The organism is Amycolatopsis decaplanina DSM 44594 (assembly GCF_000342005.1).
GTDB lineage: Bacteria > Actinomycetota > Actinomycetes > Mycobacteriales > Pseudonocardiaceae > Amycolatopsis > Amycolatopsis decaplanina.
Map to the genome: position 1 here is coordinate 1 of NZ_AOHO01000020.1, position 115343 is coordinate 115343.

Sequence of the window (115343 nt, forward strand, 5' to 3'; positions counted from 1 at the left end):
ACCCGGAGGCCCTCCCTCACACCAAGATCATCCGATCACGTGTCGCCCGTACCCAACCTCCATGGTCAGTACAACTAGGGCGTGTTTCATAAGCCAAGTTCGCGGTCTTCGCGCCCAGGTGGTCCCTGACGACACGGGCGGATGCGGCCGAGTACGACCCGGTACGAGGCCGATCCGCCCGCACCGTCAGGGACCACCTGGATCACGAAGCCCATCGAACAGACTTATGAAACACGCCCTAGCGCGACCGGCCTTCACGCCACGAAGCGACGGTCTCCTCCACGTCCAGCGGCCGTGCCCGCAGCACCGGACCGCCCGCCGGACGCCGGTGCTCGGCGCGGATCCGTTCGTTCAGGTCCTCGACGATCTCCCGTACCCGAGCCTCCCGGCGCACGCGGGCCAGCGTGTCCGGCAGGTCGTCGAGTTCCTTCGCGATCGCTAGTGACGGCGGCAGCAGCGCCGAAACGTCGTGTCCCTCGGCGCGGACCTTGTTCACCACCCAGGCGAGCGCCGTGTCCTTGCCGTCGGTCTTCGGCAGCGGTTTCCCCGAGCCGGGGAGGTCGTCGAACTCGCCCTTCGCCTCCGCGGCCCTGACCTGCCTGTCCACCCAGGACTCGAACGACACGCCCGTCGGTTTGCGCTCGGTCATGCTTCCAAGATACGGAAGAAGTCCAGCAGCGCGGCCGACGTGCGCTCCGGGGCCTCCAGATGCGGGAAGTGCCCGATGCCGGGCCAGCGGTCGAGACGTGCGTCCGGCGCCCAGCGCCGCGACGCCGCCGCGGTGTCGGGCAGGACGCACCGGTCCTCCTCGCCGTGCAGTTGCAATACACGGGGAGCGAAGCGGCCTCGCAGCGCTTCGCTGAACCGGCGTCCTTCGCCGCGGAACTGCGCACGGAACGCCCATCGGTAGTACTCGAGCGCGCTGTGCGGCACTCCCGGCACGAGCATCGCCTGGCGGAACGCCCGCACGGTGTCGGCGAAGTCCGGAGTGTTCGTCCACTGTGGACCGGACCAGCTGCGGAACAACTCCTCGACGGCGATCGCGTCATCCTTGACCAGCCATTTTTCCGGCGCCATCGGCACCTGGAAGCGGAACAGATGTCCAGAAGCGCGCAGCTGTCCCGGCCGCCGGACGGCCCGGCGCAACGCCAGCGGATGCGCGCCGCCCAGCACGCTGACCGACGAGACCAGCCGCGGGTGCAGCGCGCCGACCGTCCACGCGAGCATGCCGCCCCAGGCATGTCCGACGAGATGGGCCTTGCGGGCGCCGAGCGACTTGATCAGCCCGCCGACGTCGCCCGCGAGGGTCCAGGCGTCGTAGCCGCGTGGGGGTTTGTCGGAGTCGCCGTAGCCGCGCAGATCGACCGCGACCGCGCGGAAACCGGCGTCGGCGAGCGCGGTCAGCTGGTGGTGCCAGGTCCACCAGAACTCGGCGAACCCGTGCAGCAGTAGGACCATCGGCCCTTCGCCGAGTTCGGCGACATGCAGCCGGATGCCGTTCGCGGAGACGTCACGATGGGTCCACGGACCGTCGATCCGGACGATCGACGGGTCCGGTGTCGCCTGCACCGACTCGAAGACCGTCAGTCGCGGTCCGCGGGCGTGTCGTCTTCGGCGCTGTGCCGCGGTTTGAACGCGGCGGCGGTGTCCTTGAAGCTGTTGATCGTGCGCTCCGGCGCCTTGATCTTCTTCACCTTGCGGTAGCCGAGGAAGCCCGCGACCGCCGTCGAGACGAGCATCAGCCCGAACACGATCAGGAACGCCGCCCAGCGCTGCAGGAACTCCGACAGCAGCTCGCCGAGGAAGAAAAAGAAGAAGAACGAGCTGTACAGCCCGATGACCAGCGCGACCAGGAAGAAGATGGCGCCTTTGAGGCCCTTCTTCGCTTCCGCGACGACCTCGGATTTGGCCAGCTCGACCTCGGCGCGGATCAGCGTCGAGACGTGCTGTGTGGCATCGCCGACGAGTTTCCCGAGGGACTGCTCGCTCGCTACCACGTCGTCATCGCTCGACAGGGGGAGGTAGGGCACGGCCCCCACGCCGTCGGGGCCGGTACGTTCGTGCTTGGGGCTGCTCACACCGGTCATCGTGCCACGTGCCCCGATCCCGGGCGCGGCGGACCGGCAAGTGTCGCTTACTCAATCCTCCCGCGCGTGCACGCGGTTGCGGTGGAACAGGAGGGCGGCACCCGCCAGAGAGGCGACGGCGGAAGCGATCAGCACCGCGGCCTTCGCCAGTTCGACGGCTTCCCCGTCGAGCGCGAGATCGGCGATCAGCAGGCTCACGGTGAACCCGACACCGCCGAGCATCGACAGCGCGCCGATGTCCCGCCAGCCCATGTCCCGGGGTTTCTCCGCGAGTTTGAACTTCACCGCGAGCAGGGCGGCGCCGAAGATCCCGACCAGTTTCCCGCCGACCAGCCCGATCAGCACGGCCAGCGGCAGCGCCGTGGTGAACACCGCGCCGAGCGACTCGCCGTCCACCTTGATCCCGGCCGCGAACAGCGCGAACAACGGCACCGCGACCGCGGCCGACCACGGCTGCAACCGGTGTTCGAGACGGATCGCGGGCGCGTGCTCCTCTCCCTCGTCGGCGCGGACGCGGGTGAGCAGGCCGAGCGCGACGCCGGCGATGGTGGCGTGGATGCCGGCCGAGTGCACCGCCACCCAGGTGATCAAGGCCAGCGGCACGTAGATCCAAGCGCTGCGGACGCGACGGTGCTGCAGGTAGGCGTACAGCGCGAGAGCGACGACGGCGACGCCCGCGGCGACGAGGTCGAACTTCGCGGTGAACAGGATCGCGATGACGAGGATCGCGCCGAGGTCGTCGACCACCGCGAGCGAGAGCAGGAAGACCCTGGCGCTGCTCGGCAGGTTCGACGCGGTCAGGGCGAGGACGCCCAGAGCGAACGCGATGTCCGTGGCGACGGGGATGGCCCAGGCGCGTTCGATGCCCGGCGTTCCCCAGCCGACGGAAAGCGCGACCAGTGCCGGGACGATCATGCCGCCGATCGCGGCGGCCACCGGCAGGATCGCCTGCTTGAACCGGGAGAGTTCACCGACCACGAGTTCGCGTTTGAGTTCGAGTCCCGCGACGAAGAAGAACAACGCGAGCAGGCCGTCCTTCGCCCAGTCGCCGATCGTCAGATTCAGGTGGAGGAATTCGGGGCCGAGCCGGAAATCGCGGATCGCGCGGTAAATGTCGTCAAAGGGCGAATTCGCCCACAGGAGTGCGATCGCGGTGGCACCGAGCAGGATCAACCCGCCGGTGGTTTCCGTACGGAGATAGCGGGCGAAATCCGCGACGACGGCTTTCGCGGGGCGATTGGGGCCGGACAAGGCATCCTCCGGTTTTCGGCGACGACGAATACTGTTGCCGACCAGGCTTCCCGGCGCACCTTGACTCGATTTTAATGCCTGGAGCTGCGGAAATCTCGCGTTCATGACGGCTGCCACAAGATCATCCGGACGTCGGTGTCCCGTCCACATGGTGGGCTTCTAGCATGTCAACTGAAAACCGACAACGATGTCTTCGATAAGGACGGCATGGTGAGTACCTCTACCGAGGTCCAGCAAGACACGAGGTTCTTCGGGCACCCACGAGGGCTGGCGAACCTCTTCGGCGTCGAGATGTGGGAGCGTTTCTCGTACTACGGGATGCTCGGCATCCTCCCCATCTACCTCTACTACGAAGTCAGTCAGGGTGGCCTCGCGCTGCCGAAGGCCTCCGCGCTCGGCATCGTCGGCGCGTACGGCGGCATGGTCTACCTGTCGGCCGTGATCGGGGCCTGGGTCGCGGACCGCGTGCTCGGCTCCGAACGGACGCTGTTCTACAGCGCGATCCTGATCATGATCGGCCACATCAGCCTCGCCGTGCTTCCGGGACTGGCGGGCATCGGCGTCGGTCTCGTGTGCGTGGCCGTCGGCAGTGGCGGGCTGAAGTCCAACGCCACGGCCATCGTCGGGACGCTGTACGCGGAAGGCGACGAGCGCCGCGACGGCGGTTTCACCATCTTCTACATGGGCGTGAACATCGGTGGCTTCGTCGGGCCGCTGCTGACCGGGCTCGCGCAGAGCGAGATCGGCTTCCACGTCGGCTTCGGGCTCGCCGCGTTCGGTATGGCGCTCGGCCTGACCCAGTACACGATCGGCCGCAAGAACCTCGGCGAGAAGGCGAGCGAGATCCCCAACCCGCTGCCCGCTTCGCGGCGCCCGATGGTCTTCGGCGGCACCGCGGTGGGCGTCGCGGCGATCGTGCTGCTCGTGGTCTTCGGCGTGATCAACCCGGGGAACCTGGTCGACGTCGTCGTCTGGGCCGTCGCGGTCATCTCGGTGATCTACTTCGTCGTGATCATCGGCAGCAAGAAGATCACCCCCGACGAACGCAGCCGGGTGTACTCGTTCATCCCCATGTTCATCGCGAGCGCGGCGTTCTTCTCGCTGTACCAGCAGCAGTTCACCGTCGTCGCGGCCTACACCGACGAACGCCTGAACCGGACGATCTTCGGCTGGGAGATGCCGGTGGCGTGGGTCAACTCGATCAACCCGGTGTTCATCATCCTGTTCGCGCCGGTGATCGCCGCGATCTGGACGAAACTCGGCTCGCGGCAGCCGTCGTCGCCGATCAAGTTCGTGCTCGGCACGGTCACCATGGGCGTGGCGTTCCTGCTGTTCCTCCCGATGGTCGGCAGCGGCAAGAACGCCAGCCCGCTGCTCGCGCTGGCCGGCATCCTGTTCGTGTTCACCATGGCGGAACTGATGCTTTCGCCTGTCGGCCTCTCGCTGTCGACCAAACTCGCGCCGGAGGCGTTCCGGACGCAGATGGTGGCGCTGAACTTCCTGTCCATCTCGCTCGGTACGGCGATGTCCGGGAAGCTCGCCGAGTACTACACGGTGGACGACGAAGCGCCGTACTTCAGCATCGTCGGCGGTGCGGCCATCGTGGTCGGTGTGGCGCTCCTGGTGGCGGCGCCGATGATCCGCAAGCTGATGAAGGGCGTCCACTAGACGCTCTTCTTCCCGCGCCGACGGGTGACCCCCGGAGGTGCTGAAAGGGCCCTTCACCGCTCCATCCATGCCCCGCCGCCGCCCTCAACGGAGGCGCTGCGCGCCCGGCCTGGATTCCAGCGGTGAAGGGCCCTTTCGCTGCGTCAGACGCGGGGAAAGTCCCCTTCGGCCCTACGCGACGCTCGTCCCGAACAGCACGCCGACGTAGTAGGTCACCAGCATGGTCAGTGCGCCGACACCGACGTTCCGCGCGATCGCGCGGCCGACGCGGGCATCACCGAGTTTCGCGCTGATGAACCCGGTCAGCGCCAGCCCGACCACGACCGCCGACGCGCACGCCCAGACCCGCGCCGAGGTCGACGTCCACACGATCGACAGCAGCGGCAGCAGCGCGCCGACGGTGAACGCCACCAGTGAGGCCCACGCCGCCTGCCACGGACTGGTCAGATTGTCCGGATCGATACCAAGTTCGGCCTCGGCGTGCGCCTGCAGCGCGTCCTTTTCGGTCAGTTCGCGGGCGACCTGTGCGGCGAGTTCCGGGGAAAGGCCCTTCTCCTCGTAGATTTCCGCGAGTTCCCGTTCTTCGGCTTCCGGCATCTCCTTCAGTTCGCGCTTTTCCAGGCGCAACTGTGCGCGTTCGGTGTCGCGCTGCGTGCTCACGGAGACGTATTCGCCGCCCGCCATCGAAAGCGCGCCTGCGACGAGGCCCGCGATTCCCGCGGTGGCGATCGCGGTGGAGTCGGTGGTCGCACCCGCGACGCCGACCACGATGCCCGCCACCGACACGATCCCGTCGTTCGCGCCGAGTACCCCGGCGCGCAGCCAGTTCAGTTTGCCGCCCAGATCCGCGTGCGGTTCGTGGGGATGTCCGGTCGATACCGTCTCGGTCACCGTTTCAGTGAAACACAAACCTAAGTCCTCGTGAGTGGTAAAGACGGTTCTAACCGCCTTTACCACTCACGAGGCGAACTGCTTCAGCCGATCGGTTCGGGCAGCCGCCGCACGGTGTAGGCGAGTTCGATCGTCTCGCCGGTCGCCGGGTCGCCCAGTTCCACGCGCCAGGAATCGGCGAACTGGTCGACGCCGTGCACCATCGGGATCGTCCCCGAGATCAGCACGGTGCCCGGAGCGTGCAGGCCGCGCTCGCGCAGTACGTCCAGCCAGTACGACGGCGGCAGCAGCTCCGCGAGTTTTCCTTGCTGGATCAGGGTTTCGCCGGCCCAGGCGGACAGCGTGAGGTCGTCGAGCCGATCCTGGACGTCGACGAGACGCCAGGCCTTGGCGGCGAGGACGTCGGGACCGGCGTTCTTGCTCCACGCGACGCCGTGCGCTTCGAGCGCGCGGTCGGTGTGGTCGCAGGCGGCGGTCAGGAGGACGTCCTCCGGCGCGGGGCCGGTGATGACGATGGCCCATTCGGCCTCGCCGGAGGTCCGCTCGTGCTGCACCGGGACCTCGTCGGTCTGGCTCGCCAGGTACGGCGCGACCGGATAGAGCGCCGGGATCACCGAAGGCGCGGGGACGCCGAGTTCGGCCAGTTCGGCCACGTGGGCGGCGACGTCCTCCTGGCTGCGACCGGCGTATCCGGCGTTCAGCAGCGTGCGGACCTCGGTCCGCCGCTCCTGGCCGTCGGGAAGGGTGAAACGCAGCTCAGGCATCGGTCCTCCGAGATTGGGGGTTGCGCATACAGCTTGTATACAAGGAGTATATCCGCAATTCAACCCCTCCCGGCGGGGTTGCGGACCAGCTACGGACGGGATGTGGACATGACCTCACCAGCCGGTGACCGGCGCTCGCTGCACAAGGCCTTCGCGGCCAGCCTCTCGGGAACAGCGCTCGAGTGGTACGACTTCGCGGCCTACTCGGTGGCGGCCGCGACGATCTTCGGGCACCTCTTCTTTCCCTCGGAAGACCAGCTCGCGAGCACGATGGCGGCGTTCTCCACGTACGCCGTCGGCTACCTGGCGCGGCCGCTCGGCGGGTTCCTGTTCGGCCGCCTCGGCGACGTGCTCGGCCGCAAGCGCATCCTGGTCATGACGCTCGTGCTCACCGGGGTGGCGACGTTCCTCATCGGTGTCCTGCCCACGTACGAGACCATCGGCGGCTTCGCGGCGGTGCTGCTCGTGGCGCTGCGATTCGCGCAGGGTGTCGGCATCGGCGGCGAATGGGGTGGCGCCGTCCTGTTGTCGAGTGAGTTCGGCGATCCGGGCAAACGCGGTTTCTGGGCGTCGGCCGCGCAGATCGGCCCGCCCGCGGGCAACCTGCTCGCCAACGGTGTCCTCGCCGTCCTGGCCGCGCTGCTCACCGAGGACCAGTTCAACAGCTGGGGCTGGCGGATCGCGTTCCTGCTTTCGGGCGCGCTGGTCGGTTTCGGTCTGTGGATCCGGCTCAAGCTGGAAGAGACACCGGTCTTCAAGCAGATCCAGGAGCGCGGCGAACGTCCGTCGGCGCCGATCTCCGAGGTCTTCCGCACCGAACGCCGCGCGCTGGCCGCGGCCGTGCTGATCCGCGTCTGCCCGGACGTGCTGTACGCGCTGTTCACCGTCTTCGTCCTCACCTACGTCACCACGCACACCGACCTCTCGCGCGGCGCCGGGCTGGCCGCGGTGATGATCGGTTCGGCGTTCCAGCTGGTGCTGATGCCGGCGTTCGGCGCGCTTTCGGACCGCGTCTCGCGGCGCAAGATGTACCTGGTCGCGACCATCGCCGCCGGGATCTGGCCGTTCGTGTTCTTCCCGATGGTCAGCGGCGGTTCGTTCGTCATGCTGGTGACCGGCATCGTGCTCGCGCTCGTCATCCACGCCGCGCTCTACGGGCCGCAGGCCGCGCTCGTCACCGAGCAGTTCTCGCCGCGCCTGCGCTACACCGGCAGCTCGCTGGCGTACACCCTCGCCGGTGTCATCGGCGGGGCGCCCGCGCCGTTGCTGCTGACGGCGTTGCTCGCCGGCTACGGCACCTGGGTCGCGATCGGCGTCTACCTGCTCGCGACCGCGGTGGTGACCATCATCGGTGTCGTGCTCGCCCGCGACCCGGACCGCGAGGAGGCGGCGGCCATGGAGCCCGTGCGATGACCTGGACGGCGATGTCCACAGTGGAGGGTCTGCCGCTGATCGGCGGGCAGGGCCGGTTCAGGACGCTCGCCACGGCGGAAGGCGGACTGGCGTACGAGATCTTCTATCCGGCGGGCGTCGCTTCTCCCGTGCACGGCCACGATCACGACAGCATCGTGTACCTGATTTCGGGTTCGCTGCGCGGCACACTCGACGGCCGGGAAGTGTCGCTGGAGGCGGGCGGCACGATCGTCCATCCCCGCGGTGTCCCGCACAGTGTCGAGGCCATTGTGGACAGTCAGTGGGTCGAGTTCAAGACGCCGCTGCCCGCGCGGCCGCCGATCGGCGGGTGAAAAGAAACCGGGGCGGACACTGAAGGTTCCAGCGTCCGCCCCGGTCGGGAGGAAAGTCTCAGGCGTCCAGCTCGGCCAGCGCCAGCTTCGCCTTCTCCAGCTCCGCTTCGAGCTGGGCCACCTTCGCGGCCTGCAGCTCGCGGGCGGCGTTGATGACCTCGTCGATCGGGCCCGACAGGTCCGCGTGCAGTTCCTTGGCGGCGCGGGACACGGCGGCGGCCGGGATCTCCAGGCCCTTCGCGACCCACTTGGTGCCGTTCTTGAGCTCGGCCTGCCACTCGCCGTCGGCGGTGCCGGTGACCGTGAGGGTCAGCTCGACGGTGCGGGTCTTCTTCGCAGTCGTGGCGACCTTCGGACGGCCACGCTTGGGCTTGGGGGACTCCTCCGCTGCCTCTTCGGCAGGGGTCTCCGGGGTTTCCGGAGTCTCGGTCTTGGCCTCGGCCGGGGCTTCGGCCGTCTCCGCCTGCGGCGTCGAGTCGACGGGCGCTTCGGTAGCCGCTTCTTCGGACACGGCGTCAGTGCGTGTCAAGGCATCCACGGTCATCGTCGGTGTCGTCTCCTTGCCCGGGTATGGGGTGGTACCCGGCACATCATAGAACAGGCGTTCGAGTGAGGCGAACCGGGGTGTGGTAGGCGTGCCGGACGACATGAAGGAGTCTTTCATCGCAAAATCTGCGATGAAAGACTCCTTCATGTCAGGCGGGAGGGGTTACTCCTCGGACTTGCCGGACTTCAGGCCCGAAGAGATCAGGTCCATCACCGACGAGTCGGCCAGCGTGGTCACGTCACCGACCTGGCGGTTCTCGGCGACGTCGCGGAGCAGGCGGCGCATGATCTTGCCGGATCGCGTCTTCGGCAGTTCCTGCACGACCAGGATCTGCCGCGGCTTCGCGATCGGCCCGATCTCCTTGGCGACGTGGTTGCGCAGTTCCTGCACGGCCTCTTCGCCGCCGTCCACGGCGTTGCCGCGCAGGATGACGAACGCGACGATGCCCTGCCCGGTGGTCGGGTCGGTCGCGCCGACGACGGCGGCTTCGGCGACCGTCGGATGCGAGACCAGCGCGGACTCGACCTCGGTGGTCGAGATGCGGTGCCCGGACACGTTCATCACGTCGTCGACCCGGCCCAGCAGCCAGACGTCGCCGTCGGCGTCGTACTTCGCGCCGTCGCCGGCGAAGTAGAAGCCCTGGTCGGCGAAGCGGGACCAGTAGGTCTCACGGAAACGCTGCTCGTCGCCCCAGATGCCGCGCAGCATGCCCGGCCACGGCTTGTCGAGCACCAGGTACCCGCCGCCGCCCTTGCCGACCTCGACGCCCTGGTCGTCGACGACCTTCGCCGAGATGCCCGGCAGCGCCTTCTGCGCCGAGCCCGGCTTCGTGGAGGTGACACCCGGCAGCGGCGAGATCATGATCGCGCCGGTCTCGGTCTGCCACCACGTGTCGACGATCGGCGCCGAGTTCGCGCCGACGTTCTCGCGGTACCAGATCCACGCCTCGGGGTTGATCGGCTCGCCGACGCTGCCAAGCACGCGCAGCGAGGAGAGGTCGTACTTCGCCGGGATCTCGTTGCCCCACTTCATGAACGTGCGGATCAACGTGGGCGCGGTGTAGTAGATGGAGACCTTGTGCTGCTGGACGATCTCCCAGTGCCGGCCTTCGTGCGGGGTGTTCGGCGTGCCTTCGTAGACGACCTGCGTCGTCCGGTTCGCCAGCGGCCCGTACACGATGTACGTGTGCCCGGTGATCCAGCCGATGTCGGCGGTGCACCAGTAGACGTCTTCACCCGCCTTGTGATCGAAGACGTTGTGGTGCGTGTACGCGGCCTGGGTCAGGTATCCGCCGGAGGTGTGCAGGATGCCCTTCGGCTTCCCGGTGGTGCCGGAGGTGTAGAGGATGAAGAGCGGGTGCTCGGAGTCGAACGCCTGCGGTGTGTGGTCCGCGGACTGGCCGTCGACCAGTTCGTGCCACCAGATGTCACGGCCTTCGGTGATCGGCACCTCTTCGCCGGTACGGCGGACGACGATGACCTTCTCGACCGATTCGGCGCCTTCGAGCGCTTCGTCGACATTGGCCTTCATCGGGGCGGCCTTGCCGCGGCGGTACTGGCCGTCGGTGGTGATGACGATCCGTGCGGCCTGGTCGTCCACACGGGAACGCAGCGCTGTCGGGGAAAAACCACCGAAGACGACACTGTGCAGGACGCCGACGCGGGCGCACGCGAGCATCGCGACGATCGCTTCGGGCACCATCGGCATCTGGATGGCGACACGGTCGCCCGCGACGAGACCGAGGGACTCGAGGGCGTTCGCCGCCCGGGAGACCTCGTCCTTCAACTGCGCGTAGGTGATGTCACGGCTGTCGCCGGGCTCGCCGACCCAGTGGATGGCGACCTGATCGCCGTGCCCGTCGGCGACGTGGCGGTCGACGCAGTTGTACGCGACGTTCAGCTTCCCGCCCACGAACCACTTCGCGACCGGCGCATTGGTCCAGTCCAGTACCTGCGACCACTTCGTTTCCCAGTGCAGGCGCTCGGCCTGCTTGGCCCAGAACGCTTCCCGGTCTGCGTCGGCTTCGGCGTAGAAGTCGGCGGTGGCATTCGCTTGCGCGCTGAAAGCCTCACTCGGGGGGAAGGTCCTGCTCTCCGTGAGCAAATTGTCCAGCGCCGGCGACTGCTCGGTCATGGTGCGATGCCTCCTGTGATTCGCGTGTCTTCACGCCCGTTGGCACGCTATCGACGTTACGACGCGAAGTAAAAGGTTGCATCGTGGTTGCGCGCGGCATTCACACACTTGAGGACAAAGCGGTACGGACCGCCGGCCATTCTGGTCCGGTGAGGGAGTAGACGACGGTGTCGCGGATGGTTCCGTCGGGCCGCACGCGATGTGCGCGCAGTACCCCTTCCCGTTGCGCGCCGAGACGTTCGATCGCCTTCTGCGACTTGAGGTTGCGGATGTCGGTCTCCCACGCGACGCGGTTCGCGCCGAGGTCGTCGAAAGCGTGGCGCAGCAACAGGAGTTTCGACTCGCGGTTGAGCCCGGTCCGCTGCCATTCGGAACCGATCCAGGTGTAGCCGACGGAAATGATCTTGTGGCGCGCGTTCATCGCGTAGAACGACGTCGTGCCCGCGACCTCGCCGGTGCGTGCGTCGATCTGCGCCCAGGCGCGGCGATCGGTGTCGGCGAGGATGTCGTCGACCATGGCTTCGGCCGCGGCGAGATCCCGCGGTTGCCGGAGGCTGAGCCAGGTCCAGATCGCCGGGTCGGAGCCGGCTTCGAACAGGCCCTTCGCATGGTCGCGGGTGAGCGGTTCGAGGCGGACGCGTTCGCCGGTCAGGGTGGCGTGGGTGTTCCAGTCGTTCACGACCTCGACGCTACGGACGGCAATGGCCTTACCGGATATCCAGTTTCGAAGCATTCGAGAAGGCCACTGCGGCGTTGCCTATGCTCGCGGGAACGATCGACGAAGGCGAGGCGGCATGGCCGAGGAGCGGGAAGAGCTCACCTGGGAGTTGTTCGGGACGGCCAGCAGGGATCTGGCACAGGCCGTCGCCGACGACGGCTTCGAGCCGGACCTGATCCTGTCGATCGCGCGTGGCGGGCTGTTCGTCGCCGGCGCGCTCGGCTACGCGCTGGACGTGAAGAACCTGCACGTGATGAACGTCGAGTTCTACACCGGCGTCGATCAGCGTCTCGACCTGCCGGTCATGCTGCCGCCGGTGCCGAACGTCGTCGACCTGACGAAGAAGAAGGTGCTCGTCGCCGACGACGTCGCGGACACCGGCGCGACCTTGAAGCTGGTCCGCGACTTCTGCGCCGATCACGTCGCCGAGGTGCGCTGCGCGGTCGTCTACGAGAAGCCGCGCTCCGAGGTCAAATGCGAGTACGTCTGGAAGCACACGGACCGGTGGATCAACTTCCCGTGGTCGGTGCAGGCGCCCGTGGTGCGGCGCGCGGGCCAGGTGCTGGACGCGTGACGGATCCGCTGAAGCCGCTGCTGGACCTCGAAGGGGTCGCGGCGGCCGCGAAATCGGCGCAGGACGCGGTGTTCGCCGTCCACCGGCTGCCCGCCAACCTGCGTGGAGGCGCGGCCACGGCCGCCGAAGCGTCCGTGCGGTCGGCGCGGGCGTCGGCGGCGATCGAAGGCGCCGCGCCGGAACTGCCGGAGTCCGGTGAGGTGACCGATCCGGTGCTGGCGGGCGCGCTGCGGGTCGCGGAAGCGCTGGAGGGCCTGCTCCCGACATGGCGGCGTGCGCCGCTGCAGGCGTTGGCGCGCTTGCACGTTCTCGCCGCTTCGGACCTGGTGACGGATCTCGACGCGCTGGGGCGGCCGCGGTCGTCCGGTGACGTCGGGCCTCGGCTGGAGATGCTGGCGCAACTGGTCACCGGCGCGACATCGGTGCCGGGACCGGTGCTGACCGCTGTCGTGCACGGGGAACTGTTGGCGTTGAAGCCTTTCTGCTCCGCGGACGGTGTCGTCGCGAGGGCGGCGGCGCGGCTTTCGGCGGTGGCGACCGGGTTGGACCCGAAGGCGCTGACGGTGCCGGAGGTCGCGTACTTCCGGCGGGTGCCGAAGTACCTCGAAGCCGCTTCGGCCTTCAGCGCTGGAACTCCGGACGGCGTCCGGGCTTGGCTGCTCTTCTCGTGCGAGGCCTTCGAGGCCGGTGCTCGCGAGGCGAAGTCCATCTCGGACGCGGCAGGCTGACGCCCCGCAATTCGGCACCTGGTTGCGATGCTTGCGCGCGCAACCACTCGCAATCAGGTGCCGAATTGCGGGGTATGGCAACCGCACATGGGATCTTGCGCAGGTGTAGCGCGTAACCACATGGCCTAAGCGCCTGGCGCGACCTAACGTCGTCCGACATGAGTGGTGCGTATCACAGCGATCTGGCCGGTAAGTCCGCGCTGGTCACGGGCGCGGCGAGCGGAATCGGCCTGGCCTGCGCCGAAGCGCTCGCCGGGGCCGGGGCCAAGGTCCACCTCGTCGACATCGACGACGCCGTCGAGAAGGCGGCGGCCGACGTCAACGGCATCGCGCACGTCGTCGACCTCACCGACGCACAGGCCGTCGAGACCCTCCCGGCCGAGATCGACATCCTCGTCAACAACGCCGGTTTCCAGCACATCGCGCCGATCCACGAGTTCCCGCCGGAAACGTTCACCCGCGTCCAGGCGCTCATGGTCACCGCGCCGTTCCTGCTCATCCGCCGCGCGCTGCCGAGCATGTACGAACGCGGCTGGGGGCGCGTGGTCAACATGTCCAGCGTCCACGGCCTCCGCGCGAGCCCGTTCAAATCCGCGTACGTCACCGCGAAGCACGCGCTCGAAGGACTCTCCAAGGTCACCGCGCTCGAAGGCGCGGAACACGGTGTGACCAGCAACTGCGTCAACCCCGGCTACGTCCGGACGCCGCTGGTCACCGGCCAGCTCCAGGCGCAGGCCGAAGAACACGGGCTCGAACGCGACGCCGTCATCGAACAGGTCCTGCTGCGCCGTTCGGCGATCAAGCGGCTCATCGAACCCGCCGACGTCGCCGCGTGCGTGCTCTGGCTGTCCGGCGATCACGCCGCCCATGTCACCGGTACCTCGATTCCCCTCGACGGCGGCTGGACCGCCGCGTGAACCCCCAAGAAAGGACGTCTCCGGTGACCACGCAGAACCGTGGCTCGATCGCGAAGGTCGTCAGCGCCAGCCTGATCGGCACGACGATCGAGTGGTACGACTTCTTCCTCTACACCTCCGCCGCGGCGCTGGTGTTCGGCAAATTGTTCTTTCCCTCCAACGATCCGCTCACCGGCACGCTGCTCGCGTTCCTGACCTACGCGGTCGGCTTCCTCGCGCGGCCGATCGGTGGGCTGGTGTTCGGGCACTTCGGGGACCGCGTCGGCCGCAAGAAGCTCTTGGTGCTGAGCCTGCTGCTGATGGGCGGTTCGACCTGCGCGATGGGCATCCTCCCGACATACGCGGGAGTCGGTGTCCTGGCACCGATCCTGCTGACGCTGCTGCGGCTCGTGCAGGGTTTCGCGCTCGGCGGCGAATGGGGCGGCGCGGTGCTGATCGTCTCCGAACACGGCGACGACAAACGCCGCGGGTTCTGGGCGTCCTGGCCGCAATGCGGTGCTCCAGGCGGGAACCTGCTCGCGACAGCGGTCCTGGCGATCCTCGCCGCGACGCAGACCGATGAGGCGTTCCTCGGCTGGGGCTGGCGGATCCCGTTCCTGCTTTCCGGTGTCCTCGTGGTGATCGGGCTGTGGATCCGGCTCGCGGTCAGCGAATCGCCGGTGTTCCTCGCGGCGCGGAAGAACAACACGGCCACGCATGCCCCGGTCGTCGAGGTGTTCCGCGACAGCTGGCGCGCGGTACTGATCACGATCGGTTCGCGAATGGCGGAGAATGTTTCGTACTACGTGATCACCGCGTTCATTCTCGTCTACGTCACCACCGGGCTGAGCCTGCCGAAATCGGCGGGACTCAACGCGGTGCTGATCGGTTCGGCCGTACATTTCGTGACCATTCCCTTGTGGGGCATGCTTTCCGACCGCGTCGGCCGCCGCCCGGTCTACCTGTTCGGCGCGATCGGCATGGCGGTGTGGAGTTTCGTGTTCTTCGCGATGCTCGACACGAAGAATCCCGGTGTCATCATTCTCGCGGCGACCGTCGGACTGGTGCTGCACGGCGCGATGTACGGCCCGCAGGCAGCGTTCTTCTCCGAGCAGTTCCCGACGCGGGTCCGCTACACCGGCCTTTCGGTCGGCGGGCAGCTGTCGTCGATCGCGGCGGGGGCGGTGGCGCCGCTCATCGCGGTCGCGCTGTTCAAGGAGTTCGGCAGCACGGTCCCGGTCTCGCTCTACGTGGTCGCGATGTGCGCGCTGACGGTGATCGCCCTGCTCGCCGCCCGCGAGACCAAGGGCGAGTCGCTGCACTCCGAAGTTCTCACGGAGCGCGGTCACGTGTCAGCATGACCGTTGTGGACGGTGCGGAGACGGCGAGGGCTTTGCGCCGGCTGCTCGAACTGCTCGCCTCCGGGGCGGGCAGCGAGCAGCTGGCGCACGTCCCCGTCGATCCGAAGGCCACCGAGCTGGCGCTGCGGATCCGGGACACCGTCGCCGAGCACCGCCGGCGCGAGGCGGAGCTGGCCGCCTTGTTCGACACGGCCAGCGACCTCGCCCGGCTGGACGATCCGGACGCCGTCCTCCGGTCGATCGTGCGGCGGGCGCGGGCGTTGCTCGGCGTGGACGTCTCGTACCTCAGTCTCAAGAACGAGGCCGAAGGCAACACCTACGTCCGGGTCACCGACGGGTCGGTTTCCGCGCTGTTCCAGGACATCGTGCTGGGCATGGGCGAAGGTCTCGGCGGACTGGTCGCGCAGACCGCGCGGCCGTACGCGACGGCGGACTACTTCGACGACGAGCGGTTCCACCACACTTCGTCGATCGACACCGGGGTGCTCGACGAGGGGCTGACCGCGATCCTCGGGGTGCCGCTGGCGATCGGCAGCAACGTCATCGGGGTGCTGTTCGCCTCGGACCGGACGACGCGGGAGTTCAGCGCGGAAGAGGTCGCGCTGCTGTCGTCGCTGGCCGACCACGCGGCGATCGCGCTGGACAACGCGCATCTGCTCGACGAGACGCGCCGCGCGGTCGCCGAGCTGAACGACGCCAACGCGACGATCAGCGCGCACAACGACGCGATGCGCCGTGCCGAGGACGCGCACGACCGGCTGATGGATCTCGTGCTGCGAGGCGGCGATCTGGCCGAGGTCGCCGCCGCGGTCGCGGACGTGCTCGGCGGCGCCATCGCCGTCTATGACGCCGATGGAGTTGTCCTGGCCAGGACCGGTGGTGAGCTGAGTCTTTCGCGTGCCGCGGTTTCCGCGTCCAGGACGAGCGGGCGTGCGGTGTCCACTGAGGATGGTTGGCTGTGCGCGGTCCAGGCGGGGCAGGAGTTCCTCGGCAGCCTGGTACTCGGCGGCGGGCGGTCGCTCGGCGAGGCCGACCGGCGGCTGTTCGAGCGGGCGGGCGTGGTCACCGCGGTGCTGCTGATGCAACGGCGTTCCGTCGCGCGCGCCGAGGACGAAGTGCGCGGGGAGCTGTTGTCGGACCTGCTCACCGCGCCCGGCCGCAATCCCGCCGCGCTGCTGGCCCGAGGCCGACGCCTGGGGGTCGATTTATCGGCATCGCACGCGGTGCTGATCGCGCATTCCGACGACGTCTCCCGGCGACGGCTGGCCACGGCGGCCGTGCGGCACGCGGACCTCGTCGGTGTCCACGCCGACGAGGTCGTCCTTCTGGTCCGCGGCGCGGATCCCGGGGCGCTGGCGAGGTCCGTCGCCGCCGAACTGTCGTCCACAATGGATTCCCCGGTGACGGTGGGCGCGGCGGGTCCGGCGGCCTCCCCGCGGGAGCTGGCCGTGGCGCACGCCGAAGCCGCACGGTGCGTCGCGTCGCTGCTGGCTCTCGGGCGGGCGGGGGAAGGCGCGAGCATGGCCGATCTCGGGTTCGTCGGGCTGCTCCTCGGCGAGCACGCCGACCTCGGCGCGTACGTGACCGCCACGATCGGCCCGGTGCTCGACTACGACGAACGCCGCGGCACGGATCTGATCGGCACTCTCCGCGCGTATTTCGCCTGCGGCGGCAACTTGACGCGGGCGAAGGACCTGCTCCACGTGCACGTCAACACGGTCGTGCAACGGCTGGACCGCATCGCGTCACTGCTGGGCGAGCAGTGGCAGGCGCCCGAGCGCGCGCTGGAAATCCAGCTCGCGCTCAGGCTGCACCGCCTCACCAGTGACCGAAACGGATGACGTCGTCGAAGTCGCGACGAGCGATCTTGGTCGCCGAAGAACCGGGCGAAGGCCCCGGCTCGTCACCGTGTCCGAGCGCCACCACGCCGATCGGGTCGTGATCCTCCGGTACGCCGAACTCGCTGTGGAGCCGCTCCACGCTTTCCGGCGCGAGCCCGAAGAACACCGCGCCGAGATCCTCGTCGACGGCCGTCTGGAGGATCAGCAGCGTCGCCATCCCGGTGTCGACGTCCCAGTACGGCACACGCCACCACGAGTCGTCGCGATCGGCGACACCCTTGTCCGGCTTGGCATAGCGGTCGAGGTACGCGTTCTTGACCGAGAGCGGCACGATCGCGACGGGTGCCGCGGTCACGGTTTCCGGTGCCCAGCTCGCCCCGAACTCCCAGAATTTCGCGAGTTCTTCGCCGGTGAGGACGAGAAATCCTTGTCCCTGTGAAAAACCGGCCGAAGGGCCTTTCAGCGCGTTGCGCAGGATGCGCCGCAGGCTCTCCTCGGCGACGGGCTCGTCGGTGAACTTCCGGACCATGCGACGGCGTCGTACGACGTCCTGGAATTCCATCCGATCAGCTTAGTGCGCAAGTGGTCGCGAGGTCACCGCTCGCGCGTGGGATCGTCGCCGAAGCGGGCGGGCGGACGCCGTCGAGCCAGCCTTCGAGCGCGGTGAACGCCGTCCGGAAACACGGGCCGATGGGCCGCAGCTTGTCCGGGAACGCGTCGTACAGGCCGTCGACGTGGTTGCCGTCGACGATCCGGTAGTAGCGATGCAGGCCGGCGCGGCCCTGCCCGTCGACCATCTGCCGGTAGACGTCGGAATCGCGGGTGATCGGCAGCAGGGTGTCGAGGGTGCCGTGCAGGGTGATCAGCGGTTTGCCGATCCGGCCGGTCAGCGAGATCCGTTCGACCGCGCGGTGCACCGACGGCGGGCGAGTGGCGTAGTCGTAATCGGTCCCGGCGAAAGCCGGATCGAATTCGGCCTGGTAGATGCGCTGCGTCAGCACCCAGTAGACGTCGTTGTGGTATTGCCAGAGGAATTCCGAACCCGGCGCGAAACCGGCGTCGAGAATCTGCCGGTGGGCTCGCGCGGAGCCCGCGACGTAGGCGGGATAGGCCTTGATCGCGGGCGGCAGGAAGGTGAACAGGTTCGGGCCGTCTTCGTGCCAAAGCGTGCCCTCCCGGTCGATACCGCCGTCGTAGAGCCACGGCCGGTTCTCGAGCTGCCAGCGGACGAGGTAACCGCCGTTCGACATCCCTGCCGCGAGCGTGCGGCTCGGCAGGCTCCCGTAGCGGTGCGCGACGGCGGCCTTCGCGGCGATGGTCAGCTGCGTGACCCGCGAATTCCACTCGGCGATCGCGTCACCCGGGCGACGTCCGTCGGTGTGGAAATCGGCGCCGGTGTTGCCCTTGTCGGTCGCGGCGAACGCGTAACCGGCGGCGAGGACCTGGTCGCCGATCGCGCGATCGTTCGCGTACTGACGTCGCACACCGGGTGACCCCGAGACCACGAGGCCGCCGTTCCATCGATCGGGCAACCGCAGTACGAACTGCGAGTCGTGGTTCCAGCCGTGTGTCGTGTTGGCAGTCGAGGAGTCCGGGAAATAGCCGTCGATCTGGACGCCGGGAACGCCCTTGGGCGCGGGAATGCCTGCCGAGGTCAGCCCGGCCCAGTCGGCCTGGACCGTGTGGCCGGTGGCCAGGGTGCCGGTGGTGGTCAGACCGTCCAAACAGGACAGACGTTGTTTCGCGGCCCCGGGAACCCGTACGTTCGCGCATCCGCTCGCCGCCGCTTCGGCGGGCGAGACCAGGGCCAGCATCATCGCGAGGACCAGAATGAGCCGCATCGGACGACGGTAAGCGGGGGCTTCGTGCGACGGTACCCGGCGCGACCACACAAAACGTGCCGCCGCTGTGGTGGTCTGCCACGTGGAAACCGCGCGGGTGGCGGTTTTAGCCTCGGGTGATGCGAAAACTCCTCATCGGCGCGGTGGTTTCGGCATTGGTCCTCCTCTTTCCGGCTCCGGCACAGGCGGCGACGATCCGTCCGGTGACCGGGTTCGGGAGCAATCCCGGTGCGTTGCGGATGTTCGAATACGTTCCTGACGGATTGCCGTCCGGACGTCCGGCGGTGGTCGTGCTGCACGGCTGCACGCAGGACGCCGCCGGCTACGCGCGCGGCTCCGGCTGGGTCGGGCTCGCGGACAAGCTGCGGTTCAAACTCGTTCTGCCGCAACAGGTTTCGGCGAACAACTTCAGCAAGTGCTTCAACTGGTTCCAGGCGGGCGACATCGAACGTGGCCACGGGGAAGCCGAATCGATCGCGCAGATGGCGCGGTTCTCGGCCGGAAGCCGGACGTACGTGACCGGTCTGTCGGCGGGTGGCGCGATGACCTCGGTGATGTTGACGGCGTATCCGGAACTGTTCGCGGGCGGGGGTGTCGTCGCGGGGCTTCCTTATGGCTGCGCGACTTCGATGATCGACGCGTACTCCTGCATGAATCCAGGCAAGAATCTGACCCCGAAGCAATGGGGCGACAAGGTGCGGGCCGCGGGCACGGGGCCGCGTTCGCCGGTCAGCGTCTGGCACGGGACCGCGGACTACACGGTGGCCCCGATGAACATGCGTGAGCTTTCCGAGCAGTGGAACGACGTCGGCGCGGCCGTCGACACGCACGCCGTCACCGGGATGGGGCACGGTCAGCCGATCGCGCCGGGATCCGGTTGCGGGCAGGCGGGACCGTATCTGCTCGACGTCGGTGTGTGCGCCGCGGCGGAACTCGCGGCGAAGTGGCGGCTAGGCGAGGACGGCGTCCAGTAGGCCGGGGAAGCGCGCGTGGACGTCTTCGGTCCGTAGCTCGACCCAGCGGGTCCGGCCCTCGACGAACGTCGTCGTGAGGCCGGCCTCGCGCAAGACCTTCCAGTGATGGGAAAGCGTCGGCGCGCTGATCTCGACGTCGTACTCGGTGATGGCGCAGCTTCGCGGCGAAGGGTTGCTTCGCAGGGCGCGGATCAGCTCCAGGCGCACAGGATCCGCGAGCGCCTGGAGCACCGGCACGATCTCGATCTCGTCGACCGCCGGCTGCGGCAGCGTGCTGCTCACGTCGCTCCAAACTATTTGACAGTCATCGAATAGTCCGGCCACTATACCTCGTATGACGATTCGACGATCATCAAATGATCGGCTCGCTCTGGGGGCTCTGCTGGTTCTCGCCGTCGGGACGTTCACCGTGGGCACCGACGGGTTCGTCCTGAACGGACTGCTGCCCATCATCGCCGCCGACCTGAACGTCTCCGAGGCCGTCGCGGGCCAGCTGACCACGGTCTTCGCGGTGACCTACGCGATTTCTTCGCCGCTCATCGCGGCTTTTACCGGACGGCTGGACCGGCGGTGGGTGCTCGGTGCGGGGATGGTGCTGTTCACGATCGGCATGGCCGGTCAGGCGCTCGGCGAGTCCTTCGCCGTGGTGGCCGTCGCACGCGTGCTGGCCGCCCTCGGCGCCGCCGCTTTCCAGTCCAACGCCTACGTCCTCGCCGGCGCCCTGGCGTCGGACGAGCGCCGCGGCCGCGCTCTGGCCACCGTCTCCAACGGGATGAGCGTGTCGATCGTGCTCGGCGTGCCGATCGGGGTGGTTGCCGGGAACTGGTTCGGCTGGCGCGCGGTGATGTGGGGGATCGGCGCGGTGGCGGTGGTCGTGACGCTGCTCGTACCGCTGCTGCCCGGCGTCCGGATGCCGACGGTGACCCTGCGGGACAGGCTCGCCGTCGTCGTGCGGCCGCCGATCGCGCGCGTGCTCGGCGTAAGTGTTCTCGGCACCGCTGCGGGCTTCGCGGCCTTCGTGTACCTGCCGGTGCTGGTGGCTCCGGTGGCGGCGGGCGCGATGATCTCGTGGCTGCTCGTCGGTTTCGGGATCGGGCAGATCGCGGGCAACGCCTTCGCGGGCCGGGCCACCGACTCACTCGGCTCCGCGCGCGTCCGATCGATCTCGCTCGTCGGGACGGTCGTGACGCTGGCGCTGCTGGACGTCGCCGTGCTGAGCCTGCCCGGCGCGCTGATCCTCGCGCTGGCTTCGGGGGTGTTCGGCGGAATGTTGATGGTGCCGCAGCAGCATCGGCTGTTCTCGCTGGCGCCTGACGCGCCGACGGTCGCCTTGGGGCTCAACGGTTCCGCGATCTACGGCGGTGGTGCGATCGGTGCCGCGCTGGGTGGCGTCGTCCTGTCGTCGGCGGGTGTCTGGTGGGTCGGTCCCGTTGCCGCGTTCGTCGCTCTGCTGGGCTTCGCGCTTTCGGTGCCTTCGCGCACGCGGGTGCCCGAGCCCGCCTGATCGAAAGTGGGAGCAAGGGACCTTTGCTACCACTTGTCTCGACGTTGGGAGAAGCGATAGCAAAGGTCCCTTGCTCCCTTTCCGCAGGTCAGGGGCTCCCCGGTGGGAGGCGGGCAGACCAACGCTCCTCGATACGCGCGAACCGCCACACGAGGAGCGCGAAGAGCCACGTAAGCACGAAGAGCGCTACGACCGCGTAGCCCACGTAGTCCAGGCTCAGCGCTCCGATCGCCGCGAGCGGTCCGGTCGTGATGCCGAACCGTTCGGTGATGATCGAGATGACCTCGATCGTCCCGATGAGCAAGGCGACCGCGACGGAAAGCGCGGTCACGGTGAGGTTGTAGTAGATCTTCCGCACCGGCTTCGCGAAGGCCCAGCCGTACGCGTAGTTCATGAAGCAGCCGTCGGCGGTGTCGAACAGTGTCATCCCCGCGGCGAACAGGATCGGCAGCACCAAAATCGCGTACCAAGGCAGCGAGAACGCGGCCGCGCCGCCGGCGAGCACCAGCAGGCTGATCTCGGTCGCGGTGTCGAAACCGAGACCGAACAGCACACCGATCGGGTAGATGTGCCAAGGCTTGCGCACCGCTTTGGTGGCGCCGCGGAGCAAACGGTTCATGAAGCCGCGGTTGTCGAGCTGCCGCTCCAGCGCCGCTTCGTCGAACTCGCCCCGCCGCATGCGCCGGAAGACCTTCACGATGCCGACCAGCACCACCAGGTTCATGATCCCGATGAGGTACAGGAACACCGCGGAAACGGACGTCCCGATCAGCCCGGTCGCCTCGTGCAGTGCCGAGGAGTCGTCCTCGACGGCGCCGGCGAGCGCGCGCACGCCGAGCGACAACAGCAGGCACAGGACGAAGACGATCGTCGAATGGCCAAGGGAGAACCAGAAACCGACCGAAAGCGGCCGTTGCCCGTCGGCCATCAGCTTGCGGGTGGTGTTGTCGATCGCGGCGATGTGGTCCGCGTCGAACGCGTGCCGCATCCCGAGCACGAAGGCCGTGACGCCGAGGCCGACCCCGAACACGCCCGTGGCGCCGAGCTCGTACTGGCGCGGCGCCACGAAAAGTGTCAGGACCCCCCAGCCGACGACGTTGAGCAGCAGGATGAATCCGGCCATCCCGGCGACGGACACCCGTTCGCGTCGCGTGAGGGCGAGGCGTCGGGATGAACGGGTCTGTCCGCCGGTGCTCATGACCACCCGGCCTCTCGGTCGCGAATCCCCGAGAGCCTGGGCAGATGAGCGGGTGATGGGCAATCGGTGATGATCAGCTCGCGCGCACCCGCAGGGAGTCGAGAGCCTTCCGTACGTGGCCATCGCTGGCCGTCAGCGCCTTCGCCGCGCTCGCGACGTCCTCGCCGGACAGCAGATGGACCAGCGCGACCTTGAGGTCGCCGTCGGCCTCGGTGAGCGCGTCGGAGCAGTCCGCCATGCTCATCCCGGTCGCCTCGCGCAGGATCCGGATGGTCCGCCCGCGCAGCTTCGCGTTGGTCGCCCGCATGCTGACCATCAGGTTCGAATACGTGCGGCCGAGCTTGATCATCGTCGCGGTGGAAAACGCGGTGAGGATGATCTTCTGCGCCGTGCCCGCCTTCATCCGTGTCGACCCGGCGATCGCCTCGGGGCCGGTGTCCACCGCGATGAGGACATCGACACCCGGCGGCGTCACCGCTGCCGGATTGCCCGAAACCAAAGCGGTACGGGCACCGCGACGGCTGGCCGCGGCCAGCGCGCCGAGGACATAGGGCGTCCGGCCGGAAGCCGTCAGCCCGAGCACGAAGTCGCCGGGCGCGACGGACTCGGCCACCTCGGCGGCTCCGGCCTTCGCGTTGTCCTCGGCGTCTTCGACGGCTTGGCGCAGAGCGCGCGCGCCGCCCGCGTGATGCGCGATGAACCAATCGGAGGGCACGTTGAACGTCGGCACGAGTTCCGCCGCGTCCAACGTCGCCAGCCTGCCGGAGGTGCCGGCCCCGAAGTAGTGCACGCGGTGGCCCGACCGCAGCGCCTCCACGGCGAAGTCGACCGCCCGCGCCACCTGCGGCAGCACCGCGGCGACGGCTTCGGGGACCCGGCGGTCCTCGGCGTTGATCGCGCCGAGGATGCCCATGGTCGACATCAGGTCGATGTCGGTCGTCCGTGGATTGCGCTGTTCGGTTGGCGAGTCGACGTGCACCACCTGGCGTGGGACGGTCATCATGCGCCTCACTTTTTCGCTCATTTGCCGGTTTCCCGCGGCCGCCGCCTGCCGTCGGGCCGGACGCCCAGACGGTGCGAGCCAACCGCGTCCCTGGTCGCGTCGAGCGCGTTGACCGACGCGTCCATGTGCCGCTGCGCGACACCGATGAACAGGCAGTCGATGACGGTCAGCTGCGCGATGCGACTGGCGGTCGCACCCGAGCGGAACGTCGTCTCCCGCGCGGCCGTGGTCAGCACGTGGTCGGCGACCTCGGTGATCGGCGAACGCGGGAAGTTCGTCACGGCGACGGTGATCGCGCCGTGCTCGCGGGCCACGCGCAGCGCCTCGACGGTGTCCGTGGTCGCGCCCGTGTGGGAGATGCCGATCGCGACGTCCCCGGGGCTCAGCACGGCGGCCGAGGTGAGCATGATGTGCGTGTCCGACCAGGCGAAGCTGACCCGCCCGATGCGGTGCAGCTTCTGCTGCAGGTCCGCCGCGACGAACGCGCTCGCGCCCACGCCGTAGACGTCCACGCGACCCGCGCCCGCCACGATGTCGATCACGCGCTGTAGCGACGGGACGTCGAGCTGGTCGGCGGTCTCCTCCACGGCGCGGGCGTCCGCGAAGCTGACCTTGCCGATGACCGCGGCCAGGTCGTCCTCCGGCCCGATCTCGCCACCGAGGTTGCGGGTCGACCGCGCCTCGGACCGGGCGGTGTCGGCCGCCAGAGCGATCCTGAGCTGCGGGTATCCGCCGACGCCGACCGCCTTGCAGAACCGCGTGACGGTGGTTTCGCTGGTGTTGGCCGCGAGCGCGACCTCGGTGATGCTGCGCCGCGCGACCTGCGCGGGGTCGTCGAGGACGACCTTCGCGACGCGCTGCTCGGCCCGGGCGAGCCCGGGCAGGAGGGAGCGAATCCGGACAAGCGGGCTCGCGTCAGCGTCCCGTGTCGGCTGCGCCGGCACGGCCTCGGACGGTGCGGCCGCGATTACGGATTCGGTATCGCCCACCGTGGGAAAGTTACTAACCGTTGGCATCTGCGACAAGGCTACCCACACCCTTCGGGAAGATCGCAACCTATCCGTGTCTGCGGATTCGATTTGCGATTAATCGTTGACCAGAAAGTCGCTAACCAGGTCGAGGCCGTTAACGAGGTCGAGCTAACGACTTGGCAACTTAGTGTCGCGACGCAAGGGGCCATGTCCCGGTCAACGGGGCGGTTTGGTCAGCGCAATGGAGCCGCCCGGTTACCGAGTGCTCAACTTCCATCCGGTAGCGACGAAAGTAGGGGGATTATGCTCACTGTCCAGCAGTATGCGGCCGCGTTCAGTGACTTTCACACCATCCAAAGAAATTCCGCGTCCGGTGTAACGGGCGTCGGTCGTGTAACGCCAGCGGAGGGTGATTTGTGAGCTTTGCGACACCTCGGCGGCGGCTCGCCACCAAGCCCGATGTCCATGTCCGCCGAGGCCGGGTTGGTCACCTGTGGGGGCGCCTGGCCCGCTTGCACGCAGAGTAATCGATTTCCAGGTGGCTCCACCGTCGGTACTTATTTCCAGGAAGAGCGAATCGGAGGGTCCTTCGGTGTCCACGAAGGTGTCGAAAGAGACCTTCAGCGGCCCGCCGCGCGTCCGTAACGGCGGAGTCGTGAGCGTGGCCGTGGAGACGTCCCCGGCGCCGCTGAACCACGCGTCGCGACCGCGCACCGGGCGGACGGCCATCGCCTTCGCGAGCGAGCTCGCCCAAGTCTCCCTGGCGAGGTTGATCGAGCCCCAGTTCCGCGTCGGGTGCACACGGTTGGTGAGCAGGATCGCGAACGACCGCGACAGCGGATCGATCACCAGCGAGGTCCCGGTGAACCCGGTGTGGCCTGCCGTCGAGGGCGCCGACAGCGCGCCCATGTACCAGGGCTGGTCGAGTTCGAAGCCGAGCCCGTGCGCGTTGTCGGGGAACTTGTGGTTGTAGTTCGTCAGCATCGCCCGCACGGTCTCCTCACGCAGGATCCGGTGACCGCGGTACGCGCCGCCGTTGAGGATCGTCTGCGCCAGCACCGCCATGTCGGCGGCCGTGGAGAACACGCCCGCATGCCCGGCGACGCCGCCCAACGACCAGGCGTTCTCGTCGTGGACCTCGCCGCGTACGAGCCCCCGAGGCGGCTTCGCCGCGTATTCAGTCGCTGCGACCCTGGCGAGTTTCGACGCCGGCGGGTTGTACCCGGTGTCCACCAGGCCCAGCGGCGCGGCGATGCGGTCCTGGACCACCTTGTCCAGCGGCGCCCCGGCCACCTTCTCGACCAGGAACCCGAGCGTCAGCAGGTTGATGTCGGAGTAGAGGTAGGTGCTGCCAGGCGGGTTCTTCAGCGGACTGTCGAGAACGGCCTTCCGGCGTGACGGGATGTCCGGGTAGCCCTCCCACAGCGACGGGAGCGGTGTCGCGGCGAAGCCCGAGACGTGGGTGAGCAGCTGCTGGACGGTCACGGCCTCCTTGCCGTTCACCCCGAACTCGGGCAGATACCGCACCACCGGCGCCGAGATGTCCAGCTTGCCCGCCTCGGCCAGCTGCATCACCGCGATGGAGGTGAACAGCTTCGAGATCGAGGCCATGTCGAAGATGGTGTCCGCGCGCATCGGCACCTGCTGCTCCGGTGGCAGTTCTGTGCCATTCGAGTCGGCGTAGCGGACCGCGCCACCGACAGCCTGGCGCTCGACGACCACGCCCTCGTGCGCGAGCAGGCCGACCGCCCCGGAGAAGTGCGGATGCCCGGTGACGTCCGGCTTCGTCCAGCTCTCGATGAACCGCTCGGCCGCCTTGATCGGCTCCGGGTCGAGGCCGACTTCGGAGGGCGCGCCGTCACGCAGGACGGTGGACGCGGGCGCGAAGCCTTCGCGCGGCCTGTCGAACCGGCCGGCCGCACGGTCTCGCTGCTGTTCGCTACTCGGAATCGCCTGTGCTCCCGCCGTCGACAGCGTGGTCGCCGCGACCAATACGGAAACAGCCGCGATCAGGATCTTCCTAACACGCAAGGTCGTTCCCCTCAGCGATAGATGAGATGGCGACGGCGTTTCCGGTCGAACTCGGCCAGTTCGGCCTGCCATGACCCGACGATCTCGTCCGCTCCGGCACCTTTGTCGATCATCGTGCGCAGCCTGTCGGAGCCGGAGAGCTTGTCGAGGAAGTTGTCCGGCCGCCACTTGAACTTGTCCGGGTGCACCTGTTTCGCGGTGACGAACATGGTGACCGCGGTGCGGATGGCGTCGAACGCCCGCGGGTCCGTGACGGTCACCTGCACGCCGCCGCAGGGCTCGTTGACGAACTTGCCGAACGTCGGCACGAAGTACGCCTCACGGAACTTCACCCCGGGAAGCAGTAGTTCGCCGAGCTTCTCGCGCCAGCGCCAGTCGAGGCCCGGCGCGCCGACGATCTCGAACGGCCTGGTGGTGCCCCGGCCTTCGGAGAACACGGTGCCCTCGAACATCCCGGTGCCGGGATAGACGAGCGCGGTGTCCGGCGTCGGCATGTTCGGGCTCGGCGGCACCCAGGTCAGTCCGGTGCGGTCGAAGAGCTGGTCACGCCGCCAGTCGCGCACCTCGACGATTTCGAGCTTGCCCGGCGTGACACCTTCGGCGGGCAGGAACTCGGCGGCGAAGAACCGCGCGAGTTCGCCGACGGTCATGCCGTGCTGCTGCACGATCGGCTTCCGGCCGACGCCCGAGGCGAAGGCCGGGTTCAGCATCGGCCCGGCGGCCTTGCCGCCCAGCGGGTTCGGCCGGTCCAGCACGACGACCGCCGCGCCGACCTTCGCCGCCGCGACCATCGCCGTGTACAGCGACCAGATGTAGGTGTAGAACCGCGCGCCGACGTCGGCGATGTCGAAGACGACGGTGTCGACGCCCGCCTTCGTGAACATCCCGGCGAGCTTCGTCGCGTCGGCGCCGTACGCGTCGTACACCGGCACGCCGGTGCGCGGGTCGGTGTAGTCGCCCTCGGAACCGCCTGCCTGCGCGCTGCCGCGGAAACCGTGCTCCGGCCCGAACGCGGCGAGCGGCCGGACCCCGGCGGCGACCATCGAGTCGACGATGTGGTCGCCGTTCGCCAGGACGCCTGTCGGATTCGACAGCACTCCGAGCCTGCGGCCGGACAGAGGCGCCCAGCCCCGGGCGGCGAGCACGTCCGCACCGGTGCGGGTGAGCGGGGGACCTTTGCTCTCGCTTTCCGGCTGAGCCCCCGCGACCGAGGACCCGGCCGTCAGCGCGGGGACCGCGAGCGCGCCGGTGGCGAGGAAGTGGCGGCGGTTGAGGTTCACCAGGTCAGCCCGTGGCCGAACGGGTACTTCACCGTGCCCACGTCCTTCCCGGCGGGGACGTCCACCGGCAGCTTGCCCTGCGGCTTCACCTTCCCGAGGATCACCTTCGCCAGTGCCTCGAGGGAAGGCGTGATGTAGCCGTATGTGGCGAGCCACGTCTTGATCGGGTTCTCGTAACCGGCGTCGTAGGGGATCTGCGCGGCGACCGCGACGACGGGCTTCCCGGTGTCGGCCAGCGCCTGCAACAGCTTGCCCTGCAACGGATACGTGCCGACGTTGTTGGTCAGCACGACGACGAGGTCGACGTCCTTGGCCGTCGCGACCGCCTGCGCGATCTGCGCGTCGGTCGGCGTCTGGCCGGTCTGCAGCGCTGTCGCCTGCGTGCCGTGCGCGGTGAGCTTCGAGGCCAGCGACGTCGTCGTGGTCGCACCCCAGCCGGTCACGAGCGTCTTCGCGGGCTGCTGCTTGAGCGGCAGGACGCCGCCGTCGTTGCGGATCGCGGTCACCGACCGGTCGGCGATGCCCTGCGCGGTGGCGAGGTTGGCCGGGGTGCCGACCTTCGACATCACCTTGGCCGGGTCGACGAACGGCGAGTTCAGGATGCCCCGGTTCAGCTTGAGCTTGAGCACCCGGAGGACGCTTTCGTCGATGCGCCGCTCGGTCAGCTCACCCTTGCGGACGGCGTCGAGTACCGAGTTGATCGCGAGTTCGAGGTTCACCGGCATGAGCAACTGGTCGATGCCCGCCTTGAGGGCCAGCACCGGGATCTCGGCGTCGCTGTGCATCTCGCGCACGGCGTCCATCGAGAGGGAGTCGGTGACGACGACGCCGCGGTAACCGAGCTCCTCGCGCAGCTTGCCGGTGAGGATCGGCTTCGACAGCGTGGCCGGCTCGCCCGACGGGTCGAGGCTGGGGAACTGGATGTGCGCGCTCATGATCGAGTCGATGCCCGCCTTGATGGCGGCCTTGAACGGAGGCACGTCGGTCGCGCGCCAGCTGTCCTCGCTCCGGTCGATCCTGGGCAGCTCGTGGTGGCTGTCGGTGGCCGCGTCGCCGTGGCCGGGGAAGTGCTTCGCGGCGGCGGACACCGTCTCGGAGCGTCGTCCGGAGTTCTGGAAGCCCTTGACCTGGGCTTCGACGAACTGGCTCGCCAGCTCCGGGCGGCCGGAGAAGGAACGGACGCCGATCACCGGGTTCGCCGGGTTCGAGTTCACGTCGGCGTCGGGGGCGAAGTCCTGGTTGATGCCGACGGCGCGCAGTTCGTGCCCGAGGATCCGGGCGGCCTCCTGCGCGGCCTTGGTGTCACGGCCCGCCGAGATCGCCATCGCGTTCGGCAGCTCGGTGGCGGGGGCACCCATCCGGGTGACCGTGCCGCCTTCCTGGTCGGTCGCGATCTGCAACGGGATGTGGGCGCCGCTGCGGAGGGCGGCCCGCTGGAGCCCGTTCGACAGCTTGGCGACCTGCACCGGGTCGTCGAAGTTGTCGCGGCTGTCGTTGTTGAAGTAGATGACGCCGCCCAGGTGGTACTTCTCGATCACCTGCGCGGGGGTGTCCACTCCGAAGTCGGCCTTGTTCTTGGCGTTGACCTCGTCGGCGGACTTCCCGTTCACCCACGTGACGAACAGCTGCCCGACCTTCTGCTCCAGGGTCAGCCCTCGCAACGTCCGCTGGGCCTCCGCGTCCGCGGTAACCGGCTGCGCGGTGGCCGGGACGCCGGCGACGGCAAGGGTGAGCAGACCCGCGAGGGGCACGGCGAGCGCATGGATCCTCCGATGACGGGCGTGCGCGGTTCGGGTCGTCACCTCAAGCCTCCCAGATTCGTGCCTGACTCTCAGGCGGAAAGAAGTCCACCTGGAAGCACTGATATCCGGAAGCTACCCACGAGCACTTTGCTTGTCCATCGGCCACCCGCACGAACGGTCCGTTCATACACAAAGGGACGTGAAGGGGCCTGTCATGCTTGAAAACGGGGGTAAAACACTGGCGGGGCCCGTCGGCATGAAGCCGGCGGGCGCCGCCAGTCAGTGCGGACGACTCGGGCGACCAAGCGTGCAACTCTGGTCGTACCTTCATGGACTCGGCGTCCGGCGTCCCGGTACGCAGTCCCTAGACGACGAGCCTCCCGCGGCGCGCTGCGCGTGGGTACCCGGTGTCCGCACACGGAGATTCGCCGGGGTGGAACAGGCTTCTCTTCTACCTGTTCCCTGGCCGACCGAACGTCCGCATCTACTTTCTACGCCGTGAGCCGGGTCACTTCAAGTGCGCAGACGGGTGCACCGGTACAGAGGCTCGATCTAGTGACACGGGCACCCTCCGCGACGGACAATTCGCCGCCCTGGCTGCGAAAACCGGGTCGGTACCGCCGTGTGGGCGTGCGCTCAGCGGGTGCGTTTGCGCCGGTTGTAGCCGTACCAGGTGGCCCCCGCGGCGACGGCGCCGAGCGCGACGAGACCCGCCGAACGCGCCGGGATCCGGGTCCGCAGTGACATCGGGTGCTCGAAGGCGAGGATCTCCCAGCCCTGTTCCGTCGCGTGCTTGCGCAGGAAGCGGTCGGGGTTGACCGCGTGCGGTCGTCCGACGACCTCGAGGAGCGGGATGTCGGTGCTCGAGTCGGTGTACGCGTGGCACTGGGTGAGGTCGTAGCCATAAGTCGCCGCGAGTTGCTTCGCGGCGACGGCCTTGTTCTCGCCGTAGCAGTAGAACTCGACTTCACCCGAGTAACGGCCGTCCACGATCTGCATTCGCGTGGCCACGCTGCGCGTCGCGCCGAGCATTTCGGCGACCGGCGCGACGACTTCCTCGCCGGTCGCCGACAGCACCACGACGTCGTGCCCGTCCGCGCGATGCGAAGAGATCAGTTCCGCGGCCTCCGTGTACACGAGCGGGTCGACGACGTCGTGCAGCGTTTCGCGGACGATCGCGGACACCTGCGCGACATCCCAGCCGGCGCACAGCGCGGAAACCTCGGCCCGCATTCGCTCGGTCTTCGCCGCGTCCGCGCCCGCGAGGGAGAAGACGAGCTGGGCGTACGCACTGCGAAGCGCGGCTCGGCGGTTGATCAGGCCTTCGCGTAAAAGCGGCTTACTGAAGGCCAGCGCGCTCGAGGAGGCGATGATCGTCTTGTCGAGATCGAAAAAGGCCGCGACCGGGGTCGGCGTCGTGCTGGGTCGGTCCACCCGCCAAGGATAGGAGAACCGTGGACCGGCCCGCCCGTTGGTCGACCACGATCGGGATCGCGCGGTGGAAAATTCACGACCGCGCACTCGATTCGGCGCGCCGTGCCGTTATCGAATTGTGGGTACCGGCGTCGCCCGCAACGGGCCGGTATCGGAGCTACAGTGAGATTGTCCGGTGTCGCACCGGGCCCAGGTTCAGTCCGACCCCCCGGGGCTGAACCCCAGGCGGCCCTCGTCCCTCCCCCCTGGCGAGGGCCGCCTCCTGACTTCCCGCCGTGTCAATGGTTCAGACCTTGGCGGGACGCGGAAACATCGCTGGGGCAAGGCCGAATCGGCGAGAGTTCGTTAACTTTCTTTTCTCTCAAGGCTTTTCGTGCTCGGTTGCGCTGGAAAGCGGATAGTCCGGGTTCGGCGGGAAAAGCCGGAAAGTGTGCCGGAAAGGACCGACGGAAACGCCGGGAAACCGGTTTCCCGTGGCGGAGTTGTCCACAACACCCCGGTTGTCCACAGGCGGGACGGAATGGCGTTGTGCGCGGCGGGGAACCGGCGCGACCGTGGAGTCACAACCCGAGTCCGACCGAATCACCGGGGGAGTCATGACCGAGGAACATCCGCTCGTCGTCGCCGGAGACGACGTCCTGCTCGACGAGATCCTGCGCGTGGCGGCGGCCGCGGGCTGCGAGGTCGAACGGGCATCCGATCTGGACGCCGCACGCGGGAGATGGGCCCGCGCGCCGCTCGTGGTGCTCGACGAAGAAGCCGCGAGCGCGCCGAACCGCCTGTCGCGGCGGAACAAGGTCCTGCTCGTCTGCAAAGGCGCGCCGACCCCGGCGACGTGGGAGCGTGCCTTCAACACCGGTTCGGAGAAGGTCCTTTCGCTTCCGGACGAGGAAAGCGAACTCATCGGCGAGTTCGCCGACGTCGTCGACGGGCCGGCGCGTGACGACGGCGTCGTCATCGGGATCATCGGCGGGCGAGGCGGGGCCGGGGCTTCCGTGCTGGCGGCCGCGGTCGCGTACCGGGCGGAGAAGTCCGGGACCGGCGGATTGCTCGTCGACTGCGACCCGCTCGGCGGCGGTGTCGACGTCCTCCTCGCCGCCGAACGCGATCGTGGGCCCCGTTGGCCGGAGCTCGACCTCGGCGGCAGGGTGTCCATGGCCGCGTTGAGCGAAGCCCTGCCGCGAAAGAAATACTCCACCGGTTCACTGTCCTTTGTGTCCTACGGCAGGGAAGGACGCGGCCCCGGACCCGATGCGATCGAAGGCGTACTGTGCGCCGGGCGGCGGGCGGGACGGACGGTCGTCTGCGATCTGCCGAGATACTTCGGTGCCGAGACGTCCACCGTGCTCGGGCTGGCCGATCTGGTCGTGGTCGTCGTCCCCGCGGAACTCCGTGCCTGCGCGGCGGCGAAACAGGTCCTCGCCAGGCTCGAACCCCACGCGACACGGATCGGTGTCGCGGTTCGCGGGCCGTCGCCCGCCGGGCTGATCCCGCGAGAGATCGCCGACGCCGTCGGGGTCCCGCTCATCACGTCGATGGGCCGCGAGCGGTCCCTCTCGGCGGCCCTTGATCGCGGCGAGTTCGTCCTGAAGCACCGCGGGCACCTGGCCACGGCCGCCGCCGAAGTCCTCGCGGCCGCACGTGGAAATCTGGCCGGTGCCTTGCGATGACCGATGATCTGGTCGAGCGGGTCCGGCGACGGCTGGCCGGATCGGCCGCCCCGGCGGATCCGGTGAGCGTCGCGCGGGCGGTCCGCGCCGAAGCCGGCGGCGCGCTCGGTCAAAACGCCGTGCTCGGAGCGGTCCGGCTGGCCCGCGACGAGTTCGTCGGCGCCGGTCCGCTGGCGCCGCTTCTCGAAAAGCCCGGCGTCACCGACGTTCTCGTCACGGCCCCCGACGAGGTCTGGGCCGATACCGGTGAAGGTGTCCACCGGACGAACGTGCGCTTCGCCGATGAGGAAGCCGTCCGCAGGCTGGCTCAGCGGCTCGCCCTCGCCGGCGGGCGGAGGCTGGACGACGCGCAACCGTTCGCGGACTGCTGGCTGCCGGGAGCGGGGCCGCACCGCCGGATCCGGATGCACGCGGTCCTCCCGCCGATCGCGCCTGCCGGGACAGCCCTCTCGCTCCGCGTTCTCCGGCCCGCCACCCATGATCTCGCCGAACTCCGGTTGCGCGGGGCGTTCGGCACCAGCGGTGCGGAGCTGCTCGACTCGGTCATCCAGCGGCGGCTCGCGTTCCTGGTGTCCGGCGGGACAGGGGCGGGCAAGACGACCCTGCTCTCCGCGTTGCTCGGCGCGGTGCCCCCGGGAGAACGCATCGTCTGCGTCGAGGACGCCGGAGAACTGCAACCGGACCATCCACAGTTCGTCAGCCTGATCGCGCGCCCGGCCAACGTCGAGGGCGCCGGCGAGATCGGGCTCGGTGAACTGGTGCGGCAGGCGTTGCGCATGCGTCCGGACCGCCTGGTCGTCGGTGAAGTGCGCGGCGGAGAGGTCATCGCGTTGCTCAACGCGATGAACACCGGGCACGAGGGCGGGGCCTGCACCCTGCATGCCAATTCGCCGACGGAGGTCCCTGCTCGGATGGAGGCGCTGGCCGCGCTCGGCGGACTGAAACGGGACGCGCTGCACAGCCAGCTGACAGCGGCGGTGCGGGTGGTCCTGCACATGCGCCGCCTGCCGAGCGGGATCCGACGGCTGGACGAGGTCGGCGTCCTCCGGTCCTTTCGAGGTGAGGCCAAAGTCGTTCCGGTCTGGAGCAAGGGCACTTGGATCGGCGACGAGACACCCTTCGGGGAGATGGCGGCATGAACCCGTGGTTCCTCCTCTCCTGTGGCGCGGGGCTGGCCTGCTGGCCGAAGCCGGTGGCGCGCGTTCCGTTCGCTTGGCGTCCGCCTCGGACCGTCCGGGCGGGCTGGTGGCCACTGCCCGCGTTGTTCGTCCTGCCGCTCCTCGGGATCGGCTGGGCGGTGGCGACGCTCGTGATCACCTTGACCGTCCGCCAGGAGTACCGGTGGCGGGCACGGGCGAAGGCGGCGTTGGCCGAAGCCGAACTCACCGCGTCCGTGCTGCGGACGATGATCGGTGAACTCCGGGCGGGTGCCCATCCGGTGACGGCGGCCGAAGCCACCGCAGAGGCGGTACCCGCGGCGTCCGGGCGGCTGCGCGGACTCATCGCGGCCGCCCGGCTCGGTGGGGAGACCGCCGATCCGGACGCGCCACCGGCACTGGTGAACGCGTGGACGCTCGCGAACCGGTTCGGGCTTCCGATGGCCGAGGTGCTCGATGCGGCGCGACGGGACGCAGAGGCGGAGATCGGTTTCCGCCGTCGTCTCAAAGCCAAGATGGCCGGTCCCCGGGCGAGTGCCGCCGTACTCGCCGTTCTCCCGCTGGTGTGCCTGCCGCTCGGCGAGGCGATGGGGGCGGGCCCGGTCCACGTCCTCACCGGGACGGGCGCCGGCCGGCTGTTGCTCGTGGTGGGCAGCGGGCTGATCTGGGCGGGCACGGCCTGGTGCCGGGCTCTCACCGGGCGGGTGGCGTCATGCTGACCGGAGCGGCGTTGACCCTGCTGGGCGGTGCCATCCTCTGCTGGCCGCGCGTCGCCACCGGGGCCGTAGTGCGGCCAGGACGGCTCCTCATGTGGCTTCGGGAACGGTCGTCCCGGGACAAAGGTGTCTCCGAACTCCTCCGGTCCGCGGCCACCCTCGACCTCCTGGCCGCCTGCCTGGCAGCCGGGCTGCCGGTTCCCGTCGCACTCGAGGCCGTCGTACCGGCCGCGTCGCCGAAGACCGCGGCGGCTCTGCGTTCGGTGGCGTCGCACCTCGCGGTGGGTATCGGGCCCGCGGAAGCCTGGGCACCGGTCCGCGACCGGCCCGGCCTGACCGAACTGTCCGTCGCCGCCGTTCGCACGGCGAGGGCGGGCACCGCGCTCGCGACGCACGCGAAGGACCTCGCGCGAAGGCTGCGCGAGTCGCTCTCCGCCGAAGCCGAGGAACGCGCCGAACGGGCCGGAGTGCTGTTGGCGGCGCCGATCGGCCTGTGCTTTCTCCCCGCGTTCCTCTGCCTCGGTGTCCTGCCCGTCGTTCTCGGCCTCACCGGTCGTCTCGACTTTCTCTGAGCGCTGGAGGGCGGAGCTGGAGAAATAGCGCGAGAAGCGATCAAAGACGTGAACCCGCCCGGCCGAAGGCCCCGCTATCGCGGTCGTGGGTTCACCGGCAAAGCACTGACTGAAAGGCGATTCCATGAACAAGCTCCCCAACTTCCGCGAAGACGACGGCATGGCGACGGTCGAATACGCCATCGCCACCTTGGCCGCCGCCGCGCTGGCAGCCGTTCTCTACCTGGTCGTCAATAGCGAGGCCGTCGTCGCCGGGCTCACCGCGCTCGTCGAGCGGGCCTTGTCGGTGAAGTTCTGATGCCCGACCGCGGCTCCGTCACGGTGGAGGCCGCCCTCGGTATCGGTGCGCTGACCTTCGTCTCGGCCCTGTTGTTCGCCGGGATCGGGGTCGCCTCCGACCAGATCCGCTGCACCGACGCTGCCCGTGAAGCTGCCAGGCTCCTCGCCCGCGGCCAGCCCGCCCGCGCCGAACAGGCGGTGCGGGAGATCGCGCCGTCGGGCGCTCGGCTGGACGTCGGCCGCGAAGGTGACGCGATCACCGTGGGCGTCGAAGCCGAACCGGTGGCCGGGCTCCTGCCGGGTATCCGGCTGCGCTCTCGCGCCTTCGCCATCGCCGAGCCGGGGAACGGGCCGTGACCGCGGACGATCGCGGCGTCGCGACCGCGTGGACCGCCTCGATCGTCGCCGTCCTGATCTGCGCGGCGGCGTTCGCCTTCTGGATCGGCGCCGCCGTCACGACCCGGCACCGCGCCGAGGCCGCCGCCGATCTGGCGGCGCTCGCGGCGGCCTCGCACGCGACGGACGGTCCCGGCGCGGCCTGCGAGCGGGCCAGGCAGGTCGCCGTCCGGATGTCGGTCACGCTGCTGACCTGCCGGTGGGAACGCGGCGACGCCCTGGTCGAGGTGCGAGCGGAGCCGTCGGAACAGCCGGCGGTCACGGGACGGGCGGAGGCGCGGGCCAGGGCGGGCCCGGTCGGACGGCCACCGTGACCGACATCGCACGGTGAACGGTCGCCGGGCGGCGACCGGCGGGCACTACGCGCGAGTAACCGCTGGGCGCGAGCAGCGGTCGTTGACGCGCGGCGAGCGGTCGAAGCCCTGACCAGCGCTCCGCCGAACGGCCGCCCGCCGCTCACCGTGAGCGCCGTCACGTGGCCGGGGCGCCCAGGCCGGCTGCGACGAACGGCCCCGGACCGGTCCCGCACACCCGTTAACCGGACGTCCGGCGTTCGGTCCGTCCGGTCGGACTACCGCGCGTTCATCGCTGAGTAACCGCCGGTTGTCGCGCGAGGGCTTCTCCCGATGTGCAACTTGCCGTTTATTGAGATGTGCGCCACCTCGAGAAGGTCGCCGGGTGGCCGCGGAGCAGGACAGACACAGGACAGAGTTGACCTGAGGCAGGGACAGTAATGTTGGACGCGAATTGGCCGGACAGCTGGCGGGGCGCCTTCCGCATCGAGATGCGGGCGGAGGCGATCGGCCTCGCGTGGCGTGGCTGGCCGGTGCTCCCTGGTGCGGAGCCCGCCGCGATCACCGCGGCAGGTGACGACCTCACCTGGCGGCGTCCCGTCCCGGCCCAGGACAACTGGCGTGAAACGCTCGAGAGCCACCCGCACGACGTCGCCACCTGGTTCGGTGACGACACACACAGCCTGCTCGTGGCCACCGGCACCGTGCTCGACGCCATCGAGGTCGACGACGAGCTCGGCAAGGCCGCCGCCCGCCTGCTGCGCGCCACCGGTCACCCGGCCCCGATCGTCGCGATGCCGAACGGGCGCTGGCTGTTCCTGACCACCGTCGCCACGAGCATCCCGCGGGAACTGGCCGATCACGCCTCGATCCAGTGGCACGGCGCGAACGGCTACATCCCGCTGCCCCCGTCGCCGTTCCAGCACGGTGTCGTGCACTGGCGGGTCAAGCCCGAGGTCTGGGGCTGGCAGCTGCCCGAGGCCACCGAGGTGCACGACGTGCTCGTCCGTGCGCTGGCCGGTGACAAGGCCGCCGCCTCCGTGGCGAGCCTGAGCACCGCCGCCTGATCAACCCACAATTTCAAGCCACCCCGTGGCCCGACTGGGACCCGTGCTGACGCAAAGCCCCGAGCACGGTGTCCAGAACGGCCACTGCCCCCGCCTTGTCCAGCGGATCGTTGCCGTTCCCGCACTTCGGCGACTGAACGCAGGACGGGCAGCCGGCCGGGCACTCGCAGGAAACGATCGCCTCCCGCGTTGCGGCCAGCCAAGGGACAATTGCGGCAAACCCGCGATCGGCGAATCCCGCACCCCCGGGATGGCCATCGTGCACGAACACCGTCGCCTCCCCGGTGTCCTCGTGCCACGCGGTCGACACCCCGCCGATGTCCCAGCGGTCGCACGTAGCGAACAGCGGTAGCAGGCCGATCGCCGCGTGCTCGGCGGCATGCAGGGCGCCGGGGACGCGCGCCGGATCCAACCCGGCGCTCGTCCCCGGTGCCCCGCCAAGTTCCTCGGTCCCCACCCTGGAGCCTCCGGTCCCCACCGGCTCCAGAACTTCGGTCCCCGGCCGATGGCCCCCGGTCCCCGCCACGCCATCGGACAGGCCGAGCAGTTCCGCCGAGATCGTGTACCAGACGGCACGGGTGTGCAGGCTCTGCTCCGGCAGATCCAGCGGAGTCTGGTCCAGCACCTCACCCGACGGGCGTCGCCGCAAGTAGCCGACCACTTGCGAACTCACCGACACCTCGCCGAGGTTCACCGTGATCCCGCCGTACACCCTGGTCTCTTCGGTGCGCAACACGCCGATGTCGACGATCTCGCGCGGGGACGTGGTCCAGTCCGGATCCTCCGCGTGCACCAGGGCGAGCCCGGTCTCCAGATCCAGTTCGTCGACCACATAAGACGAGCCCTGGTGCAGGTACACCGCGCCGGGATGCACCGCGTAGCAGGCGGAACCCGGATCGACCGTGCCGAGCATCCGGCCGGAATCGGCTTCCACCACGGCGATCTGCTCGCCCCCGGAACCACGGATGCCGACTTCGGCATGCGGCCGGTCGCGCGAAGTCCAGTACCAGCCGCTCGTGCGACGCCGGACGATCTTCTCCTTGACCAGATCGGCGAGCACGGCACGCGCCTGGTCACCGCCGAAGGCCGCGACCTCCGGCTCGGTCAAGGGGAGTTCGGCGATGGCGCAAGCCAGTTGCGGACCCAGCACATACGGATTCGACGGGTCGAGGACGGCGGCCTCCACCGGCCGGTCCAGGATCGCGGCCGGATGGTGCACGAGATAGGTGTCCAGCGGATCATCGCGGGCCACGAACACGACCAGCGCCGCGTCTCCCGCGCGCCCGGCCCGGCCGGCCTGCTGCCAGAACGACGCGAGCGTCCCCGGGTAACCTGCCAGGACCACCGCGTCCAGCCCGGCGATGTCGACGCCGAGTTCGAGCGCGTTCGTCGTCGCGACGCCGAGCAGCCGCCCGGACAGCAGCGCCGCTTCGAGGGCGCGCCGTTCCTCCGGCAGATACCCGGAGCGGTACGCGGCGACGGATTCCGCCAATGCACCGTCCACTTCGGACAGAATCCGCCGGGCGCCGAGCGCGGTCAGCTCCGCTCCTCGCCGTGATCGGACGAACGCCAGCGAGCGAGCGCCTTCGATGACCAGTTCGGCGAGGATCCGGGAAGCCTCGGCACCCGCCGAGCGCCGCACCGGCGCTCCGTTCTCGCCCGAGAGTTCCGACAGCAGCGGGGGTTCCCACAACGCGACCGTGCGGGCGCCCCGCGGCGAGCCGTCCTCGGTGACCGGGACACAGTCCTGCCCGGAGAGTTTCGACGCGAACGCCGCCGGGTCCGCCGTCGTCGCGGACGCGAGGACGAAGACCGGCGAGGCGCCGTAGTACGCCGCGACCCTTCGCAGCCTGCGCAGCAGTAGCGCCACATGGGAACCGAAGACGCCGCGATAGCTGTGGCATTCGTCGACGACGACGAACGCGAGCCGCCGGAAGAACCGGGACCAGCGCGCGTGCGACGAGAGGATCCCGCGATGCAGCATGTCCGGGTTCGTGAACACCCAGTTCGCGTGCGCGCGGACCCAGTCCCGCTCCTGAAGCGGGGTGTCACCGTCGAACGACGCCGCCCGCGCCTTCTTGATGTCCAAAGAGGACACAGCGCGCAACTGGTCGGCGCCGAGCGCCTTGGTCGGCGACAAGTACAGCGCCGAAGCCCGTTCGTCCTCGACCAGCGCCGAAAGCACCGGCAACTGGTACGCGAGCGACTTGCCCGACGCGGTGCCGGTGGAGATCACGACGTGCTTGCCTTCACGGGCCAGCGACGCGGCTTCCACCTGATGCCGCCACGGCGCCTTGACGCCATTCGCCCTCAGCGCCTCGACGACCGGACCCGCCGCCCACTCCGGCCAGTCCACCGAATCCGCCGGACGGGCCGGCAGTTCGGCCACATGGGTGACCGGGTACAGCGAAGCCGGGATTCCCGCCGTCGCGCGGTCGAGAAGCCGCCGGCCTTTGCCGGATTGCGCCGTGCCGTCCACCTTCCGAGCTTCGCACAGTGCCCCGACAGAAACGGGCCGTCGTCGAACGGAACGGACGGTGGAACGGGCTGCCGATGATCGATACAGTGACCAGCCTCACACGATTACGGAACGTGTGGTGGCAGGGACGCCTTGCCGTCCGCCATCCCACTACCAATACACTCCCGCAATCCACACCGACTGTGGCGAGCGTCATGTGAGACGTACCTTGCAGTGCGACTAGCGTGACGTTCGGTTCAGTTCCCCATGCCAGCGCACGAGCCGCCGGTTCCATCGGCGGAGCGTCGTTGGCCAACGGCGACGTCTCCAGGAGGACGAATGTCCCGGCAGTTCCTCGCGGAGGGCGAACTCACGCTCTCCGGAGGTGGTTACACCATCGTCGGTGTAATCGCCGTGGTCGCCCTTGCCGCACTGGTCATCGGCTACGTTCTGCTCAAGGAGGTGCTGGCCGCCGGCCAGGGCACCACCAAGATGCAGGACATCGCGAAGGCAGTGCAGGAAGGCGCGGCTGCCTATCTGAAACGGCAGCGCAACACCCTCGCGATCTTCGGTGCGATCGTGTTCGTACTGCTCTTCGCCTTGCCGGCCGATGACTGGAACGAAAAGATCGGCAGGTCGATCTTCTTCCTGGTCGGCGCGGCGTTCTCCTTCGCGATCGGCTATCTCGGCATGTGGCTGGCGACGCAGGCGAACCTGCGCGTCGCGGCCGCTTCGCGGGAGGAAGGTGGTCGCGAAAAGGCGATGCGCGTGGCCTTCCGCACCGGTGGCGTGGTCGGCATGATCACCGTCGGTCTCGGTCTCTTCGGCGCCGCGGTGGTCGTCCTCGTCTACACCGGACAGGCCCCGAAGGTGTTGGAGGGCTTCGGTTTCGGTGCCGCGCTGATCGCGATGTTCATGCGTGTCGGCGGCGGTATCTTCACGAAGGCCGCCGACGTCGGCGCGGACCTGGTCGGCAAGGTCGAGCAGGGCATCCCCGAGGACGACCCGCGCAACGCGGCCACCATCGCCGACAACGTCGGTGACAACGTGGGCGACTGCGCCGGCATGGCGGCGGACCTCTTCGAGTCGTACGCGGTCATGCTCGTGGCGGCGCTGATCCTGGGAAGCACCGCCTTCGGCGTGCACGGCCTGATCTTCCCGCTCATCGTTCCCGCCATCGGCGTGATCACCGCGGTCATCGGTGTCTACATCACCAAGGCCAAGGCGGGCGAAGGCGGTCTGGTCACGATCAACCGCTCGTTCTACATCTCCGCGGCGATTTCCGCGGTGCTCTCGACGATCGCGGCGTTCGTCTACCTGCCCGGTTCGTTCTCCGAGCTGACCGGTGGCGCCACGGGCGAGTCCGGCAGCCCGGCGCTCATCGCGACCATCTCGGTGATCATCGGCATCGTGCTCGCGGCGATCATCCTCAAGCTCACCGGGTACTACACCGGCACCGAGCACAAGCCGGTCAAGGAGGTCGGCAAGACCTCGGAAACCGGTGCGGCGACGGTGATCCTGTCCGGTATCTCGGTCGGTTTCGAGTCCGCCGTCTACACCGCGCTGGTCATCGGCGCGGCCGTGTTCGGCGCGTACCTGCTCGGTGGCGGCGTCGCGCTGTTCGCCGTGGCGCTGGCCGGTACCGGTCTGCTCACCACGGTCGGTGTCATCGTCGCGATGGACACCTTCGGCCCGGTTTCGGACAACGCGCAGGGCATCGCGGAGATGTCGGGCGACGTCGACGAGGACGCGGCGCAGATCCTCACCGAGCTCGACGCGGTCGGCAACACCACCAAGGCCATCACCAAGGGCATCGCGATCGCCACGGCGGTCCTCGCGGCGACGGCGCTGTTCGGGTCCTATCAGGACGCGATCAGCAAGGCGCTGAAGTCCATCCCGGAGGCGGCGCAGGCCAGCGCGTCCGCGCTGAACCTCTTCGTCAACGAAGTGGTCAGCCCGAACACCCTGGTCGGTGTCATCGTCGGCGCGGCCGTCGTGTTCCTGTTCTCCGGTCTCGCGGTCAACGCGGTGTCCCGTGCCGCCGGCGCGGTCGTCTACGAAGTGCGCCGCCAGTTCCGCGACATCCCGGGGATCATGGAGGGCACCACCCGTCCCGAGTACGGCCGGGTCGTCGACATCGTCACGCGCGACTCCCTGCGTGAGCTGACCACGCCCGGTCTGCTCGCGGTCTTCGCCCCCATCGCGGTCGGCTTCGGCCTCGGCACCGGCGCGCTCGCCGGCTACCTGGCCGGTGCGATCGCGACCGGCACCCTGATGGCGATCTTCCTCGCCAACTCCGGTGGCGCCTGGGACAACGCGAAGAAGCTCGTGGAGGACGGCAACCACGGCGGCAAGGGTTCGGACGCGCACGAGGCCACCATCATCGGTGACACCGTGGGTGACCCGTTCAAGGACACCGCCGGTCCCGCGATCAACCCGCTGATCAAGGTGATGAACCTGGTGTCGGTGCTGATCGCCCCGGCGGTCGTGCAGTTCTCGATCGGCGCGGACGCCAACGTCGGCATCCGCATCGCGATCTCGCTCGTCGCCGTCGCGATCATCGTCGCGGCGATCGTCGTTTCCAAGCGCCGCGAGTCGGTTCTTTCCGACAGCCCCGCGGAAGCGAAGGCGTAACGCCGAACAAGTTCCACGCGCCGGGCCCGTCACGATTCCCCGTGGCGGGCCCGGGGTTTGTCCGGCGCAGGCTAATCTCTGCGCGTCACGCCGATCCGATCCGGGGGAGTCCCTGCCATGAGGCGTTCGATCATCCTGTTCGCCGCCGTTCTCCTGTCGGCGGGCTGCGGTGGCACCGAGCCGGCGGCCGCTCCTTCACCTTCTTCCCCCGCGCCCGCGGCCGGGAGTTCCTGGATGGACGGCTTCTGCGGTTCGCTGATCGACTTCGCCAAGATCGGCGATTTCACGATGCCCGGCTTCGAGCAGGATGACGTCGCCAGTGCGCGGAAGGTGATGGACGAGGCCTTCGGGGTGTTCGCGCCCGGTTTCGACAACGCGGTCACCGGCCTGCGGAAGCTCGGCCAGGCGCCGAGCGCGGAAGCCGACGCGGCGCGCAGGAGCACCGTCGACGCGCTGTCGCCGATCCGGGACGAGGTGCTCGCCGCGAAGGCCGCACTGGACGCCGCGCCGAAGGACGACAAGAAGGCCGTGGCCGCCGCCGCGGTTTCCTTCCGGCAGATCGGCTCCCACATCAACGACATGCCCGACCCGTTCCAGCAGCTGGAAACGAACGCTTCGTTGAAAACACTGGCCGCGCAGGCCCCGAACTGCAAGAAGCTGCCTTCCTGACCCTCATCCTTTCGTCACGTTGATTTGCATTGCCCCCCGGTATCGGTACCGTCGGGGGCCAGCCGGGAAGTCGTCAGGTCGGGAGGTGTTTTCGTGCGGCCGCGGTTCACCGTCCTTGCCGCGCTAGCAACAGGTATCGGACTCGGCCTCGCCGGGTGCGGGCAGCAGCCCGCGGTGACTTCCCACGCCAGACAAGAAGGTCTCGCGACGGTCAGCGCGTCGGAGGCCGACCCCACCTCCGCCTGGGCGGAGGGATACTGCGGCGCGGCGGGCGGACTCGTCCGGACGCTGGCGACGTTGCCCAGCGTCGATCCGAGCACGCCGCAGCAGGCTTCCCGTACCTCCAGCGAGCTGATGGTCTCAGTGGTCGAAGGGCTGGATCGCACCTCTTCCGCGCTCGAGAACCTCGGTCCGGCCCCGGTCACCGGCGGCGACACCTCGCGGACGGCCGCCATCGCCCAGCTCGAAGGCATCCGTGCCCGCGCCGACGACGTCCGCCACCGTCTCGACTCCTCAACCGACCCCGAAGCGACGAAAACGGCACTTCGCGACGCGAGGGCATCGCTCGACGAACTAGACCGTCTCGACCTTCTCAGGGGCCTTAACGACGTGCCTCAGCTCGCCGCGGCGAGCAGCCGGATCCCGGGCTGCCAGGAATTGGTCAAGCAACCGCGTTGAGTCACCACGCTGTCACTGGCCATGAGTCGAACTTGTGTTCTATTCTGTCCGGGTGGACGGGACGATCTCGCTCTTCTCGGCGGAGGCGAGCGGGCCGGGGCTCGCCGACCTAGCCGGTGTGCTGTGCGGGCCCGGGCGGATGACGGGCTTCGGGCGGACGGCCGCGCGGCTGTCCGCCGTGGTCGACGAGCCATGGCGGGCGGGTGCCCTCGCCAGGGAATGCCGTCGTCGCGGCGCGGAGGCGCAGGTCTCGGCCGCCGAATGCGGGCGGCCGCTCGTGAGAACGCCGTTCCGGGTCGATCTGCTTCCGCTGGAGCAGCGCTGGAACCGTGGTGAAGGGAAGGTCTTGCCGGAGGGCTTCCGGCTCGACGGGGCGATGTTGAGGATGTGGGCGCTGGCGGCGGGCAGTCCCCAGGGCAACGGCTACCTGCTCGCGCTCGATCCGGAGGCGCCGGAGACGCATGAGCGGCTGATCGCGGCGCTGGCCCAGCTGGGCGTACCGGCGAAGGCTCAGAAGGGCGAAGACTCGCTGCTTCGGGTCACCGGACGGCGGCGACTAGCGCACGTCCTCGAGCTGATCGGGGACGCGCCCGCGGGTGCCGAGCCCGCTTGGCCCAGCCTGGTGCCGGTGGTGCGCGCCGTCTGAGGCTCGTGAGTGGTAATGACGGTTAGAACCGTCATTACCACTCACGAGGGTGGGGCGTCAGGGCTTCGGCGCCCGGCAGTCCGGGTTCGTCAGGTCCAATTCACTGTGCGAGAGGCAGGAGGTCAGCTGGTAGGTCTGCTCCCCGTAGTTGATGCCCTTCCGCACGGTCACGTTCCCGGCCGCGTCGACCTCGCACGGGTTGTTCATCGTGCACCGCTGGCCGCTTTCGTTGCCGGTGTTGTTGACGCCGACGACCTTCCCCGTCGAGGTCTCGATGATCGGCGACCCCGAGGTCCCGCCGATCGTCTTGCACGCCGAGGTGTACCTGATCGAGTCCTTCCAGACCCAGTCCGCCTCGTGCAGCTCGTGGACGAAGCCGTCGATGTCGCAGGAATAGATCTTCTTCCAGTAACCCGACACCACGTCCATCGCGATGCCCGCCGACGGACGGGTCTCCGAGAGCGTCAGCGGGGCGATACCGTAGGCCGACTTGATCTTGGCGTAGCTCGTGTTGAGCTGGTAGAGCGAGACGTCGGTATCGGTCATCGTGGCGTAAAGCAGCTTCTTCGCCTTGAGCGTGCCCAGTGACGAACGGCCGTCCTTGGACAGCAGGCTGAAGGTCCGTGACGACGGCTGGTTGACGATTACTTCTCCGGGGTCCGGGAAACCTTCTTGCAGGCAATGCCCGTTGGAGAGGACGAGGGCGGGGTCGTCGAGGCTCGCCTCGGGCGGTTTGACCACCGACCCGGAGCAGTTCGACAACGCCACGGTTCCGGCGAAAGTGGTCGTGGCCGCTTCCGCCGGGGAGGTTCCGACCAGGGCGGACGCGGTCAGCATGGCGAACAGTGTGCCGAGGAGTCGTCGGGTCACGTGGAGTCCTTTCGGGTCGGCGTGGACATCAAGTGAAGCGTTGGCGGCTGGGGGCCACCACCGTCGAACGGAGGGTGTTCGGCCTGTCACGCGGGACCCCAGGCGGACGTGTCCGACATCACGTGCTAGGTGTTGAAAGGAAACATCGCCGAGCTCAGCGGCGATGCGCTGGACACACGATCGGCGGCGTGTTGCGCCACCTAGCCGTGGTCCGGGCGGTGCGAGCGTGCACACTGACGGGTCGAGAGGCGGCGCGAAGGCGCCGAAGATGAGCGGAGAGCAGGACAGCGTGGCAGGAGCACGGACGAAGAAGACCGCGGCGTCGGGCGACGGCGCGGGCCGTCGTCGGCTGGTGATCGTCGAGTCGCCGACCAAGGCCCGCAAGATCGCCCCGTACCTCGGCGGTAACTACGTCGTGGAGTCCTCCGTCGGACACATCCGCGACCTCCCCCGCGGCGCGGCCGACGTACCCGCCCAGTACAAGGGCGAGTCGTGGGCGCGGCTCGGTGTCGACGTCGACAACGACTTCAAGGCGCTCTACGTCGTCACGCCGGACAAGAAGTCCAAGGTCACCGAGCTGAAGGGCCTGCTGAAGGACGTCGACGAGCTCTACCTCGCCACGGACCCCGACCGCGAGGGCGAGGCCATCGCGTGGCATCTGCTGGAGACCCTCAAGCCGAAGGTCCCGGTGCGCCGGATGGTCTTCCACGAGGTCACCGAGCAGGCGATCCGCGCCGCGGCCGACAGCACCCGTGAGCTCGACGGAGATCTGGTCGACGCGCAGGAGACCCGCCGAATCCTGGACCGGCTCTACGGCTACGAGGTCTCGCCCGTGCTGTGGAAGAAGGTCATGCCGAAGCTTTCGGCGGGCCGTGTGCAGTCCGTGGCGACCAGGATCGTGGTCGAGCGTGAGCGCGAGCGCATGCGCTTCACCTCGGCGTCGTACTGGGACATCTCGGCGACGATGGACGCGGGCGCCGAGGCGTCCCCCCGTAATTTCCCGGCCAGGATGATCGCCGTCGACGGCGCGCGTCTGGCCACCGGCCGGGACTTCGGCTCGGACGGACGGCTCAAGGCTTCGAACAACGAGATCCGCGTGCTGGCCGAGGCCGACGCGGTCCGGCTGGCCGAGGCGCTGAAGAACCGCGACTTCAAGGTCGCGAGCGTCGAGGAGAAGCCGTACACGCGGAAGCCGTACGCGCCCTTCATGACCTCGACCCTGCAGCAGGAGGCGGGCCGCAAGCTGCGGTTCACCTCCGAGCGCACCATGCGGATCGCGCAGAAGCTGTACGAGAACGGGTACATCACTTATATGCGTACCGACTCCACGACGCTGTCGGAGTCGGCGATCTCGGCGGCGCGCAGCCAGGCGACGCAGCTGTACGGCAAGGAATACGTCTCGCCGTCGCCGCGCCAGTACACCCGCAAGGTGAAGAACGCGCAGGAAGCCCACGAGGCGATCCGTCCTTCGGGTGAGGTCTTCCGGACTCCGGGCCAGGTCGCGAAGGATCTGGACACCGACGAGTACCGCCTTTACGAGATGATCTGGCAGCGCACGATCGCGTCGCAGATGGCGGACGCGAAGGGCACCACGATGTCGGTGCGCATCGTCGGCACCGCCACCAGTGGCGAAGAGTGCACCTTCGCCGCGTCCGGCCGCACGATCACCTTCGCCGGCTTCCTCAAGGCGTACGTCGAGGCCGTCGACACCGAGAGCGGCGGCGAGGCGGACGACAAGCAGAGCCGTCTCCCGCAGCTGGTCAAGGACCAGGCGCTGACCGCGACCGAGCTGAGCCCGGACGGGCACACCACGTCGCCGCCGGCGCGCTACTCGGAGCCGAGCCTGGTCAGCAAGCTCGAAGAGCTGGGCATCGGCCGCCCGTCGACGTACGCGTCGATCATCAAGACCATCCAGGACCGCGGCTACGTGTGGAAGAAGGGTTCCGCGCTGGTGCCGTCCTGGGTCGCGTTCGCCGTGATCGGGCTGATGGAGCGGCATTTCGAGCGGCTGGTCGACTACGACTTCACCGCCGGCATGGAAGACGAACTCGACCGTATCGCCGCCGGTGACGAGCACCGCACGCAGTGGCTGTCGAAGTTCTACTTCGGTGGTGACATGGGCGTCGACGGTTCCGTCGGCCGTCTCGGCGGGTTGAAGAAGCTGGTCGGCTCGGGAGTCGAGGACATCGACGCCCGCGAGATCAACTCGATCCCGCTGTTCAGCGACGCCGACGGCCACACCGTCGTCGTGCGCGTCGGCCGCTACGGCCCGTACCTTGAGCGTGAGGTCGACGGCACGTCGCAGCGGGCGAACCTGCCCGAGGACCTGCCGCCGGACGAGCTGACCCCCGCCATCGCGGAGAAGCTGTTCGCGACGCCGCAGGAAGGCCGCGTGCTCGGCACCGACCCGGTCAGCGGACACGAGATCGTGGCGAAGGAAGGCCGCTTCGGCCCGTACGTCACCGAGCTCCTGCCCGAGCCGGAGCCGCTGCCCGAAGGCGCGACAGCCGCGCAGAAGAAGGCCGCGAAGGCGAAGCAGCCGAAGCCGCGGACGGGCTCGCTGTTCAAGTCGATGTCGATCGAGACGATGAACCTCGAAGACGCGCTGAAGCTGCTCTCGCTACCGCGCGTCGTCGGCAAGGACCCGGAGTCCGGTGACGAGATCACCGCGCAGAACGGACGCTACGGGCCGTACCTGAAGAAGGGCACGGACTCGCGTTCGCTCACGACCGAGGACCAGCTGTTCTCGATCACGCTCGAAGAGGCGCTGAAGATCTACTCGGAGCCGAAGCAGCGTGGCCGGTCCGCGACCGCGAAGCCGCCGCTCAAGGAATTGGGCGACGACCCGGTGTCCGGTAAGCCGATGGTGGTCAAGGACGGCCGCTTCGGTCCGTACGTGACCGATGGCGAGTACAACGCGACGCTGCGGAAGTCGGACAGCATCGAGGAGCTGACCGCCGAGCGTGGCGCCGAACTGCTGGCGGAGAAGCGCGCGAAGGGCCCCGCGCCCAAGCGCAAGGCTCCGGCGCGGAAGACGGCGGCGGCGAAGACGACGGCCACCAAGACGACAGCGGCCAAGAAGACCGCCGCGACCAAGTCGGCGGCGGCGAAGTCGACCACGGCGAAGAAGCCTTCGACGCGCTCGACGGCCACGAAGACGAAGTAGCGACCCAGCTCCTCCAAATGTCATGAAAGGGGCGTTCAGGACGAAAAGTGTCCTGAACGCCCCTTTCCGGCATCCGGGTGACCGAAGAAAGGACGAGGGTGGAGCCGGGTCAGGTCGCGCAGGCCGTCGCGATGTTCGCCGTCACCAACATCGACGACATCCTGATCCTGGCGCTCTTCTTCGGCCAGGCGACCGGACGCCGTGACGCCGCGAAGGTCGTCTTCGGTCAGTACCTCGGCTTCGCCGGGATTCTGGGCGCGTCGATCGCCGGTGCGTTCGGCGCGGGACTGCTGCCTTCCACGGTGACCCCGTATCTCGGGTTGCTGCCGATCCTGCTCGGCCTTCGCGCGGCCTGGCTCGTCTGGCGCGATCGCCACGCCGAGGACGAGGAGACCGTGAGCAAAGGTCCCTCGCTACTCGGCGTCGCGGGGATCACCTTCGCCAACGGAGGCGACAACATCGGTGTCTACGTCCCGGTGTTCGCCAGTGCCGGGAAGGGCACGCTCGTCGTGTACGCCGTCGTCTTCCTGGTGCTCGTCGGTGTCTGGTGCGCGATCGGCCGGTTCCTCGCGACGAGGCCGGTGGTCGCCCGCGCACTGTCCCGCTGGGGCCACGTCGTGCTCCCTGTCGTCCTGATCGGCATCGGTCTCCTGATCCTCATCGAGGGACTGTGACCCGGACGCCGCACCCGGCACTTTCCGTGAGCGTCTTGGCTGTTGCCCGCAGGGGCAAAGGTCGCCGGGGACCCGCTCGCCGACCGCTCGCCGAACCGCTTCGTCCATTCGAACAAAAGTTCTAAAAATTGTCGGTACCAGGGTGTTCAATGGTCAGGTGAGCACTTCAACGACCGCTGTCTTCGACGTCATCGACGAGGTCATCGCCCCGCTGGCCGCCGAGGTTCCGGAGCGTCCCTCGGTGATGGAGTTCTACGATCCGGAGCTCGCCGTGCCGCCGGTGCTGGCCGACGAGGAGCCGACTCCAGGGCTCACGCTGGCCGAGGAGGTGGAGCAGTACACCCGGTTCGTGAGCGGGATGGCGACCATCGGGCTGGCCCCCGGCGGTGAGGTCACGCCCGAGGCCGTCGGGCTGTATCGGGCGCTGCGCGGCGGGTTCATCCGCGGCGTGGTGACCGGGGTGTTCCCGGCGCGCGCGGAACCGTGGGAGGTCCGGTTCTTCGGCGACGAGGACTACACCACGGTGCTGAACAAGCTCGGCAGGCGAGCGCGGCTGCGGTCCGGTTTCCTCAGCGCGCTGCCGGGCTGGGTGTTCGACGGCCTGCCCGACCATCCTCCGGGCACCGGCGAGACCGTGCGTATCGAGACGGACGCGGGCGGGCTGATCCCGTTGCGGGCCCGAGAGGCCGTCGAGGTGATCCGTGAAGGCGCTTCGCGGCCGCGGCACGGCACGGTCCTCGTCGATCTCGCGGTGCGGAACTCGATCCTCGCCGAGTACCCGCACGGCGCTTTCGGCCTGGTGGACAACGACCTCGGCCGGTACCAGTTCAGCGCGGCGATGAACGGCGACGGCCGCTGGACGCTCACCTGGGGCCCGGCCAGCCGGTCGACGGCCGAGCAGTGGATCGTGGAGGCGGTGCAGAACCATGCGTGAACCGGCGACCGTGAAGGAACTGATGAGGCGCGCCGCCGAGCCGGTGCTGCGCGCGGTGCCCGAGCGACGGAGCGTGTACCTGGGCTACGACCCGGAGATCACCGACGACGAGATCCGCCGTCTGTGCCCGTCCTACGACGAGCCGGCGGATCTCGTCACCCAGGCCGAGCGGTACGCGGCCAAGGCGGCGATGCTCGAAGAGGCCGGGCTGATGGAGAACGGTGAGATCCATCCCGCCGCGGCCCGGATGCACGGCGTGATGCTGCGGGGTTCGGTGCGAGGTGTCCTCACCGGCGTCTTCGCGTCCGCGCCCCGCTCGGTGCGGGTCGATTGCTACGGCGACGGGCAGCAGGCGGTCGTGTGGCGGATGAGGTCGGGGCGGCGGACCACGTTCAGCCTGAGCGATTTCGGCGAGCTGGGTGCCCGCGTCTTCGGCGGGCTCCCGCACGTCCCCGCCGGTGAGACCGAGCCGATGCGCATCAGGATCGACGGGCACGGCGTTCCGCTGCCCGGCCAGGAGGAAGAGGTCGGCCTGGTCGCCGACACGCTGAGCCGTCCGCGGACCGGGACGGCGATCCTCGATCTGGTCGCCTTCGGCGGTCTGAACGCCGAGTACCCGGACTACGGATTCGTGATCATCGACAACGATCTGGGGAGGTTCGTGTTGTACGCCGCCCCTTCCGAAGGGTGGCTGATGTTCGGTGGAATGGACCGCCGGGCACTGGCGGGCTGGCTGCACGAGGCGGTGGACTTGAGCCGGACGTAGCGGCCATGGGGCGATGACGAGGGGGATGGCAGCTATGGACCTGGACCGCCGCGCGGCCGACGCGTGGTTCCGGCGGCGAGGGCTGCCGATGGTCATCCACCGGCGAAGGCGCGGAGCGGGCGTGTTGCGCCGGTCCACCCCCGGGCTGGTGTTCCTGTGCCTGCTCGATCTGCTGCTGGCCGGATTGCTGAAGCTGCTCGACGTCCCCGAGGACGTGCTCGCGGCCCGGATGCGCAGCAGTGGTCTCGGCTACGTCCTCGGCGTGCTGGCGCTGACGTTCGCCGTGGTCGTGGTGCCGGTGATCGCCGGTCGTCTGATGGCGAAGCTGCTCCGCGCGTTGAGCCGTACCAGGGTCCGCTTGGCCGTCATGGCGGCGACGATCGGCTTCTGGTTGCTCGTGCTGCCACTCGGCGAACGGCTCGCCGGGCTGGTGTCGTGGGACAGCCCGGTGTGGGCGGCCGTGCTCACCAACCTCGTGGCGCTGGCCGTGCTGATGCTGCTGGTCCGGATCGGCGTCGGCTCGATCCTGACCTGGGCGGCGCGGAGCGCGGCCGCCCAGGTCAGGGCCATCGGCACGCTGGCGTCGCGGGCGTTGCCGCTGCTCCTGCTGGTGGTGATGTTCAGCTTCTTCACCGCCGAACTCTGGCAGGCCGTGGAACGACTGACCCCGGGCCGGTTGTGGCTGGTGGTCGGCTTCCTCGTCCTGATCGGCGCTGTGTTCCTGGCGTCGATGCTGTCCGACGAGATGAAGGAGCTGAAGTCCTGGACCGTGGAACCCGGGGCGGCCGTCCTGCGCGGCACGCCGTTCGACGACGAAACCCCTCCACCGGGGCGGCGCGCGCTGACTAAGACCGAGCGCCTGAACATCGCCTTGGTGCTGTTCTTCGCGCAAGCGGTGCAGATCGTGGCGTTCGGGGTGCTGGTGTTCGCCTTCTTCGTCGTGTTCGGGGTGCTGATCCTCCGCCCGGAGGTCGTGACCGAGTTCGCCGGCCGTGAATCGGCGCCCGGAACACTGTTGGGTGTCCCCCTCCCGGTGAGTTCGGCGCTGGTCAACGTCTCCGTTTTCCTGGCCGTTTTCTCCGGTTTGTACTTCGCCGCTTCAACCGCGACAGATGCCCGGTACCGGCGTTCTTTCTTCGAGCCATTGCTGGAGGATGTGAAGACCAGCCTCGCGGCGCGTGACATTTATCTGGCCCATTGGGCGGATGTGCGGCGGGCCGAGGTGGTTACCCTGGAAGCAGAGGACATTCCGTAGTGAGGTGGTCACCATGAGCGGGAAGGGCGGAACCCCCTTCTTCGATGCCCCCGACTTCGTGAAAGGCGATGGCACTCAGGCAGATCCTCCGGGCGACACGTTCGCCGACCCGCTGTCCGGACTGGTCACGACCGGTACAGGCGCCCAGGCCGATCCGTCGGCCGGGGCCGACGAAGTCCACGTGCAGGTACCGGGACCGGTCCAGCACGACCCCGAAGTCGTGAGCAGGATGGTCGACGCGGCCATGCTCGCGGACGAGCAGCCCGCCCAAAGCCCGGGCGCCGAACAGACCGCCGCCAAGATCGTCAGCACGGTCGGTGAGCAAGGCGCTGCGCCGATCGGGATCCTGCCCCAGCAGCGCACCTGGCCGTCGAGGCCGGCTCAGCTGATCCGTCAGCCCCGTCGCGTGAAGCCGGAAGAGCCGGTCGAGGTCGACGAAGAGGCCGAGGTCGAAATACGGCGTGCCAAACGTTCCCTTCAGATGCCGAGGCTCGGCAAACCGTCGTCGAACACCACCGGTGTCATGATCGCGATCGCGCTCATGATCGTCTTCGCGGTCCTCGCCATCCAGCTGCTGGCCAGCCTGTTCGACAGCATCGCGGGGATCTTCGGGTAACCCGTCCGGCGCCTGCCGCCGGACGGGGCCGTCCGTCCAGACGTCACCCATCGGGATACCCTGGCCATACGGTCGGGGGATCCGGTGTTGACCGGGTCGCACCCGGCGCCGCGTGACTAGTGGGGTGGGCGTATCAGCGAGGGCGTGCAGTCGGTGCCCGAGGCGGGCACGGGTGGTTCGACGGGGCGTGACGCTTCCACCATGCACCGCGTGCGGCGGGTGCTGGCGATCAAGCCGTTCCGCCGGATCTGGGGTGTCTCGTACCTGTGCAGTGTCGCGGACTGGCTGAATCTCCTGACGCTGACCGGTCTGGTCACCAAACTGACCGACAACTACGCCGCGCAGAACTTCGCGTTCGTCGGGGTCGTGCTGACCTCGCTGCTGCCTGGCCTGCTGTTCGCCCCGCTCGGCGGGCTGCTCGCAGACCGTTTCGACCGGCGCAAGGTGATGGTGCTCTGTGACCTCGGCCGATGCGGGTTCCTGCTGTCGATCGCGTTCGTCGGTACGCCGTGGTGGGTGTTCGTCGGTAACTTCCTGGTCGGCTGCTGCGCGATGATGTGGATCCCGTCGAAGGACGCGGCGGTGCCGAACCTGCTGCGCCGTCCGGACCAGGTCGAGACGGCCAACCAGCTCGGCATGGTGATGACCTACGGCCTCGCGGTGATCACCGCGGCCGGGGCGAACGCCGTGCTCACCGGTAGCAACACCACGTTCCACTTCTTTCAGGGCGACGCCCAGCTCGGTATCGCGAAGGTCGCCGTCGTCATCACCGGCCTGCTGTACCTGACCAGCGCGATCGTGATCGCGACCCGGATCCCCGAGCTCTCGCTGCGCAACGTCCACGCGGTCGAAAAGCCCAAGGTCAAGGCCGCCGACGAGGAGAAGTTCGGCTTCCGGCAGATGATCGCCGACGGCGCCCGGTTCGTGCGGACGACGCCGCTGGTACGCGGGCTGATGATCGGTGCTTTCGGCGCATTCGCCGCCGGTGGCGCGGTGATCGGTTCGGCCAAGCCGTATTCGTCCAGCCTGCTCGCCGGTGACGCGGCGTTCAACCTGCTCGTGCTCGCCGTCTTCCTCGGGCTCGCCACCGGTATGGCGATGGCCCCGAAGCTCGCCCGGCGGCTCGCGCACGACCGGCTGTTCGGTATCTCGATCGTCGCCGCTGGCCTGTGCCTCGTCGTCGTCGCGCTGTCGCCGCATCTCGCCGTTTCGCTGGTCGCGGTCGCCGCCGTCGGCGTCTGGGCCGGGACCGCGTTCCTGACCGGTGTCACGATCATCGGTTCGCGGATCGAGGACTCCATCCGCGGCCGGATCAACGCGATCTACCAGTCGCTGATGAAGATCGTGCTGTTCGGCTCGACGGTGCTGGTGCCGGTGCTGATCAGCGCGGTCCAAACGACCGAGGTCGACTTGTGGGGCAGCACGATCACGATCGACGGGACGCGGCCGGTGATGATCGGCGGCGGTCTCCTCGCGCTGCTCGCCGGCATCTTCGCGTACCGGCAGATGGACGACCGGCGGGCGGAGCCGATCCTCGCCGATCTCCGCAACGCCTTGCGCCGCAGCCCGCGCCGGGTGAACGGGCTGCTCATCGCGCTTGAAGGCACGCGGGCGATCAACACCGAGACGCAGGCCGCGCGGCTGGCCGAATGGCTGCGCGCGGGCACGCGTCCTGTCGTGCTGGCGGCTGACCCGGCCCTGGACGATCAGCGGCTCGCGAAGCTCGTCTCCGGTGCTTCGCTGTCCGGTGCGCGAGCGCAGGCGCTGGCCGCCGCCGCGGTGCGGGCGGACATCGTCGAACGGGACATCCAGCCCGCGCTCGACGCCGGTTCCGTCGTGGTGATGGAGCGGTTCGTGGACTCGCCGCTGGCGCATCTGTCCGCGGTCGCCGGACTGGACAGCCAGGAACTCGAAGGGCTCGCCGACTGGGCGACCGGCCGGTTGCGGCCGGACATCACCATCCTGCTCGACGCCGATCCCGGCACGGTGATGCGGAAGTCCGAGTCGCTGGACGCGCAGTGGCGGGTGCAGCACCTGCTCACGGAAATGGCCGCCGCGGACCCGGACCGGTACGTCGTGGTCGACGCGGAAGGCACCGAGGACGAAGTGAGTGACCGGGTGCGGACCGCGATCCGCGCGGTGCTCGTCGGCAGGCTCGCCGGGCTCGCTCCGGCGGAGGAAAAGGTCGAGGTGAGATGACGGAAGCCCCTGCGCTGATCGGTGTCTGGAAGCAACTCGTCGGCCAGGAGCCCGCCGCGCGCACGCTTTCTTCGGCGTCGACGGCGGCCGCGCGGATCATCGAGAACCAGCCTGTCGCGCCCGGCGCGATGACCCACGCCTGGCTGATCACCGGCCCGCCGGGGTCTGGGCGCTCGACGGCCGCGCGGGTTTTCGCGGCGGCGTTGCAGTGCAGTACCGGCACCGGATGCGGTGATTGCCCGGGCTGCCGCACCGTGATGGCCGGGACGCACGCGGACGTCAAGCTCGTCGTGCCGGAGGGCCTCTCCATCTCCGTCGCCGAAATGCGTTCGCTGGTGCAGGCCGCCGCCCGCCGCCCGACCACCGGGAAGTGGCAGGTGGTGATCATCGAGGACTCCGACAGGCTGACCGAAGGCGCGTCGAACGCGTTGCTGAAGGCCGTCGAGGAGCCGCCGGACCGTACGGTGTTCTTGTTGTGCGCGCCGTCCGATCACCCGGACGACGTGTCGGTGACGATCCGCTCGCGGTGCCGTCTTGTCACGTTGCGGACGCCGCCGCCCGAGGCGATCACGCAGGTGCTCATGGAACGGGACGGCATCGATCCCGAGCGCGCGCGGTGGGCCGCGTCCGTCTCCAGTGGACATGTCGGCCGCGCGCGACGGCTCGCCACCGATGAGGCCGCCCGGCAGCGACGGGCGACCGTGCTGCGGATCCCGCTCGGCCTGCGCCGTCCGTCCGATGTGTTCACCTGCGCCGATCAGCTGATCAGCGCGGCGGAGGCCGACGCGGGGGAGGAAAGCAAGGTCCGCGACGAGGCCGAACGTTCCGAACTCCGCACCGCGATGGGCGGTGACGGCGTTGGAAAGGGTGTCGCGGGGGCGAAACGGGCCGCCGAAGCCGCCGTGAAGCAGCTCGAGAAGCGCCAGAAGTCACGCGCGACCCGGACCCAGCGGGACACCCTCGATCTCGCGCTGGTGGACCTGGCCGCTTTCTACCGGGATGTGCTCGTGACCGCGAGCGGCGCGGGCGCGACGCTGAACCACCCCGACCACGCCTCGGAAATCTCACAGGCCGCCTCCGCCTGGGCGCCGGACTCGATCCTGCGCCGCCTCGAAGCCGTCCTGGAATGCCGCGAGGCCATCGACCTGAACGTGAAGCCGAGGATCGCCGTCGAAGCCATGGTCACCACCCTGCGTCAAGGCTGACGCGCTCTCCGCTCGCTACCCCACCCCAGCCCCCCGCCCGTCCCAGGGGGGCGACCCCGAGTCCAGTTTACCGGGGGTGGCGGGGGAAAAGGGCTGGTCGCGGGAGTTGTCCACAGGTGGGGATGGTTGTGGACAAGTGCTGTGGGTAAGTGAAGGCGCTTCGGGTCCGAGACGGCGGCGACATTGGGGACACTGGAAGCGAGCGAAGCGGCGAAAGCGAGCACCGCGGATCACCCCGAGGACCGCGGCGAGGGGGGTGTGTGGAAATAGGGACACTCAACGTCTCTATTTCCACACACCCTCGGAGCTGCCGGCGTCATCAGCAGGTGACTGTGTGGTTTGCAGGTCATCAACGACCCGAAACCACACAGTCACGGCGAAGGCCAAAAGCGAAAGGCCCCTTCACCGCGTCGAAGCGGCGAAGGGGCCCTTAAGCGTCAGCGATCAGGGTACGAACGGTCCTCTCACGCGGGGATTGAGCGTGAAAGGACCGTTCATCACCCTCCTCGCCCCGTCTAGTCCTCCGAGCGCGGTCGCGGCGAAGGCTTGAATCCCGGCGAGTTCTTGGCGACGGGAACCACCGCGAGCCGGCGCCGTCCCGGCATGGCGGCCACGAGGACCACGCCGATCAACAGCATCGCGGTACCCGACCAGAACATCGGCACCGTGTCGTAGGCGGCGTTGGTGTAGGCCAGGTTCTTGACCGGCCCCTTCGGCGCCGCACCACCGTTGTTGCCCGCGGGTGGGGGAGTCGTCGTGCCGCACTCGACACCGCCGGCCGGCGCGTACGCGCGCGCGATCTGCTCACCGAGCGAGACCTGGGCCAGCGATGAAGGGAGCTTCTTCGCCGCGTCCGGCGGCAGCGCCTTCTGCAGCGCCGTCGTCGGCAGGATCTGCAGGTCCAGCAGCCGCGCCGAGGCGCCCATCTGGAAGCCCTTGAACGGCGAGGTCATGTCGCTCGACTTCTGGTTCAGCCCGGCGATCGACAGCTTCAGCACCCCGAGGTCGAGCGTGAGCCCGTTCCCGGCCTCACCGCCCGGCAGCTGCTTGGTGGCGCCGTCCAGCATCTCGACCAGCCCGCCGACGACCGGCACGTTCTTCAGCTGCTCGAAGCCGGGGACCTGCTTGAGCGACGGCAGCGGGATCCCGATCGGGATGTCCTTGGCCGGGTTGTTCGCGTCGAGGGTGAACAGCACCTTGTCGCCGCGGACGATCTGCAGCACCGGCGCGCTGTACTCGACCTTCGACGTCTTCTTGTCACCGGTCGAGGTGACCCGCAGCGTCGGCTGGCTGGCGACCTTGATCGTCAGGCCGAGCGGCGTGCCCTTCAGCAGTTCGATGTTGGCCGCCTGCAGGGTCGACGTCGATTCGACGGCCTTGTTCTTCGAGCCGGGGATGTCGACCAGCCGCACGACCGAACGCGACGACAGCGTGTTCGGGAGGCTCAGCACGGCGCCCTTGCCGTCGGCGCTGGTGCTGGTGCCCGAAAGCAGACCGCCCAGGTTCGCCAGCGGGCCGGGAAGCGCCTTGAGACCGGCCGTGAGCTGTTCGTTCGCCTGGGTCAGCTGCTCGGCGCCCGGGATGTTCGGGATGGTCGGCAGCAGCGCGAGGTTCGCGATCGACGTGCTCGAGTCGGCGATCGTGCCGACGCACGGCCCGAGCGTCGGGCTCCAGCGCGCGTGCGCCTCACCGTTGAGCAGGCCGAGGTTGAACAGCGGGTTCTTCGGCGCGTTGAGGCCGCCGCTGATCGGCTTCGGGTTGTCCGGCAGCGCCGTCTGCACGAGGCTGCCCGGCGTCTGCGGCGCGTTGCCCGCGGCGGACAGGCCGAACGGCGAAGACTGCGCGATCGACTTCTCGTAGTTCAGGTAGGCCTCGGAGTTGGCCTGCGCGCTGGAGAGCCCCATCCCTGCCTCGAGCGCGGACTGCTTCGGCAGCATCTCACCCGCTCCGGGCAGGATGGCGCTGGTCGGCACCGCGTTCGGCAGCAGCCGCAGTACGCCGAGCGCCGCCCCCGCGTCACCGACCGCCTTGCCCAGCGGCTGCGGCCCGATCGGCGCCGACATCGGCGGCTGTCCCGGGTTCGCCGGATCGGGGATCGGCGTGGTCGGGATCGTCTGGGCGGTCGCCGGAGCCGCGGTCAGCAGAAGCAGGGCCGCGGCGGCCGGAAGCGCCAGCACACGGGGCAGTCGTTGCCGCATGAACAGGTCCTCCAGTGGGGATGGGCCGATCTTGGGGGACTGAGACCGGCGTCATAGGACCCTAACGACGGTGGCCCCGGAAGGTGACGTTCAACCCTCCGCTACACTGGTCCCCGTCATCGGGTGCGAGCCCGATGTACGCCGCCTTAGCTCAGTCGGCCAGAGCGATTCACTCGTAATGAATAGGTCAGGGGTTCGATTCCCCTAGGCGGCTCCGCAGGTCAGGGCCCCATTCGGACACTCCGGATGGGGCCCTGAACCGTTTACGGGCCAGCTCGCGTATCCGACCCGGAAATTCACCCGTTGGTGTCACCCTTGAGGAACATCCGCGACAGTGAGGTGCCCACTCCCGTGAGGTGGTCGACGAGCGCGTCCGCGTCGGCGTCGAGCAGGCCGGAGCGCCACGCGAGCATGATCTCCACGAAGCCGCCGATGCCCAGCAGGACGTTGACCCGGAACTCCAGCCCGTCCACGTCCGGCTTCAGATGCGGCCGCGCGAGGTCGATCAGCAGGCCGGTGGTGTCCTGGACGGTCTGCCGCCGCAGTTGCTCCAGCACCGCGCTGCCCGCGTGGTCGCCGAACAGGATCTGCGCCCGGGCCGGCTCTTCCTGCACGTGATGCACGACGACGTCGACAGCGGCGCGAAGCTGGTCCAGGGCGGGCTGTTCGATCCGGGCGGCGACAGCGTCGAGGACCATCCGCAGGGTCTCGTCGCGGACCTGTTCCCAGGCGGTGGCGAGCAACGCGTCGCGGTTGGCGAAGCTCTCGTAGAAGTACCGGTCGGTCAGGTTCGCCCTCGCGCAGACGCCGCGCATGGTGACCGCCGCCCAGCCCTGTTCCTGCCAGATGTCGAGTGCGGCGCCGAGGAGGGCGAGCCGTCGTTCGGCGCGGCGCTCGTCGGCGGTCTTGCCGCTGTAGCGGCGGGACGCGGTCACCCCTCCATCTTGACAGCAGGTGCCCGCAGATTCATTCTGAGGGCATGCGACCGCAGAATGGCCTGCGACCCGGTTTGGCCGCCGCGCTGACGTCCGCCTTCGTGCGGCCGATCGCCAACGCGATCCCGGCCAGCCGGGCAGGTATCGCCTTTTCCCGCGCTTTCATCGCGAGCAGTTTGTGGCTGGCTTCACCGCCGCTGAAGGGGAGTCGCATCGAGCCGGGCATCCGTGGCGAGTGGGTCCGAGGGCCCGAGGTGACCGAGGGCAACGCCGTGGTCCTCTACATCCACGGCAGCGGTTACGCGCTTTGCTCGGCGCGCACCCATCGCGGGCTGACCACACGGATCTCCGACGGCACCGGCCTGCCGGTCTTCGCTTGCGAGTACCGGCTCGCACCCCGGCATCGCTTCCCGAACGCCGCCGAGGACGTCCGCGCGGCCTACGACCGGCTCCTCGACCAGGGATATCGGCGGATCCTCGTCGCGGGTGACTCCGCGGGCGGGCATCTCGCGGTGGACCTCGCCGCGCAGCTGATCCGGGAGCGCCGCGAACCTCCTGCGGCACTGGCGCTTTTCTCACCGTTGTTCGACGTGACGTTTTCGTTGGCCGCCCAAAGAGAACGCATGAGCCCGGACCCGATGATCTCCGCCGCCGCGGCCGCGCGGCTGGTCGGTCTGTACACAGTGGACGCCGACCTCGCGTCGGCGCGATTGCGGTTCACCTTCGACGACATCAAGGGTTTCCCGCCGACGATCATCCAGGCGGGCGGCCTCGAAATGCTCGCCGCGGACGCCATCGAACTGGCCAGGGCCCTGCGCCGCGCGGGTGCGGACTGCGAACTCGAAGTGGTCCCCGGCCAGATGCACGTCTTCCAGGCATTGACCCGTTTCATTCCCGAAGCGGAACCGGCGATGGAGCGGGCTTGCCGGTTCCTCACCGGGAATCTTCCGGCGATCGTGAGGGCGGCATAGTGACGAAGCGGACCCATGGAGCGCACGCCATCGTCACGGGCGCGGGCAGCGGGATCGGGAGGGCGATCGCGGCCGAGCTCGTCCGGCGCGGCAGCCGGGTCGTCTGCGCCGACATCGACCTCGAAGCCGCCGAGGAAACCGTGGCAATCCTCAAGAACAAAGGCGAAGCGGTCGCCATCGCCTGCGACGTGTCCAGTGTGGACGAAGTCGCCGACCTCGGGAACCAGGCGCGGTCCTGGTTCGGCCGGGAGCCGGACCTCGTGGTCAACAACGCCGGGATCGGCGCCGGCGGCAAACCCGTCGGGGAGAGCCCGTTGTCCGATTGGCGGCAAACCCTCGGTGTGAACCTCTGGGGCGTGATCCACGGCTGCCACACCTTCGTCCCCGCCATGCGCGAGGCGAAGGCGGGCGGTGTCATCAACGTCGCGTCGGCCGCCGGCTTCACCGCCGCGCCGAAGATGGCCGCGTACAACGTGAGCAAGGCCGGCGTCGTCAGCCTTTCCGAAACACTGGCCGCCGAACTGTCCGGCACCGGTGTCGCGGTCACCGTGCTGTGCCCGACCTTCGTGCGCACGAACATCTTCGGCGGCGAACTCATCGACGCCGAGGCGCGCGGGCTCGCCCAGCGGGTCTCCGATCTCGTCGGGTTCTCGCCGGAGCGCGTCGCCAAGATGACGCTCGACGCCCACGATCGCGGACGCCTTTACGTGGTGCCGCAGCCCGACGCCCGGCTTCTGTGGCACGCCAAGCGTTTCGTGCCTGTCCCGTACACGCGGATCGCCGGTCTGCTCGGCCGGTTCCTGCCCGCCGAAAAGGAGAAGTGATGGCCTACGACTTCGCCGCGATGCTCCAGACCATCAAGGACAAGCAGTGGTCGCTGGCCGACATCGACTGGGACGCGCCCGGCGCCGAGACGATGACCGACGAACTCCGCGCCAAGATGCGGCCGTTCATGGCCGACCTCGTGTGGATCGAGCACGTCGGCGCCCGCGGGTTCGCCTCACTGGCCAAGAAGGCGCCGACACCGGTGATCCAGGAGATCTACCGCTACTTCCACGCCGAGGAACAGAAGCACGCCAACGCGGAACTGGCGCTGATGAAGCGATGGGGCATGCTCGACGAGCACGGTTCGATGCCCGAGCCGAACATCAACGTCAAGCTCGCCATCAAGGTCCTCGACGACTACGGCGACACCCTGCCGCTGACGGCGCTGGCCACGCTCATCCCGCTGCTGGAATGCGCGCTGGACGGCGCGCTGGTGAAGTTCCTGCTGGAGGAGGTCTCCGATCCGGTGTGTCACCAGGTGTTCCGGCACATCAACTCCGACGAGGCCCGGCACATCACGGCCGATTTCGAGGTACTGGAACTGATCGGCGCCGGTTCCACGACCAAGCTGCTCACCGAGTCCATCGGCTCGCTCAAACCCCAGATCGTCCTGGGCCTGATCGTGGTGTTCGTCCCGCTGATCAACAAGATGCGGGACAACATCGTCGCGATGGGCCTGCCGGAGAAGAAGCTGTACAACGCCGTGAAACGGTTCTCCACCATCGGCGGTCGCGGCGAGTTCACCAAACGCATCCCGGCGTATCACGTGCTCAAGGCGCAGGCGGCGATGATCGTCGACCGCTCGCACGTCTACCACCGGCTGCTCGCCGACCCGATGGTGAAGGTGACCCGCCTGATCCCCGCGCGGCTGCTGGGGAAGCCGCAGTCGTGGACCGAGGAGATCACCCACGAACCGGTCGCGTCATGAAGCTGGGCGAATTCCAGGGCGAGGTGCTGCGCGGCACCGAGTGGTTCGGGCACGACTTCACCGGGCAGCGGGTCGCCGTCGTCGCGCCCGGCCGCGAGGCGGCGCAGATCGTGCCCGAGGTGGCGGCCACCGCGCGTTCGGTGAAGGTGTTCCAGGAGGAACCCGATTGGGTGGTGCCGATGCCGGTCCCCGGGCCGACCGCCCTCGGCATCGCCGTCGCCCGGGTTTTCCTGCGCTGGCAGGTGAAAGACCCGTGGATCCGGAGGCTGCTGACGCCCGACCGCCGCTTCGGCTCGCGCCGGACGGCGCCGGGGCTCGGCTACTACGGGGCGCTGCGGCGGCCCGGCTGCAAGCTCATCACCTGGCCGGTCTACGCCTTCGCGCCCGATGGAATCCGCACCGCCGAAGGTATCGAGCACCAGGCCGACGTCGTCGTGCTCGGCGCCGGTTCGCGCTTCGCCAAGGAAGGACTTCCCGCATGACGCCGGACCACGAGATCGCGATCATCGGCGGGGGCTTCTCCGGCATCGGGGCGGCGATCCTGCTTCAAAGGGCGGGTTTCGAAGACTTCCTGATGCTGGAGGAGGGCGACGGCGTCGGCGGTGCCTGGCACTGGAACACCTACCCCGGCGTCGCCGTCGACATCCCGTCGTTCAGCTACCAGTTCTCGTTCGAGCAGATCTCCGGCTGGTCGCGGGTCTACGCGCCGGGCCGTGAGCTGAAGGCCTACGCCGACTACTGCGTCGACAAGTACGACATCCGCCGCCGCACGCGCCTCGGCAGCAAAGTCGTCTCCGCCACCTTCGACGACGAGACACATTTGTGGAGTCTCGAAACCGCCGACGGATGGTCGATGACGGCACGATTCGTCGTCGGCGCCACCGGCGTGCTCACCCAGCCGAAACCGCCGGACATCGACGGGATCGACGGCTTCCGCGGCACGGTCATGCACACCGCGCGCTGGGACCACGGTGTCGATCTGCGGGGCAAGCGCGTCGCCGTCGTCGGGACCGGGGCCTCCGCCGTGCAGGTGATCCCGTCCATCGCGCCGGAAGCCGGCCGGCTGACGGTGTTCCAGCGCACGCCGATCTGGTGCCTGCCCAAACCCGACGCCGCCCTGCCCCGGCCCGCGCGGCTCGCGCTGCGGCGGCTGCCGGGCGCGAAGCTGGTGTCGCGGCTGGCCAGCCAGGCACTCGTCGAGGTGACCTTCCCGCTGGCGGCGCATTTCCACAACCTCCTGCCGACCGCCGGCGCGGGCGAACGGATCGGACGCGCGCATCTGCGCCGCGCCGTCAAGGATCCCGAGATCCGCGAGAAGCTGACCCCGCGTTATGCCCTGGGATGCAAGCGGCCGAGCTTCTCCAACGAGTACCTCCAGACGTTCAACCGGGACAACGTCACACTGGAGACCACGGGCATCGACGCGATCACGGAATCCGGCGTACGCACCGTCGACGGCACCGAGCATCAGGTCGACGTCCTGGTGCTGGCGACCGGGTTCAAGGTGTTCGAGAAGGGCAACATGCCCGCCTTCACCGTGCGCGGCACGGGCGGCGCCGACCTGGAGAAGTTCTGGGAGGAGAACCGTTTCCAGGCCTATCAGGGCGTCAGCGTCCCCGGTTTCCCGAACCTGTTCACCATTCTCGGGCCCTACGGCTACAACGGTTCCTCGTACTTCAACCTGATCGAGACGCAGACCGCGCACATCGTCCGCTGCCTGCGCAACGCGCGCAAGACCGGCGCGACCCGGGTGGAGGTCACCAGCGAGGCCAACGACCGGTACTTCCGGAGCATGCTGGACCGCCGCAAGCACCAGGTGTTCTTCCAGGACAGCTGTTCGCTGGCCAACAGCTACTACTTCGACGCGAACGGGGACGTGCCGTTCCGTGCCTCGCCCACGCTGGAAACGATGGTGACGAGCCGGTTCTTCGACCTCGGCGACTACGCCTTCGCGGACGGCCGGTGAACACTGGCTGAAGTCCGCCGCCCCGGGCCGACGCGCTGGCGCAACTGCAGGCCACTCGCCTGCGGGAATACGTCGCGAAAGCCACTTTCGCGACGTCTGATGTCCCCAAAGTGGCTTTCGCGACATGGCCATGCGCGCCACGTGACTCGAATCGTCACGCACGGCCTTTGAGTCAAGTCCGTGAAGGCCCCCTTCATGTACTCCAGGTACCTGAAGGGGGCCCTCACGGAACAAGGTCAGGCAGGCGGCTTCAAGGTGACGACAGTGGCGCTGGTCTCGCCACGCGGCGTCCGGTACGTGATCTCGTCACCCTCCTTGGCGCCCACGAGCGCGAGGCCGAGCGGGCTGTCCGAGGTGACCGTGGAGGCGTCCGCGTCCTCGCCGGGGATCGTGACGATGTGGAGCTCGTCTTCGTCGCCGTCGGCGAACCTGATGGTGACGGTGGTGCCGTCAGGGAGCAGGCCCTTGCTGTCGCGCCCGCCGTGCTCGAGTTTCGCCGCGACGTCGGCGATGCGCCGGTCGAGGTAGGCGGCTGCCTCCGCGCGGTCCAGCACCTCCGCCTGGTCGGCCGCGTCGCCGGTTCGTTCCTGCTCGCCGACGAGCGGCGCCATCGCGTCGCGCTGCGCACGTAGATCGGCGAGTTCCTTCTCCAGCTGCCGTCGCGCGGCCGGGCTGAACCCGTTGTCCCCTGAGGTCACCATGCCGCGCATTGTCCGCTACGGATCGGCGGCTAGCCACCCAGGTTTTTCACCCGCTGTGATCGGCCAGGACGGTTGCCCTAAGCTTCAGGGCCCCCGTCCTGACTACTTGGTGTAAGGAACTTCGTGACCGCCGTTCCCGGCCGCAGCGCGCGGCTCTCCCCCAATCAGCTGCAGAAACAGGAGCAGATCGTCGAAGCGGCGCGTGTCGTGCTCGCCAGTGACGGGCTCGCGGGCTGCACCGTCCGCGCGATCGCGGACGTCGGGCCGCTCACGAAGAGTGCGATTCATTACTACTTCGCGGACATCGACGTCCTGATCGACCGTGCGATGGCGGCGCACATCACAACGTTCACCGCCGATTTGCGCAAAATTTCGGCGAAGCACGATCACCCGGATGAGCGGCTCTTCGCGGCGCTGGAGGCCTTCCTGGCCGAGTTCTCCGGCCGCCCGAACGCGGCCTTCCTCTGGTTCGAGTACTGGATCGCCGCGGGCCGGGCGCAGCACCCTCAGGCCATCGACGTGATGCTCACTTCGATCACCGAACTGCTCGCGGAACTGCTCGCCCCGCTCGACGTGGAAGACCCTCGGGCGCGGGCGCGGGCACTGCTGTCCTATCTGCTCGGCGCGATCGTCCAGCAGCGCGTCCGGCGGCGGCCGTTCGCCGCGCTGCGTGGCGACATCGAAGCGCTCTGTTTCGCGAACTACGGGTAGAAATACGCATTAGATCCGTACCGTTACGGATTGTTCGGTCTCCACGCCGCGGCCATGGTGAGGTACCCCTTCCCTTGCCTGAGAGCTAGGAGACGACGATGCGCATAAGACGGTGCATGGCCGTGGCGATCGCGGCCGTCGCGGCGTTCACCATCCCGGTCGCCGCCAGTCCGGCGACCGCCGACCAGCAGGCCGAGGACGCGCAGGTCCAGATCTACGAGGTCTTCGGCACCGGGACCGCGCAGCAGCGCACCCAGATCTCCCGGCTGGGCGTCGACGTCCTCGGCTCGTCCGGTTCCACGACCACGGTGATCGGCGAGGCGCGCGACGCGGCGAAGATCCGTTCGCTCGGCTTCCGTGTCGAGCAGCGCGGCGTGGTCGACAGGTCGGAGAAGGTCGGCACGAACGCGATCAACGACTTCCCGCCGTCGGACTCCGGCTACCACAACTACGCCGAGGTGACGACGGAGCTGCGCAACGCCCAGGCGAACTACGGGTCGATCGCGCGGCTCAGCAGCGTCGGCAACTCGTATCAGGGCCGTGCGCTGAACATGCTCAAGATCAGCGACAACGTCGCCACGGACGAGAACGAGCCCGAGGTGATGTTCACCTGCAACCAGCACGCGCGTGAACACCTGACCACCGAGATGTGCCTGCGGATCGTGAACCGGTTCACCCAGGGCTACGCCTCCGACCCGGCGATCAAACGGTTCGTCGACAGCACCGAGATCTACGTGATCCCGAACGTCAACCCCGACGGCTCGGAGTACGACATCTCCGGCGGCAGCTACAAGTACTGGCGCAAGAACCGCCAGGGCAACGGCACCGACCCCAACCGCAACTGGGGCTACAACTGGGGCTGCTGCGGCGGTTCGTCGGGCTCGACCACCAGCGAGACCTACCGCGGCCCGTCGGCGTTCTCCGCCCCGGAGACCCGGGCGGTGTCCGACTTCGTCAACTCGCGCAAGATCGGCGGCGTCCAGCAGATCAAGGCGAGCATCGACTTCCACACCTACTCGGAGCTCGTGCTGTGGCCGTTCGGCTTCACCTACAACGACACCGCCCCCGGCATGACCGCGGCCGAGGCGCAGCGGTTCCAGACGCTGGGCCGTCAGCTGGCGGCGACCAACGGCTACACGCCGCAGCAGTCGAGCGACCTGTACATCACGGACGGGACGATCGACGACTGGATGTGGGGCACCCACAAGATCCTGAGCTTCACCTTCGAGATGTACCCGCGGGGCTCCAACCCCGGTTTCTACCCGCCCGACGAGGTGATCGTCCGGGAGACCACGCGTAACGACAAGGCCGTGGACCTCCTGCTGAACACCGCCATCGGCTGACGCTTCAGCGTTCCGTGAAGGCCTCCTTGAGGGACTCTGGGTCTCTCAAGGAGGCCTTCACGGACTTTCGACATAGGGTGCGGGACATGCCGATGTTCGAATTCGAGGGGCACCGTCCCCAGGTGGATCCCGAAGCGTGGATCGCCCCCACCGCCACCCTGATCGGCGACGTCGTCGTCGAGAAGGGCGCTTCCGTCTGGTACGGCGCCGTGCTGCGCGCCGACTTCGGGAAGATCCTCATCCGCGAGGGCGCCAACATCCAGGACAACTCGGTCATCCATGTCAACGGCGGCGTGACCGAGGTCGGCAAGAACGTCACCGTCGGGCACCAGTGCCTCGTGCACGACTGCACGATCGGCGAGCAGGCGCTGATCGGGAATGGCTCGACCGTGCTCGACAAGGCGCAGATCGGCGCGAAGGCCCTGGTCGCGGCCGGTGCCACCGTGACGCCCGGAATGGTCATCCCGCCGGAGACGGTCGCCATGGGCAGCCCGGCGAAGAAGCACGTGCCGCTTGACGGCACCGCCCGCGGCTGGGTCGAGCACAACGCGGTGATCTATCAGGAGCTGGCGCGCCGTCACGCGGAGGGCATCAAGCCGATCGATTGACTCTCCAGTAACTGGAGACCATAGCTTCGGGCGCATGGCACCGAAATCGAAGAAGAAGACGCACCAGGCGACGCTCGAGTTGACCGCCGGCAACGCGCCGGTGGTCGACCTCGGGAAGACGCTCGGGCAGACCGGCGTGAACCTCGTCGAGGTCAAAAAGGCCTACGACGCGGCGACCGCCGCGCAGCGCGGCGACATCGTCCCGGTGGTCGTGTCGGTGTTCGAGGACCGTTCCTTCGAACTCCGGCTGAAGACCCCGCCGGCGTCGTTCCTCATCAAGAAGGCGTTGGGCGGCAAGGGATCCGGTCGCCCAGGCCATGAGGTCGCCGGGAAGCTGACCCAGGAGCAGTTGCGCGAGATCGCCGAGCGGAAACTGCCGGACCTCAACACCGGCGACCTCGAAGCGGCCATGCGCACGATCGCGGGCACGGCCCGCTCGATGGGCGTCGCGATCGAAGAACCGTGACGCGCAAGCACGTGATCGTCCCGCCTTTCCGCGACCTCGACCCGGCCCTCGAGGTCGCGGAAAGGCTGCTGGCCCAAGGGAATTCGTGGCTCGGCGGAGTCGTGTCAGCGCTACCGGACGAGCACGCCGCCGCCGACCGGCTCAACCGGATCCTCGCCGGGACCGGCGCCGCGCCCCGGCTGGTCGAAGTCGCGAACGGCTGGCGCCTCGTGCAGGTGACGTCGTGGCCCGGCTGCGGGGACCTGGTCGCGGGTGCCTCCGGGCTGGCGGAACTGGTCGCGTTCGGCGGCTGGCGGCGGCTCAAACGCTGTGCCGTCTGCGCACAGGCGTTCTGTGATCGCACGGCCGGGTGCAGCCGCCGGTGGTGCGCGGGACACCGTCCGCACGCCGAGTCCCGCAGCGGCGGAGTGCTCTAGGCTGGTCCGCACCAGCGACTGGCGCCATTTGAGGTGGAGCACCACCGGGAAGCGACGACAAGGCCGGTACCGCGCGCCTGGGTCCGGCCGTCTCTGGCAGGAGTACGTCCGATGACACACCAGCCCGAACTTTCCGCGCTCGCCGCCGCCGACCCGCAGATCGCGGGGCTTGTCGAGGACGAGGCGAAACGCCAGCACGACAAGATCCGCCTGATCGCGTCCGAGAACTACGTCTCCCAGGCCGTACTGGAGGCGACGGGCACCGTCCTCACCAACAAGTACTCCGAGGGCTACGCCGGCAAGCGGTACTACGAGGGCCAGCAGATCGTCGACCAGGTCGAGAACCTCGCCATCGAGCGCGCGAAGGCCGTCTTCGGCGTCGACCACGCGAACGTCCAGCCGTACTCCGGCTCCCCGGCGAACCTGGCGGTGTACCTCGCTTTCGCGCAGCCGGGCGACACCGTGCTCGGCATGGCGCTGCCGGACGGCGGCCACCTCACGCACGGCTGGAGCGTGTCCGCCACCGGCAAGTGGTTCACCCCGGTCCGCTACGGCGTCCGCAAGGAGACCGGCCGCGTCGACCTCGACCAGGTCCGCGAACTCGCGCTGAAGCACCGGCCGAAGCTGATCTTCGCGGGCGGCACCGCGATCCCGCGCACCATCGACTTCCCGGCGTTCGCGGAGATCGCCCGCGAGGTCGACGCCGTCCTGGTCGCCGACATCGCGCACATCGCCGGGCTGGTCGCCGGCGGCGCGCACCCGTCGCCGGTCGGGCACGCGCAGGTCATCACCACGACCACGCACAAGACCCTGCGCGGTCCGCGCGGCGCGATGATCCTCTCCGACGCCGACCACGCGAAGGCCGTCGACAAGGCGGTGTTCCCCGGTCTGCAGGGCGGCCCGCACAACCACACGACCGCCGCGATCGCCGTCGCGCTGGGCGAGGCGCGGAAGCCGGAGTTCGCCGAGTACGCGCACACGATCGTCGCCAACGCGCGTGCGCTGGCGGAGGCGCTGGTGGAGCGCGGCTACGACCTCGTGTCCGGCGGCACCGACAACCACCTGCTGCTGATCGACCTGACGAACAAGAACGTGCCGGGCAAGCCCGCCGCGCAGGCGCTGGACCGTGCCGGGATCGAACTGAACTACAACACCGTGCCGTTCGACCCGCGCAAACCGTTCGACCCGTCCGGCATCCGCCTCGGCACCTCCGCGATCACCACCCGCGGGCTCAAGCCGGAGCACCAGACGCAGGTCGCGGACTGGATCGACCGCACGATCACCGCGGCGGCGGGGGAGGAACAGTCCGCTTTGGACACCATCGCCGCCGAGATCCGCGAGTTCCTGGCGCCGTTCCCGATCCCGGGCTACTCGGTCCAGTAGGGGGCGCGGGCGGCGGGAAGCGTTGCGTCTCGTGAGTGGTAAGGACGGTTCTAACCGTCCTTACCACTCACGAGACGCGACCGAGCACTCACGAGACGCGAAGGGGCCCTTCACCGCACGCGATGCGGTGAAGGGCCCCTTCGGCGCTTAAGCGACTAGTGAGCCGCCGGACCGTCGATGGCCTCCTTGGCCAGCCGGTCGGTCTCACGGTCGAGCGAACGCTTGATCTCGGCCTCGGCGTCGGCACGCCCGACCCAGGTCGAACCCTCGACGCTCTTGCCCGGCTCCAGGTCCTTGTACACCTCGAAGAAGTGCTGGATCTCGAGCTTGTGGAACTCGTTCAGGTGGTGGATGTCGCGCAGGTGCTCGAGCCGCGGGTCGTTCGTCGGAACGGCGAGGACCTTGTCGTCCGGGCCCTTCTCGTCGGTCATCCGGAACATGCCGATCGCGCGGCAGCGGATCAGGCAGCCCGGGAAGGTCGGCTCCTGGACGAGCACCAGCACGTCCAGCGGGTCGCCGTCCTGGCCCAGGGTGTCGTCGATGAACCCGTAGTCGGCGGGGTACTGGGTGGCGGTGAACAGTGTCCGGTCGAGCTTGATGCGACCGGTCTTGTGGTCCACCTCGTACTTGTTGCGCTCCCCCTTGGGGATTTCGATAGTGACGTCGAACTCCACGCCGGCCTCGCTGCTCTCGTCTTTGGTACGCCCCGCCTCGCGGACGGCTCACCGAAATCATCGTCTTGTCTTCACTAGTGTGGACCACGGGGGCTCGGGCGGTCGCATCGATGTGGTCGTATGTGAGCTTGACCCCTTCCCCGGACGGTGGATGAAGGAGCGTTGAGTGCCGGAAAACGATGCCCCGATGTGGCCGTCGGACGACAAGGACACCTCATCCGCCGAGCCCAAGGGCACCAAGCGGGAGAGTGAAGCCACCGTCTGGCTGCCCATGACGGGGCCGGCGAACGGCAGAACCGAAGAGCTGTCAGTGCCGAAGGTCACACCCGAAAGTGGCTCCTGGTTCCAGCCCGTCGTCGAGGTCGAGGAGGAAACGGACGTCCCGGAGACCCCGACGCCGAAGTGGTCCGCCTTCGAGCCGGTGACGCCGGTCGAGTCGAAGGATCCCGAAGCGCCGAAGACGGTCTTCGTTCAGCCCGTCCAGCCGCAGCAGACGGACAAACCGGACTGGGACCAGTTCGACAGGGGTGCCGCGACGCCGACGCGTGAGCACGAGCTCGCGAGACCCGAGCCGCGGCGGGAACCCCCGGTCCAGGAGCCGCCGCGCCGTCCCGAGCAGGGCCGGATCGAGCCGCCGCCTCCCGTGCCGGTCCCGTCCGCGACCATGCACGCGCGCCCAGTCCGCATCGAGCCCGCCGAAGAGCGCTTCGACTCCGAAGCCACCGTCGGGATGCAGCAGCCCGAGCCGCCGTCCCAGGAACCCCCGGCCGCCGAGGCCGCGCCCGCGCCGAAGCCGAAGCGCAGGCGCAAGGGCCTGCTGATCACGACGCTGGTCGTCGTCCTGCTGCTCGCCGGGATGGGCGGCGCCGCCGCGATGCCGAAGGTGTCGAACCGGCTCGGCCTGCCCTGGGCGCCGAACGCGCCGAAGGGCGACATCCCCAAGCCCGCCGGTGTCACCCGGGTCCTCCACGGCCCGGACATCAACGGCGTCGCGCCGTCGAAGGAAGGTCTCGCGGCCGCGCTGGCGGGTCCCGCCGGTGCCGCGGACCTGGGCACGCTCACCGGCACCGTCGTGGACGCGGCGTCCGGCGACGTCCTGTGGGACAGGAACTCCGGCACCCCGCTGACCCCGGCGTCGACCACGAAGATCCTCGTCGTCGCGGCCGCGCTGCTGTCGATGGACCACGGGACGCAGTTCTCGACGAAGATCGTCCAGGGCGCCGAACCGGGCACGGTCATCCTCGTCGCGGGTGGTGACCCGTCGCTGACCTCGCTGCCGCTGGGCACCGACTCGCCGCTGTACCCGGGCGCCGCCCACGTCGACGACCTCGTCGCCCAGGTCAAGAAGGCCGTCGGCGGCAAGATCTCCAAGGTCCAGCTGGACGTCAGCCTCTTCAAGGGACCGACGTCGGCGAAGGGCTGGGACCCGGAGGACACCACCGCCGGGAACACCTACATGGCGCCGGTCCTCCCCGTGATGGCCGACGGCGGCCGCACCGACCCGAAGAACGATCACTCGCCCCGCGTCGCGAACCCGGCGGCCGCGCTGACCCAGAAGATCGCGGGGAAGCTCGAAGCCCAGGCCGGTGGTACGACGACGGCGCCGAAGGACGCGAAGGTGCTCGGCGAGGTCAAATCGCAGCCGCTGACGGAGTTCGCCAACTCGCTGCTGCAGCTTTCGGACAACCTGATGGCCGACGTCCTCGCCCGCCAGATCGCGCTCGCGAAGGGCGCCGAACCGTCGTTCACCGGCGGCGCGACCACGACGATGGACGTGCTCAAGCAGGCCGGTTTCGACCTCACCGGCGTCCAGATCAACGACGGCAGCGGGCTGTCCGACCAGAACAAGATCCCGGCCAAGGTGCTCAGCGAGATCCTCGCGGTCGCGGCGGCGCCGGACGGCAAGGACCCGAGGACGCCCAAACTGCGGCCACTGCTGGCGGGCCTTCCCGTCGCGGGCGGCAGCGGGACGCTGGAGAAGCGCTACGGCGATCCGGCCTCGTCCGCGGGCCGGGGCTGGGTGCGCGGCAAGACCGGGACGCTGTCCGGGGTGAACACCCTGGCCGGCGTGGTGCTGGACACCGACGGCCGGATGCTGGTGTTCGCGCTGATGTCATCCGGTTCGGACCAGAACAAGGGCAGGGCCGCGCTCGACGTCGTCGCGGCGACCCTGCACAAGTGCGGCTGCCGGTGAGTGACCGGAATCGGAGCGTGAGGAAGTCGGGACGGAATTCGGTCTTCCAGCGGGTAGCGTCATAAGAGTGACTGAGGAAACGCCGACCAAGACACGTTCGATGGTCGACTGGTCCCTGGCCGCCTCGACGGGCGCCCTCCTGGTGCGCGGCGGTCCGGTGGTCGACCGCGAAGAGGCCGAAGAAGCCGTCGCCGATCTACGTGAGCTGACCAGTGAGGCGGAGGCGCACGTCCGCGAGCTGACCGGGCTCGGCCTCGACCTGCCGCTGCTGCCCGCCGAAGTCGTCGACAGGCCCGGCTGGGTCCGCTCGGCCGCGGCGGGGCTCGACGCGCTCACCGGCCGCGCGCTGCCGGAGGCACAGGGCGGCCCGCTGGCACCCGTGCTGGCCGGTGGCGCCGGTGTCCAGACCGGTCTGGTGCTCGCCTTCCTGGCTTCCCGTGTGCTCGGCCAGTACGACCCGTTCGGCGGGCCGGAACGCCGTGGACAGCTGGTGCTCGTCGCGCCGAACGTGGTTGCCGCCCAGCGGGCGATGGACGTGCCGGGGCACGACTTCCGGCTGTGGGTCTGCCTGCACGAATGCACCCACCGGCTGCAGTTCACCGCGGTCACCTGGCTGCGCGACTACTTCGCCGACGAGGTCGAGCGCCTGATCGGCGGGCTCGCCGGCCGGGACGCGGACGGGCTGAGCGATCTGGTCGGGCGCCTGCCGGACACCATCAAGCAGATCGGCAAGGGCAAGGCGGGCGGTGCCGGTCTCGCCGAACTCCTGCAGTCACCGAGCGAACGCGCGGTGTTCGACCGGCTGCTGGCTCTGTCCACCCTGCTGGAGGGGCACGCCGATTTCGTGATGGACGCCGTCGGGCCGCGGGTCGTGCCGAGTGTGGAGCTGATCCGTTCGCGCTTCACCGCGCGGCGCAAGGGCGGCGGGCTGATCGACCGTGTGCTGCGCAGCCTGCTCGGCGTGGACGCGAAGCTGCGCCAGTACGAACAGGGCGCGAAGTTCACCAAGCACGTCGTCGACGCCGTCGGCATGGACGGCTTCAACGCGGTGTGGACGTCGCCGAACACGCTGCCGACCCGCGCCGAGATCACCGATCCGGCGGCCTGGGTGCGGCGCCTGCACGGGTGAGCGGACCGGATCCGGCGATCGCGGCCGTGCGGACGGCCGTACGGGACTTCCTCGCGTCGGCAGGTGTCGTCGAAGAGCTGTGCGTCGCGGTCTCCGGCGGAGCGGACTCCTTGGCGCTGACCGAAGCGGCCGCGTTCACCGGTCACCGCGCGGGGCTGAAGGTGCGGGCACTCGTCGTCGACCACGGCCTCCAGGAAGGTTCGGCCGAAACCGCCGCCCGCGCCGCGAACACGGCGCGGGACCTGGGCGCCGACACCGCCGAAGTCCTGAAAGTGCGGGTCGAGGGCGCGGGCGGACCGGAAGCCGCGGCCCGCCGGGCCCGCTACGGCGCCTTGCGCTCGGCGCTGGGCGACGGGCGCGGTCTCGTCCTGCTCGGCCACACCCTCGACGACCAGGCCGAGACGGTCCTGCTCGGCCTCGGCCGGGGATCCGGGCCACGTTCGCTGGCCGGGATGAGGCCGCACGACCCGCCGTGGGGGAGGCCGCTGCTCGGCGTCACCCGCGCCACCACCCGCCGGGCGTGCCAGGCGCTCGGTGTCGACCCGTGGCAGGACCCGCACAACGAGGACCCGCGGTTCACCCGTGTCCGGTTACGAGCGGAAGTCCTGCCCCTTCTGGAGGATGTGCTGTCCGGCGGCGTCGCGGCTTCACTCGCCCGCACGGCGGCGCAACTGCGCGAGGACACCGAGGCTTTGGACACACTCGCGGCCGAGGTCCACCTGCGCGCCTTCACCGATGAAGGGCTCGACGTCGCGGTGCTCGCCACCGAACCGCCCGCGCTGCGACGACGTGTCCTCCGCAGGTGGCTGCTGGACTCCGGGGTCCGTGAACTCACCGACGCCCATCTGCGTTCGGTGGACGCGCTCGTGGGGCACTGGCGCGGTCAGGGCGGGGTCTGGCTACCCGGCGACTTGGTGGCCGCGCGGGCACATGGCAGGCTCTCCCTCGAAGCACCCCAGTCCACCACCTAGAGGGGAACGTCCCGTGTACGAAGGCGAGATCGCCTCCGTGCTCGTCACCGAGCAGCAGATCAACGACAAGATCGCCGAGCTGGCCGCGCAGGTCGCCGCGGACTACCCGGCCGACGGCCCCGGCGCCGGGCAGGGAGACCTCCTGCTCGTCGGCGTGCTCAAGGGCGCGGTGATGTTCATGACCGACTTCGCCAGGGCGCTCCCTCTTCCCTGCCAGCTCGAGTTCATGGCGGTCTCCTCCTACGGCTCGGCGACGTCGTCGTCCGGCGTGGTGCGGATCCTCAAGGACCTCGACCGCGACATCGCCGGCCGCGACGTGCTCATCGTCGAGGACATCGTCGATTCCGGGCTCACCCTGTCCTGGCTGCTGAAGAACCTCGCGAGCCGCAACCCGGCGTCGCTCGAGGTCGTCTCGCTCCTGCGCAAGCCGGAGGCGGTCAAGGTCGACGTACCGGTCAAGTACATCGGATTCGACATTCCGAACGAATTCGTAGTCGGATACGGCCTGGACTACGCGGAGCGTTACCGGGACCTGCCCTACATCGGCACCCTGGATCCGCACGTTTACACGTCCTGAGAACCGCTTGCCCGCACGTGCGGGAATGCGGAACCCTGAGCGCGGCGAACGCGTCATAGGCTGCGATCAAGTGCGTTAACCTATGCGAAGACCTTTGCCACGAAGCCGTCGTGGCCTGGCCCGGGGGAAACGGAGAGAGCTCAGATGGGGAACAGCAGCTTGGCGGACGCGAACGCGTTCAAGAACGCCGCGGCCCAGGGGCAGGTCGGGATCGACCCGGACGCGGCCCAGACCGTCCTGAACAAGATCCGCACCGGCAAGGACGCCATCGAGGCCCTGCTCCACCGGGCCGGTGACCTCGGGCAGGCGCCGAAGCTGGGCAACAACCCCGTCGGCAACGCGATCGCCGCGAAGGTGGCGAACCGCGCCGACGGCGGCGGTGACTCCTACGCCGCCGCGCTCCAGAACCTTTTCCAGCAGTACGAGGCCGCCGAGTCCGGCATCGTGACCGCCATGGCCCGGTACCACGAGATCGACCAGGCCGCGGCCGAGCCGTTCCGTAACGTCTGAGGGGGAGTCAGAAAGCCATGCCACCGAAGCACAGCGCCGACTCTTACGGCGAGAGCAGCAGCACGCCGGTCCAGCTCGGCGACAACTCGCAGGCCGCGAACATCGTCTCGTCCGCGCGCGGACGTTCCGACGGGTTCGACATCGGCGCCGACCGCGCCATCACGAACCCGCCGAATTGGGAGAGCGCCCCGAGTAGCCAGGACCTGTGGAATCAGGCCAACCTCGGCAACGACCCCAGCACGGCGACCGCCATCAGCCAGTCGTGGGGCTCGCACGGCAGTCAGCTGAGCCAGGCGTCGAACGACCTCTACAACGCGATCTCCGAACTGGGCGCCGCCTGGATCGGGCAGGGCGCGGCGGCCGCGCAGGGCTCGCTGGTCGCCATCGCGAACTCGGGTTCGCAGGCCTCCGAGGCCGCGCACACGATGTCGGACAGGCTGCAGAAGCAGGCCGACGCGGCCACCAAGGTCAAGCTCATGCCGAAGCCGACCGACTACAGCCCTGAGAAGGCCATGGGCCAGGCGCTGGCCGCGGGCCCGGTCGGCATGATCACCGACCAGAAGCCCCTCGCCGACCAGGACAAGGAAGTGCGGGCGGAGCAGGCCAGGTTCCTCGAGGCCTACACCAAGGAGATGAGCGAGGTCGACAGCTCGACCCCGAGCTTCGGCCCCGAATCCCTCGGCATGAAGCCGACCGCCACGCACAACAGCGCTTCGTTCAGCGGCGTCGGCAACATCGGCGGCGGAGGCCTCAACCCGGGCGCCGTCTCCGGCACCCCCGTCTTCGCCGGCACGCACGGTTACGGCGGCGCGCAGGGCGGCGGCGCGGCTCCCGTCCACGCCGGTCCGGACTCGGGCGTGTTCTCGCAGGCCGGTTACAACCCCGCCGCGAACGTCCCGGCTTCCGGCGTCGCGCCGGGTGCCGGTGTCGCGTCCGGCGCCGGTGCCCCGATGACCGCCCCGCACGCCCCGGCGAGCGGCGGCAACGGACTCGGCCAGGCCCTCACCGCGGCCGCGCTCGGCGGCGGCCTCGGCTACGCCGGTGCCAAGGCGCTCGGACAGGGCAACAAGTCCGGCGCCAAGGAAACCGACAGCACCGACGCGGCGGCGACCGAGAAGGGCGGCCCCGCGCAGAGCGCCGCGTCCCAGGCCGTGCCGCAGCAGGGCATCGTGTCCTCCAGCGGCACCATCGGCGGCGCCACCCCGCCGCCGATGCAGGGCATGGGCGGCGGCATGGGCATGGGCGCCCACGGCGCGCAGGCCGAGCAGGAAGAGGAGCACACGCACGCGTCCTTCCTCATCGAGCCGGACCCGGACGACGCCTTCGGAGCCAACGAGGCGACCCCGCCGCCGGTCATCGGCGCCTGGACCGAAGACGACGAACGCTAGAACGGTTTTCACCGGGCGCGCGGCCGATCCGGCCGCGCGCCCGGTGACTTGTGCGAGAGCCTGTCGGCGGAGCCGAAGATCGACGCCGGAAGGCGACCACACGTGAACCCGCCCCGGCCGAAGGCCCCGCTATCGCGGTGGCAGGACGCCCTGCCCGCAGTCGTGAGGTAGATGACCAGGCAGTGTCCTGCCGACGCCGATCGCGGACGCGGGTTCACCAACAGACACTAGGGGCGGAAGATGGCGAACGGTGAACTGCTCACCCCGGTCGAGCTGGACTTCCTGTGGGAGAGCGCGAACGCCGGAGAGCTGCCGTACCCGCTGCGGCTCCGCTCGCACGGGGCGACCATGGACGAGCGCGGCGCCCTGCGGACGCAGACGCTCCAGTCGCTGAACCAGCGCCGTCTCGCCGACGAGCGCGGACGTCCCGAGCCGCACATCGAGGACTACTTCGGTGTCCTCGCGAGGCCGGACCTGAGCCTGGACTGCGTCCAGCTCAACAACCCGAACACCGAACCGCTGCTCGCGGTCGCGTCGCTGCTCGGCGGCCAAGGCCTGCTGACGGTGCAGGACCCGCGCGGTTTCCACTTCCACCCCATCGCCCCGGACGGTCTCGCGAGCGCGATCGTCTCCCTGCTGCCGCCGGGTACGCGCGGCACGGAGAAGTCGATCACCCTGCCGCTGGACGGGCTCGTCGGCGCTTCGGGGGCGGACTTCCTCCAGCGTCGCCAGCCGCAGGTCGACGGTTCGGCGACGTCCGACGATGACCGCAAGGCCCTGTCGCGGCTCCAGGCGCAGCCGCGGCTTCGCGGTGGCCAGTTCGGCGCCAACGCGCGCAGCAAACATGGCACGCGGAGCCGGTCTTCGGTGCTGAGCTGGTTCGATACGCAGTCCGGCCGGTACTTCACCCAGGCCACCCGCGGTTCCGACGGACGGGACTGGATCACCATCGCGCCCGCGGATCCGGCGACGCTGCGGCACCGGCTCACGGAGATGCTGGGGAAGATCGCTTCCGAGGCTTCCCTCGCGCGCTGAGTCCGGCCCGCGTACCGCACTTGGCCGATCCGGCCGACGGTTGTCGTACCCCTTCGCTATCGTGAACCCTCTGGGCGTCCCGAGGCCCAGAAGCCGAGGTGCCGGGAGGGCACGGAGCAATGCACCAGGAACACTTCACGCCGATGGCGTTCGACTTCCTCTGGGAGTCCGCCGAACTCGGCGACCTGCCGTACCCGCTGCGCGTGCGTTCGCACGGCGCGACCGAGCTGGAACGCCGGGCGCTGCGCCAGCGCGTCGACGGCGAACTCCAGGCCCGAGGCATCCGCGACGGCCGGGGAAGGCTGGAGCGGAGGATCGAGGACTGGCTGTACCTCCTCGCCCGCGGCTCGCTGACCATCGACGCGCTGCACATCCCCGAGTTCCAGGCTCCGACGATCGCCGTCCTCGGCGCCACCGACGGCCGCGACGGGGTGATCGCGATCCAGGACCAGTCCGGGATCTGGCTGCGCGAAGCGCCCGCCGACGGGCTCCCGACCGCGGTCGTCGACCTGCTGCCGCCGGGGCAGCGCGGTTCGGAGGCGTCCATCACGCTGCCGATCGACGACGCCCGCCGCACCGAGCCGATCCGCGCCGCCATCAACCCGACGAGGCAGGCCGAGGAGCCCGAAGCGGCGAAGACCCGTCGCAAGGACAAGCCGCGCGTCTCGCTCAGTGAACGCATCACCGCGGACCCGCGCGAGGCGTTCGGCAAGCTCACCGGCCAGCCGAGGCTGCGCGGGGGTCAGCTCGCCGCGAACAGCCGGTCCCACGTGGGCGCCAAACAGCGGTCCCGGGTCCTCGGCTGGTTCGACACCGCCAGCGGACGCTATCTCAGCACGTCACAGGCCGGTCCGGACGGGCGCGAGTGGGTCACCGTCTCACCCGCCGACGTCAAGACACTCCGCATGCGACTGGGCGAAATGGCCGCCGGTGTGGCGGTCGACACACGCTAGGTCCCTGCCCCGGGAACCCTCGCACGGCCTCCGCCGTTTACGTCCGAGAGGCTCACCACCCTCATCCGTCCAGGCGGGCGGTATCCTGAGGGGCGGGTGTCGGAGCACCATGGGTCGTCAAGATCGTGATGGCGGGAAACAGCAGGAGCCGCCCAACCAGGAAGGGTCGAGGCCACCAGGGCCGAGTCGTATGAACCGGAAGAGCGTGCTCAGGAACCCAGTGCTCTGGATTCTCGCGGCGGTACTGGCGTTTCTCGCATACAACACGATCTTCGACAGTGATCGTGGCTACACCCAGGTGCCGATCTCGATCGCGAACCAGCAGATCACCGCGAACAACGTCAAGGAAGCCTCGCAAGAGGACAAGGAGCAGCAGATCAAGCTGCTCCTGAACAAGAAGATCGAGGTCGACGGCCAGCAGGTCGACCAGATCATCGCCCAGTACCCGGCGAACGTCGCGGGCACCATCTACGGGCAGCTCATCGGCCTCAAGAGCGGTGACAACCCGGTCAAGTTCACCACCAAGGTCACCCAGCAGAACGTCCTCACCCAGATCCTGATCTTCGCCATCCCGTTGGCGCTGGTCCTGGGCCTGCTGATGTGGATGATGAACAACGCCCAGGGCGGCGGGAACCGCGTCCTCAACTTCGGCAAGTCGAAGGCCAAGCAGCTCAACAAGGACATGCCCAAGACGACCTTCGGGGACGTCGCGGGCGCCGACGAGGCCGTCGAAGAGCTGTACGAGATCAAAGACTTCCTGCAGAACCCGGCGCGCTACCAGGCACTCGGCGCGAAGATCCCCAAGGGCGTCCTGCTCTACGGGCCGCCCGGTACCGGTAAGACGCTGCTCGCGCGAGCCGTCGCCGGCGAGGCGGGCGTGCCGTTCTACACGATCTCCGGTTCCGACTTCGTCGAGATGTTCGTCGGTGTCGGTGCCTCCCGGGTCCGCGACCTGTTCGAGCAGGCCAAGCAGAACGCGCCCTGCATCATCTTCGTCGACGAGATCGACGCGGTCGGCCGCCAGCGCGGCGCCGGCCTCGGCGGCGGCCACGACGAACGCGAGCAGACGCTGAACCAGCTCCTCGTCGAGATGGACGGCTTCGACGCGCGCGGCGGCATCATCCTGATCGCCGCGACCAACCGTCCCGACATCCTCGACCCGGCGCTCCTGCGCCCCGGCCGCTTCGACCGCCAGATCCCGGTGTCCGCGCCGGACATGCGCGGCCGTAAGGCGATCCTCGAGGTGCACGCCAAGGGCAAGCCGATCGCGCAGGGCACCGACCTGAGCAGCCTCGCCAAGCGGACCGTCGGCATGTCCGGCGCGGACCTGGCGAACGTGCTCAACGAGGCCGCGCTGCTCACCGCCCGCCAGAACGGGCACGTGATCACCGACGCCGCGCTCGAGGAGTCCGTCGATCGCGTCGTCGGCGGCCCCGCCCGCAAGAGCCGGATCATCTCCGAGAAGGAGAAGAAGATCACGGCCTACCACGAGGGCGGGCACGCGCTCGCCGCGTGGGCGATGCCGGACATCGAACCGGTCTACAAGCTGACTATCCTGCCGCGCGGGCGCACCGGTGGTCACGCCCTGCTCGTCCCGGAGGACGACAAGGAGTTGATGACCCGTTCGGAGATGATCGGGCGCCTGGTCTTCGCGATGGGCGGCCGGACCGCGGAGGAGCTCGTCTTCCACGAGCCCACCACCGGTGCCTCCTCCGACATCGAGCAGGCGACGAAGATCGCCCGTGCGATGGTCACCGAATACGGCATGAGCGCCCGGCTCGGCGCGGTCAAGTACGGCCAGGAACAGGGCGACCCGTTCCTCGGCCGCTCGGCGGGCCGCCAGGCGGACTACTCGCTCGAGGTCGCGCACGAGATCGACGAGGAGGTGCGCAAGCTCATCGAGACCGCGCACACCGAGGCGTGGCACGTGCTGAGCACCTACCGCGACGTGCTGGACGAGCTGGTCATCGAGCTCCTCGAGAAGGAGACGCTGACTCGCAAGGACCTCGAGCGGATCTTCGCGACCGTCGAGAAGCGCCCGCACATCACCATCTTCAACGAGTTCGGCGACCGGAAGCCGTCCGACAAGCCGCCGATCAAGACTCCCGGCGAGCTGGCGATGGAGCGCGGCGAGCCGTGGCCACCGCCGGAGGAGAAGAAGGAGCAGCCGGTGCTGCAGCCGGCGCCGACCCCGGTCGGTACCGCGCCGGGCGGCGGCGACCTTCCCGGTGGCCCGCCGTACGCGCAGCCGACTCCTCCGCCGGACCCGAACGCGAACCCCTACGCTCCGCCGCCGCCCGGCGCCTACCCCAACGGTGGTCGCCCCAACGGTGGGCCGAACGGCACCGGTCACTGGCCCCAGGCATATGGTGGGCAGCAGCCGGGCGGTCCGGCAGGCGGTTATCAGGGTGGGCCCGTTGGCGGTCCGCCGAACTACGGGGCTCCTCCCGGATGGACCCCGGCCACGCAGCCGGGCGGCCAGCCGAACCAGCCCTGGCGTCCCGCCGAAGACCGCCCGCGTGACGGCTGGTTCGCTGACCAGCCCGGCGGTCAGCAGGACGAAGGACAGCAACGGCGTGACGACGAACAGGACGACACCAAGCGGTAACGGCGATAGCCCGGTCTTCGACCAGGATCGGGCCGAGAAAGCCGTACGCGAACTCCTGCTCGCCTGTGGTGAGGACCCGGACCGGGACGGTCTCTTGGAGACCCCGGCCCGGGTCGCTCGCGCTTACCGGGAAATGTTCGCCGGGCTCTACACCGAGCCGGACCACGTGCTGGACCGCACGTTCGACGAGGCGCACGAAGAACTCGTCCTCGTGACGGACATTCCGGTGTACAGCACCTGTGAGCACCATCTGCTCTCATTCCACGGCGTCGCTCACATCGGATACATCCCCAATGAGCACGGCAAGGTCACCGGTCTGTCCAAACTGGCCCGCCTCGTCGACCTCTACGCCAAGCGTCCTCAGGTCCAAGAGCGCCTCACCTCCCAAGTCGCCGACGCGCTCATGCGCAAACTCGAGCCCCGTGGCGCGATCGTCGTGGTCGAGGCCGAGCACCTCTGCATGGCCATGCGCGGTATCCGCAAACCCGGCGCCAGGACGACGACGTCCGCCGTGCGCGGGCTGCTGCAGTCTTCGGCGTCCTCCCGGGCGGAGGCGCTGGACCTGATCAAGGGCCGTCGATGACCGCCCTGCCCCGGCCCGGCCGATGCGCGGTGATGGGCATTCTGAACGTCACCCCGGATTCCTTTTCGGACGGTGGACGCTACCTCGGCCTCGAGCAGGCGCTGGAGCACGCGCACGAGATGTGGGCGCGCGGCGCGGACCTGATCGACGTCGGCGGGGAGTCGACGCGGCCGGGAGCGTCCCGGGTGGACGCCGAGACCGAGATTTCCCGGATCATGCCGGTGATCCGCTCGCTCGCCGCCGACGGTGTCGCGATGTCCGTGGACACCACCCGTGCCGAGGTCGCCCTCGCCGCGGTCGAGGCGGGCGCGTCGGTCATCAACGACGTCTCCGGTGGGCTGGCCGATCCGAACATGGCGAAGGTCGCCGCCGAGACCGGTGTTCCGTGGGTGCTGATGCACTGGCGCGGGCACAGCAAGGACATGAACGCGCTGGCGTCCTATGAGGACGTCGTTGCGGACGTGCGCGCCGAACTGCTGTCCCGAGTGGACGAAGCTCTCGCCGCGGGGGTCGACAGCAGTGCGATCGTGCTCGACCCGGGGCTCGGGTTCGCGAAGAACGCCGAACACGACTGGGCGTTGTTGAACGGCCTGGATTCCTTTCTGTCACTGGGTTTCCCGGTGCTCGTCGGCGCCTCGCGCAAACGGTTCCTCGGGCGCCTTTTGTCCGGAAAGGACGGAAAGCCCGCCCCGCCGGACTGCCGTGAGAACGCGACCGCGGCCGTGTCCGCGCTCGCCGCGGCGGCCGGCGCCTGGGGTGTGCGGGTGCATGAGGTCGGCGCGAGCATCGACGCCGTGACCGTCGCGGCGGCTTGGCGGAAGGGGAGTCCCGTTGTCTGACCGGATCACGTTGACCGGGTTGAGGGTCTTCGGCAGGCACGGGGTCTTCGACCACGAGAAGCGCGACGGGCAGGAGTTCGTCGTCGACATCGTGGTGTGGCTGGATCTCGGCCCGGCCGCCGCGTCCGACGATCTGACCAAGACGCTGCACTACGGCGAACTGGCGGAACTCGCCGCCGGGATCGTGGCGGGCGAGCCGTACGACCTCATCGAGAGCGTCGCAGGGAAGATCGCCGACGAGGTGCTGCGCGACGAGCGGCTGACCGCCGTCGAGGTGACGGTGCACAAACCGTCCGCGCCGATCCCGCTGAACTTCGACGACGTCGCCGTCACGGTGTTTTCCGCGCGCGCTGACGAAAACGCGCAGACGGGGCGTGGACCGGAGTCGTCCCGGCGGTTGTCATGACCGGCGCCCCGGCAACGCGTTTTCGGGCGGCCTGGCGGCCGCGAAAGAAGGCGCGCGCGGTGAAGTCTCCGATCGTGCGCTGCGCGCGCTCACGGAGACGGCGGGAACGATGAGCCGCGCGCTGCTCTCGCTCGGTTCCAACCTGGGGGACCGGCTCGCGTTCCTCCAGTCCGCCGTCGACGCTGTCCTGCCCGCGGTCGTCGCGGTGTCATCCGTCTATGAGACCAAGGCGTGGGGTGTCGAGGATCAGCCGGACTTCCTCAACGCCGTCGTCCTGGTCGACGACCCGGCGCGCGACCACTGGGACTGGCTGCGTACCGGGCAGGCCGCCGAGCAGGCGGCGGAGCGCGTGCGCGAACTCCGCTGGGGGCCGCGCACGCTGGATGTCGACATAGTGACCGTGGACGGGGTGCGCTCCGACGACCCCCGGTTGCTGCTTCCGCATCCCGGCACACCGGAGCGCGCTAGCGTGCTGATCCCCTGGCTGGAGATCGAGCCCGGCGCGGTGCTCCCCGGCCACGGTCCGATCGCCGACCTCCTCACCGCCCGCCCCGCTTCGGACCGCGACTCCGTCCGGCTGACCTCCCTCACCCTCGCCTGACCCCGCGATTCGGCACCTGCTTGCGGTGGTTCGTGGCACGAACCACCGCAAGCAGGTGCCGAATCGCGCCTGTGGGGCGAGCGGGGCACTGTCGTGAGTGGTAAGTCGGGTTAGAACACGAATCGCCACTCACGACCACCCCGACCGAAGCCCCACGCGACCTCCGCCCCTCCCGCAAGTAGGTGACTAATTGCGGGAGGGGCGGGCGGTAGCAAAGGTCCCTTGCTACCCCTGCGCGGAGCGCAGGGCGGCGATGATCCACTCGGCCTGCGGCATCTGCGAGGGGAACGACGGCCAGCCGTTGATCTTCCCCAGCAGCATCCAGTACCGCTCGGCGCGCGGGTCGGAGCTGATCGCCATCCCGTCGGTCAGCCGCTTCCGCCAGGCCGGGTCGGCCGGGTCCTGGCCGTTCCGCGAAGACTGCGTGAAGATCGTCTCCGCCAGTTCCCGGCCCTCGGCCGAATCCGGCGCGAGGCCGGCTTCGAGGGCTTCGGCCGCCTTCGCGCTCCACGCCATCCACAGCTGCTGCTGCGTCTCGCCGAAGTCCGCTCCGTCCTGCTTCCGGAGCCGCGAGTGCCACTCGCTCATCCGGCGGATGGACGCGCGGAACTCCTCGTCCTGCACGAGTTCGGCGAACTCGATCCAGGCCTCCAGCTGCTCGGGCGTCGGGTCGTCGGGCAGTTCCGGTTTCGCCGAGCGCATCCGCTCGTAGAATTCCGGATCCAGTTCGAGCCCTTCGACCATGTCCGCCCAGAACCCGTCGAGCAAACGTTTGCGGTCTTCGTCCGACATCGACGCGAGTTTGTTCATCAGTTCGACCTCCTCCAGTGGTGAGTCCCGTTTGGCCACCGCTCGCAGGACCGCGCGGCGCAGTTCCAGCCGCCGGATCTGCTCGTCCAGGGCGGCGACGTGCTGGACCGCGAGGTCCCCGATGGTCGCTTCCCTGGTCAGCGCCCGCTCCACGTCCGCGAGGCCCAGTCCGAGTTCCCGCAGCGTCCGGACCAGCTCCAGGCGCGCCATCGCGGTGGCGTCGTAGAGGCGGTAGCCGGAGTCGGTGCGGTCGGTCGGGGGCAGGAGACCCTCGTCGGAATAGAAGCGGATGGTCTTCACCGGCAGGCCGGTCCGTTTGGCCAGCTCCCCGATGGTGAAAACCGCTGTGGTGCCCATGTGCTTCATCGTCGACTCTCCAGTTGGTGGAGAGTCAAGCCTGCCAGGTAGCGTTGGACCATGCACTTCACCCGGCCACGTGAGCTGGCGGTGGCCGGCCTCCTGGGGTTGGTCCTGGCCTATCTGCTCTTCCAGGTCGCCTACGGATCCATTCCCGCGCTTCCGCTCTTCGCCGGAATCACGCTGCTCGTTCTCGCGCTCTGTGAGTTCGTGCTCGCCTTCATCATCCGTTCGCGGATCAAGGAGGACCGCGTGCTCTCCGCGATCTCCGTCGCCCGATCGGTGGCCCTCGCCAAGGCCTCTTCACTCGCCGGATCCGCCATGACGGGGGTCTGGCTGGCGGCTTTCGCGTATCTTTTTCCGCGACGTGACGAACTCCTCGCGGCGAGCGGTGACCTCCGCTCGGCGACGGTCGGGATCGTCAGCTCGGTGGCGCTGGTAGCTGCGGCTTTATGGCTCGAACACTGCTGCCGGACCCCCGAGGGCGGTGATCGGGACGGCGATCGTGAGCCGACCGGTTAACGCTCGAGAGCCACCGCTCGAAGTACCGACTAGGTCTCGTTCGGATTACTAGAAGGTACGGTGTTGGGCATGACCGGGGTGGGTGACGACTCGCGTGGCCGCCTTGCGGGTAGGCCGTGGCTGGTCGTCGGCTTGGTTCTCGCCGTCGGCGCGACTCTCGCATTGGTGCTTTCCGACGACCTCCGCTACTTGCGTCTGGGGATCGTCGCGGCGCTGTGGGCCGCCTTGATCGGTGCGTTCCTGGCGGTCCGCTACCGCAAGCACGTGTCACAGAGCGAGGACGCCGTCGCCGAGGCACAGGCCGTCTACGAGCTGGAGCTGGAACGCGAGATCGCCGCCCGCCGCGAGTTCGAGCTGGAGATCGAAGCGGAGAGCCGTCAGGCCGCCGAGAGCCGCTCCCACGACGAACTCGAAGCGCTCAGAGCCGAGGTGAGCGCCCTGCGTGAAAGCCTCCAGTCGCTCTTCGGCGGCGAGGTGCTCCTCGAACGCGTCGCGCTCACCGCGCAGGCCACCCGGATGCGGTCCCTCGACAACAAGCAGCTGATGAGCGCGGGGTCCGAGAACGGCAACGGCAAACCCCAGCTCATGGCGGCCAAGAGCACCACGATCGACGTCGACGAGCGTGAACGCGAGCGCGAACGCCCGACCGAGATGATCGACCGGGTCCTCGAACCCGCTTCCGCGCGGGCAGGTACTCCGCCCGCTGCCCGCCGCAAACCGGCGAACGGCCAGGTCAACGGCGCCAACGGCTACGGCCAGAGCAATCAGGTCCAGCGGCCGAAGCCGGTCGACGAATCGACCCGCCGCAGTATGCGCAAGGCGGACGCCCGCGCCTCGAAGGCGGCCGAAGCGCTCGCCGCCGAAGCCGCCCGCCGTGAGCGGCTCGAGATGTCGAACCCCGGGATGTCGCCCGCCGAGATCTCCCGGCCGATGCCGAGGGTCGACGCCCCGCGCAAGACCCCGCCGCCGGTGACGCCGGCCGAGGTGTCCCGCCCGTCCACGCCGGATGTGTCGCGCGCCGAGGTCTCGCAGCCGTCGATGCCCACCATCGCCCGGCAGCCGCAGCGTCCGGAACCTCCGCGGCCGGAGCCCCAGCGCAACGAACCGCCGCGTCGCCCGCAGCAGGCTTCGCTACAGCAGCGTCTAGACGCCGGCACCGTGCAGCGTCCTCCCGCGACGCGGCCCGAGGAGCAGACCCGTAAACAGACGCCGCCGGTGAAGCCCGCCGCGCAGGCGAAGCCGGTCAAGAAGGTCGAGCCGGACCGTCCCCGGCCGAACCGCGAGCTCGGCCTGACCCGCCCTGGGATGAAGCCGGTCGAACGGTCCCGTCCTGCCGGTGGCACACCGCCGCCCGCGAACAAACCCGCCACGCCGGAGCCGATGGAGACCACCGGTGAGTGGAAGCCGTCGTGGGCGCAGGAGCGCCCGGTCTCCGACCTGAGCGCGGCGTTCCCCCGGAAGGACGACTTCCAGGACCGGCTGCGTCCCGCGCCGCCCTCGAAGCCCCAGCCGTCGGCTTCCCTGCCTCGGCCGGAACCGCGCCCGGAGCCGCGCCCCGAGCCGCGTCGTGACCCGGAGCCGCCGGCCCCGCCGTCGATCCCGGCCGTGTCCGAACCGCCTCGCCGGGCCGAGCCTGTGCGGCAACCGGAGCCCGAACCGGTGCGCCGTCCGGCGGCCGAGGTGCCGTCGCGGCACAGCTCCCCGCCCGCCGAGGAGCCGCCCGTGGTCAACCCGACGCTGCCCGAAGAGATCCGCCTCGCGCAGAACGGCGGTGGTGGCCGCCGTCGCCGGGCGGCGGAGGACTCCTCGGTCTCGCTCACTCCGGCCCCGGACGTCCCGGAGCCCACCGGTGGTGGCCGCCGCCGCCGTCCGGACGGTGAGCCCCCGGCCTGGCAGAGCGGCGAGTCCTCGGGCGGCCGTCACGGCGGCAGGCGGGCGAAGCCGGACGAAGACGAGACGCCGTCCCGCAACGGGTCGTCGCACAGCCGTCCGGAGACCCCCGCCGCGGGATCTCACGCGTCCGGCCGGTCGGTGATGGACCTGCTCGCCGCCAACGGCGCGAACGAGTCCACCCCGCGGCGCAGGCGGCGCGCCGAAGACTGACCGCGTCCGATAGGTGAACCCGCTACTGAAATCGACACAGCGGGTTCACGCGTGTGGCCGGGTGCCGCCACGCACTACAAGCTCCACGTACCGCTCGTGTCCCGTACCGACGGTAGGGTGACCCGCTGTGAGCGAGCCTTCCTCCCCGGCGCCCGGTCTCGACCGGATCCGCCGGCCTCGGTCGATCACCGTGCTGCTGCCGGTGCTCGGGCTGATCGCCGTCGCGCTGTGCGGGCTGTTCGTCTTCGGCACGGTGACCGAGAAGGTCGGCCCGCTCGCCGTGGGGATCGGCGTGCTCGCGGCGCTGGTCCCGGTCGCCGTGGTGGTCACCGCGTTCCTGTGGGTCGACCGCTGGGAACCGGAACCGCCGAAACTCCTGCTGCTGTCCTTCGTCTGGGGCGCGTGCGTCGCGACGATCATCGCGCTGCTGCTCAACAGCGGCGCGGAGGCCGTGGGTGACCTGCTGCTCGGCAGTGGCGGCGGGGGCAGGATCAGTGGACTGGTCTCCGCGCCGCTGGTCGAGGAGGCCGCGAAGGCCGCCTTCATCCTGTTGCTGTGGTGGCGCCGCCCGGACGAGTTCGACGGTGTCGTGGACGGCATCGTCTACGCCGGGTTCACCGCGGCGGGTTTCGCCTTCACCGAGAACATCTATTACTTCGGCCGCGCCTTCGCCGAGCACGGCTTCGGCGACGGCACGAGCGCCGGCGTGCTCGCGGCGTTCTTCCTCCGCGGCGTGCTCTCGCCGTTCACGCATCCGCTGTTCGCCGTGATGACCGGGATCGGTCTGGGTGTCGCCGCGAGCAGCAAGGTCCGCTCGCTGCGGATCCTGGCGCCGATCGGCGGGTACATCGTCGCCGTGCTGCTGCACGCGCTGTGGAACGGTGCCGCGCTGCTCGGGGGCGCCAAGACCTTCCTGAACGTCTACTTCCTGATCATGGTGCCGCTGTTCATCGGGGTCTTCTCGGTGGTGGTCATGCAGCGGCGCCGCGAGCAGCGGATCGTCGCGGCCGCGTTGCCGATGATGGTCGAGGCGCGCTGGATCGCCCCTTCCGAGGTTTCACTGCTGGCCAGCCTCTCCGGTCGGCGGTCGTGGCGGAAGCAGGCGCGGAAGCAGTCGGGACGGGAAGCGGCGAAGGCCGTCGGCCGCTACCAGGCCAGCGTGACCGAACTCGCGTTCCTGCGGCGCGGCAGGAAGCTGACCGACGAGGCGAAACAGCGTCAGCGTGAACTGCTGCAGGTGCTCAAGACGTCGCGTGCCGAGGCCGTACGGCTGGCCGATGGCGCGCCGCGCGGGTGACCACTGTCAGGTGAAGCTGGTCACGAGGGCCGGTTCAGACACGGGCCGGAGGGTTACCCTCGCGCCGTCGTCCGGTACCCGCGACCGCAGAGCGGGACTGGAACGAGTTGAGGAGTTTTCGACCATGAGCGTCCACTGGCGCACGCCATGATGAGGCCCGCTCGCCTGGCCGTGGGCATCGTTTCCGCGGGCCGGGTCGGCAGTGTCGTCGGCGCCGCGCTCGCCAGGGCCGGGCACACGGTAGTCGCCGCTTCGGGCCTTTCCGACGCTTCGGTGCGCCGTGCGGAGCAACTGCTCCCGGACGTGCCCCTCCTGCCGCCCGACGAGGTCGCCCGCCGTGCCGACCTGGTCTTGCTGGCCTTGCCGGACGACGCGCTCGCCGGGATGGTGCGCGGTTTCGTCGCCACCGGGTCCCTGCGGCCGGGGCAGATCGTCGTGCACACCTCCGGGTCGCACGGCATCGACGTCCTCGCGCCCGCCGCCGAGGCCGGGGCGCTGCCGCTGGCCCTGCACCCCGTGATGACCTTCACCGGCCGTCCCGAAGACCTCGACCGGCTGGCCGCCTGCAGCTTCGGCGTCACGGCGACAGAGGGTGACGAAGCGGCATGGAACGTCGGTGAGGCGCTGACCGTGGAGATGGGCGCGGAGCCCGTCCGGGTCCCCGACGAGGCGCGGGCGCTCTATCACGCGGCGCTGGCGCACGGCGCGAACCACCTGATGACACTGGTCGCCGACTGCGCGGAACTGTTGCGGGGGGCGGGAATCGCCCAGCCCGAACGCCTGGTGGCTCCGTTGTTGTCGGCGGCGTTGGATAATGTTCTGCGACACGGGGACCGGGCGCTGACCGGGCCGGTGGCCCGTGGTGATCTCGGCACCGTGCGCAAGCATCTCGCGGTGCTGGCCGAACATGGCCCCGACATCGCCCCGAGCTATCGCGCGCTGGCCAAGCGCACGCTGGTGCGCGGCGACGCCGCCGGGCTCTTGGACGCCTCGGCCGCCGCCGAGCTCACCGGACTCCTCAGTGATCCCGCCGATCCCGCAGACCCCGCCGAAGGGCAGCAAAACCAGTGACCACACCGAAATTCGCCCGAGGCACACTGCACACCTTCCAGCCGCCGGAGCAGATCAGCCAGGTGACGCGTGCCCTGCACGGCGTCGGCCGCAAGGTCGCGCTGGTGCCCACGATGGGCGCCCTGCACGCGGGGCACCGCGAGCTGATCCGCCGGGCGAAGCGGCTGCCGAACACGGTCGTCGCGACGTCGATCTTCGTGAATCCCCTGCAGTTCGGGGAGGGCGAGGACTTCGAGGCGTACCCGCGTCCGCTGGACAAGGACCTCGAGGTGCTGAAGGAGGACGGCGTCGAACTGGGTTTCCTGCCCAAGGCGTCGGATCTGTATCCCGACGGGGCCACCGTCACGGTGCACCCCGGCGAGCTCGGCGACGAGCTGGAAGGAGCGGTGCGGCCGGGGCATTTCGCCGGCGTGCTGACCGTGGTGGCGAAACTGTTCAACATCGTGCGGCCGGACTACGCCTTCTTCGGGGAGAAGGACTACCAGCAGCTGGTGCTGATCAAGAAGATGGTGCGTGACCTGAACTTCGACACCCGCGTCATCGGGGTGCCGACGGTCAGGGAGCGCGACGGGCTGGCGTTGTCCTCGCGCAACGTCTACCTGACTCCGGAACAGCGCGAGGACGCGATCGTGTTGTCGGCGGCACTCACCGCGGGTGCCTTCGTCGGACGCGACGGCGCGGAAGCCGTGCTGGCGACCGCCAGGCAGACCCTCGCCGCGCGACCCGCGGTCGAGGTCGACTATCTGGAATTGAGGGGAACCGACCTCGGGCCCGCGCCCGTCGACGGTGAGGCGCGGTTGCTGATCGCGGCCAGGGTGGGGAGTACCCGGCTGATCGACAACGTCCCGGTGGTGCTCGGCGCGGCCGTGGATCATCCGGAACACGCGCTGGACGCAGGGGAATAGGGAGAGTCCACGATGTATCGCACGATGCTGAAATCGAAGATCCATAGGGCGACGGTCACCCAGGCCGATCTCCACTACGTCGGATCGGTGACCGTCGACGAGGACCTGATGGACGCGGCGGATCTGCTGCCGGGTGAACAGGTGTCCATTGTGGACGTCACCAACGGCGCGCGGCTCGAGACCTACGTGATCGCGGGCGAACGCGGCAGCGGGGTGCTCGGTATCAACGGCGCCGCGGCGCATCTGGTGCACCCCGGCGATCTGGTGATCCTGATTTCGTACGCGCAGATGGAGAACGCCGAGGCGGCCGCGTTCCGACCGCGGGTCGTCTTCGTCGACGCGGACAACCGGATCGTCGAGAAGGGCGCCAACCCCGGGCACGCGCCGGAGGGTTCCGGTCTGATGAGCGGCACCGTGACGCTGGCCGACGACGACACGATGACCTTCCCGGTCGCCGAAACCGCCGACGCCCGCCGTCTCGACGCGCTGCTGCACGCCGAAAGCTGAGCCCTTGCTGCTCACGGTGGACGTCGGCAACACCAACATCGTTCTCGGGCTGTACTCCGGAAACGAGCTGGCCGGTGACTGGCGCATGCGCACCGACGCGCGGATGACCGCCGACGAGCTCGCGCTGACCATGCGCGGGCTCCTCGGCTCGCACGCGGACGCGATCACCGGGATCAGCGCGTTGTCCACGGTTCCCGCCGTGCTGCGGGAACTGCGCGTCATGCTTTCGCGGTACTACGCCGGGCTGCCGAAGATCGTCATCGAGCCGGGGGTGCGCACCGGCGTGCCGCTCCTGGTCGACAACCCCAAGGAGGTGGGCGCGGACAGGCTGGTGAACACCCTGGCCGCGCACCATCTGCACCCTTCCACCGCCTGTGTGGTGGTGGATTTCGGGACTTCGACCAATGTGGACGCCATCTCCGCCAAGGGCGAGTTCCTCGGCGGCGCGTTCGCACCCGGCATCGAGATCTCGGTCGACGCGCTGGCCGCGCGGGCCGCGGCGCTGCGCAAGGTGGAACTGGTGCCGCCGCGGTCGGTGATCGGGAAGAACACCGTGGAATGCCTGCAATCCGGCATCCTCTACGGTTTCGCCGGCCAGGTCGACGGCCTGGTGAAACGGATCAAGCGCGAGCTCTCGCCGGGCGGGGCGGATCCGGTCGCGGTGATCGCGACGGGCGGTCTTGCCCCGCTGGTGCTGGAGGAGTCGGAGACGATCACCGAGCATGTGCCGGATCTGACGCTGCTGGGCCTGCGGCTGGTCTACGACCGGAACCACCGCAATTAGTCACCTGGATGCGGTGGTCGCACGCGCGACCACCGCATCCAGGTGACTAATTGCGGTGGCGTGAAGCGACGACAGTTCCATGGTCCGCCGCTGCCGCGCCCGCCAGTCCGGCGTCTCCTCATAGGAGAGGACGTCGAATCCGGCCGCTTCCAGCAGCGGCCGGTGGTCGGCCACCTGAGGCGGCCGGTTCACCGGTTGCCCGTCGAAGTCCCAGGTCGTGACAAGCAATCGCCCACCGGGCACGAGGATGCGCGCGAACTCCTCGCAGGCGCGTCGTTTGTCGGGAGCGAACAGGAGCGCGTCGACGCTCATCACCGCTTCGAACGACGCGTCCTCCAGGCCGGTGGCCTGAAAATCGCCGACCCGGAAATCGGTCGCTTCGACATCCATCGCCTCCGCGCGACGCCGTGCCGACGCCAGCGCCGTCTCCGCGATGTCGACGCCGGTGAGCGTCGCGTAGGTGCGCGCGGCGACCCACAGTCCGGGACCGCCGCGTCCACAGCCGATGTCGGCGAGCCGCCCACGCGGTTCCAGCCGCGCCTCGGCCGCGATGCGGTGCAGGTCGGACCGGGTCACGAAGCTGTAGGTGTCCAGCTCGGCGGGGTACTCGTCGCCGTACACCTCGGCCCAGATCCGAGCGGACACTTCCGACGCGGGGGCGTCGAAGGTCGCCGTGAAGGCGGCCTTCCAGTCGGTCATCGCTTACGCGCCCGGAAGACGGTGGTGGTGATCGGCAGGTCGAATTGCCCCGAGGCGGTTTCCGGATTCCGGTCGAGGAATTCCCGCGCCGTGCGAAGTTTGGCTTCGCGTTCCTCCGCCGTGGCCACCAGCATGTGCGAATGGGTGGCGAGAGTCGCCACCAGGGTTTCGGCCGTCCTGGGCTGTTTGTGGCCGAACGTCTTCTTTTCGAACGGCTCGAAGGCCTCGTACTCTGGCAGAGATTCGTAGTCGCTCAGCCAGCGTCTGCTCATCGACGTCTTGATCAGCGTGTTCAGCTCCGCCAGCCAGCCCGCCGACTCGTCGTCGTGGTTCCACAGCGCGGCAACGACTCCACCCGGTTTCAGCACCCTGGCCATCTCCGGGTAGGCCCGGTCGAGGTCGAACCAGTGGACGGCTTGGCCGACGACCACGGCGTCCACGGACCCGTCCGGCAGCGGGATCTCTTCGGCCGTCCCGATGAGCGGGGCCACGGCGGGGAGTGTCTTCGTGAGTTCCGCGAGCATCTTGTCGTCCGGCTCGACCGCCGTGACCGCGACGCCCAGTGCGAGCAGCCCTTCGCTGACCTTGCCGGTCCCTGCCGCGAGGTCCAGTACCCGTTCCGGTGAGCGCCGGGCGCCGGCCAGCCCCCAGGCCAGTGCCTTTTCCGGATAGTCCGGCCGATGTGCGGCATAGGCGGCGGCCTCCGCGCCGAACGAGGCGGCGCGGCGTGCGTGCAGTTCGGGTTCGATGCCGGGAGTGGATGAGTTCACGAGCTCAAGGTTAATGGAGAGAAAACCGGCCGGTCCGGACGAGGAAAAGGTAATCCGGTTGGCGTAGGGAACCGGCGGGTTCGTACGCTGTGCGCCATGACTGAAATCCCCGCATCCGAGGGCGTGAGCCCCGACGAAGACCTGCCGGAACAGATGCGGGTGCGCCGGGACAAGCGCGACCGGATAATCGCGGAGGGTATCGATCCGTATCCGGTCGAGGTGCCCCGGACGCACTCGCTGGCCGAAGTGCGCGCGAAGCATTCCGGTCTCCCTGTCGACACCGCCACCGGCGACGTCGTCGGTATCACCGGCCGGGTCATGTACATGCGCAATACCGGCAAACTGTGTTTCGCAAGTCTCCGTGAAGGTGATGGCACCGAGTTGCAGGCGATGCTCAGCCTCGCGAAGGTGGGCGAGGACGCGCTCGCGGCATGGAAGTCCGATGTCGATCTCGGTGATCACGTATTCGTCGAGGGCGAGGTCATCACCTCCAAGCGCGGTGAGCTTTCCGTGATGGCAGACTCCTGGCGGATCACGTCGAAAGCATTGCGCCCGTTGCCCGTGGCGCACAAAGACCTCGCCGAGGAAACGCGCATCCGGCAGCGTTATGTCGATCTGATCGTGCGTCCCAAGGCACGGGACGTGGTCCGTACCCGTGCCGGCGTGCTGCGTTCCCTGCGTGACTCGTTCCACGGCCGGGGATTCCTCGAGGTCGAGACCCCGATGCTGCAAACGCTGCACGGGGGCGCGGCGGCCCGGCCATTCGTCACGCATTCGAATGCCTTCGACCTCGATCTGTACCTGAGGATCGCGCCGGAGCTGTACCTCAAGCGTTGCGTGGTCGGCGGTATCGAGAAGGTCTTCGAGATCAACCGGAACTTCCGGAACGAGGGCAGTGACTCGTCGCACTCGCCCGAGTTCGCCATGCTCGAGTACTACGAAGCGTATGCGACCTATGACTCCAACGCGGTGATGACGCGCCAGCTCATCCAGGAGGCGGCGCAGAACGTTCTCGGTACCCAGGTGGTCACTCTCGCCGACGGTTCGGAGTACGACCTGTCCGGCGAGTGGACCACGCTCGGAATGTACGAGTCGTTGTCCGAGTCGTTGTCGGAAGAGGTCACTCCCGAGACATCGGCGGACAAGCTGCGTTCCTATGCCGAAGCGCGAGAGCTGGAGCTCGACCCGAAGTTAGGCCACGGCAAACTCGTCGAAGAACTTTGGGAACATCTCGTCGGCGATCATCTTCACGAACCGACTTTTGTCCGTGATTTTCCGGTCGAGACATCCCCGCTGACCAGGCAACATCGCAGCAAGCCGGGGGTCGCCGAGAAGTGGGATCTGTACGTGCGCGGATTCGAACTGGCCACCGGATACTCCGAGCTGGTCGATCCCGTGGTGGAGCGTCAGCGTCTGGTGGAACAGGCGCGGCTGGGTGCGCAGGGCGATAGTGAGGCCATGAACCTGGATGAGGATTTCCTCCGCGCGCTGGAGTACGGAATGCCGCCGAGCGGTGGTGTCGGAATGGGGATCGACCGGTTGCTGATGGCGCTGACCGGCCTCGGTATCAGGGAGACCATCCTGTTCCCGCTCGTCCGACCTGAATAACCCGTCCGCGTGACAGATACCTCGATCGTTCTCGTAAACGAGATTTGCGTTATGACTCGGTAGCGGGTATTAATGTCGCTAGACAAAGTCTTCTGTCCGGGGCATGCCCCGTACCAGATCATTCGTGTAAGCCCCCAGCAGGAGGAAACAGATGGCACAGAAGGTGCTCGTCTCGCTCGTCGACGACCTCGACGGCACTGAGGCGGAAGAGACCGTCGAGTTCGGTTTGGACGGTGTGAGCTACCAGATCGACCTTTCCGCGGAAAACGCGGAAGAGCTTCGTGACGCGCTGGCCCAGTATGTGGAGCACGCCCGTCGTGCGGGTGGCCGTAAGCGCACCGCCATTCGTCCGGTCGCCGGAGTGAAGGCCGCCGCCCGTCCCGCGACCGTGGACCGCGAGCAGAACCAGGCCATTCGCGCCTGGGCCCGCAAGAACGGCTTCCAGGTTTCCGACCGCGGACGTATCCCGTCCGAGGTCGTGGAGGCATACCACAAGAAGAACTGAGGTCTTTCAGACCTGACGGCCGCCGGGAAACTTTTCCCGGCGGCTTTCTTGTTCTTGTACACGGTTCAAGCGGGCGTACTCGGTGGGCACCCATCCGGTCACGGAGCGGAAATCCCGGATGAAGTGCGCTTGGTCGCTATAGCCCAGCTCTGTCGCCAGTTCCGCGTAGTCCGGCCGTTCCTCGGCGGCGATCCGTGCCGCCGCTTCGTTCAATCGGTATACCTGAATCGCCCATTTGGGGGCGGTTCCGACGTGTTCGGCGAACAGGCGTTGCAGGCTTCGCCGAGACAGACCTGTCCGGCGTGACAGCTCGCCGACCCGGGTAATGGCCGGTTCGGCCGAGATTGTTTCCACCGCTTCGATGGCCGTCCTGGCCGCGGTGGTGAGCACGGGGTGTTTCGCGAGGAGCAGTTCCTCCGCCGCCAGGACCATTTCGAAGTCGTCCGTCGCATTCCGTACCGATTCCATCACTGGTCCGGTACCGGGGAAGAGATCGGTGAGCGGAACGGAACCGCCGGAGATCATCGTGACCGGACCGGTGAGGAATGCCCGGAAAGCGCCGGGCCGGAATCGCACACCGATACCGTGGTCCGTGCCCTCGACGACGTAGCGGAAAGGCCGTTTCCCCGGCCCGAACGCGCCTGCCGCGTCGCGGAAGAACGTGACGTTCACCGCGAGATTGGGCAGTACCACCTGCTCATGGGGCGGGCGGCCGCTCAGATCCCAGCGCAGCACCCAGTGGTGGTCGACGAACGGGCGCAGGTCCGGCGCGGGCCGATGGCGGACGAGGCTGAACTTCGCGTCCGCTTCCCGCGCGTTGACGATCCCCGCCGGGATCCGATGCCCGCTCACCGGAGCAACCTAATCCTGTCGCGTTTCTTCAAGACAGTGCGCCGGATCCCGTGAGTTCATGCCCGCATGTCCGAACACGCTGCCCTGATCGCCCCCGCCGCCGCGGAATTCGCCGGAATCCTGCGCGAGACCGGCGAGTCCGACCTCTCCGCCCGCACCCCGTGCGCCGGCTACGACGTCCGCGCGTTGCTGAACCACCTTCTCTACTGGGGTCCTTGGCTCGAAGCCGCCGGGCGCAAGGTCGCACCGCCGGAGGTGTCCTCCGGTGAGGCCGAGGCGGGGCTCGTCGACGACGAATGGCTCAGTGCCATCGAGAAGCAGACCGCGCGGCTCGTGGACGTCTTCGGTGCGCCCGGGGCGTGGCAGGGCATGACGGCGCTCGGCACGGCGGAGATGCCGGCCTCGATCGTCGGCGACATGGTGCTCGGCGAGTTCGTCTTCCACGGCTGGGACCTGGCGAAGGCGACCGGCCGCTCCCTCGACGTCGCGCCCGAAGCGGCCGAAGCCGTGCTCGCGTCCGCTGTGGCGATGGGCGATCAGGCTCGGGCGATGAAGGTGTACGGCGAAGAAGTACCCGTCGCGGAAGGCGCGACGACGTTCGAGCGCGCGCTGGGCGCGACGGGACGGGATCCCGGCTGGACCTCTTAGCGGATTCGCGGACAACCACCGCATTCCGGTTCCGCGGGCAGCAGGTAGGAGAAACAACAGCTTTCGCGGTTTCTCGTCCACTCGCGGTGTCCGCCGGCTCCCGAAACCAGCGTCAGCTTCGACGCCGACGTCAGCGGCGGGAACCGCGCTTCGAGGACCAGCGCGGCGTCCGCGACCCCGGCGCCCTCAGCCTCCGGGGATCCGCCCAGCCGGCCGGCCGACCACAGCGCGTTGTCGAGCGCGTCCGTGGCGGCCGCCCACAACTGCCGCCGTCCGAGCCTCGTCAGCGGCCCGTAGACGTCGATGAACCGGCTCGCGTGCGCGACGAAGCGGCCCCGAAGCACGGTCGCCAGCGCCCGCTCGTCCGGGACCACGGCGGCCCTCGGATGTGCCGAACCCGGGTCTGTCGGCAGGCAGTGGAAGCCGCCGCCCAGGACGGCGACCGAGTCGGGGTGCGGCCGGTCGGCGCCGATCCGGAAGGCCAGTGCGGACGGCGCGAGCGACGGGACGCGGCGTTCGTGATGGAGCAGCATCGCGCCGGCGAAGGCCGGGACGTGCAGGTACCAGGACAGGATCCAGCTCGCCGAGGTCCGCTCGGGGACCCGGTCCGCCTCCGGATACCGCCCGGCCAGCCAGCCGCCGAGACGCTCACGCCAGCGCAAGAGACGGGCCGGTTCGCCGAGCAGGTCACCGCAGCCGACCCAGTCCGGTTCGCCCTCCGGCACGTCCGCGCGGAGCCGGGCGTCCTCGGGCATCCTCGAGAGGGAGGCCCGGAGCCCGTCTTCGGCGGACGCGAGCGTGTGGTGATGCGACACGCCGACCTCCCGCCATTAGGTACGCCTAACCTTACATGCGGTCGGTGACTACTCCGGTCGGGTGTCCATCCACTGGGCAGACCTTGCTCGCAGACCGTGTTCGCGCTCAGCGGACAACGCGCGTCCGGCGGAATCCGGGCACGCGTTCGCGCGTTGTGCTTGACGTAAAGGTGCAGGGCAACCGGAAGATGAAAGAGCGCACGGCCGGAGAACGGCCGGGGCGCGAACGGGCCGCAATCAGCCGTAGTGGTACGCCAGCGCGACCGCATGGCTACTAGAGTGGTCTCACGGTGCTGAATCCATCGCGGTGAAAGCACGATGGAAACGGGCCGCCGTCGCAGCAGTCGAGGGAGTGCACATGTTTGAGAGGTTCACCGACCGCGCGAGGCGGGTGGTCGTCCTGGCCCAAGAAGAGGCCAGGATGCTCAACCACAACTACATCGGCACCGAGCACATCCTCCTGGGTCTGATCCACGAGGGTGAAGGTGTCGCCGCCAAGGCGCTGGAATCGCTGGGCATCGCGCTGGAGGGCGTCCGCCAGCAGGTCGAGGAGATCATCGGCCAGGGGCAGCAGGCCCCGAGCGGGCACATCCCCTTCACCCCGCGGGCCAAGAAGGTGCTTGAGCTGTCGCTGCGTGAAGCGCTGCAGCTCGGCCACAACTACATCGGCACCGAGCACATCCTGCTCGGGCTGATCCGCGAGGGAGAAGGCGTCGCCGCACAGGTGCTCGTCAAGCTCGGCGCGGACCTCAACCGGGTGCGTCAGCAGGTCCTGCAGCTGCTGTCGGGCTACCAGGGTGGCAAGGAGTCGACCGAGACCGGCTCCGGACGCGGTGAAGGCACCCCGTCGTCGTCGCTGGTGCTCGACCAGTTCGGCCGCAACCTGACCGTCCAGGCCCGCGAAGGCAAGCTCGACCCGGTCATCGGCCGGGGCAAAGAGATCGAGCGGGTCATGCAGGTGCTGTCGCGGCGCACCAAGAACAACCCGGTCCTGATCGGTGAGCCCGGCGTCGGCAAGACCGCCGTCGTCGAAGGGCTCGCGCAGAACATCGTCAAGGGCGAGGTCCCCGAGACGCTGAAGGACAAGCAGCTCTACACCCTCGACCTCGGCTCCCTGGTCGCCGGTTCCCGGTACCGCGGTGACTTCGAAGAGCGCCTCAAGAAGGTGCTCAAGGAGATCAAGACCCGCGGCGACATCATCCTGTTCATCGACGAGCTGCACACGCTCGTCGGCGCGGGTGCCGCCGAGGGCGCGATCGACGCCGCGTCGATCCTGAAGCCGATGCTGGCCCGTGGCGAGCTGCAGACGATCGGCGCGACCACCCTCGAGGAGTACCGCAAGTACATCGAGAAGGACGCCGCGCTGGAGCGCCGCTTCCAGCCGATCCAGGTCGGCGAGCCGTCGCTCGAGCACACGATCGAGATCCTGAAGGGTCTCCGCGACCGGTACGAGGCGCACCACCGTGTCTCGATCACCGACGGCGCGCTGGTGCAGGCGGCCACCCTCGCGGACCGCTACATCAACGACCGCTTCCTGCCGGACAAGGCGATCGACCTGATCGACGAGGCGGGCGCCCGGATGCGCATCCGCCGCATGACCGCGCCGCCGGACCTGCGCGAGTTCGACGAGAAGATCGCCGACGTGCGCAGGGACAAGGAGTCCGCGATAGACGCGCAGGACTTCGAGCGCGCCGCCCGTCTCCGCGACGAGGAGAAGACCCTCCTCGGCCAGAAGGGCGAGCGGGAGAAGCAGTGGAAGGACGGCGACCTCGACGTCGTCGCCGAGGTCGACGAGGAGCAGATCGCCGAGGTCCTCGCCAACTGGACCGGCATCCCGGTGTTCAAGCTCACCGAGGAGGAGACCACGCGTCTGCTCCGCATGGAGGAGGAGCTGCACAAGCGGATCATCGGCCAGGAGGACGCGGTCAAGGCCGTCTCCCAGGCGATCCGCCGTACCCGCGCCGGCCTGAAGGACCCGAAGCGCCCCTCCGGCTCGTTCATCTTCGCCGGCCCGTCCGGTGTCGGTAAGACCGAGCTGTCCAAGGCGCTCGCGGCGTTCCTGTTCGGCGAGGACGACGCGCTCATCCAGATCGACATGGGCGAGTTCCACGACCGCTACACCGCTTCGCGGCTCTTCGGTGCCCCTCCGGGCTACGTCGGCTACGAAGAGGGCGGCCAGCTGACCGAGAAGGTGCGGCGCAAGCCGTTCTCGGTGGTGCTGTTCGACGAGATCGAGAAGGCCCACCAGGAGATCTACAACACCCTCCTGCAGGTCCTCGAAGACGGCCGTCTCACCGACGGTCAGGGTCGTACGGTCGACTTCAAGAACACCGTGCTCATCTTCACCTCGAACCTGGGTACCTCGGACATCTCCAAGTCCGTCTCGCTCGGGTTCTCGTCCGGCGGTGACAGCACCAACCGGTACGAGAAGATGAAGCAAAAGGTCAACGAGGAAATGAAGAAGCATTTCCGGCCCGAGTTCCTGAACCGCATCGACGACATCATCGTCTTCCACCAGCTGACCAAGGAACAGATCATCGAGATGGTCGATCTGATGATCGCCCGGGTCGAGACGCAGCTCAAGGCCAAGGACATGGAGCTCGAGCTCACGCCCAAGGCCAAGTCGCTGCTCGCCAAGCGCGGCTTCGACCCGGTGCTGGGCGCGCGGCCGCTGCGCCGCACGATCCAGCGCGAGATCGAGGACCAGCTGTCGGAGAAGATCCTGTTCGGCGAGGTCCAGCCCGGCCAGATCATCCTGGTCGACGTCGAAGGCTGGAACGACGAAGAGGGCGAGAAGGACGACAAGGCGCACTTCGTCTTCCGCGGCGAAGCCCGGCCCTCGTCGGTCCCGGACGCCCCGCCGGTCAGCATCGGTGCCGGCTCGGCCGAAGAGAACGGTGAAGCCGAGGGCGAGTAAAGCCTCTCTGCTCTGGAAGTGCCTGTCGCGGTTCGCTGCGGCGGGCACTTCCGCGTTCGGTGGGCGAGTTCGCCTTCTGATCACGCGAGTTCCGTGTCCAAGCACGCGAGTTCGCCTGATGCGCACGGGCAGCACGGGGGCGTGGATGGACGACACGTGTGATCAGAGGCGCGACACGCGTGATTGGACGGACGACACGCGTGCTTGGAGGCGGAACTCGCGTGGCTGGAGGCGGAACTCGCGTGATCGGGGGGCGTGAGACGATGCCCTCGGGTCCGGGAGGGGGTCAGGTGGACGTTCTGGCGATCGATTTCGGTACCTCCAGCACGGTGGGGGTGCTCTCGATCCACGGCAGGGGGACGCAGGTCGTCGAAATCGACGGGTCCGTGACGATGTCGTCCGCGATCTACGTCGACAAGGACGGCACGGTCTTCGTCGGCCGTGACGCCGAACGCCGGGCCCGGCTGGACCCGAGCCGGTTCGAGGCGAATCCGAAGCGGCGCATCGACGAGGGCGCTCTCCAGCTCGGTGACGTCTCGCTCCCCATCGCCGACGCCTTCGCTGCGGTCCTGCGCAGGGTCGGCGAGGAGGCCGAGCTGCTCCTCCAGCGTCCGCCCGCGCAGGTGCGCATCTCGCATCCCGCCGGCTGGGGCCCGGATCGCAAGCAGATCCTCCGCGACGCCGCGCTCAAGGCCGGATTCGGTACGACGATGCTCATTCCCGAGCCGGTCGCGGCCGCCGCGCATTACGCCTCCCTCGACCACGGTCGGCGGCAGCCGGGTCCGATCGCGGTGTACGACCTCGGGGCGGGCACCTTCGACTGCGCTGTCGTCGGTGTCAGCGCTCAGGGGTTCGCCGTGCTCGCCGAGGACGGCCTGCCCGATCTCGGCAGTCTCGACATCGACCAGGCGCTGCTGGTGCACATCGGCCGCGAGGTGTCGCATTCCGATCCCGCGCGGTGGCAACGGATCCTGCGCCCGCAGTCGGTCAGTGACCGCCGGACGCGCCGGTCGTTGCTGCAGGATGTCCGTGACGCCAAGGAAAGCCTCTCCCGGCACCAGCAGACCGAGATCCCGATGCCGGAGCCGTTCGGCGACGTGCGGGTGACGAGGATGGAGCTCGAGGCGCTCGTCCGGCCGAGTTTCCTGCGCAGCGCCGAACTCCTGGCCACCACGATCCGTCGCGCCGGGCTGTCCCCGGACCGGCTCGGCGGCGTCTACCTCGTCGGCGGGCCGAGCCGGATGCCGTTGCTGGCGAACCTGCTGGCGAATCAGCTCAGGATCGCGCCGACCACGCAGGATCAGCCGGAGACGGCGGTCGCGTTCGGGTTGCACCACGTGCCTGCCGGTGGCGAGGATTCCCAGCTGACCGTGCCCGCCTTCGCGCCGGTCTCGCCGCCGGTACGGCAGCAGCCCGTTCAGCAGCAGCAGCCGCCTCCGCCGCGACGTCCGCAACCGCCGCGCTGGACGCCGCCCCCGCCACCGCCGGGCCCGAACTGGCGGAAGCCCACGGCCTACGGCGTCCTCGTGCTCGCCATCGCGGCGATCGTGACGACGATCGTCCTGCTCAGCGGCGGCGAGGAGGAGCCGGTCGCCGCACCGGCCCCGGCGAAACCGGTGAGCTGCGATCAGCCGGGGCCGAAGGACGCGCAGGGGTTCACGGACTGCCTCCGCCGGATCGCCGCCGTCATCCCGCAGCGGGACGAGTGCCGGGACGCGCCGGACGCCGCCGCCACGGTGGGCGCGTCGTCGGCGGTCACCTGCGTTTTCAAGGACGACAAGGGGGCGAACGCGATCAACTACTACCAGGGTGTCGCGATGACCGGCCTGGAGGACGGCGTCCGGCAGCGGATGACCAAGGGCAAGCCCGCGGAGGGCACCTGGGCGGCCGACGGGCTCCGGGGGCGCTACTTGGCGGGCGTGGGCAAGCGAAGCGGCATCGTGCTCTTCGGGACCGAAGACGCGCCGTTGAGCGCGATGCTCGTCTCGACCCGCGACGACGGCACCGCGCGGACGACCGCGGAGATGGTCGAGTTCTTCACCGCACAGCTCAAGCCTTGATCAATGCAGGGTGCCCGCCGGCGTCGAAAGATCCTCGGTCACCGAAAGCGCGGTGTCCACGATGATCTCCAGCGCCTCGGCGGCGCGGTGCACGGCCAGGCTCGGCGCCGTGGTCCGCGCGGCCTGCTCCGGCGTGTACGGCACGTGCACGAAACCGCCGCGTACACCGGGAAAGTCGTTGTCCAGCAAGTGCATCAGCCCGTAGAAGACCTGGTTGCACACGTACGTCCCGGCGGTGTGCGAGACCGACGCCGGGAGTCCCGCGTCCTTGATCCCCGTGACACACGCCTTCACCGGCAGAGTGGTGAAGTACGCGTTGGGGCCGCCGGGGATCACCGGGACGTCGACGGGCTGCGAGCCCGCGTTGTCCGGGATACGGGCGTCGATCAGGTTGATCGCGACCCGTTCCGGGGTGACGTCGGGGCGGCCGCCCGCCTGGCCGACGCAGATCACCAGGTCCGGCCGGTACTCGTCGATCGAGTCGCGCAAGGTGACCAGCGAACGCGAGAACACGCACGGCAGTTCGACGGCCACGGTGTCGTGCCGCCGGCCGGTGAGCAGGGAAACCGCCTGCCACGACGGGTTCACCCGCTCACCGCCGAACGGTTCGAAACCGGTGAGGAGCACTGACGTCATGCCCTCACCCTAACGTGTGACGCCTGTCAAGCGGCGGGCTTGAGGTCCCCCGGGTAGAGGAACTCAGGCGCCGGCTTGGTGTTGCCGTAGAACCACGCGTCGAAGAAGCCCTGGAGGTTCTTGTGCGCGACGCGCTCGGCGAACCTCTGGAACTCCGGCAGGCTCGCGTTGCCGTCGCGGTGCAGGGCGGGCCACAACTTCAGGATGCGGTCGAACGGCGCCGCGCCGATGTAGTTCTTCAGCGCGTGCAGCGCCATCGGTCCCTTCGAGTACACGTACGTGAACTCGTTGCCGGGCCCCATGTCGTACAGCTTCCCCGCCCAGAATCGATCCGTCGCCTTCTGCACGGCGGTCAGGTAACGCGCCTTGAGGTCCTGGCCCGACTTCGCCTCCGACCACAGCCATTCCGCGTACGAGGCGAAGCATTCGTTGAGGCAGACGTCCTTCCACTTGTCGACGGCGACCGAGTCGCCCCACCACTGGTGGGCGTTCTCGTGCACGATCGTCGGGATGTTGCCCGCCGCGCCCGAGTAGATCGGCCTGCTCAGCGTCTCCAGCGAGAACCCGATCGGCTCGGCGAGGAAGATCCCGCCCGCCGCGTCCACCGGGTAGCGCCCGAACTTCGACGCCAGGAAGTCGATGATCTCCGGCAACCGTGCCTCGGCCTGTTTGGTCGACGCCGGGGTGCCGGGGGCGTAGGCGTTGACGACAGGCGTGCCGTCGGACAGCGTCGTCCGCTCGAACTCCCATTTGTCGATCGCGACCGTCGTCATGTACGGCACGGCAGGGGTCTCTTCGGCCCAGACGTACGTGGTGTTCTTGCCCGAAGCGAACTTGCCGCGCTCGCGGCCGTTGGCGATGACGCCCCACTCCGAGGGCACGGTGACGGCGAGGTGGAAGGTCGCCTTGTCCCGCGGGGTGTCGTTGACCGGATACCAGCTGGTCGCGGATTTCGGCTCGCCCGCGACGAAAGCGCCGCCGGATTTCGCGTACTGCCAGCCGTTCTCGCCCAGCGACGGATCCTCGATCGGCTGCGGGACGCCGTGGTAGGCGATCTCGGCGGTGAACCGCTCGTGGTTCCGCAGCGAGCGCGCCGGGGTGATCACGAGTTCGTGGTCACCGGTGCGGGTGAAGGTCGCCGTCCGCCCGTTGACCTTGACCGAGTCGACGGTCAGCCCGTGCAGGTCGAGGTTGAACGAGCTCAGCGCCTGGGTGGCCCGGCCGGTGATCGTCTGCAGGCCGGTGAGCTGCCTGGTGGCGGGCTCGTAGCCGATTTTCAGGTCGTAGTCGCCGACGTCGTAGCCGCCGTTGCCGTCCTGCGGGTAGTAGCTGTCGCCCGCGCCGTCGGCGCCGGGTTTCCCGGTGTCGGCGAGGGCGGTCCCGCCGCCGAGGACACTCGCGGCCAGAACGGCGGCGATGACGGCCGCACTCCGGTACCTCATGCACGCTCCCAGTCGATCGGCTGTGACTTGGCCCCGAACGTAACGCCGTGGCCGCGGCAGTCCGCCCGGAAAGCTCCTTCGTGCCCGGATAATCCCCACTTCCGTCGCCTGATCGGAGTCCGGAAGCCCGGCAGCGCGCGCGGAGAGACACAGCCTGGTCGGGCTATCCGTTCGCGGGTTCTGGAAAGCTGGGGGGCGTGCGTGTGACGCTGCTGGGCCCGGTCGGAGCGGAGGCCGGTGACGGCACCCCGGTCGACATCGGCGGTGCCCGCCTCCGCATGCTCTTGGCCAGGCTCGCGCTGGATCCCGGCGGTGCCGTCCCGGTGACGGCCCTCATCGACGGTCTCTGGGGTGCGGAGCCGCCCGCCGACGCGGCGAACGCGCTGCAGTCCCTGGTCTCGCGGCTGCGCAAGGTCCTGCGTGCCGACGACGTCGCCCTCGACTCGGGTCCGGGCGGTTACCGGCTGGACGTCGCCCGCGAGGACGTCGACGTGTGCCGCTTCGAGCGGCTGGCCGCGGAGGGCCGCGCGGAGCTGGCGGCGGGCCGGGACGCCGGTGCGGCCGCGATCCTCGCCGAGGCGCTCGGCCTCTGGCGTGGTCAGGTGTTGTCGGACGTGCTCGAAGCTCCATTCGCGCAGGCGCCGGCGACCCGGCTGGAGGATCTGCGCCTGGAAGCCGCCGAAGACCGTTTCGAAGCGGAGATCCGGCTGGGCGGGCACGACCGGGTGCTGGCGGATCTCAAGGAGGCGGCCACGCGGAACCCGCTGCGTGAACGGCTCGCCGGGCTGTGGATCCGGGCGTTGTGCGCGGCGGACCGGCAGTCCGACGCCCTCGCCGTCTACGAGGAGGTCCGGGCGGCGCTGGCCGATCAGCTCGGCGTCGATCCTTCGGCCGAACTCCAGGAGATCCATCTCGCCGCATTGCGCGGTGAACTCGGGCCGCCACCCGTGGTCGCTGATCACCTCCCGGTCCGGCTGACCAGTTTCGTCGGCCGAGACGACGAATTGAAGCTGATCGCCGAGCTCCTCGCCGGCGCGCGGCTGGTGACGCTCGTCGGGCCCGGCGGTGCCGGGAAGACGCGGCTGGCCACCGAGGTCGCGACGCGGCATCCGGCGCACGCGCGCGGACGAGTCTGGTTCGTGCCGCTCGCCGGCGTCCGCGACCCCGGTGACCTGCCCGGCGCGGTCTTCGCGGCGCTGGAGCTGTGGGACCTCGGTCTTTCGCACGGTGGCGATCCGATGCGCCGCCCGGTGGACGCACTGGCCCGGGTCGTGGAGACGCTCGGCGCCGGTGAATCGGTGCTGGTGCTGGACAACTGCGAGCATCTGGTCGACGCGGCCGCGGAGCTGACGAACACCCTGCTGCGACGCGTGCCGACCTTGCGCGTCCTCGCGACGAGCCGTGAGGCGCTGGCCATCGACGGCGAGACGCTGTGCCCGCTCGGCCCGCTGTCGGTCCCGGAAGGCACGCCGGCCGTTCCCCAAGCGGCCGAGGCGGGCGCGATCCGGCTGTTCGTCGACAGGGCGGTGGCCGTGCGCCCGGACTTCCGGCTCGACGAGTCCACTGTGGACGACGTCGCGCAGATCTGCCGCAGGCTGGACGGGATGCCACTGGCGCTGGAACTGGCCGCCGCGCGGCTGCGTTCGATGACCGTCGCGCAGATCTCGCGGCGTCTCGACGACCGGTTCCGCCTGCTGACCTCCGGCAGCCGGACCGCGTTGCCGAGGCAGCGCACGCTCCGTGCCGTCGTCGAGTGGAGCTGGGACCTGCTCGACGACGCCGAGCGCGTGCTCGCCAGGCGGCTTTCGGTCTTCGGGGCCGGTGCCGAGGTCGAAGCGGTCGAAAGCGTCTGCGCCGATGACGGCCTGCCCGCCGAGGACATCCTGTACGTCCTCGGCTCACTCGTCGAGAAGTCCATTGTGGACGCGACGGTGGGAGATCACGGCGAGCCGCGTTACCGCATGCTGGAGACCATCCGGGCATACGCGGCGGAACGTCTCGACGAGGCCGAAGAGCGGGAACAGCTGAGGAAGGCCTATCACCGCTACTACGCCCGGCTCGCCGAGCGGCTGGAGCCGATGCTGCGGACAGCGGATCAGCTCATCGCCATCTCGCGCTACGACGCGGAGCACGGCAACATCGTGACCGCGCTCCGCCAGGCCATCGACGCCGACGACGTGGACATGGCGATGCGCCTGTTCGGCAGCACGTTCTGGTACTGGCTGATCAAGGGCGACAGCGATCGGGTCGAATCCTTCGTCGCCGAAGTGCTCACTTTCGGCGACCGCCTGGAGGACGACTTCGCGGCCGCGTTCCGCGCGATGCGCGAGATCACCACGATGGTGCCCGGCGTCGGCGACCCCGAAGCCGTCCGCTCACTCGTCGACGAATGCGTGCGGACCGACGCGCACAACCGGTTCGCGGGGCTGGCCATCGGCCTGCCCATGCTGGCCTTCTTCTCCCAGGACAAGGAACTCGCGCACCGCGAGGTGGAACGGGCACTGTCGAGCCAGGACCCGTGGGCCAGGGCGGCGGGATCATGGGCGCAGAGCTTCGTCCTCACCGACGACGGTGACCCCGACGGCGCCGAAGGGGCCAGGGACCGGGCCTATGAAGGATTCCTGGCACTGGGCGACCGGTGGGGGACCGCGATGGCGTTGGGTATGAAGGCGAGCGACATCTCGATGTCCGGCGATCACGAAGCCGCGCTCGCGCTGTACCGCCGAGGGCTCGCACTCGCGCTCGAACTGGGGTCGCAGGACGACGTGATCCAACAGCGCTGGCGGCTCGCGACGGAGTACGCGCGGGCGGGCGATCTGGACACGGCGATGCGCGAGATGATCGAGGCCGAGCGCTACGCGACCGAAACGGGCAACGCCCAGCTCGCGGTGATGGTGCTGGTGGGCAAGGCCGATCTGCTCTGTCGCGCCGGACGCGTGGACGAGGCACGCGAGGTCGCCGTCCGGTTCCGGGAGAAGATGGCCTCGGTCGCGGCGCCGGGCATGTTCGGCGAGGAGTTCGGCGGGTACATCGACACCGAGATCGCGCTGGCCGCCGGGGATCCGGCCGGCGCCGAGCGCGGTGCCGCGGTCGTCGTGAAGTCCACCGCGGACCGCGGTGACATCGCCGACCTCGGGCGGATCGTCGAGGTCTGCGGCCTGATCCGGTTCCGGCAGGGGCGCCCCGAGACCGCCGTCCGGCTGCTCGGCGCGGCCAAACTCCTGCGCGGCAAGCTGGATCTCGGTGAACCCGCCATCCGGGAACTGATCGACGACCTCAAGGCGCACTTCGGCGAGGAGCGCTACGAAGAGCTGCTCGTGCAGAACGCCGGGCTTTCCCGAACCGATCTGATCTCCTGGATCGGCCAGGAAGTGGGCGCGTGAAGAAGGGCCCCTCGCCCGGCAGAGGCGAGGAGCCCTTCACGCGCGTTCCCCCTGACCCCCGTCAGACGCGCTTCCGGTAAGCCCAGGTGGCGAGCGGGAAGAAGACCGCGACCGCGGCCGCCATCCAGATCAGCGCCCCGGTCAGCGGACCGGCCACCGGGCCGCCGTTCATCAGTCCGCGCAGGACGTCGGACATCTGCGTCACCGGGCTGATGTCGGCCCACGCCTTCAGCCAGCCGGGCATGGTGCTCGTCCCCACGAACACGTTGCTGCCGAAGGTCAGCGGCATCAGCACCACGAACATCAGGCCCTGCACCGCGCCGGGACTCTTCACCAGCATCCCGACGAACACCGAAGCCCAGCAGAACGCGAGCGCGAACGCGATGACCAGCACGATGGCCAGGACGAACTCCGCCGGACCGGTCTGGATCCGGTAGCCCATGATCGTCGCGACGATCATCAGCACGGTGATGCACACCAGGTACCGCACGATGTCGGCCAGCACGGCGCCGATCAGCGGCGCCGACCGGGCGATCGGCATCGCGCGGAACCGGTCGAACACACCCTTGGTGACGTCGGTGTTCAGCTGGACGCCTACGGTCATGCTGGCCTGCAGGATGTTGAACACCATGATGCCGGGCACGATCATCTGGAGGTAGTCGTCGATGCTCGGGGCGAGCGCGCCGCCGAACAGGTAGACGAACATGACCAGGAAGATGATCGGCGCGATGGTGACGTCGGCCAGCTGTTCGGGGTTCTTGCGGATCTTCAGGATCCCGCGCCAGGCAAGGGAAAGCCCGTGCCGGCCGCTACTGGCCAGTGAAACGCGCCGTGGTGGTGCGGGCGCGGCGATGGTCGTCATACCAGGCTCCCTTCCGGAGTCGTGTCCTTTGTGGACTCGTCGGTCTTCTTGCCGGTCAGCGCGAGGAACACCTCGTCGAGGCTGGGCAGCCGCAGCGCCAGCTCGTCCGCGGTGATCCCGGCTTCGTCCAGCTTGCGGACCAAAGTGGACAGCAGGACCGGGTCGGCGACGGGCGCGGTGAGCAGCCCGGTGTCGTCGTCCCGGTTCGGCCGGACCCCGGTGAGCCCGGCCAGGATGCGCTCGACGGCGTCGAGGTCGGCGAGCGCGCTCGGCCGGACCTGCAGCGTCTGGCCGCCGGTCCGCCGCTTGAGCTCGTCGGCCCGCCCGTTCGCCACGACGTGCCCGTGGTCGAACACGGTGATCGTGTCGGCCAGCTGGTCGGCCTCCTCCAGGTACTGCGTGGTGAGCAGCACCGTCGTCCCGTCCGCGACCAGTGTCCGGACCACGGCCCAGACCTCGTTGCGGGCGTGCGGGTCGAGTCCGGTGGTCGGCTCGTCCAGGTACAGCACCTTGGGACGGCCGACCAGGCTCGCGGCGAGGTCGAGCCGCCGCCGCATCCCGCCCGAGTAGGTCTTGATGGCGCGCCCGGCGGCGTCGGTCAGCTCGAACCGCTCCAGCAGTTCGGCCGCGCGCTTTTTCGCGTCCGCCCTCGAGAACTCCAGCAGCCTGCCGATCAGGACGAGGTTCTCCGTGCCGGAGAGGTCCTCGTCGACCGACGCGTACTGCCCGGTCAGCCCGATCATGCCGCGGACCGCCATCGGGTTCTTGACGACGTCGTATCCGAAGACGCTCGCGTGGCCGCGGTCCGGCCGGATCAAGGTGGCCAGGATCCGGACGGCGGTCGTCTTCCCCGCGCCGTTCGGCCCCAGCACCCCGACCACCTTGGCCGCCGGGACCTCCAGATCGACCCCGTCGAGCGCCTTCGTCTCCCCATAGTGTTTGACCAGGCCCTCGGCCCTGATCGCGTGAGTCATCGCTTTCCTCCTGTGGATCTCGCCCCGCGGACAAAGGTGCCCCCAAGCCCTGGCAGACCGCGCACAGCGCGCTGGCAGCGGCTGACAGGAACTGATAAGCGCTGGTAGACGCGGTGTGAGGAGGTTGTGAAGGTGTTGTGGAGACCGCCGCCACAACGCGCTTGATCGGCATACTCGACGTCATGGTGATCGAAGAACGGGCGGTCCGTCCGGCGGCGCGTAAGGGCAGCGGACGGAAGCTGGTCAGCGGGCTGCTCATCGCGGCGGTCGTGCCGTTCGCGGTGCTGACGGCGCTGCGGCTGGTGGGCTACGACGGCAACACGTACACGATCGCGGCGCTCGCGCTCACCCCGTACGCCGGGATCGCGACACTGGTGCTCGGCGTCCTGGCGCTGGGGCTCCGCCGCTGGTGGACCGCGGCCGTCGCGCTGGTGCTGACCTGCACGATCGCGTCCCTGGTCCTGCCCCGCGCGTTCGCTAACGAACAGAAGGCGCTCGACGGGAAGCACGTGCGCGTGCTGGCCTCGAACATGCTCGGCGGCCAGGCGGATCCGGACAGGATCGTCGGCTACGTGAAGGAGCACCAGGTCGATGTCCTGAGCCTGACCGAGATGACGCCCGAGGCGATCACCGGGCTCGAGCGGGCCGGGTTGTTCCAGGTTCTGCCGTACCGCGTGCTGCACCCGGCCGAGTGGGCGTACGGCTCCGGATTGGTGTCGAAGTATCCGCTCACGCCGTTGACCTTGAGCGGCGATTCGGACCGGAAGCAGCCCAGTGCGAGCGTGGACCTCGGCGACGGCGTCCGGATCGAGGTCGTCGCGGTCCATCCGGCGGCGCCGATGTGGGACCGGCACGCGTGGGTCGACGAGGCCAAGGACCTGCCGTACGCCGACGCCGAACACGACATCCGGATCCTGGCGGGCGACTTCAATGCCGGCCTCGACCACGCGCTCTTCCGCGAGCTGCTGACCAGGGGATACGTGGACGCGGCCGATCAGCTCGGGAAGGCGCTGCAGGGGACTTGGACGAACGGGATGGTGCCGCCCGTGCCGATCGACCACGTGCTGGCGGACAAACGGACGGCCATCGCGGACTTCAAGGTGCTGGAGACGCCCGGCAGCGATCACGACGCCGTCTACGCGGAAATCGTCCTGCCTGGAAAGTGACCTTCCGCTGGCAGGCTTCCCGCTCATGAAGAAGCTCTGGGGAATCCTCTCGTTGTCGTTGGTCGCGGCCTGCGTCCCGGGCACCTTGCCACCGGGTCCCCCCGAGAGCGCGCTGGGCTTCACGGTCCAACCCGGCGCGGCATGGACCTTCGTCTTCCCGGACCCGGTCGGCGAGGCCCAGCGGCTGTTCCGGCCAGGTCCTGACCGGCGAGCGGTGGCGCTGGCCCGCGCCGGCCGGAACGTGATCGGTGTCGGGGTCCGGGAGTTCCCCGGTGAGGACCGGTCGGAACCGATCGCGTGGGTGTCCGGAGCCGAAGGACGCGACGCGCGGGAGATCGTCCTGCCGCAGGACCGGCCGGGCCGGTGGGCGCCGACGGCGGTCGCGGCCGAGGGCGATCAGGTCCTCGTGGCCGGCTCCCTCGGCGGGGACGTGCGGGTGTGGGCTTCCGGTGACGCGGGCGCGACTTGGACGGTGTCGCCGGTTCAGGTGCGGGGAAGCGACCTCTGGTTCTCCACCGTGCTCCGGACGGAAGGGAAATGGCTGCTGGCCGGAGGTTCCGTGGACGACGCGCTGATCGTGACCGGCGCGCCCGGCGCCTGGGTGACCGCGTCCGCCGGGGAGGGCCGGATCCTCGGCGGGACGGTCGACAAGGCGGGGAAGGCGGTGCTGTTCGGGGACCGCGCCGAGTCGAATGAGACCGGAACGGCGAACCGGGACTGCACACTCGTGTGGGTCGCCGACGGTGGCTGGCGGCGGGGTGAACTGGGCTGCCCGGCGGAGCGGATCACCGCCGCGGTGACCCTCGGGGACGGGCGGGTGGTCCTGGCGAGCAGCCGCGATCTGTGGACCCGGCCTAGCTGAGCAGGGCGTCCAGCGCTTCGAGGGTTTCGAGGCCGTTGGTCGCCAGTGAGACGCCGCGACCGTGCCGGATCCCGGGTTCACGCGGGTTGATCCGGACCAGCGCGCCGGTCGCGGCGCTGGCCAGCTCCGAGTACCGCCGCACCGTCGGCACTGCCTGTCCGGCGCCGAGCTCCACCACCACGAGGTCGCGATGCGCCCGGCGCCACGCGTTCAGCTCGTCGAGCTGGGCCTGACCGCGCTGCCCGAGCCAGTCGTAGTCGCCGAACATGAGGATGTTGGGCCGGGCGAGGCCGCCGCAGCGCGGGCAGGACGGCAGCGGCTCCAGCGCGCGCATCGTGTCTTCGTCGATCGGGACCTCGACGTCGTCCGCGGACCAGATCTCCTTGGTGCACCTGGTGAGGCACTGCAAGTGATGGATGGACCCGTGTGCTTCGGCGACGTGCGGGTAGCCCGCCTTCTGGAACTGTCCGTCCACATTGGACGTGAACGCGCGGGTGCCGCCCGGTTTGCGCGCTCCCCAGGACAGCAGGAGACGGAACCCGTCGTGCGGGACGGTGGCGCGGTACAGCGCGAGCCGATGCCCGTAGAAACCCCAGGCCAGTTCGGGATCCTCGGCGAAATGCCGCGGATCGGCGAGCTCGACGAAACCGATGCCCAGCCGCTCGTACGGCGGATACGCCTTCCAGAAACCTTCGTCGCCCCGGAAATCGGGCAGGCCGGAGTCGACGCCCATCCCGGCGCCGGCACAGACCAGCAGCGCGCCGGCGCCGTCGATCAGTTCCGCGGCTCGTTCGAGTTCACTCACCCGGCTTCGAAGCCTGGACGACCTCGAATTCCAGCAGGTTCGCGCCGGTGGAGACCGGCTTCGCGCGCTCGCCCGCGTGCGCCTCACGCGCCGGGCCGGACGCCCACGCCTGGTAGGCCTCCTCCGACTCCCACTTGGTGTAGACGAAGTAGCGCGACTCGCCGGACACCGGGCGGAGCAGCTCGAAGCCGAGGAAACCGGGCTGGTCGTCGACGGCGTGCAACCGCGCGGCGAACCGTTTCTCCAGTTCGGGGCCTGCGTTTTCGGGGACCTCGATCGCGTTGATCTTCACGACAGCCATGCCGCCAGCCTACGACGAAACTCTTTTGCGCCGCGATGTGATGCGTGGGACCTTCCAGAGGATGGCTGACACCAAGATCCTCATCTCCGGGGCGAGCATCGCCGGCCCGGCATTGGCTTTTTGGCTCGTCCGGTACGGCTTCCAGGTGACCGTCGTGGAACGCGCGCCGTCGCTACGCCCCGGCGGCCAGGCCGTCGACCTGCGCGGAACGGCCAAGGAGGTCGTCCGCCGGATGGGCCTGGACGAACGCATCCGAGCGGCCCGCACGGACACGAAGGGCGAGACGCTCGTCGACCGGAAGAACCGCACGAAGGCCACCATCCGCGCCGACGACTTCGACGGCGACGGCGTCGTCGCCGAGATCGAGATCCTCCGCGGCGACCTGACCGAAGTGCTCTACGAGGCGACCAGAGAGACGACGGAGTACGTCTTCGGCGACCGGATCACCGCGCTGGACGAGCGGACCGACGGTGTCGACGTCACCTTCGCCAGTGGTGCGCGGCGGACGTTCGACCTGGTCATCGGGGCGGACGGGCTGCACTCGGGAGTGCGGGCGCTGGCCTTCGGCGAGGAGTCCCGGTTCGTCCGGCATCTGGGCTCGTACCTGGCGTTCTTCACCGTGCCGAACCGGCTCGGCCTGCGGAACTGGGCCGTCGGCTACGACGACGTCGGCCGGTCCGCCGGGATCCGCGGCATCCGCGACGGCGACGAGGCGATGGCCTACTTCGGGTTCGTTTCGGAGAAGGTGGACTACGACCATCGCGACATCGAGGCGCAGAAGGCGCTGGTCCGCGGGTTCGCCGCCGGGATGGCATGGGAGGCGCCCTGGCTGCTGGACCGGATGGACGAGGCCCCCGACTTCTACTTCGACTCGTGCGCCCAGGTGATCATGGAATCCTGGTCGCGCGGCCGGACCGGGCTGCTGGGCGACGCCGCTTTCTGCCCCTCGCCGCTGTCCGGACAGGGTACGAGCCTTGCGTTCGTCGGCGCGTACGTCCTCGCCGGGGAACTCGCCGCCGGCCTCGACACGGGGCTCAAGCGCTACGAAGCGGTCATGCGCGAGTTCGTCGAGAAGACGCAGGAGATGGGGCGGGAGAACGCGGAGTCGATCTTCGCGAAGTCGCGGACGGCTCTGCGGATGCGGTACCTGGCGATGCGGGTGATGCGGCTCAAGCCGTTCGCCGCGTTGGCCGCGCGGAAGATGCGGGACGTGGTGAACGGCATCGACCTGCCGGACTACCCGGTCGCCCCCCGCCGCAATTAGTCACCTACTTGCGGTGGCGTCAGCCTCGCAGAGTCCCCGGGAGTAGTTCCGCGTCCGGAGGGATCGCGGTTCCGTGGAACCACGCGTCGAAGAACGGCCGCAGGTCCTGCTCCGAAAGCTTGATCGTGAACGCCTCGAAATCCGCCCAGGACGCGTTGGCGTTCCGGTACGCCACCGGCCACTCCTTCAGCAGCCGCGCGAACGCTCCTTCGCCGATCTTCCGCCGCAGCGCGTGGACGGCCAGGATCCCCTTGTCGTAGACGCCGTGGAATTCCTGCCCGGCCCCCATGCCGACCAGTTTCGGCGTCCAGAAATCCGGGCTTCCCCGCATGATCTCCAGGGCGGCGCGGTAGCGGTCGTCCAGGTTCTCGTTGTCCCGCGATTCCTGCCACAGCCA

Annotated in this window: 107 protein-coding genes and 1 tRNA gene (1 of these 108 running past the window's edge); 71 read left to right on the forward strand and 37 right to left on the reverse strand. The window is 69.0% G+C overall.

All coding sequences use genetic code 11. The features are described 5' to 3' along the window. Positions 1-238: 238 nt before the first annotated feature. From H074_RS02555 to nhaA, 4 genes are read right to left on the reverse strand one after another with little or no spacing between them, the layout of a single operon-like run. Positions 239-649 carry a DnaJ family domain-containing protein gene (locus H074_RS02555; protein ID WP_007028452.1) on the reverse strand — a complete coding sequence of 137 codons (411 nt, stop codon included), beginning with the start codon at positions 647-649 and terminating at the stop codon, positions 239-241. After that, positions 646-1569 carry an alpha/beta fold hydrolase gene (locus tag H074_RS02560; RefSeq protein ID WP_007028453.1) on the reverse strand — a complete coding sequence of 308 codons (924 nt, stop codon included), beginning with the start codon at positions 1567-1569 and terminating at the stop codon, positions 646-648. Before H074_RS02560 ends, H074_RS02555 begins: the two co-directional genes overlap by 4 nt. A 14-nt stretch (positions 1570-1583) precedes the next feature. Next, positions 1584-2087, reverse strand: a complete 504-nt coding sequence (locus H074_RS02565; protein ID WP_007028454.1) for a phage holin family protein — start codon at positions 2085-2087, stop codon at positions 1584-1586. A 51-nt stretch (positions 2088-2138) separates the two neighbouring features. Next, on the reverse strand, positions 2139-3338 hold the full coding sequence (gene nhaA / locus H074_RS02570) for a Na+/H+ antiporter NhaA (RefSeq protein ID WP_007028455.1): 1200 nt from the start codon (positions 3336-3338) through the stop codon (positions 2139-2141). A 207-nt stretch (positions 3339-3545) separates the two neighbouring features. Here nhaA and H074_RS02575 point away from each other — a divergent pair, with 207 nt between their 5' ends. After that, positions 3546-5006, forward strand: a complete 1461-nt coding sequence (locus H074_RS02575) for a peptide MFS transporter (protein WP_007028456.1) — start codon at positions 3546-3548, stop codon at positions 5004-5006. 171 nt (positions 5007-5177) lie between these two features. Here the strand turns inward: H074_RS02575 and H074_RS02580 are convergent, their stop codons facing one another. After that, entirely contained in the window at positions 5178-5897 is a 720-nt protein-coding gene (locus H074_RS02580) for a VIT1/CCC1 transporter family protein (RefSeq protein ID WP_039921313.1), read from the reverse strand. Positions 5898-5980: 83 nt separating this feature from the next. Continuing rightward, positions 5981-6661: a DUF2848 domain-containing protein gene (locus H074_RS02585; RefSeq protein ID WP_007028458.1), complete on the reverse strand. Its 681-nt coding sequence runs from the start codon at positions 6659-6661 to the stop codon at positions 5981-5983. Positions 6662-6769: 108 nt separating this feature from the next. Between H074_RS02585 and H074_RS02590 the strand changes: the two genes are divergently transcribed. Then, on the forward strand, positions 6770-8074 hold the full coding sequence (locus tag H074_RS02590; protein ID WP_007028459.1) for an MFS transporter: 1305 nt from the start codon (positions 6770-6772) through the stop codon (positions 8072-8074). Next, positions 8071-8406, forward strand: a complete 336-nt coding sequence (locus tag H074_RS02595) for a cupin domain-containing protein (RefSeq protein WP_007028460.1) — start codon at positions 8071-8073, stop codon at positions 8404-8406. The genes H074_RS02590 and H074_RS02595 overlap by 4 nt, the downstream gene beginning before the upstream one ends. Before the next feature lie 58 nt (positions 8407-8464). On the opposite strand, the gene H074_RS02600 is transcribed toward H074_RS02595, so the two are convergent. The 3 genes from H074_RS02600 to H074_RS02610 all read right to left on the reverse strand — a co-directional run bounded on the left by H074_RS02600 (position 8465) and on the right by H074_RS02610 (position 11765). Further along, complete coding sequence (locus tag H074_RS02600; protein ID WP_039921358.1) at positions 8465-8950, reverse strand: DUF6319 family protein; 486 nt, start codon at positions 8948-8950, stop codon at positions 8465-8467. A gap of 165 nt (positions 8951-9115) precedes the next feature. Next, a complete protein-coding gene (gene acs / locus H074_RS02605; protein WP_007028462.1) occupies positions 9116-11086 on the reverse strand; it encodes an acetate--CoA ligase in 1971 nt (656 codons plus the stop codon). Positions 11087-11186: 100 nt separating this feature from the next. Continuing rightward, on the reverse strand, positions 11187-11765 hold the full coding sequence (locus H074_RS02610) for a GNAT family N-acetyltransferase (protein ID WP_007028463.1): 579 nt from the start codon (positions 11763-11765) through the stop codon (positions 11187-11189). Between the two features lie 115 nt (positions 11766-11880). On the opposite strand from H074_RS02610, the gene H074_RS02615 reads away from it, so the two are divergent. The 5 genes from H074_RS02615 (at position 11881) to H074_RS02635 (ending at position 17204) form a co-directional block, all read left to right on the forward strand. Continuing rightward, complete coding sequence (locus H074_RS02615; RefSeq protein ID WP_007028464.1) at positions 11881-12378, forward strand: phosphoribosyltransferase; 498 nt, start codon at positions 11881-11883, stop codon at positions 12376-12378. After that, complete coding sequence (locus tag H074_RS02620; protein WP_007028465.1) at positions 12375-13106, forward strand: Fic family protein; 732 nt, start codon at positions 12375-12377, stop codon at positions 13104-13106. The genes H074_RS02615 and H074_RS02620 overlap by 4 nt, the downstream gene beginning before the upstream one ends. A gap of 158 nt (positions 13107-13264) precedes the next feature. Further along, positions 13265-14023, forward strand: coding sequence for a 3-hydroxybutyrate dehydrogenase (locus tag H074_RS02625; protein WP_007028466.1), 759 nt, complete (start codon positions 13265-13267; stop codon positions 14021-14023). Positions 14024-14046: 23 nt separating this feature from the next. Continuing rightward, a complete protein-coding gene (locus H074_RS02630; RefSeq protein ID WP_007028467.1) occupies positions 14047-15363 on the forward strand; it encodes an MFS transporter in 1317 nt (438 codons plus the stop codon). Then, the gene (locus H074_RS02635) at positions 15360-17204 is read left to right on the forward strand and encodes a helix-turn-helix domain-containing protein (RefSeq protein ID WP_039921315.1); all 1845 of its coding nucleotides are present in this window, start codon (positions 15360-15362) and stop codon (positions 17202-17204) included. The genes H074_RS02630 and H074_RS02635 overlap by 4 nt, the downstream gene beginning before the upstream one ends. Here the strand turns inward: H074_RS02635 and H074_RS02640 are convergent. Then, positions 17182-17766 (reverse strand): nitroreductase family protein, encoded by a 585-nt coding sequence (locus tag H074_RS02640; protein ID WP_039921318.1) that lies wholly within the window; start codon positions 17764-17766, stop codon positions 17182-17184. The genes H074_RS02635 and H074_RS02640 overlap by 23 nt on opposite strands. A 4-nt stretch (positions 17767-17770) precedes the next feature. Next, positions 17771-19045 carry an alpha/beta hydrolase family protein gene (locus tag H074_RS02645; RefSeq protein WP_007028470.1) on the reverse strand — a complete coding sequence of 425 codons (1275 nt, stop codon included), beginning with the start codon at positions 19043-19045 and terminating at the stop codon, positions 17771-17773. 119 nt (positions 19046-19164) lie between these two features. On the opposite strand from H074_RS02645, the gene H074_RS02650 reads away from it, so the two are divergent. Next, positions 19165-20019, forward strand: coding sequence for an extracellular catalytic domain type 1 short-chain-length polyhydroxyalkanoate depolymerase (locus H074_RS02650; RefSeq protein WP_007028471.1), 855 nt, complete (start codon positions 19165-19167; stop codon positions 20017-20019). On the opposite strand, the gene H074_RS02655 is transcribed toward H074_RS02650, so the two are convergent. Beyond that, entirely contained in the window at positions 19996-20301 is a 306-nt protein-coding gene (locus H074_RS02655) for an ArsR/SmtB family transcription factor (RefSeq protein WP_007028472.1), read from the reverse strand. The genes H074_RS02650 and H074_RS02655 overlap by 24 nt on opposite strands. 52 nt (positions 20302-20353) lie before the next feature. On the opposite strand from H074_RS02655, the gene H074_RS02660 reads away from it, so the two are divergent. After that, positions 20354-21523: an MFS transporter gene (locus tag H074_RS02660; protein WP_039921323.1), complete on the forward strand. Its 1170-nt coding sequence runs from the start codon at positions 20354-20356 to the stop codon at positions 21521-21523. Between the two features lie 88 nt (positions 21524-21611). Here the strand turns inward: H074_RS02660 and nicT are convergent, their stop codons facing one another. The 7 genes from nicT to H074_RS02695 all read right to left on the reverse strand — a co-directional run bounded on the left by nicT (position 21612) and on the right by H074_RS02695 (position 31182). Beyond that, positions 21612-22721: a Nickel transporter NicT gene (gene nicT, locus H074_RS02665; RefSeq protein ID WP_051071874.1), complete on the reverse strand. Its 1110-nt coding sequence runs from the start codon at positions 22719-22721 to the stop codon at positions 21612-21614. 73 nt (positions 22722-22794) lie between these two features. Further along, complete coding sequence (locus H074_RS02670; protein WP_007028475.1) at positions 22795-23724, reverse strand: N-acetylmuramic acid 6-phosphate etherase; 930 nt, start codon at positions 23722-23724, stop codon at positions 22795-22797. 17 nt (positions 23725-23741) lie between these two features. After that, a complete protein-coding gene (locus H074_RS02675) occupies positions 23742-24740 on the reverse strand; it encodes a MurR/RpiR family transcriptional regulator (RefSeq protein ID WP_370323676.1) in 999 nt (332 codons plus the stop codon). Between the two features lie 210 nt (positions 24741-24950). After that, on the reverse strand, positions 24951-26726 hold the full coding sequence (locus H074_RS02680) for a serine hydrolase domain-containing protein (RefSeq protein WP_085940875.1): 1776 nt from the start codon (positions 26724-26726) through the stop codon (positions 24951-24953). 11 nt (positions 26727-26737) lie between these two features. Further along, the gene (locus H074_RS02685; protein WP_007028478.1) at positions 26738-28006 is read right to left on the reverse strand and encodes an exo-beta-N-acetylmuramidase NamZ family protein; all 1269 of its coding nucleotides are present in this window, start codon (positions 28004-28006) and stop codon (positions 26738-26740) included. Then, positions 28003-29808 (reverse strand): glycoside hydrolase family 3 protein, encoded by a 1806-nt coding sequence (locus H074_RS02690; protein WP_039921326.1) that lies wholly within the window; start codon positions 29806-29808, stop codon positions 28003-28005. Before H074_RS02690 ends, H074_RS02685 begins: the two co-directional genes overlap by 4 nt. A gap of 576 nt (positions 29809-30384) precedes the next feature. Beyond that, the gene (locus H074_RS02695) at positions 30385-31182 is read right to left on the reverse strand and encodes an HAD family hydrolase (protein WP_007028480.1); all 798 of its coding nucleotides are present in this window, start codon (positions 31180-31182) and stop codon (positions 30385-30387) included. A gap of 596 nt (positions 31183-31778) precedes the next feature. Between H074_RS02695 and ssd the strand changes: the two genes are divergently transcribed. From ssd to H074_RS02735, 8 genes are all read left to right on the forward strand, one after another. Next, on the forward strand, positions 31779-32852 hold the full coding sequence (gene ssd, locus H074_RS02700; protein WP_007028481.1) for a septum site-determining protein Ssd: 1074 nt from the start codon (positions 31779-31781) through the stop codon (positions 32850-32852). Then, the gene (locus H074_RS02705; RefSeq protein ID WP_007028482.1) at positions 32849-33991 is read left to right on the forward strand and encodes a TadA family conjugal transfer-associated ATPase; all 1143 of its coding nucleotides are present in this window, start codon (positions 32849-32851) and stop codon (positions 33989-33991) included. The genes ssd and H074_RS02705 overlap by 4 nt, the downstream gene beginning before the upstream one ends. Next, positions 33988-34728 (forward strand): type II secretion system F family protein, encoded by a 741-nt coding sequence (locus H074_RS02710; RefSeq protein WP_007028483.1) that lies wholly within the window; start codon positions 33988-33990, stop codon positions 34726-34728. Before H074_RS02705 ends, H074_RS02710 begins: the two co-directional genes overlap by 4 nt. After that, the gene (locus tag H074_RS02715; RefSeq protein WP_039921362.1) at positions 34722-35297 is read left to right on the forward strand and encodes a type II secretion system F family protein; all 576 of its coding nucleotides are present in this window, start codon (positions 34722-34724) and stop codon (positions 35295-35297) included. The genes H074_RS02710 and H074_RS02715 overlap by 7 nt, the downstream gene beginning before the upstream one ends. A gap of 124 nt (positions 35298-35421) precedes the next feature. Continuing rightward, complete coding sequence (locus H074_RS39050; protein ID WP_007028485.1) at positions 35422-35595, forward strand: DUF4244 domain-containing protein; 174 nt, start codon at positions 35422-35424, stop codon at positions 35593-35595. Beyond that, entirely contained in the window at positions 35595-35933 is a 339-nt protein-coding gene (locus H074_RS02725; RefSeq protein ID WP_007028486.1) for a TadE family type IV pilus minor pilin, read from the forward strand. Before H074_RS39050 ends, H074_RS02725 begins: the two co-directional genes overlap by 1 nt. Next, complete coding sequence (locus H074_RS02730) at positions 35930-36286, forward strand: Rv3654c family TadE-like protein (RefSeq protein WP_007028487.1); 357 nt, start codon at positions 35930-35932, stop codon at positions 36284-36286. Before H074_RS02725 ends, H074_RS02730 begins: the two co-directional genes overlap by 4 nt. 419 nt (positions 36287-36705) lie before the next feature. Beyond that, entirely contained in the window at positions 36706-37332 is a 627-nt protein-coding gene (locus tag H074_RS02735; protein WP_007028488.1) for a bifunctional DNA primase/polymerase, read from the forward strand. A 13-nt stretch (positions 37333-37345) separates the two neighbouring features. Here the strand turns inward: H074_RS02735 and H074_RS02740 are convergent, their stop codons facing one another. Beyond that, positions 37346-39811: a DEAD/DEAH box helicase gene (locus H074_RS02740; protein ID WP_007028489.1), complete on the reverse strand. Its 2466-nt coding sequence runs from the start codon at positions 39809-39811 to the stop codon at positions 37346-37348. Positions 39812-40129: 318 nt separating this feature from the next. On the opposite strand from H074_RS02740, the gene H074_RS02745 reads away from it, so the two are divergent. The 4 genes from H074_RS02745 to H074_RS02760 all read left to right on the forward strand — a co-directional run bounded on the left by H074_RS02745 (position 40130) and on the right by H074_RS02760 (position 44417). Continuing rightward, a complete protein-coding gene (locus H074_RS02745) occupies positions 40130-42424 on the forward strand; it encodes a sodium-translocating pyrophosphatase (protein WP_007028490.1) in 2295 nt (764 codons plus the stop codon). Positions 42425-42541: 117 nt separating this feature from the next. Continuing rightward, on the forward strand, positions 42542-43093 hold the full coding sequence (locus H074_RS02750; RefSeq protein ID WP_007028491.1) for a hypothetical protein: 552 nt from the start codon (positions 42542-42544) through the stop codon (positions 43091-43093). Positions 43094-43186: 93 nt separating this feature from the next. Further along, on the forward strand, positions 43187-43771 hold the full coding sequence (locus H074_RS02755) for a hypothetical protein (protein ID WP_039921329.1): 585 nt from the start codon (positions 43187-43189) through the stop codon (positions 43769-43771). 34 nt (positions 43772-43805) lie between these two features. Beyond that, entirely contained in the window at positions 43806-44417 is a 612-nt protein-coding gene (locus H074_RS02760; protein WP_007028493.1) for a hypothetical protein, read from the forward strand. A 57-nt stretch (positions 44418-44474) separates the two neighbouring features. On the opposite strand, the gene H074_RS02765 is transcribed toward H074_RS02760, so the two are convergent. Then, complete coding sequence (locus H074_RS02765; protein ID WP_007028494.1) at positions 44475-45287, reverse strand: S1 family peptidase; 813 nt, start codon at positions 45285-45287, stop codon at positions 44475-44477. A gap of 268 nt (positions 45288-45555) precedes the next feature. Here H074_RS02765 and topA point away from each other — a divergent pair, with 268 nt between their 5' ends. From topA to H074_RS02805, 8 genes are all read left to right on the forward strand, one after another. Beyond that, complete coding sequence (gene topA / locus H074_RS02770) at positions 45556-48453, forward strand: type I DNA topoisomerase (protein ID WP_007028495.1); 2898 nt, start codon at positions 45556-45558, stop codon at positions 48451-48453. A gap of 98 nt (positions 48454-48551) precedes the next feature. Further along, positions 48552-49127 carry a cadmium resistance transporter gene (locus H074_RS02775; RefSeq protein ID WP_007028496.1) on the forward strand — a complete coding sequence of 192 codons (576 nt, stop codon included), beginning with the start codon at positions 48552-48554 and terminating at the stop codon, positions 49125-49127. A 142-nt stretch (positions 49128-49269) separates the two neighbouring features. After that, complete coding sequence (locus H074_RS02780; protein WP_039921332.1) at positions 49270-50061, forward strand: ESX secretion-associated protein EspG; 792 nt, start codon at positions 49270-49272, stop codon at positions 50059-50061. After that, positions 50054-50827, forward strand: coding sequence for an ESX secretion-associated protein EspG (locus tag H074_RS02785; RefSeq protein ID WP_007028498.1), 774 nt, complete (start codon positions 50054-50056; stop codon positions 50825-50827). The genes H074_RS02780 and H074_RS02785 overlap by 8 nt, the downstream gene beginning before the upstream one ends. A gap of 34 nt (positions 50828-50861) precedes the next feature. Continuing rightward, the gene (locus H074_RS02790; protein WP_007028499.1) at positions 50862-52082 is read left to right on the forward strand and encodes a hypothetical protein; all 1221 of its coding nucleotides are present in this window, start codon (positions 50862-50864) and stop codon (positions 52080-52082) included. Positions 52083-52095: 13 nt separating this feature from the next. Next, entirely contained in the window at positions 52096-52698 is a 603-nt protein-coding gene (locus H074_RS02795) for a hypothetical protein (protein WP_235096644.1), read from the forward strand. Positions 52699-52842: 144 nt separating this feature from the next. Beyond that, a complete protein-coding gene (locus H074_RS02800; RefSeq protein ID WP_007028501.1) occupies positions 52843-54897 on the forward strand; it encodes a bifunctional MFS transporter/dTMP kinase in 2055 nt (684 codons plus the stop codon). Beyond that, entirely contained in the window at positions 54894-56102 is a 1209-nt protein-coding gene (locus H074_RS02805) for a DNA polymerase III subunit delta' (RefSeq protein WP_007028502.1), read from the forward strand. Before H074_RS02800 ends, H074_RS02805 begins: the two co-directional genes overlap by 4 nt. Before the next feature lie 515 nt (positions 56103-56617). Here the strand turns inward: H074_RS02805 and H074_RS02810 are convergent. Then, the gene (locus H074_RS02810) at positions 56618-58300 is read right to left on the reverse strand and encodes a hypothetical protein (protein ID WP_007028503.1); all 1683 of its coding nucleotides are present in this window, start codon (positions 58298-58300) and stop codon (positions 56618-56620) included. A gap of 140 nt (positions 58301-58440) precedes the next feature. On the opposite strand from H074_RS02810, the gene H074_RS02815 reads away from it, so the two are divergent. Continuing rightward, positions 58441-58514 (forward strand) — tRNA-Thr (locus H074_RS02815). Between the two features lie 82 nt (positions 58515-58596). Here the strand turns inward: H074_RS02815 and H074_RS02820 are convergent. After that, positions 58597-59235, reverse strand: a complete 639-nt coding sequence (locus H074_RS02820; protein ID WP_007028504.1) for a TetR/AcrR family transcriptional regulator — start codon at positions 59233-59235, stop codon at positions 58597-58599. Positions 59236-59279: 44 nt separating this feature from the next. Between H074_RS02820 and H074_RS02825 the strand changes: the two genes are divergently transcribed. The 5 genes from H074_RS02825 to H074_RS02845 are packed head-to-tail and all read left to right on the forward strand — an operon-like array spanning position 59280 to position 63925. Beyond that, a complete protein-coding gene (locus H074_RS02825; RefSeq protein ID WP_235096645.1) occupies positions 59280-60206 on the forward strand; it encodes an alpha/beta hydrolase in 927 nt (308 codons plus the stop codon). After that, a complete protein-coding gene (locus H074_RS02830) occupies positions 60206-61030 on the forward strand; it encodes an SDR family NAD(P)-dependent oxidoreductase (protein WP_007028506.1) in 825 nt (274 codons plus the stop codon). Before H074_RS02825 ends, H074_RS02830 begins: the two co-directional genes overlap by 1 nt. Further along, positions 61030-61959 (forward strand): hypothetical protein, encoded by a 930-nt coding sequence (locus H074_RS02835; protein WP_007028507.1) that lies wholly within the window; start codon positions 61030-61032, stop codon positions 61957-61959. Before H074_RS02830 ends, H074_RS02835 begins: the two co-directional genes overlap by 1 nt. After that, on the forward strand, positions 61956-62441 hold the full coding sequence (locus H074_RS02840; RefSeq protein ID WP_007028508.1) for an NAD(P)/FAD-dependent oxidoreductase: 486 nt from the start codon (positions 61956-61958) through the stop codon (positions 62439-62441). The genes H074_RS02835 and H074_RS02840 overlap by 4 nt, the downstream gene beginning before the upstream one ends. Beyond that, positions 62438-63925, forward strand: coding sequence for a flavin-containing monooxygenase (locus H074_RS02845; protein WP_007028509.1), 1488 nt, complete (start codon positions 62438-62440; stop codon positions 63923-63925). The genes H074_RS02840 and H074_RS02845 overlap by 4 nt, the downstream gene beginning before the upstream one ends. A gap of 236 nt (positions 63926-64161) precedes the next feature. Here the strand turns inward: H074_RS02845 and H074_RS02850 are convergent, their stop codons facing one another. Beyond that, on the reverse strand, positions 64162-64626 hold the full coding sequence (locus H074_RS02850; RefSeq protein ID WP_007028510.1) for a GreA/GreB family elongation factor: 465 nt from the start codon (positions 64624-64626) through the stop codon (positions 64162-64164). 123 nt (positions 64627-64749) lie between these two features. On the opposite strand from H074_RS02850, the gene H074_RS02855 reads away from it, so the two are divergent. The 6 genes from H074_RS02855 (at position 64750) to H074_RS02880 (ending at position 69553) form a co-directional block, all read left to right on the forward strand. Next, positions 64750-65337 (forward strand): TetR/AcrR family transcriptional regulator, encoded by a 588-nt coding sequence (locus tag H074_RS02855; RefSeq protein WP_007028511.1) that lies wholly within the window; start codon positions 64750-64752, stop codon positions 65335-65337. A 116-nt stretch (positions 65338-65453) separates the two neighbouring features. Next, positions 65454-66680: a M14 family metallopeptidase gene (locus tag H074_RS02860; protein WP_007028512.1), complete on the forward strand. Its 1227-nt coding sequence runs from the start codon at positions 65454-65456 to the stop codon at positions 66678-66680. 86 nt (positions 66681-66766) lie between these two features. Further along, the gene (locus H074_RS02865) at positions 66767-67288 is read left to right on the forward strand and encodes a gamma carbonic anhydrase family protein (protein ID WP_007028513.1); all 522 of its coding nucleotides are present in this window, start codon (positions 66767-66769) and stop codon (positions 67286-67288) included. 34 nt (positions 67289-67322) lie between these two features. Further along, entirely contained in the window at positions 67323-67754 is a 432-nt protein-coding gene (gene rplK / locus H074_RS02870) for a 50S ribosomal protein L11 (protein ID WP_007028514.1), read from the forward strand. Beyond that, positions 67751-68170 carry a CGNR zinc finger domain-containing protein gene (locus H074_RS02875; protein ID WP_039921335.1) on the forward strand — a complete coding sequence of 140 codons (420 nt, stop codon included), beginning with the start codon at positions 67751-67753 and terminating at the stop codon, positions 68168-68170. Before rplK ends, H074_RS02875 begins: the two co-directional genes overlap by 4 nt. 111 nt (positions 68171-68281) lie before the next feature. After that, entirely contained in the window at positions 68282-69553 is a 1272-nt protein-coding gene (locus H074_RS02880) for a serine hydroxymethyltransferase (RefSeq protein WP_007028515.1), read from the forward strand. Between the two features lie 155 nt (positions 69554-69708). Here H074_RS02880 and H074_RS02885 read toward each other — a convergent pair whose 3' ends face one another. Continuing rightward, on the reverse strand, positions 69709-70227 hold the full coding sequence (locus H074_RS02885; RefSeq protein ID WP_007028516.1) for an inorganic diphosphatase: 519 nt from the start codon (positions 70225-70227) through the stop codon (positions 69709-69711). 166 nt (positions 70228-70393) lie between these two features. Between H074_RS02885 and dacB the strand changes: the two genes are divergently transcribed. The 13 genes from dacB to folK all read left to right on the forward strand — a co-directional run bounded on the left by dacB (position 70394) and on the right by folK (position 84021). After that, positions 70394-72421 carry a D-alanyl-D-alanine carboxypeptidase/D-alanyl-D-alanine endopeptidase gene (gene dacB / locus H074_RS02890; RefSeq protein ID WP_039921337.1) on the forward strand — a complete coding sequence of 676 codons (2028 nt, stop codon included), beginning with the start codon at positions 70394-70396 and terminating at the stop codon, positions 72419-72421. A 100-nt stretch (positions 72422-72521) separates the two neighbouring features. Then, positions 72522-73550: a zinc-dependent metalloprotease gene (locus tag H074_RS02895; RefSeq protein WP_007028518.1), complete on the forward strand. Its 1029-nt coding sequence runs from the start codon at positions 72522-72524 to the stop codon at positions 73548-73550. Further along, on the forward strand, positions 73547-74521 hold the full coding sequence (tilS, locus tag H074_RS02900) for a tRNA lysidine(34) synthetase TilS (protein ID WP_007028519.1): 975 nt from the start codon (positions 73547-73549) through the stop codon (positions 74519-74521). Before H074_RS02895 ends, tilS begins: the two co-directional genes overlap by 4 nt. Positions 74522-74534: 13 nt before the next feature. After that, positions 74535-75098: a hypoxanthine phosphoribosyltransferase gene (gene hpt, locus H074_RS02905; protein WP_007028520.1), complete on the forward strand. Its 564-nt coding sequence runs from the start codon at positions 74535-74537 to the stop codon at positions 75096-75098. Positions 75099-75242: 144 nt separating this feature from the next. Next, positions 75243-75608 carry a hypothetical protein gene (locus tag H074_RS02910; RefSeq protein ID WP_007028521.1) on the forward strand — a complete coding sequence of 122 codons (366 nt, stop codon included), beginning with the start codon at positions 75243-75245 and terminating at the stop codon, positions 75606-75608. A gap of 17 nt (positions 75609-75625) precedes the next feature. Next, positions 75626-76996, forward strand: coding sequence for a WXG100 family type VII secretion target (locus H074_RS02915; RefSeq protein ID WP_007028522.1), 1371 nt, complete (start codon positions 75626-75628; stop codon positions 76994-76996). Positions 76997-77236: 240 nt separating this feature from the next. Continuing rightward, positions 77237-78031, forward strand: a complete 795-nt coding sequence (locus tag H074_RS02920; RefSeq protein WP_007028523.1) for an ESX secretion-associated protein EspG — start codon at positions 77237-77239, stop codon at positions 78029-78031. A 119-nt stretch (positions 78032-78150) separates the two neighbouring features. After that, the gene (locus H074_RS02925) at positions 78151-78984 is read left to right on the forward strand and encodes an ESX secretion-associated protein EspG (protein ID WP_007028524.1); all 834 of its coding nucleotides are present in this window, start codon (positions 78151-78153) and stop codon (positions 78982-78984) included. Positions 78985-79174: 190 nt separating this feature from the next. Then, positions 79175-81592: an ATP-dependent zinc metalloprotease FtsH gene (gene ftsH, locus H074_RS02930; RefSeq protein ID WP_007028525.1), complete on the forward strand. Its 2418-nt coding sequence runs from the start codon at positions 79175-79177 to the stop codon at positions 81590-81592. Then, complete coding sequence (folE, locus tag H074_RS02935; protein ID WP_007028526.1) at positions 81561-82175, forward strand: GTP cyclohydrolase I FolE; 615 nt, start codon at positions 81561-81563, stop codon at positions 82173-82175. The genes ftsH and folE overlap by 32 nt, the downstream gene beginning before the upstream one ends. Further along, positions 82172-83014, forward strand: coding sequence for a dihydropteroate synthase (gene folP, locus H074_RS02940; RefSeq protein WP_039921339.1), 843 nt, complete (start codon positions 82172-82174; stop codon positions 83012-83014). The genes folE and folP overlap by 4 nt, the downstream gene beginning before the upstream one ends. After that, on the forward strand, positions 83007-83420 hold the full coding sequence (gene folB / locus H074_RS02945) for a dihydroneopterin aldolase (RefSeq protein WP_007028528.1): 414 nt from the start codon (positions 83007-83009) through the stop codon (positions 83418-83420). The genes folP and folB overlap by 8 nt, the downstream gene beginning before the upstream one ends. 109 nt (positions 83421-83529) lie before the next feature. After that, on the forward strand, positions 83530-84021 hold the full coding sequence (gene folK / locus H074_RS02950; protein ID WP_039921368.1) for a 2-amino-4-hydroxy-6-hydroxymethyldihydropteridine diphosphokinase: 492 nt from the start codon (positions 83530-83532) through the stop codon (positions 84019-84021). A 225-nt stretch (positions 84022-84246) separates the two neighbouring features. Here folK and H074_RS02955 read toward each other — a convergent pair whose 3' ends face one another. Further along, positions 84247-85188 (reverse strand): MerR family transcriptional regulator, encoded by a 942-nt coding sequence (locus H074_RS02955; protein WP_039921370.1) that lies wholly within the window; start codon positions 85186-85188, stop codon positions 84247-84249. Between the two features lie 60 nt (positions 85189-85248). On the opposite strand from H074_RS02955, the gene H074_RS02960 reads away from it, so the two are divergent. The 7 genes from H074_RS02960 to H074_RS02990 all read left to right on the forward strand — a co-directional run bounded on the left by H074_RS02960 (position 85249) and on the right by H074_RS02990 (position 92377). Continuing rightward, on the forward strand, positions 85249-85710 hold the full coding sequence (locus tag H074_RS02960) for a DUF3180 domain-containing protein (protein ID WP_007028531.1): 462 nt from the start codon (positions 85249-85251) through the stop codon (positions 85708-85710). 69 nt (positions 85711-85779) lie between these two features. After that, positions 85780-87813 carry a DUF6779 domain-containing protein gene (locus tag H074_RS02965; RefSeq protein WP_007028532.1) on the forward strand — a complete coding sequence of 678 codons (2034 nt, stop codon included), beginning with the start codon at positions 85780-85782 and terminating at the stop codon, positions 87811-87813. A 127-nt stretch (positions 87814-87940) separates the two neighbouring features. Continuing rightward, complete coding sequence (locus tag H074_RS02970) at positions 87941-89110, forward strand: PrsW family intramembrane metalloprotease (RefSeq protein ID WP_007028533.1); 1170 nt, start codon at positions 87941-87943, stop codon at positions 89108-89110. 135 nt (positions 89111-89245) lie between these two features. Then, complete coding sequence (locus tag H074_RS02975) at positions 89246-90181, forward strand: Rossmann-like and DUF2520 domain-containing protein (RefSeq protein ID WP_420805360.1); 936 nt, start codon at positions 89246-89248, stop codon at positions 90179-90181. Then, positions 90178-91086, forward strand: a complete 909-nt coding sequence (panC, locus tag H074_RS02980; RefSeq protein WP_007028535.1) for a pantoate--beta-alanine ligase — start codon at positions 90178-90180, stop codon at positions 91084-91086. The genes H074_RS02975 and panC overlap by 4 nt, the downstream gene beginning before the upstream one ends. Positions 91087-91098: 12 nt before the next feature. Beyond that, complete coding sequence (panD, locus tag H074_RS02985) at positions 91099-91593, forward strand: aspartate 1-decarboxylase (protein WP_007028536.1); 495 nt, start codon at positions 91099-91101, stop codon at positions 91591-91593. 4 nt (positions 91594-91597) lie between these two features. Beyond that, a complete protein-coding gene (locus H074_RS02990; RefSeq protein ID WP_007028537.1) occupies positions 91598-92377 on the forward strand; it encodes a type III pantothenate kinase in 780 nt (259 codons plus the stop codon). Here the strand turns inward: H074_RS02990 and H074_RS02995 are convergent, their stop codons facing one another. Together H074_RS02995 and H074_RS03000 are read right to left on the reverse strand one after the other, a co-directional pair. Then, positions 92378-93076, reverse strand: coding sequence for a class I SAM-dependent methyltransferase (locus tag H074_RS02995; RefSeq protein ID WP_007028538.1), 699 nt, complete (start codon positions 93074-93076; stop codon positions 92378-92380). After that, positions 93073-93846 (reverse strand): class I SAM-dependent methyltransferase, encoded by a 774-nt coding sequence (locus tag H074_RS03000; protein WP_007028539.1) that lies wholly within the window; start codon positions 93844-93846, stop codon positions 93073-93075. The genes H074_RS02995 and H074_RS03000 overlap by 4 nt, the downstream gene beginning before the upstream one ends. 96 nt (positions 93847-93942) lie before the next feature. Here H074_RS03000 and lysS point away from each other — a divergent pair, with 96 nt between their 5' ends. Both lysS and H074_RS03010 read left to right on the forward strand, forming a co-directional pair. Beyond that, positions 93943-95454, forward strand: a complete 1512-nt coding sequence (gene lysS, locus H074_RS03005; RefSeq protein ID WP_039921342.1) for a lysine--tRNA ligase — start codon at positions 93943-93945, stop codon at positions 95452-95454. Between the two features lie 151 nt (positions 95455-95605). Further along, a complete protein-coding gene (locus tag H074_RS03010; protein ID WP_005165380.1) occupies positions 95606-95959 on the forward strand; it encodes a histone-like nucleoid-structuring protein Lsr2 in 354 nt (117 codons plus the stop codon). A gap of 6 nt (positions 95960-95965) precedes the next feature. Here the strand turns inward: H074_RS03010 and H074_RS03015 are convergent, their stop codons facing one another. Further along, positions 95966-96811, reverse strand: a complete 846-nt coding sequence (locus H074_RS03015) for a helix-turn-helix domain-containing protein (RefSeq protein ID WP_007028541.1) — start codon at positions 96809-96811, stop codon at positions 95966-95968. A gap of 66 nt (positions 96812-96877) precedes the next feature. Between H074_RS03015 and H074_RS03020 the strand changes: the two genes are divergently transcribed. Continuing rightward, entirely contained in the window at positions 96878-97459 is a 582-nt protein-coding gene (locus H074_RS03020) for a TIGR03086 family metal-binding protein (RefSeq protein WP_007028542.1), read from the forward strand. Here H074_RS03020 and H074_RS03025 read toward each other — a convergent pair. Then, positions 97456-98274, reverse strand: coding sequence for a (2Fe-2S)-binding protein (locus tag H074_RS03025; protein WP_007028543.1), 819 nt, complete (start codon positions 98272-98274; stop codon positions 97456-97458). The genes H074_RS03020 and H074_RS03025 overlap by 4 nt on opposite strands. 358 nt (positions 98275-98632) lie before the next feature. On the opposite strand from H074_RS03025, the gene H074_RS03030 reads away from it, so the two are divergent. Together H074_RS03030 and H074_RS03035 are read left to right on the forward strand one after the other, a co-directional pair. Continuing rightward, complete coding sequence (locus H074_RS03030) at positions 98633-101191, forward strand: ATP-dependent Clp protease ATP-binding subunit (protein ID WP_007028544.1); 2559 nt, start codon at positions 98633-98635, stop codon at positions 101189-101191. Between the two features lie 290 nt (positions 101192-101481). After that, positions 101482-103251 (forward strand): Hsp70 family protein, encoded by a 1770-nt coding sequence (locus tag H074_RS03035; protein ID WP_007028545.1) that lies wholly within the window; start codon positions 101482-101484, stop codon positions 103249-103251. Here H074_RS03035 and pcp read toward each other — a convergent pair whose 3' ends face one another. Together pcp and H074_RS03045 are read right to left on the reverse strand one after the other, a co-directional pair. After that, positions 103252-103887 (reverse strand): pyroglutamyl-peptidase I, encoded by a 636-nt coding sequence (gene pcp / locus H074_RS03040; RefSeq protein WP_007028546.1) that lies wholly within the window; start codon positions 103885-103887, stop codon positions 103252-103254. It abuts the gene before it with no gap. 26 nt (positions 103888-103913) lie between these two features. Further along, on the reverse strand, positions 103914-105329 hold the full coding sequence (locus tag H074_RS03045) for a M1 family metallopeptidase (RefSeq protein ID WP_007028547.1): 1416 nt from the start codon (positions 105327-105329) through the stop codon (positions 103914-103916). Positions 105330-105526: 197 nt separating this feature from the next. Between H074_RS03045 and H074_RS03050 the strand changes: the two genes are divergently transcribed. After that, on the forward strand, positions 105527-108712 hold the full coding sequence (locus tag H074_RS03050; RefSeq protein ID WP_007028548.1) for an AfsR/SARP family transcriptional regulator: 3186 nt from the start codon (positions 105527-105529) through the stop codon (positions 108710-108712). Positions 108713-108773: 61 nt separating this feature from the next. On the opposite strand, the gene H074_RS03055 is transcribed toward H074_RS03050, so the two are convergent. Both H074_RS03055 and H074_RS03060 read right to left on the reverse strand, forming a co-directional pair. Continuing rightward, positions 108774-109574 carry an ABC transporter permease gene (locus H074_RS03055; RefSeq protein ID WP_007028549.1) on the reverse strand — a complete coding sequence of 267 codons (801 nt, stop codon included), beginning with the start codon at positions 109572-109574 and terminating at the stop codon, positions 108774-108776. Further along, complete coding sequence (locus tag H074_RS03060; RefSeq protein WP_007028550.1) at positions 109571-110548, reverse strand: daunorubicin resistance protein DrrA family ABC transporter ATP-binding protein; 978 nt, start codon at positions 110546-110548, stop codon at positions 109571-109573. Before H074_RS03060 ends, H074_RS03055 begins: the two co-directional genes overlap by 4 nt. Positions 110549-110685: 137 nt before the next feature. Between H074_RS03060 and H074_RS03065 the strand changes: the two genes are divergently transcribed. Next, positions 110686-111714 carry an endonuclease/exonuclease/phosphatase family protein gene (locus H074_RS03065; protein WP_007028551.1) on the forward strand — a complete coding sequence of 343 codons (1029 nt, stop codon included), beginning with the start codon at positions 110686-110688 and terminating at the stop codon, positions 111712-111714. A gap of 25 nt (positions 111715-111739) precedes the next feature. Continuing rightward, complete coding sequence (locus H074_RS03070) at positions 111740-112576, forward strand: hypothetical protein (protein ID WP_007028552.1); 837 nt, start codon at positions 111740-111742, stop codon at positions 112574-112576. Here H074_RS03070 and H074_RS03075 read toward each other — a convergent pair. Beyond that, the gene (locus tag H074_RS03075) at positions 112569-113381 is read right to left on the reverse strand and encodes an SIR2 family NAD-dependent protein deacylase (RefSeq protein WP_007028553.1); all 813 of its coding nucleotides are present in this window, start codon (positions 113379-113381) and stop codon (positions 112569-112571) included. The genes H074_RS03070 and H074_RS03075 overlap by 8 nt on opposite strands. After that, complete coding sequence (locus tag H074_RS03080; protein WP_007028554.1) at positions 113374-113682, reverse strand: antibiotic biosynthesis monooxygenase family protein; 309 nt, start codon at positions 113680-113682, stop codon at positions 113374-113376. Before H074_RS03080 ends, H074_RS03075 begins: the two co-directional genes overlap by 8 nt. 61 nt (positions 113683-113743) lie before the next feature. Between H074_RS03080 and H074_RS03085 the strand changes: the two genes are divergently transcribed. Then, complete coding sequence (locus H074_RS03085; protein ID WP_039921377.1) at positions 113744-114946, forward strand: FAD-dependent monooxygenase; 1203 nt, start codon at positions 113744-113746, stop codon at positions 114944-114946. Positions 114947-114965: 19 nt separating this feature from the next. On the opposite strand, the gene H074_RS03090 is transcribed toward H074_RS03085, so the two are convergent. Further along, on the reverse strand, positions 114966-115343 hold the 3' portion of the coding sequence (locus H074_RS03090; RefSeq protein ID WP_007028556.1) for a M1 family metallopeptidase. 1065 nt of this gene lie beyond the right edge of the window; the window shows 378 of its 1443 coding nt (coding positions 1066-1443); the start codon falls outside the window, past its right edge; it ends in the stop codon at positions 114966-114968.

Coding starts and splice junctions, on each gene's coding strand:
- H074_RS03055 (WP_007028549.1), bottom strand. CDS start 109,574: ATGACGACCATCGCCGCGCCCGCACCACCACGGCGCGTTTCACTGGCC.
- H074_RS02705 (WP_007028482.1), top strand. CDS start 32,849: ATGACCGATGATCTGGTCGAGCGGGTCCGGCGACGGCTGGCCGGATCG.
- ssd (WP_007028481.1), top strand. CDS start 31,779: ATGACCGAGGAACATCCGCTCGTCGTCGCCGGAGACGACGTCCTGCTC.
- rplK (WP_007028514.1), top strand. CDS start 67,323: ATGGCACCGAAATCGAAGAAGAAGACGCACCAGGCGACGCTCGAGTTG.
- H074_RS02880 (WP_007028515.1), top strand. CDS start 68,282: ATGACACACCAGCCCGAACTTTCCGCGCTCGCCGCCGCCGACCCGCAG.
- H074_RS02670 (WP_007028475.1), bottom strand. CDS start 23,724: ATGATGACCGTCCCACGCCAGGTGGTGCACGTCGACTCGCCAACCGAA.
- H074_RS02650 (WP_007028471.1), top strand. CDS start 19,165: ATGCGAAAACTCCTCATCGGCGCGGTGGTTTCGGCATTGGTCCTCCTC.
- H074_RS02915 (WP_007028522.1), top strand. CDS start 75,626: ATGCCACCGAAGCACAGCGCCGACTCTTACGGCGAGAGCAGCAGCACG.
- H074_RS02600 (WP_039921358.1), bottom strand. CDS start 8,950: ATGACCGTGGATGCCTTGACACGCACTGACGCCGTGTCCGAAGAAGCG.
- H074_RS02590 (WP_007028459.1), top strand. CDS start 6,770: ATGACCTCACCAGCCGGTGACCGGCGCTCGCTGCACAAGGCCTTCGCG.
- panD (WP_007028536.1), top strand. CDS start 91,099: ATGTATCGCACGATGCTGAAATCGAAGATCCATAGGGCGACGGTCACC.
- H074_RS03010 (WP_005165380.1), top strand. CDS start 95,606: ATGGCACAGAAGGTGCTCGTCTCGCTCGTCGACGACCTCGACGGCACT.
- H074_RS02955 (WP_039921370.1), bottom strand. CDS start 85,188: ATGGGCACCACAGCGGTTTTCACCATCGGGGAGCTGGCCAAACGGACC.
- H074_RS02960 (WP_007028531.1), top strand. CDS start 85,249: ATGCACTTCACCCGGCCACGTGAGCTGGCGGTGGCCGGCCTCCTGGGG.
- H074_RS02895 (WP_007028518.1), top strand. CDS start 72,522: ATGGTCGACTGGTCCCTGGCCGCCTCGACGGGCGCCCTCCTGGTGCGC.
- folP (WP_039921339.1), top strand. CDS start 82,172: ATGACCGCCCTGCCCCGGCCCGGCCGATGCGCGGTGATGGGCATTCTG.
- H074_RS02795 (WP_235096644.1), top strand. CDS start 52,096: ATGAGCGGGAAGGGCGGAACCCCCTTCTTCGATGCCCCCGACTTCGTG.
- H074_RS03070 (WP_007028552.1), top strand. CDS start 111,740: ATGAAGAAGCTCTGGGGAATCCTCTCGTTGTCGTTGGTCGCGGCCTGC.
- folK (WP_039921368.1), top strand. CDS start 83,530: ATGAGCCGCGCGCTGCTCTCGCTCGGTTCCAACCTGGGGGACCGGCTC.
- lysS (WP_039921342.1), top strand. CDS start 93,943: ATGACTGAAATCCCCGCATCCGAGGGCGTGAGCCCCGACGAAGACCTG.
- ftsH (WP_007028525.1), top strand. CDS start 79,175: ATGAACCGGAAGAGCGTGCTCAGGAACCCAGTGCTCTGGATTCTCGCG.
- H074_RS03045 (WP_007028547.1), bottom strand. CDS start 105,329: ATGAGGTACCGGAGTGCGGCCGTCATCGCCGCCGTTCTGGCCGCGAGT.
- H074_RS02840 (WP_007028508.1), top strand. CDS start 61,956: ATGAAGCTGGGCGAATTCCAGGGCGAGGTGCTGCGCGGCACCGAGTGG.
- H074_RS02675 (WP_370323676.1), bottom strand. CDS start 24,740: ATGCCAACGGTTAGTAACTTTCCCACGGTGGGCGATACCGAATCCGTA.
- H074_RS02710 (WP_007028483.1), top strand. CDS start 33,988: ATGAACCCGTGGTTCCTCCTCTCCTGTGGCGCGGGGCTGGCCTGCTGG.
- H074_RS02735 (WP_007028488.1), top strand. CDS start 36,706: ATGTTGGACGCGAATTGGCCGGACAGCTGGCGGGGCGCCTTCCGCATC.
- pcp (WP_007028546.1), bottom strand. CDS start 103,887: ATGACGTCAGTGCTCCTCACCGGTTTCGAACCGTTCGGCGGTGAGCGG.
- H074_RS02790 (WP_007028499.1), top strand. CDS start 50,862: ATGGACCTGGACCGCCGCGCGGCCGACGCGTGGTTCCGGCGGCGAGGG.
- H074_RS02810 (WP_007028503.1), bottom strand. CDS start 58,300: ATGCGGCAACGACTGCCCCGTGTGCTGGCGCTTCCGGCCGCCGCGGCC.
- H074_RS03080 (WP_007028554.1), bottom strand. CDS start 113,682: ATGGCTGTCGTGAAGATCAACGCGATCGAGGTCCCCGAAAACGCAGGC.
- H074_RS02995 (WP_007028538.1), bottom strand. CDS start 93,076: ATGACCGACTGGAAGGCCGCCTTCACGGCGACCTTCGACGCCCCCGCG.
- H074_RS02715 (WP_039921362.1), top strand. CDS start 34,722: ATGCTGACCGGAGCGGCGTTGACCCTGCTGGGCGGTGCCATCCTCTGC.
- H074_RS02555 (WP_007028452.1), bottom strand. CDS start 649: ATGACCGAGCGCAAACCGACGGGCGTGTCGTTCGAGTCCTGGGTGGAC.
- nicT (WP_051071874.1), bottom strand. CDS start 22,721: ATGAGCACCGGCGGACAGACCCGTTCATCCCGACGCCTCGCCCTCACG.
- H074_RS03020 (WP_007028542.1), top strand. CDS start 96,878: ATGTCCGAACACGCTGCCCTGATCGCCCCCGCCGCCGCGGAATTCGCC.
- H074_RS02565 (WP_007028454.1), bottom strand. CDS start 2,087: ATGACCGGTGTGAGCAGCCCCAAGCACGAACGTACCGGCCCCGACGGC.
- H074_RS02835 (WP_007028507.1), top strand. CDS start 61,030: ATGGCCTACGACTTCGCCGCGATGCTCCAGACCATCAAGGACAAGCAG.
- H074_RS03085 (WP_039921377.1), top strand. CDS start 113,744: ATGGCTGACACCAAGATCCTCATCTCCGGGGCGAGCATCGCCGGCCCG.
- H074_RS02615 (WP_007028464.1), top strand. CDS start 11,881: ATGGCCGAGGAGCGGGAAGAGCTCACCTGGGAGTTGTTCGGGACGGCC.
- H074_RS02850 (WP_007028510.1), bottom strand. CDS start 64,626: ATGGTGACCTCAGGGGACAACGGGTTCAGCCCGGCCGCGCGACGGCAG.
- H074_RS02825 (WP_235096645.1), top strand. CDS start 59,280: ATGCGACCGCAGAATGGCCTGCGACCCGGTTTGGCCGCCGCGCTGACG.
- H074_RS39050 (WP_007028485.1), top strand. CDS start 35,422: ATGAACAAGCTCCCCAACTTCCGCGAAGACGACGGCATGGCGACGGTC.
- H074_RS02750 (WP_007028491.1), top strand. CDS start 42,542: ATGAGGCGTTCGATCATCCTGTTCGCCGCCGTTCTCCTGTCGGCGGGC.
- H074_RS02920 (WP_007028523.1), top strand. CDS start 77,237: ATGGCGAACGGTGAACTGCTCACCCCGGTCGAGCTGGACTTCCTGTGG.
- H074_RS02965 (WP_007028532.1), top strand. CDS start 85,780: ATGACCGGGGTGGGTGACGACTCGCGTGGCCGCCTTGCGGGTAGGCCG.
- H074_RS02635 (WP_039921315.1), top strand. CDS start 15,360: ATGACCGTTGTGGACGGTGCGGAGACGGCGAGGGCTTTGCGCCGGCTG.
- H074_RS02805 (WP_007028502.1), top strand. CDS start 54,894: ATGACGGAAGCCCCTGCGCTGATCGGTGTCTGGAAGCAACTCGTCGGC.
- H074_RS03060 (WP_007028550.1), bottom strand. CDS start 110,548: ATGACTCACGCGATCAGGGCCGAGGGCCTGGTCAAACACTATGGGGAG.
- H074_RS02860 (WP_007028512.1), top strand. CDS start 65,454: ATGGCCGTGGCGATCGCGGCCGTCGCGGCGTTCACCATCCCGGTCGCC.
- H074_RS02725 (WP_007028486.1), top strand. CDS start 35,595: ATGCCCGACCGCGGCTCCGTCACGGTGGAGGCCGCCCTCGGTATCGGT.
- H074_RS02785 (WP_007028498.1), top strand. CDS start 50,054: ATGCGTGAACCGGCGACCGTGAAGGAACTGATGAGGCGCGCCGCCGAG.
- topA (WP_007028495.1), top strand. CDS start 45,556: ATGAGCGGAGAGCAGGACAGCGTGGCAGGAGCACGGACGAAGAAGACC.
- H074_RS02585 (WP_007028458.1), bottom strand. CDS start 6,661: ATGCCTGAGCTGCGTTTCACCCTTCCCGACGGCCAGGAGCGGCGGACC.
- H074_RS02595 (WP_007028460.1), top strand. CDS start 8,071: ATGACCTGGACGGCGATGTCCACAGTGGAGGGTCTGCCGCTGATCGGC.
- H074_RS02745 (WP_007028490.1), top strand. CDS start 40,130: ATGTCCCGGCAGTTCCTCGCGGAGGGCGAACTCACGCTCTCCGGAGGT.
- H074_RS03030 (WP_007028544.1), top strand. CDS start 98,633: ATGTTTGAGAGGTTCACCGACCGCGCGAGGCGGGTGGTCGTCCTGGCC.
- H074_RS02660 (WP_039921323.1), top strand. CDS start 20,354: ATGACGATTCGACGATCATCAAATGATCGGCTCGCTCTGGGGGCTCTG.
- H074_RS02910 (WP_007028521.1), top strand. CDS start 75,243: ATGGGGAACAGCAGCTTGGCGGACGCGAACGCGTTCAAGAACGCCGCG.
- H074_RS02625 (WP_007028466.1), top strand. CDS start 13,265: ATGAGTGGTGCGTATCACAGCGATCTGGCCGGTAAGTCCGCGCTGGTC.
- H074_RS02575 (WP_007028456.1), top strand. CDS start 3,546: ATGGTGAGTACCTCTACCGAGGTCCAGCAAGACACGAGGTTCTTCGGG.
- H074_RS02645 (WP_007028470.1), bottom strand. CDS start 19,045: ATGCGGCTCATTCTGGTCCTCGCGATGATGCTGGCCCTGGTCTCGCCC.
- H074_RS02865 (WP_007028513.1), top strand. CDS start 66,767: ATGCCGATGTTCGAATTCGAGGGGCACCGTCCCCAGGTGGATCCCGAA.
- H074_RS02925 (WP_007028524.1), top strand. CDS start 78,151: ATGCACCAGGAACACTTCACGCCGATGGCGTTCGACTTCCTCTGGGAG.
- H074_RS02640 (WP_039921318.1), bottom strand. CDS start 17,766: ATGGAATTCCAGGACGTCGTACGACGCCGTCGCATGGTCCGGAAGTTC.
- H074_RS02845 (WP_007028509.1), top strand. CDS start 62,438: ATGACGCCGGACCACGAGATCGCGATCATCGGCGGGGGCTTCTCCGGC.
- acs (WP_007028462.1), bottom strand. CDS start 11,086: ATGACCGAGCAGTCGCCGGCGCTGGACAATTTGCTCACGGAGAGCAGG.